114 protein-coding genes (2 of these 114 cut by a window edge) are annotated in these 115343 nt (G+C 35.4%); 40 read left to right on the forward strand and 74 right to left on the reverse strand.

What is annotated here, in order from left to right:
- A protein-coding gene (locus tag BUE24_RS20365) for an adenosine deaminase (RefSeq protein WP_073320433.1) crosses the window boundary here: on the forward strand, positions 1-148 show its final stretch. The gene continues 863 nt to the left of window position 1, outside the view; only the last 148 of its 1011 coding nucleotides appear in the window; its start codon lies off the left edge, out of view; the stop codon is at positions 146-148.
- Between the two features lie 224 nt (positions 149-372).
- On the forward strand, positions 373-2388 hold the full coding sequence (locus tag BUE24_RS20370; RefSeq protein ID WP_073320436.1) for a phage tail protein: 2016 nt from the start codon (positions 373-375) through the stop codon (positions 2386-2388).
- 14 nt (positions 2389-2402) lie between these two features.
- Here BUE24_RS20370 and BUE24_RS20375 read toward each other — a convergent pair whose 3' ends face one another.
- Together BUE24_RS20375 and BUE24_RS20380 are read right to left on the reverse strand one after the other, a co-directional pair.
- On the reverse strand, positions 2403-2942 hold the full coding sequence (locus BUE24_RS20375; RefSeq protein ID WP_084549636.1) for a DUF1569 domain-containing protein: 540 nt from the start codon (positions 2940-2942) through the stop codon (positions 2403-2405).
- Positions 2943-3155: 213 nt separating this feature from the next.
- The gene (locus tag BUE24_RS20380; protein ID WP_073320439.1) at positions 3156-5540 is read right to left on the reverse strand and encodes a TonB-dependent receptor; all 2385 of its coding nucleotides are present in this window, start codon (positions 5538-5540) and stop codon (positions 3156-3158) included.
- Positions 5541-5788: 248 nt separating this feature from the next.
- On the opposite strand from BUE24_RS20380, the gene BUE24_RS20385 reads away from it, so the two are divergent.
- Both BUE24_RS20385 and BUE24_RS20390 read left to right on the forward strand, forming a co-directional pair.
- The gene (locus tag BUE24_RS20385; protein WP_084549637.1) at positions 5789-6871 is read left to right on the forward strand and encodes a sensor histidine kinase; all 1083 of its coding nucleotides are present in this window, start codon (positions 5789-5791) and stop codon (positions 6869-6871) included.
- Between the two features lies 1 nt (position 6872).
- Positions 6873-7631: a LytR/AlgR family response regulator transcription factor gene (locus BUE24_RS20390; protein WP_073320445.1), complete on the forward strand. Its 759-nt coding sequence runs from the start codon at positions 6873-6875 to the stop codon at positions 7629-7631.
- Between the two features lie 119 nt (positions 7632-7750).
- On the opposite strand, the gene BUE24_RS20395 is transcribed toward BUE24_RS20390, so the two are convergent.
- The 3 genes from BUE24_RS20395 to BUE24_RS20405 all read right to left on the reverse strand — a co-directional run bounded on the left by BUE24_RS20395 (position 7751) and on the right by BUE24_RS20405 (position 9462).
- Positions 7751-8182 carry an Hsp20/alpha crystallin family protein gene (locus BUE24_RS20395; protein WP_073320818.1) on the reverse strand — a complete coding sequence of 144 codons (432 nt, stop codon included), beginning with the start codon at positions 8180-8182 and terminating at the stop codon, positions 7751-7753.
- Between the two features lie 195 nt (positions 8183-8377).
- Positions 8378-9046, reverse strand: coding sequence for a hypothetical protein (locus BUE24_RS20400; protein WP_073320447.1), 669 nt, complete (start codon positions 9044-9046; stop codon positions 8378-8380).
- 14 nt (positions 9047-9060) lie between these two features.
- The gene (locus BUE24_RS20405; protein ID WP_073320450.1) at positions 9061-9462 is read right to left on the reverse strand and encodes a TerB family tellurite resistance protein; all 402 of its coding nucleotides are present in this window, start codon (positions 9460-9462) and stop codon (positions 9061-9063) included.
- 84 nt (positions 9463-9546) lie between these two features.
- On the opposite strand from BUE24_RS20405, the gene BUE24_RS20410 reads away from it, so the two are divergent.
- The gene (locus BUE24_RS20410; RefSeq protein WP_073320453.1) at positions 9547-9813 is read left to right on the forward strand and encodes a DUF1456 family protein; all 267 of its coding nucleotides are present in this window, start codon (positions 9547-9549) and stop codon (positions 9811-9813) included.
- 78 nt (positions 9814-9891) lie between these two features.
- Positions 9892-11496 carry a class I SAM-dependent methyltransferase gene (locus BUE24_RS20415; RefSeq protein ID WP_073320456.1) on the forward strand — a complete coding sequence of 535 codons (1605 nt, stop codon included), beginning with the start codon at positions 9892-9894 and terminating at the stop codon, positions 11494-11496.
- 1 nt (position 11497) lies between these two features.
- On the opposite strand, the gene BUE24_RS20420 is transcribed toward BUE24_RS20415, so the two are convergent.
- From BUE24_RS20420 to BUE24_RS20430, 3 genes are all read right to left on the reverse strand, one after another.
- On the reverse strand, positions 11498-12004 hold the full coding sequence (locus BUE24_RS20420; protein ID WP_073320459.1) for a cupin domain-containing protein: 507 nt from the start codon (positions 12002-12004) through the stop codon (positions 11498-11500).
- Positions 12005-12069: 65 nt separating this feature from the next.
- On the reverse strand, positions 12070-13263 hold the full coding sequence (gene sucC, locus BUE24_RS20425) for an ADP-forming succinate--CoA ligase subunit beta (protein ID WP_073320462.1): 1194 nt from the start codon (positions 13261-13263) through the stop codon (positions 12070-12072).
- A 141-nt stretch (positions 13264-13404) separates the two neighbouring features.
- A complete protein-coding gene (locus BUE24_RS20430; RefSeq protein WP_084549638.1) occupies positions 13405-14040 on the reverse strand; it encodes an LON peptidase substrate-binding domain-containing protein in 636 nt (211 codons plus the stop codon).
- Positions 14041-14193: 153 nt separating this feature from the next.
- Here BUE24_RS20430 and lysA point away from each other — a divergent pair, with 153 nt between their 5' ends.
- Entirely contained in the window at positions 14194-15423 is a 1230-nt protein-coding gene (gene lysA, locus BUE24_RS20435) for a diaminopimelate decarboxylase (RefSeq protein WP_073320821.1), read from the forward strand.
- Between the two features lie 53 nt (positions 15424-15476).
- Here the strand turns inward: lysA and BUE24_RS20440 are convergent, their stop codons facing one another.
- The gene (locus tag BUE24_RS20440) at positions 15477-17042 is read right to left on the reverse strand and encodes an amidohydrolase family protein (RefSeq protein WP_073320468.1); all 1566 of its coding nucleotides are present in this window, start codon (positions 17040-17042) and stop codon (positions 15477-15479) included.
- 191 nt (positions 17043-17233) lie between these two features.
- On the opposite strand from BUE24_RS20440, the gene BUE24_RS20445 reads away from it, so the two are divergent.
- On the forward strand, positions 17234-17746 hold the full coding sequence (locus BUE24_RS20445; protein WP_073320470.1) for an SRPBCC family protein: 513 nt from the start codon (positions 17234-17236) through the stop codon (positions 17744-17746).
- A gap of 2 nt (positions 17747-17748) precedes the next feature.
- Here the strand turns inward: BUE24_RS20445 and BUE24_RS20450 are convergent, their stop codons facing one another.
- The 8 genes from BUE24_RS20450 to BUE24_RS20485 all read right to left on the reverse strand — a co-directional run bounded on the left by BUE24_RS20450 (position 17749) and on the right by BUE24_RS20485 (position 25655).
- A complete protein-coding gene (locus tag BUE24_RS20450) occupies positions 17749-17973 on the reverse strand; it encodes a DUF3820 family protein (RefSeq protein ID WP_073320473.1) in 225 nt (74 codons plus the stop codon).
- A gap of 36 nt (positions 17974-18009) precedes the next feature.
- Complete coding sequence (locus BUE24_RS20455; protein WP_139242071.1) at positions 18010-18486, reverse strand: DUF922 domain-containing protein; 477 nt, start codon at positions 18484-18486, stop codon at positions 18010-18012.
- Between the two features lie 420 nt (positions 18487-18906).
- Entirely contained in the window at positions 18907-21078 is a 2172-nt protein-coding gene (locus tag BUE24_RS20460; RefSeq protein ID WP_073320476.1) for a LysM peptidoglycan-binding domain-containing protein, read from the reverse strand.
- A 56-nt stretch (positions 21079-21134) separates the two neighbouring features.
- On the reverse strand, positions 21135-22667 hold the full coding sequence (gene guaA, locus BUE24_RS20465) for a glutamine-hydrolyzing GMP synthase (protein ID WP_073320479.1): 1533 nt from the start codon (positions 22665-22667) through the stop codon (positions 21135-21137).
- Between the two features lie 118 nt (positions 22668-22785).
- Positions 22786-23439 carry a response regulator gene (locus tag BUE24_RS20470; RefSeq protein WP_073320482.1) on the reverse strand — a complete coding sequence of 218 codons (654 nt, stop codon included), beginning with the start codon at positions 23437-23439 and terminating at the stop codon, positions 22786-22788.
- A gap of 30 nt (positions 23440-23469) precedes the next feature.
- Positions 23470-24246 carry a sensor histidine kinase gene (locus BUE24_RS20475; protein ID WP_073320485.1) on the reverse strand — a complete coding sequence of 259 codons (777 nt, stop codon included), beginning with the start codon at positions 24244-24246 and terminating at the stop codon, positions 23470-23472.
- Positions 24216-24872, reverse strand: a complete 657-nt coding sequence (locus BUE24_RS20480; RefSeq protein ID WP_139242072.1) for a hypothetical protein — start codon at positions 24870-24872, stop codon at positions 24216-24218. The genes BUE24_RS20475 and BUE24_RS20480 overlap by 31 nt, the downstream gene beginning before the upstream one ends.
- A 42-nt stretch (positions 24873-24914) precedes the next feature.
- Positions 24915-25655 (reverse strand): hypothetical protein, encoded by a 741-nt coding sequence (locus BUE24_RS20485; protein WP_073320490.1) that lies wholly within the window; start codon positions 25653-25655, stop codon positions 24915-24917.
- A gap of 260 nt (positions 25656-25915) precedes the next feature.
- On the opposite strand from BUE24_RS20485, the gene BUE24_RS20490 reads away from it, so the two are divergent.
- Together BUE24_RS20490 and BUE24_RS20495 are read left to right on the forward strand one after the other, a co-directional pair.
- Positions 25916-27568, forward strand: a complete 1653-nt coding sequence (locus BUE24_RS20490) for an ETX/MTX2 family pore-forming toxin (RefSeq protein ID WP_073320492.1) — start codon at positions 25916-25918, stop codon at positions 27566-27568.
- Positions 27569-27671: 103 nt separating this feature from the next.
- Positions 27672-28217, forward strand: coding sequence for a pyridoxamine 5'-phosphate oxidase family protein (locus BUE24_RS20495; protein WP_073320494.1), 546 nt, complete (start codon positions 27672-27674; stop codon positions 28215-28217).
- Between the two features lie 15 nt (positions 28218-28232).
- Here BUE24_RS20495 and bshC read toward each other — a convergent pair whose 3' ends face one another.
- Complete coding sequence (gene bshC, locus BUE24_RS20500) at positions 28233-29828, reverse strand: bacillithiol biosynthesis cysteine-adding enzyme BshC (protein ID WP_073320496.1); 1596 nt, start codon at positions 29826-29828, stop codon at positions 28233-28235.
- A gap of 125 nt (positions 29829-29953) precedes the next feature.
- Here bshC and BUE24_RS20505 point away from each other — a divergent pair, with 125 nt between their 5' ends.
- From BUE24_RS20505 to BUE24_RS20535, 7 genes are all read left to right on the forward strand, one after another.
- Positions 29954-32434 carry a M14 family metallopeptidase gene (locus BUE24_RS20505; protein WP_073320498.1) on the forward strand — a complete coding sequence of 827 codons (2481 nt, stop codon included), beginning with the start codon at positions 29954-29956 and terminating at the stop codon, positions 32432-32434.
- Positions 32435-32459: 25 nt separating this feature from the next.
- Positions 32460-34625: a M3 family metallopeptidase gene (locus tag BUE24_RS20510; RefSeq protein WP_073320500.1), complete on the forward strand. Its 2166-nt coding sequence runs from the start codon at positions 32460-32462 to the stop codon at positions 34623-34625.
- A 79-nt stretch (positions 34626-34704) separates the two neighbouring features.
- A complete protein-coding gene (locus BUE24_RS20515; protein WP_073320502.1) occupies positions 34705-35397 on the forward strand; it encodes a hypothetical protein in 693 nt (230 codons plus the stop codon).
- A gap of 528 nt (positions 35398-35925) precedes the next feature.
- Positions 35926-36384: a fibronectin type III domain-containing protein gene (locus tag BUE24_RS20520; RefSeq protein WP_073320504.1), complete on the forward strand. Its 459-nt coding sequence runs from the start codon at positions 35926-35928 to the stop codon at positions 36382-36384.
- 252 nt (positions 36385-36636) lie between these two features.
- Entirely contained in the window at positions 36637-37506 is an 870-nt protein-coding gene (locus tag BUE24_RS20525) for an AraC family transcriptional regulator (RefSeq protein ID WP_073320506.1), read from the forward strand.
- 108 nt (positions 37507-37614) lie between these two features.
- Positions 37615-38328 (forward strand): pirin family protein, encoded by a 714-nt coding sequence (locus BUE24_RS20530; protein WP_073320508.1) that lies wholly within the window; start codon positions 37615-37617, stop codon positions 38326-38328.
- 11 nt (positions 38329-38339) lie between these two features.
- Positions 38340-38969 carry an NAD(P)H-dependent oxidoreductase gene (locus BUE24_RS20535; RefSeq protein ID WP_073320511.1) on the forward strand — a complete coding sequence of 210 codons (630 nt, stop codon included), beginning with the start codon at positions 38340-38342 and terminating at the stop codon, positions 38967-38969.
- Positions 38970-39069: 100 nt separating this feature from the next.
- On the opposite strand, the gene rimO is transcribed toward BUE24_RS20535, so the two are convergent.
- The gene (gene rimO, locus BUE24_RS20540) at positions 39070-40371 is read right to left on the reverse strand and encodes a 30S ribosomal protein S12 methylthiotransferase RimO (RefSeq protein ID WP_073320514.1); all 1302 of its coding nucleotides are present in this window, start codon (positions 40369-40371) and stop codon (positions 39070-39072) included.
- 141 nt (positions 40372-40512) lie between these two features.
- Here rimO and BUE24_RS20545 point away from each other — a divergent pair, with 141 nt between their 5' ends.
- On the forward strand, positions 40513-41607 hold the full coding sequence (locus BUE24_RS20545) for a serine hydrolase domain-containing protein (protein WP_073320517.1): 1095 nt from the start codon (positions 40513-40515) through the stop codon (positions 41605-41607).
- A gap of 1 nt (position 41608) precedes the next feature.
- Here BUE24_RS20545 and BUE24_RS20550 read toward each other — a convergent pair whose 3' ends face one another.
- From BUE24_RS20550 to BUE24_RS20560, 3 genes are all read right to left on the reverse strand, one after another.
- Positions 41609-44170: a TonB-dependent receptor gene (locus BUE24_RS20550; RefSeq protein ID WP_139242073.1), complete on the reverse strand. Its 2562-nt coding sequence runs from the start codon at positions 44168-44170 to the stop codon at positions 41609-41611.
- Complete coding sequence (locus BUE24_RS20555; protein WP_073320521.1) at positions 44127-45041, reverse strand: FecR family protein; 915 nt, start codon at positions 45039-45041, stop codon at positions 44127-44129. Before BUE24_RS20555 ends, BUE24_RS20550 begins: the two co-directional genes overlap by 44 nt.
- Positions 45042-45107: 66 nt before the next feature.
- Positions 45108-45626, reverse strand: coding sequence for an RNA polymerase sigma factor (locus BUE24_RS20560; RefSeq protein ID WP_073320524.1), 519 nt, complete (start codon positions 45624-45626; stop codon positions 45108-45110).
- Positions 45627-45749: 123 nt separating this feature from the next.
- On the opposite strand from BUE24_RS20560, the gene BUE24_RS20565 reads away from it, so the two are divergent.
- Positions 45750-46802, forward strand: coding sequence for a hypothetical protein (locus BUE24_RS20565; protein WP_073320526.1), 1053 nt, complete (start codon positions 45750-45752; stop codon positions 46800-46802).
- 348 nt (positions 46803-47150) lie between these two features.
- On the opposite strand, the gene BUE24_RS20570 is transcribed toward BUE24_RS20565, so the two are convergent.
- The 7 genes from BUE24_RS20570 to rpmB all read right to left on the reverse strand — a co-directional run bounded on the left by BUE24_RS20570 (position 47151) and on the right by rpmB (position 54075).
- A complete protein-coding gene (locus BUE24_RS20570) occupies positions 47151-48824 on the reverse strand; it encodes an amidase family protein (RefSeq protein ID WP_073320528.1) in 1674 nt (557 codons plus the stop codon).
- 67 nt (positions 48825-48891) lie between these two features.
- Positions 48892-50397 (reverse strand): carboxypeptidase-like regulatory domain-containing protein, encoded by a 1506-nt coding sequence (locus BUE24_RS20575; protein ID WP_170864648.1) that lies wholly within the window; start codon positions 50395-50397, stop codon positions 48892-48894.
- A gap of 213 nt (positions 50398-50610) precedes the next feature.
- Positions 50611-52272, reverse strand: a complete 1662-nt coding sequence (locus BUE24_RS20580) for a carboxypeptidase-like regulatory domain-containing protein (protein ID WP_073320532.1) — start codon at positions 52270-52272, stop codon at positions 50611-50613.
- Positions 52273-52386: 114 nt separating this feature from the next.
- The gene (gene ftsY, locus BUE24_RS20585) at positions 52387-53340 is read right to left on the reverse strand and encodes a signal recognition particle-docking protein FtsY (protein WP_073320534.1); all 954 of its coding nucleotides are present in this window, start codon (positions 53338-53340) and stop codon (positions 52387-52389) included.
- A gap of 127 nt (positions 53341-53467) precedes the next feature.
- Entirely contained in the window at positions 53468-53620 is a 153-nt protein-coding gene (locus BUE24_RS20590; protein ID WP_073320536.1) for a DUF4295 domain-containing protein, read from the reverse strand.
- A gap of 6 nt (positions 53621-53626) precedes the next feature.
- A complete protein-coding gene (gene rpmG, locus BUE24_RS20595; RefSeq protein WP_013070733.1) occupies positions 53627-53809 on the reverse strand; it encodes a 50S ribosomal protein L33 in 183 nt (60 codons plus the stop codon).
- 26 nt (positions 53810-53835) lie between these two features.
- Positions 53836-54075: a 50S ribosomal protein L28 gene (gene rpmB / locus BUE24_RS20600; protein ID WP_073320538.1), complete on the reverse strand. Its 240-nt coding sequence runs from the start codon at positions 54073-54075 to the stop codon at positions 53836-53838.
- Between the two features lie 364 nt (positions 54076-54439).
- Here rpmB and BUE24_RS20605 point away from each other — a divergent pair, with 364 nt between their 5' ends.
- The 3 genes from BUE24_RS20605 (at position 54440) to BUE24_RS20615 (ending at position 55976) form a co-directional block, all read left to right on the forward strand.
- A complete protein-coding gene (locus tag BUE24_RS20605) occupies positions 54440-54847 on the forward strand; it encodes a hypothetical protein (protein ID WP_084549641.1) in 408 nt (135 codons plus the stop codon).
- Positions 54848-54946: 99 nt separating this feature from the next.
- On the forward strand, positions 54947-55351 hold the full coding sequence (locus BUE24_RS20610; RefSeq protein ID WP_073320540.1) for a hypothetical protein: 405 nt from the start codon (positions 54947-54949) through the stop codon (positions 55349-55351).
- A 211-nt stretch (positions 55352-55562) separates the two neighbouring features.
- On the forward strand, positions 55563-55976 hold the full coding sequence (locus BUE24_RS20615) for a hypothetical protein (protein WP_073320542.1): 414 nt from the start codon (positions 55563-55565) through the stop codon (positions 55974-55976).
- A 5-nt stretch (positions 55977-55981) separates the two neighbouring features.
- Here the strand turns inward: BUE24_RS20615 and BUE24_RS20620 are convergent, their stop codons facing one another.
- Positions 55982-57226, reverse strand: a complete 1245-nt coding sequence (locus tag BUE24_RS20620; protein WP_073320544.1) for a competence/damage-inducible protein A — start codon at positions 57224-57226, stop codon at positions 55982-55984.
- Between the two features lie 11 nt (positions 57227-57237).
- On the reverse strand, positions 57238-57576 hold the full coding sequence (locus BUE24_RS20625; RefSeq protein WP_073320546.1) for an Hpt domain-containing protein: 339 nt from the start codon (positions 57574-57576) through the stop codon (positions 57238-57240).
- Positions 57577-57879: 303 nt separating this feature from the next.
- On the opposite strand from BUE24_RS20625, the gene BUE24_RS20630 reads away from it, so the two are divergent.
- The gene (locus BUE24_RS20630) at positions 57880-60267 is read left to right on the forward strand and encodes a TonB-dependent receptor (protein ID WP_244548188.1); all 2388 of its coding nucleotides are present in this window, start codon (positions 57880-57882) and stop codon (positions 60265-60267) included.
- Positions 60268-60269: 2 nt separating this feature from the next.
- On the forward strand, positions 60270-60740 hold the full coding sequence (locus BUE24_RS20635) for a thioredoxin family protein (protein ID WP_073320550.1): 471 nt from the start codon (positions 60270-60272) through the stop codon (positions 60738-60740).
- A 13-nt stretch (positions 60741-60753) separates the two neighbouring features.
- Here BUE24_RS20635 and BUE24_RS20640 read toward each other — a convergent pair whose 3' ends face one another.
- The 3 genes from BUE24_RS20640 to BUE24_RS20650 all read right to left on the reverse strand — a co-directional run bounded on the left by BUE24_RS20640 (position 60754) and on the right by BUE24_RS20650 (position 62938).
- On the reverse strand, positions 60754-61365 hold the full coding sequence (locus BUE24_RS20640; protein ID WP_073320552.1) for a fumarylacetoacetate hydrolase family protein: 612 nt from the start codon (positions 61363-61365) through the stop codon (positions 60754-60756).
- Between the two features lie 25 nt (positions 61366-61390).
- Complete coding sequence (locus BUE24_RS20645) at positions 61391-62170, reverse strand: 3'-5' exonuclease (RefSeq protein ID WP_073320554.1); 780 nt, start codon at positions 62168-62170, stop codon at positions 61391-61393.
- Between the two features lie 81 nt (positions 62171-62251).
- On the reverse strand, positions 62252-62938 hold the full coding sequence (locus tag BUE24_RS20650) for a metal-dependent transcriptional regulator (protein WP_073320556.1): 687 nt from the start codon (positions 62936-62938) through the stop codon (positions 62252-62254).
- 180 nt (positions 62939-63118) lie between these two features.
- Between BUE24_RS20650 and BUE24_RS20655 the strand changes: the two genes are divergently transcribed.
- From BUE24_RS20655 to BUE24_RS20670, 4 genes are read left to right on the forward strand one after another with little or no spacing between them, the layout of a single operon-like run.
- Positions 63119-64033, forward strand: a complete 915-nt coding sequence (locus BUE24_RS20655) for a metal ABC transporter solute-binding protein, Zn/Mn family (protein ID WP_425290171.1) — start codon at positions 63119-63121, stop codon at positions 64031-64033.
- On the forward strand, positions 64033-64770 hold the full coding sequence (locus BUE24_RS20660; protein ID WP_073320561.1) for a metal ABC transporter ATP-binding protein: 738 nt from the start codon (positions 64033-64035) through the stop codon (positions 64768-64770). The genes BUE24_RS20655 and BUE24_RS20660 overlap by 1 nt, the downstream gene beginning before the upstream one ends.
- A gap of 53 nt (positions 64771-64823) precedes the next feature.
- Complete coding sequence (locus tag BUE24_RS20665; RefSeq protein ID WP_073320564.1) at positions 64824-65954, forward strand: metal ABC transporter permease; 1131 nt, start codon at positions 64824-64826, stop codon at positions 65952-65954.
- The gene (locus tag BUE24_RS20670) at positions 65947-67107 is read left to right on the forward strand and encodes a metal ABC transporter permease (protein ID WP_073320567.1); all 1161 of its coding nucleotides are present in this window, start codon (positions 65947-65949) and stop codon (positions 67105-67107) included. The genes BUE24_RS20665 and BUE24_RS20670 overlap by 8 nt, the downstream gene beginning before the upstream one ends.
- Before the next feature lie 30 nt (positions 67108-67137).
- On the opposite strand, the gene BUE24_RS20675 is transcribed toward BUE24_RS20670, so the two are convergent.
- The 10 genes from BUE24_RS20675 to recR form a co-directional block, all read right to left on the reverse strand.
- Positions 67138-68646: an aminotransferase class V-fold PLP-dependent enzyme gene (locus BUE24_RS20675; protein ID WP_073320570.1), complete on the reverse strand. Its 1509-nt coding sequence runs from the start codon at positions 68644-68646 to the stop codon at positions 67138-67140.
- Between the two features lie 2 nt (positions 68647-68648).
- A complete protein-coding gene (locus BUE24_RS20680) occupies positions 68649-69320 on the reverse strand; it encodes a DUF4395 domain-containing protein (protein WP_073320573.1) in 672 nt (223 codons plus the stop codon).
- A gap of 51 nt (positions 69321-69371) precedes the next feature.
- Complete coding sequence (locus tag BUE24_RS20685) at positions 69372-70049, reverse strand: DUF4386 domain-containing protein (protein WP_073320576.1); 678 nt, start codon at positions 70047-70049, stop codon at positions 69372-69374.
- A 92-nt stretch (positions 70050-70141) separates the two neighbouring features.
- Positions 70142-70687: a GIN domain-containing protein gene (locus BUE24_RS20690; protein WP_073320580.1), complete on the reverse strand. Its 546-nt coding sequence runs from the start codon at positions 70685-70687 to the stop codon at positions 70142-70144.
- Positions 70674-71054 (reverse strand): GntR family transcriptional regulator, encoded by a 381-nt coding sequence (locus BUE24_RS20695; protein ID WP_073320583.1) that lies wholly within the window; start codon positions 71052-71054, stop codon positions 70674-70676. The genes BUE24_RS20690 and BUE24_RS20695 overlap by 14 nt, the downstream gene beginning before the upstream one ends.
- Before the next feature lie 2 nt (positions 71055-71056).
- The gene (locus BUE24_RS20700) at positions 71057-71809 is read right to left on the reverse strand and encodes a hypothetical protein (RefSeq protein WP_073320586.1); all 753 of its coding nucleotides are present in this window, start codon (positions 71807-71809) and stop codon (positions 71057-71059) included.
- Positions 71796-72647, reverse strand: coding sequence for an ABC transporter ATP-binding protein (locus BUE24_RS20705; RefSeq protein WP_073320589.1), 852 nt, complete (start codon positions 72645-72647; stop codon positions 71796-71798). The genes BUE24_RS20700 and BUE24_RS20705 overlap by 14 nt, the downstream gene beginning before the upstream one ends.
- 176 nt (positions 72648-72823) lie before the next feature.
- On the reverse strand, positions 72824-74173 hold the full coding sequence (locus tag BUE24_RS20710) for a dihydrolipoamide acetyltransferase family protein (RefSeq protein WP_073320592.1): 1350 nt from the start codon (positions 74171-74173) through the stop codon (positions 72824-72826).
- 90 nt (positions 74174-74263) lie between these two features.
- Complete coding sequence (locus BUE24_RS20715) at positions 74264-75391, reverse strand: glycosyltransferase (RefSeq protein WP_073320595.1); 1128 nt, start codon at positions 75389-75391, stop codon at positions 74264-74266.
- A gap of 23 nt (positions 75392-75414) precedes the next feature.
- Positions 75415-76035 (reverse strand): recombination mediator RecR, encoded by a 621-nt coding sequence (gene recR / locus BUE24_RS20720; protein ID WP_073320598.1) that lies wholly within the window; start codon positions 76033-76035, stop codon positions 75415-75417.
- Positions 76036-76141: 106 nt separating this feature from the next.
- On the opposite strand from recR, the gene BUE24_RS24095 reads away from it, so the two are divergent.
- The 4 genes from BUE24_RS24095 (at position 76142) to secA (ending at position 80849) form a co-directional block, all read left to right on the forward strand.
- A complete protein-coding gene (locus BUE24_RS24095) occupies positions 76142-76312 on the forward strand; it encodes a hypothetical protein (RefSeq protein WP_170864647.1) in 171 nt (56 codons plus the stop codon).
- Between the two features lie 14 nt (positions 76313-76326).
- Positions 76327-76902 (forward strand): cob(I)yrinic acid a,c-diamide adenosyltransferase, encoded by a 576-nt coding sequence (locus tag BUE24_RS20725; RefSeq protein ID WP_073320601.1) that lies wholly within the window; start codon positions 76327-76329, stop codon positions 76900-76902.
- A gap of 138 nt (positions 76903-77040) precedes the next feature.
- On the forward strand, positions 77041-77262 hold the full coding sequence (locus BUE24_RS20730; RefSeq protein WP_008272287.1) for a DUF2795 domain-containing protein: 222 nt from the start codon (positions 77041-77043) through the stop codon (positions 77260-77262).
- 230 nt (positions 77263-77492) lie between these two features.
- Positions 77493-80849, forward strand: coding sequence for a preprotein translocase subunit SecA (gene secA / locus BUE24_RS20735; RefSeq protein WP_073320605.1), 3357 nt, complete (start codon positions 77493-77495; stop codon positions 80847-80849).
- A 70-nt stretch (positions 80850-80919) separates the two neighbouring features.
- Here secA and BUE24_RS20740 read toward each other — a convergent pair whose 3' ends face one another.
- The 7 genes from BUE24_RS20740 to BUE24_RS20770 form a co-directional block, all read right to left on the reverse strand.
- Positions 80920-81528 carry a hypothetical protein gene (locus BUE24_RS20740; protein ID WP_073320608.1) on the reverse strand — a complete coding sequence of 203 codons (609 nt, stop codon included), beginning with the start codon at positions 81526-81528 and terminating at the stop codon, positions 80920-80922.
- Positions 81525-81863, reverse strand: a complete 339-nt coding sequence (locus tag BUE24_RS20745; protein ID WP_073320612.1) for a PadR family transcriptional regulator — start codon at positions 81861-81863, stop codon at positions 81525-81527. The genes BUE24_RS20740 and BUE24_RS20745 overlap by 4 nt, the downstream gene beginning before the upstream one ends.
- A 175-nt stretch (positions 81864-82038) precedes the next feature.
- Complete coding sequence (locus BUE24_RS20750; RefSeq protein WP_139242074.1) at positions 82039-82677, reverse strand: hypothetical protein; 639 nt, start codon at positions 82675-82677, stop codon at positions 82039-82041.
- Between the two features lie 350 nt (positions 82678-83027).
- On the reverse strand, positions 83028-83720 hold the full coding sequence (locus tag BUE24_RS20755; protein ID WP_073320618.1) for a peptidoglycan DD-metalloendopeptidase family protein: 693 nt from the start codon (positions 83718-83720) through the stop codon (positions 83028-83030).
- Entirely contained in the window at positions 83721-85049 is a 1329-nt protein-coding gene (locus BUE24_RS20760; protein WP_073320621.1) for a flavin-containing monooxygenase, read from the reverse strand.
- Between the two features lie 95 nt (positions 85050-85144).
- A complete protein-coding gene (locus tag BUE24_RS20765; protein ID WP_073320624.1) occupies positions 85145-85546 on the reverse strand; it encodes a hypothetical protein in 402 nt (133 codons plus the stop codon).
- Positions 85530-86117: an RNA polymerase sigma factor gene (locus BUE24_RS20770; RefSeq protein ID WP_073320627.1), complete on the reverse strand. Its 588-nt coding sequence runs from the start codon at positions 86115-86117 to the stop codon at positions 85530-85532. The genes BUE24_RS20765 and BUE24_RS20770 overlap by 17 nt, the downstream gene beginning before the upstream one ends.
- A gap of 150 nt (positions 86118-86267) precedes the next feature.
- Here BUE24_RS20770 and BUE24_RS20775 point away from each other — a divergent pair, with 150 nt between their 5' ends.
- Positions 86268-86618, forward strand: a complete 351-nt coding sequence (locus tag BUE24_RS20775; RefSeq protein ID WP_073320630.1) for a DUF6249 domain-containing protein — start codon at positions 86268-86270, stop codon at positions 86616-86618.
- Between the two features lie 74 nt (positions 86619-86692).
- On the opposite strand, the gene BUE24_RS20780 is transcribed toward BUE24_RS20775, so the two are convergent.
- The 4 genes from BUE24_RS20780 to BUE24_RS20795 all read right to left on the reverse strand — a co-directional run bounded on the left by BUE24_RS20780 (position 86693) and on the right by BUE24_RS20795 (position 90154).
- A complete protein-coding gene (locus BUE24_RS20780) occupies positions 86693-87331 on the reverse strand; it encodes a hypothetical protein (RefSeq protein WP_073320633.1) in 639 nt (212 codons plus the stop codon).
- A 385-nt stretch (positions 87332-87716) separates the two neighbouring features.
- Positions 87717-89090: a hypothetical protein gene (locus tag BUE24_RS20785; protein ID WP_073320636.1), complete on the reverse strand. Its 1374-nt coding sequence runs from the start codon at positions 89088-89090 to the stop codon at positions 87717-87719.
- Entirely contained in the window at positions 89071-89679 is a 609-nt protein-coding gene (locus BUE24_RS20790) for a hypothetical protein (protein WP_073320639.1), read from the reverse strand. Before BUE24_RS20790 ends, BUE24_RS20785 begins: the two co-directional genes overlap by 20 nt.
- Positions 89663-90154, reverse strand: a complete 492-nt coding sequence (locus BUE24_RS20795; RefSeq protein WP_084549644.1) for an RNA polymerase sigma factor — start codon at positions 90152-90154, stop codon at positions 89663-89665. The genes BUE24_RS20790 and BUE24_RS20795 overlap by 17 nt, the downstream gene beginning before the upstream one ends.
- A 286-nt stretch (positions 90155-90440) precedes the next feature.
- Between BUE24_RS20795 and BUE24_RS20800 the strand changes: the two genes are divergently transcribed.
- From BUE24_RS20800 to meaB, 3 genes are all read left to right on the forward strand, one after another.
- On the forward strand, positions 90441-90662 hold the full coding sequence (locus BUE24_RS20800; protein ID WP_073320645.1) for a hypothetical protein: 222 nt from the start codon (positions 90441-90443) through the stop codon (positions 90660-90662).
- Positions 90663-90743: 81 nt separating this feature from the next.
- A complete protein-coding gene (locus BUE24_RS20805; RefSeq protein ID WP_073320648.1) occupies positions 90744-91301 on the forward strand; it encodes a DUF2911 domain-containing protein in 558 nt (185 codons plus the stop codon).
- A 70-nt stretch (positions 91302-91371) separates the two neighbouring features.
- Positions 91372-92448 carry a methylmalonyl Co-A mutase-associated GTPase MeaB gene (gene meaB, locus BUE24_RS20810; protein ID WP_073320651.1) on the forward strand — a complete coding sequence of 359 codons (1077 nt, stop codon included), beginning with the start codon at positions 91372-91374 and terminating at the stop codon, positions 92446-92448.
- A 4-nt stretch (positions 92449-92452) separates the two neighbouring features.
- Here meaB and BUE24_RS20815 read toward each other — a convergent pair whose 3' ends face one another.
- The gene (locus BUE24_RS20815; RefSeq protein WP_073320654.1) at positions 92453-93709 is read right to left on the reverse strand and encodes an acyloxyacyl hydrolase; all 1257 of its coding nucleotides are present in this window, start codon (positions 93707-93709) and stop codon (positions 92453-92455) included.
- Between the two features lie 189 nt (positions 93710-93898).
- Positions 93899-94189: a hypothetical protein gene (locus BUE24_RS20820; RefSeq protein ID WP_073320658.1), complete on the reverse strand. Its 291-nt coding sequence runs from the start codon at positions 94187-94189 to the stop codon at positions 93899-93901.
- Between the two features lie 346 nt (positions 94190-94535).
- Here BUE24_RS20820 and BUE24_RS20825 point away from each other — a divergent pair, with 346 nt between their 5' ends.
- Both BUE24_RS20825 and BUE24_RS20830 read left to right on the forward strand, forming a co-directional pair.
- Entirely contained in the window at positions 94536-96056 is a 1521-nt protein-coding gene (locus BUE24_RS20825; RefSeq protein WP_073320661.1) for a BCCT family transporter, read from the forward strand.
- A gap of 45 nt (positions 96057-96101) precedes the next feature.
- Positions 96102-98339 carry a transglycosylase domain-containing protein gene (locus BUE24_RS20830; protein WP_073320664.1) on the forward strand — a complete coding sequence of 746 codons (2238 nt, stop codon included), beginning with the start codon at positions 96102-96104 and terminating at the stop codon, positions 98337-98339.
- 24 nt (positions 98340-98363) lie between these two features.
- Here BUE24_RS20830 and BUE24_RS20835 read toward each other — a convergent pair whose 3' ends face one another.
- The 4 genes from BUE24_RS20835 to BUE24_RS20850 all read right to left on the reverse strand — a co-directional run bounded on the left by BUE24_RS20835 (position 98364) and on the right by BUE24_RS20850 (position 101811).
- Positions 98364-98930 carry a phosphatase PAP2 family protein gene (locus BUE24_RS20835; protein WP_073320667.1) on the reverse strand — a complete coding sequence of 189 codons (567 nt, stop codon included), beginning with the start codon at positions 98928-98930 and terminating at the stop codon, positions 98364-98366.
- A 23-nt stretch (positions 98931-98953) separates the two neighbouring features.
- Positions 98954-99181: a hypothetical protein gene (locus tag BUE24_RS20840; RefSeq protein WP_073320831.1), complete on the reverse strand. Its 228-nt coding sequence runs from the start codon at positions 99179-99181 to the stop codon at positions 98954-98956.
- A 68-nt stretch (positions 99182-99249) separates the two neighbouring features.
- Entirely contained in the window at positions 99250-100281 is a 1032-nt protein-coding gene (locus BUE24_RS20845; protein WP_170864650.1) for an OmpA family protein, read from the reverse strand.
- A 159-nt stretch (positions 100282-100440) separates the two neighbouring features.
- A complete protein-coding gene (locus BUE24_RS20850; RefSeq protein WP_073320673.1) occupies positions 100441-101811 on the reverse strand; it encodes an MATE family efflux transporter in 1371 nt (456 codons plus the stop codon).
- A gap of 86 nt (positions 101812-101897) precedes the next feature.
- Between BUE24_RS20850 and BUE24_RS20855 the strand changes: the two genes are divergently transcribed.
- Positions 101898-102263, forward strand: coding sequence for a hypothetical protein (locus BUE24_RS20855; RefSeq protein ID WP_073320676.1), 366 nt, complete (start codon positions 101898-101900; stop codon positions 102261-102263).
- Here the strand turns inward: BUE24_RS20855 and BUE24_RS20860 are convergent.
- The 11 genes from BUE24_RS20860 to BUE24_RS20910 form a co-directional block, all read right to left on the reverse strand.
- Positions 102260-103120 carry a GNAT family N-acetyltransferase gene (locus BUE24_RS20860; RefSeq protein ID WP_073320678.1) on the reverse strand — a complete coding sequence of 287 codons (861 nt, stop codon included), beginning with the start codon at positions 103118-103120 and terminating at the stop codon, positions 102260-102262. The genes BUE24_RS20855 and BUE24_RS20860 overlap by 4 nt on opposite strands.
- A gap of 51 nt (positions 103121-103171) precedes the next feature.
- Positions 103172-104560: a M20/M25/M40 family metallo-hydrolase gene (locus BUE24_RS20865; RefSeq protein ID WP_073320681.1), complete on the reverse strand. Its 1389-nt coding sequence runs from the start codon at positions 104558-104560 to the stop codon at positions 103172-103174.
- 55 nt (positions 104561-104615) lie between these two features.
- Positions 104616-105494 (reverse strand): PPK2 family polyphosphate kinase, encoded by an 879-nt coding sequence (locus BUE24_RS20870; protein ID WP_073320684.1) that lies wholly within the window; start codon positions 105492-105494, stop codon positions 104616-104618.
- Between the two features lie 122 nt (positions 105495-105616).
- The gene (locus BUE24_RS20875) at positions 105617-106138 is read right to left on the reverse strand and encodes a hypothetical protein (RefSeq protein WP_073320687.1); all 522 of its coding nucleotides are present in this window, start codon (positions 106136-106138) and stop codon (positions 105617-105619) included.
- An 87-nt stretch (positions 106139-106225) separates the two neighbouring features.
- Complete coding sequence (locus tag BUE24_RS20880; RefSeq protein ID WP_073320690.1) at positions 106226-107389, reverse strand: sigma-54-dependent transcriptional regulator; 1164 nt, start codon at positions 107387-107389, stop codon at positions 106226-106228.
- Positions 107389-108291 carry a DUF6268 family outer membrane beta-barrel protein gene (locus tag BUE24_RS20885; protein WP_073320692.1) on the reverse strand — a complete coding sequence of 301 codons (903 nt, stop codon included), beginning with the start codon at positions 108289-108291 and terminating at the stop codon, positions 107389-107391. The genes BUE24_RS20880 and BUE24_RS20885 overlap by 1 nt, the downstream gene beginning before the upstream one ends.
- 41 nt (positions 108292-108332) lie before the next feature.
- Positions 108333-109223, reverse strand: a complete 891-nt coding sequence (locus BUE24_RS20890; RefSeq protein WP_073320696.1) for a mechanosensitive ion channel family protein — start codon at positions 109221-109223, stop codon at positions 108333-108335.
- A 4-nt stretch (positions 109224-109227) separates the two neighbouring features.
- Positions 109228-110529 carry an ABC transporter permease gene (locus BUE24_RS20895; RefSeq protein ID WP_073320699.1) on the reverse strand — a complete coding sequence of 434 codons (1302 nt, stop codon included), beginning with the start codon at positions 110527-110529 and terminating at the stop codon, positions 109228-109230.
- On the reverse strand, positions 110522-111451 hold the full coding sequence (locus tag BUE24_RS20900; protein ID WP_073320702.1) for an ABC transporter ATP-binding protein: 930 nt from the start codon (positions 111449-111451) through the stop codon (positions 110522-110524). Before BUE24_RS20900 ends, BUE24_RS20895 begins: the two co-directional genes overlap by 8 nt.
- 248 nt (positions 111452-111699) lie before the next feature.
- On the reverse strand, positions 111700-112812 hold the full coding sequence (dnaJ, locus tag BUE24_RS20905) for a molecular chaperone DnaJ (RefSeq protein ID WP_073320706.1): 1113 nt from the start codon (positions 112810-112812) through the stop codon (positions 111700-111702).
- 7 nt (positions 112813-112819) lie between these two features.
- Entirely contained in the window at positions 112820-113365 is a 546-nt protein-coding gene (locus tag BUE24_RS20910; protein WP_073320709.1) for a nucleotide exchange factor GrpE, read from the reverse strand.
- 164 nt (positions 113366-113529) lie between these two features.
- Between BUE24_RS20910 and BUE24_RS20915 the strand changes: the two genes are divergently transcribed.
- A complete protein-coding gene (locus tag BUE24_RS20915) occupies positions 113530-114204 on the forward strand; it encodes a YceI family protein (RefSeq protein WP_073320712.1) in 675 nt (224 codons plus the stop codon).
- A 56-nt stretch (positions 114205-114260) separates the two neighbouring features.
- Here the strand turns inward: BUE24_RS20915 and BUE24_RS20920 are convergent, their stop codons facing one another.
- Together BUE24_RS20920 and mnmC2 are read right to left on the reverse strand one after the other, a co-directional pair.
- Entirely contained in the window at positions 114261-115166 is a 906-nt protein-coding gene (locus tag BUE24_RS20920) for a TIGR01777 family oxidoreductase (RefSeq protein ID WP_073320716.1), read from the reverse strand.
- A 99-nt stretch (positions 115167-115265) separates the two neighbouring features.
- On the reverse strand, positions 115266-115343 hold the final stretch of the coding sequence (gene mnmC2 / locus BUE24_RS20925) for a tRNA (5-methylaminomethyl-2-thiouridine)(34)-methyltransferase MnmC2 (protein ID WP_073320720.1). The gene runs 609 nt beyond the window's last position; the window shows 78 of its 687 coding nt (coding positions 610-687); the start codon falls outside the window, past its right edge; the stop codon is at positions 115266-115268.

A 115343-nucleotide genomic window follows, 5' to 3' on the forward strand; every position in this document is an offset into this window, starting at 1 on the left:
AAATTATTTGGAGACCGCCAAGGCGCTTCAATTGTCAAAAGCTGAGATCGCCACTTTGGCCAAAAATAGTTTTACAGCTAGTTGGCTTACAGATCAGGAAAAGGAAGAATACATCCTTCAAATTCAAACGCTTCTTATCAATAGTTAATTATTGATCAAAAACAAAAAATACTCGAAAGCTATACTGTAGGTTTATATTATATCCATTAAAGGTAAAAAAAACAACTTAATGATGGTAACAATTTATATTCTGAAGACATATATAAATTACAACAACCCATCAAACCGATTACAATGATTTCCATCATAAAACTTGTTATTGTTACTATTTTTAATTTTTTTCAATTTTAGCACAATAAAACAACTTATATAATGACCTGTAAAAATATCTTGAGATTTAGTTTTTACTTCATCTTACTTAATAGCTGCTCTGACGATAATAATGTTAACTCTGATAATAATGAAGGTACGATAGATATAACTATCGATAAGAGTTTGGTACAAAAAGGTCCTTTTGTTCAAGGATCTACTATCTCTTTGCAAGAACTTAATGATGATTTAACCTTAAGTGGTAATGTTTATAATACTGAAACCATAGACGATTTTGGCTCGTTTGATGTAAATGCCACTTTAGCAAATGACAAAGTTGATATCTCAGCAACTGGATTTTACTTTAATGAAGTTTCCGGAGAACTATCTAATGCACCTCTTACGTTAAGAACTTTTGTCGAATTCCGTAATAATCAAAAATTAAATTTAAATATACTCACAACAATTGCTAGACAAAGAATCAAATTTTTGATGACCAATGAAAGTTTGGCCTTTTCAGATGCAAAAGAGCAAGCAGAAAAAGAAACCTTAGCTGCATTTAACATCCCACAATCATTGCACTCTGACTTAACTAGTTTTGAAGAAATGGATATCAGTCAAGATAACCAAAGTAACGCTATTCTTTTGGCTATTTCTGCAGTTGTACAGGGCAACAATTCTGTTGCTGAATTAGGGGAATTCATTTCCAAACTGTCTGAAGATCTTAAAGAAGATGGGGTAATTAGTAGTGACTTATTAAGCGAGGAGATTATAGAAAACAGCAAGCAACTAGACTTTGATCAGATCAAGAAAAATCTCGAGCAACGATTTACAGCGTTAGATGTTCCTTTTTCTATTCCTAATTTTAAGCAGTTTGTGGACTCTGATGGTGATGGGACAGTTAACTTAATAGATGTTGTTCTTGTCGCTCCTCTTGAACTTACTAATAATTCAAAACCCGAATTCGACTGGGAAGGGAGCTCTATTGAAAATACTAAGTATCACTTTCAGTTATCTGATGATGAAAATTTCAATAATTTGCTGATGGATCAAGACGATCTTCAAGGCACTTCCTTAACTTCGGAAGTACTACTAGAAAACAATAAAGCCTACTGGTGGCGGGTAAGTTACACACAGGAAGACGGAAGCGAAAGTTTATGGAATGAAGCTTTTTTCAAATTTGAAATAGATATCGTAGATATCATATCACCACTATTCAACTCAACAGTCCTTGAATCCCCTAGATTTGAATGGGAAAATAATATACTTTCAAACGTCACTTATCAGATTCAAGTTGCAGATGATATTGACTTTAATTCTATCGTTTTTGAACAGTCTAGTCTAACTGAAAGTAATATACAAACTTCTTTAATTTTACAACAAGTTAATCAAAACTACTATTGGAGAGTACGAATAATAGATGCTAATGGTATTCCAGGAACTTGGGTAACGTCTATATTTTATTTTGAAATCCAACCTCCAATCATCAGTGGCAGAATTAGCGATAGTGATTTTAATATTTATGAAATTATATATGATGAACAAAACAACCCAGACTATGTTGGTTTCAATTTAGAAGTAAATATCTCCAATAATCCTGACCTTAATCCAATCATTAAGGAAATTAAAAATCTTGAAGTAGAATTAAACAATACCTATCCCATTTGGAATGCTCCCACCGATGGTTATGGTATATACACTTATCGTGTTCGACTTATTAATCCGGAAGGAATTGCTGGTCCCTGGGCGCTTGAAGAATCTTTTGATATTTATGAACCTGAAGTCATTCTCACCGAAATAGATTTAACATCCTTGAACCCTACAATAAAATGGAGCCATGGAGGCTCAATTCCTACGACCTATAATTACAAAATTGTAATAGCACGTAACGCAGATTTTACCGATATTATTGAAGAATCTATGCAACAGGTTGTCGAAGACACTGCTACTCAATTCCCAAGCTATACTATTATCAACACACTAAATCAAGGAATCCTGTATCATTATAAGGTTAGCATCATCAATCCAGAAGGGGGAGAAATAACGTCAGAAGTTTCTTCTTTTGTTATTCAGCTATAATTATCAACAAGAATTTACTCTTTCAAAATATCGCTGACAATTTTGAGATGATGCTTTGTATGGATTTCTATAAAGCGTTTTGCTTGTTTTTTATTTAATCGATTAAAAACAGGGTGCTTAAAATGAGACTTTTCATCCAGTCCATCCAGACGATCGAGCTTATCTCTGGCTGTAGCTAATTGTGCCACAATATCATCTGTTTCGATAGTATCCGGAGGTAAAACCGATTTTGGAGATTGTGCTCTACCTCTAGGGATATAACCAAAAGTAAACGACAATAATCGAGGTATATTAAAATTACCTTTATATCGAGTAGGGTCTGAACTCTGTAAGGTATCGCAAATCCCATTAATCACCTTCAGACTATGATCCAAGTGCCATGCCACTGCAACTTTGGACACTTCTTTATCTAAACTATCCCGATGAATCAAGTACTTTTCTATTCTATTTAACTCACTTTTCATATAGTCTCCTTTTGTAGGTAGCTCCAACACTTTTATTACACCTATAAGCACTAGGCATAACAAAAATACTATTGTTATTGTTTTTTTCATCACTCTTGAATTTTTTAGTGTACCACTTTTCCAATCGTTTATAAAATGCGTAGACCAAAAGGAAAATCACTAGTATTATTATTTGCATTTGTTTCATAGTATTATCTATCTCAAAATATAATTCCTCCTCCCTAGGGGGTATGAAGGCAATAAGAAATTGCTACGGGAGAAGGAATTATTTCAAACAAACCTAAATTACTCTTAACCGATACCTTAAAACTGAAATCGATAGCCAAAATCTGGAAAAAAACCTATTTGATCTACCTGATCTACTCTGTTGGTCAATCTATTATATCTTCTTACAAAAATGTTCTCGTTGTTCGTCACATTTTGAAGGTCCACATAGAATTGATGAGATCTCTTTTTGGATCTACTATTGATTTTATACCCTAACTTCACATCTAATCTGAAATAATCATCATTTTGTTCGCTAAACGCTAAGTCTTCTCTTAATACTTCGAAACCTGCCTGTTGTGAAGCTTCGAGGTTTACCGGGGTAAAATATCTACCCCCTGAAAGGGTTAATTTGGTATCAAAAAACAACACATTTTTACCAGAAACTCCCATTTTAAATTCCTTTCCTGCCAAAAGATTGAGAACATACCCGTTATTAAATGGTGTATTTCGTTCGATACCGTCACTACCTTCGTACTTACTTTCAAAAAAAGAGGTAGTTAGCAGTCCATAATATCCGTCACTAAAGAATTTCTCTAGGGTAAGTTCAATTCCCTGATTATATCCTGTTCCTTCATTGACCAAGGATACTCTATCGTTTTGAAAACCAAAATCCGCTCCCTCTGTCAATGACGAATAACTAGAAGGAAAAGGTTCTACCGCGGCATTGTCAATGCTTTGATAATACACTTCTACCTTACTTCTCCAGTTGTTCCCTAACCTCGCATCGTACCCTAAAACGAAATGATTGCTTCTCACAAAATCAAGGTCGACATTACTTTGTACTAATTCTCCATTGATCTCTTCATTCAAAAACAACAAGGGTAATGATACGGGTTGATGATGTAGTCCATATCCAAAACTTATACGATGGTTCTGCCCTGCTTTATAAGACAGTCCAGCTCTGGGTTCTAATACAAATTGTTCGTTAAGTGTACTATATTGCCCATGTAAGCCCGCGTTGAGTGTTAATTTTTCGGTAAGTCGTAACTGTCCTTGAACATAAGGTTGAACGATACTTAAATTCTCATCAATATCTGTAAATGTGAACAGATCCGGATCACCGTCACCATCATTATCAGGTTGTTCCAAACGGTCACGTTCTAAAGCCTCTATTTGAAAGTTTTCCAGCAGAATTCCTGTTCTTAAAGTGGCTTTGCGACTTAACTTGGTATTAATAAGTGTCGAAAAGGTATATCTGGTTTCGGTATTATCCGCCTCGGTATATCGAATAATCCGTTCTTCGGGAGTATCCTTATCAATAAATCGATCCGCAATAAAGTCATTTATTGAGAATGATCCTGCAGCAATGGTTCGTAAAAAAGAATTCTTCCCCAGATTGATTTGATGTTTTAGTCCCACAACTCCAAAACCGGAATCCACAAAGGTATTTTCATCCTCTGCAGCAAAGAGGTCATCTTCGTCTATATCATCTCCCAAGAACTCGATATCAGAGTTCCCCAGAATCCCAAAAAGTGATAGACTTCCTAATTTTCCTTTTCCGGAATCGATATTGAATGAAATGTCATAATAATTGGGAGTCGCCGAAGTACCTCCGGCACCAACGCCCAAAATACTTACCAGCGAATACCTTCCTGCCACCAAAAAAGATCCTTTATTCTTCCCTAGAGGTCCCTCTGCCATAGCTTCTACTCCTGTAAAAATTCCAACCTGTCCGGAAAATTCATACTCATCCAAATTTCCTTTTCGGAATCCGAGATCAAATACCCCTCCAATCGCATTTCCATATTCTGCAGGAAAAGCAGAAGTAATAAAATCTGAATTCTTCAACAGGTTTGGATTCAAAGCAGAAACTGGCCCTCCTGTCGTTCCCAAAGTAGAGTAATGATTTGGGCTAGGTATGGGCACTCCTTCTAATCTCCAGAGTAATCCTACCGGAGAATTCCCTCGAATCACAATATCGTTTCTACTATCGTCGGGAGCAGATACTCCTGCGAAATTAGCCGCTAGCCGTCCTACATCACTCCTACCTCCAGAGAACCTCGTTACTTCTTCAAGACCAAACTGCCTGGCAGAAACCGAGGTAAGTTTATTTATCGCCTGTGCCTTGTTTGTTTCTGAAGTAATTATTACTTCATCCAATTGATCAAATGATTCTATCAAAGCAACGTTTATAACCGCCTCTTTACCCGATGTAACTACGATGTTTGGTATGGTTATCGATTCAAATCCTATGTAACTTACACGAATGGATTGTCTACCAAATGGAACTTTTTCTAAAGTAAAATACCCGTCAATATCGGTAATTACACCATTGACCTGTTCACTATTTAATAATTCTACAGTTGCTCCTACCAAAGGGCTTTCTGATTGCTTATCGATGACCAGTCCTTTTATTACTCCTGTTTGAGCTATAGACGAAGTCATGGTCAAAATTGAGATCAACAAAACTATTCTTTTCATAATTTATTTTTTGATTTACTCAAATTTGACTGTTAACTCCCTGATACCAAACTCAAAATCTTTGAATTGTTATTTTTATTTTTGAAATGTAACATTTCACTCTAAACAGGAAAATTGTTTACTCATCAAGCTTGTTTCGGATCAAATAGGGATTATTACAATTCAACTGCTAATTCAACAATTGAACTTTAAAACAAATTATTGTTGTTCATGGGTTACGTATCTTTATACATACTAAGAGATAAAGAATGATCACGAAAGAATACACTAAAAAATTTCTAGTCCGCTTTTTGATTATCAACATGATCTATTTTTTGGTCAAGCTGACCATCAATCACGATGATGATGACAATACTCTATTTGATGCTACGGGGATATTTTATTATTTCAGTGCTTTCTTTCTATTAATGTTATCCTGGGAAACTAATGATTGGTTAATACGAAGAAACTTAAGAAAAGAAGCTCAACGAGGATTGGACATGTATAATGGGGTAAAGATTCTATCTCTAAATCTTATGATTATGCTTCCCATTGCAGCGTTAATGTATTACCTGGCTATATTTGAATTCAATCAACTTTGTAAGATCGACGTCAACGATCCCTGGTTACGATTCAGGATTGATTTTTTTAGAGCTGTTGTTTTGGGTTTTGCTGCCATACTTTTTAACATGTTCTACTTTGCCTTAAAGCAAAAGAAAGAGCTAGAAAACCAAATGAACAAGCTTAAAAAAGAAGTCGTTACCTCCAAGTATCGATCTCTGAAAAATCAAATCAGTCCTCACTTTTTGTTTAATAGTTTAAACACATTGACCTCATTAATGTATGAAGACAGAGATTTAGCTTCAGACTTTGTTTCCAGATTGGCTTCTTGTTATCGTTATATATTAGACAATCGAGAAGAGGATTTGGTCAGCCTTGAAAAAGAATTAAGCTTTTTGGATTCGTTTATTTTTATGATGAATGTAAGGCATGAAGGTGCGCTGGTCATTACCACGAATGTAACAGTAAATCCTAAAGAATTTGTTATCCCCACCTTATCATTGCAAATGTTGGTTGAAAATGCTTTGAAACACAATTCCTTTTCCAAGGAAAAACCATTAGAAATACATATTTTTTCGATTGACAAAACAAGTATCGTCGTACAAAACAACATACACATAAGACATCACAAAGAAGAATCCACCAAGCTGGGATTAAAGAATATAAAAAAGAGATATTCATTTTATACCAACCAAAAAGTGGATATCACCACTGATAATGGGTATTTCAAGGTTACCCTTCCTATCTTACCAAAGCATATGAAAGAAGTTCCTATCATTAAAGTTTCATAATATGACCGCTATAATCATTGAAGATGAAAATATTGCATCCAGGCGTTTGGCTACTTTAATCGCAGAATTAGCTCCTGAAATAGAAATCGTAGAGAAAATCACCTCGGTAGAAAGTAGTCGTTTGTGGTTTGAATCTAATGCCTTGCCTGATCTTATTTTTCTAGACATTCAATTGAATGATGGCTACGGATTTGATATCCTGGATTTTCTGGAAGACCATCCTCCTGTAATTTTCACTACGGCTTATAACGAATATGCTATACGAGGGTTCAAATACAATGGGTTAGATTACTTATTAAAACCCATCGACAAGAAAGACTTGAAGAATGCACTGGATAAATACCGTAAAAACCATTCTCATACCGCTCCAAAAATTGATGATTTACAATTGGAACGCATCAAAAAGATATTCAATAAGGAGTATAAAAAAAGGTTTATGATTAAGGTTGGTAACCAGTTCAACACCTTTGGGGTAGAGCAAATCGCATATTTCAAATCTCATGATGGGATGATCTTTTTATATACACATAGTGGTCAGCATTATCCTATTGAATATTCCATCGATCAACTCGAGGAAATATTGGATCCTGTACAATTTTTCCGGATTAATCGGAAATTTATGGTAGCAGTAGCAGCTGTGGTTGAAATACACAGTTACTTTAATAGTCGATTATTGCTCAAACTGAAACCACAAAATGAAGAAAAGGTCATCGTTTCTCGCGAACGTACCTCAAATTTCAAAAACTGGTTGGATTTATAAATGATCTACAGAAAATGCTTCATACTTTTTCTTAAAACAGATATTAAAAAAACAAAAAGCGCTCTTTTAAGAGCGCTTTTTAACTAACATTAATCAACTAAATAAAATCTCAAATCAACTTATGAAATCTCAATCAACCTTTTGGGTTGTACTTTTGCTTCTTCTTTTTTAGGGAGGGTTACTATAAGCACTCCGTTTTCGTAGGTAGCCTCTATTCTAGATCCATCGATAGTATCTGGAAGATTGAAGGATCTTTTAAAAGTGCTATAGCCAAACTCCTTACGGGTATATTTTCCATTTTCTACAGTCTCTTTTTTAGATTTTGTCTCTGCAGATATGTGTAATACATCATTGTCTAGCTCAATATTAAAATCATCTTTTACAAGTCCAGGAGCCGCCAACTCTACAGAAAAATCATTATCTGATTCTTTAACGTTTACTGCTGGTGTATTAAATCCAATTTTGCTCATATTTGTTCCTCCAAACCAATCTGTATTCAAAAAATCTTCGAAAATAAATGGTAATCTATCTGTTCTTTTTATTAAACTCATTGTATTGTATTTTTTAAGGTTAATCTTAATTTCAAATTCAGTTTGTATATAGCAAATTGGATTCCAAGTGATTTTTAATGCCATTTTGTCTTATTTATACTAACAAATAGTGACAAAATGACAATTTTACTGAATTATCGACATAAAAAAACCCATTACACAGGTAATAGGTTTTACATATTATGTATAGAAAAATTAACCTTTACAGTCCAACTGATTTACGTTATACAAAAACTCTCGAGATTCTCCTTTTTCAATTTTCATTCTTCCAAACTTCATCGGTATGAATTTGATTGGGACTATATCGTAATAGTCTTCCCTGTTTAGGCAGTCTCCAAATTTACTTTTAATACTCGCAAAGCCTTCGGCATTCTTCTTTTCGGATTTTTTCCCAGAATAAATCTTATAATCCTCCAAAGCGTTATACTCATGATCAAGAATTACGAATCGTTCTCTATTTAATCCATAAGTTCCTGAACCATCAACATGACCTCTAGTTTCCTTAATGTCATAGTGCCCTAAGATATACTGATCTGTTTTTGCTATTATTCTACACATTCTCAATTTCTTGCCGTCTTTTTTCTGAAAAGGAACATACAATCTGTCGCCATCAATCACCTTATCCACTTTTTTGAGTTTTATATCTTTTGATTTTCCACCGAACTTTGCAGAATCTCCATCTATTTTCTTATACTTTAACTTAGTCGTATAGGAAATTTCACCAAACTCATTAACTACAATTTTTTCGCCAGATACAATTTTAATTCTCTCTCCTTCTTTTGTTAAGATATAACTTCCTTCCTTCTGTTGAGCTATTGAAAAAAAAGACACCAGTAGCAGTGCTAACAAGAATATGTTTTTCATAATGAATATGTTTTTTAATTATAAAAACGAGCAAAAATAGAGATCAATTCCTGCGGAGGAATTACTTTATTTGGGTAATCATGCATGCGTTCGAGTACAGTATCTATAGCCTCTGGTCGTAACCCCATATGCAATCCTATTTCTTTTATCTGATGTATTTCTGTAGGAGACGCCTCCTGATCGATATTCATCAATAGTACTAATCTATGAAACTGAAGAATCCGCTGAGATTCGGGATGTAAATTCTTTTTCTCCACAGCATTCTTATTCAATTCATCAATTTCTTCTTTACTTATTCCTAACTGACTAGCAACCGCTAGAATAAAATGATACTCCTGTTCTTTGAAATCTTTATCTGCCTTTGCAAACTGAATCATTTCAGAAAGCAGACTTAACTTTTCTTCTTTGTTATGCATTAACCGTTTACTTTTTGTCGAAATTACTAAATTTCAAATTATATTTACAACATTGACATAACAAACATAACATTATACAAAACTATGCCTCTTACTAATAATGATATATTCAAAAAACTCAGAGTAGCCCATAAACTACGAGATGACGACATCGTAAAAATATGTGCTTTAGTAGATTTTAAAGTCAGTAAAAGTGAACTTGGAGCTTTTTTCAGAAATGAAAATCATCCAAAATACAAAGCATGTGGCGATCAGATTCTTAGAAATTTTTTGAATGGGCTAATCATTCATCTTAGAGGCCCTATGCCTGAAAAAAAGAATACCGATAATAATCAAAAGAATTCAAAATAAACTCTAGCTGCAAAAAACACTAGAGAAAAGGAGTTACTCCTACTAGCTTATCAACATTCAAATACTCAATCAAAACATATGCTTACAACCGCCCAAAAACAACAATATAGAGAAGAGTTATTTCGTCACCTAGATGGTATTGTCGTTGTTCCTATAGCGTATTCACTACTAAAGAACAAGGTAACCGATTACCTATTAGAACACCAAAAAGTAACCATCTCACAAATTGCTACAGATCTTGAAGCAAACGAAGGGTATTTGAATGTAGCTTTACGCATTTTGGGAGCGCAGGGCTGGCTAACTTATGATGTTGATAACAGCGATGTAACAATTTCCACAAACGAGCAATCTCCAATCGCCTTTTCAATGTTTTCGGCCTATAAGGATGTTGTTGAATTATTAGAATATTCAGGTCAATTTCATCCTCGTAAATTTGAACTCAAGCCTTTTCATAAACTGGAAAAGCTATTTGACAAATACAAAAATCGTTTTGATCTAGCCAAAAGTTCTGATGAGCAGGTAACTCAAATACAAGATCAAATCTTAAAGCATATAGAAGGAGTGCTTGTAGGGCCAACTACTGTGCACCTAGGTATGGGCGGAATGTTTCACAAGTATTTTATGGAGGCTTCTTTTAGTGCAGACGAGTATCATCGTTTTCCAGATAGTTTTGATGCTATTCTCACTTTCCTATCTTATTTAGGATGGTTTAGCAAATCGAATGATAACTATACGTTTACAGAGAAAGGACTTTTCTTTGCCAAGAGAGCTTCGGCATATGGCGTTACTGTTTCTTACATCCCGATGTTTCGCCAAATAGACCATCTTTTGTTTGGGAATCCCAATGTGCTATGGAGCACGCAAAGTAAAAATGAAACCCATGTTGATCGCGAGATGAATGTTTGGGGAAGCGGAGGCGCACATGCCACGTATTTCAAAAAGATTGATGAAATCATTATTAGCTTATTCAACAAACCGTTGGATGAACAACCAAAAGGAATTTTGGATATGGGATGCGGAAATGGCGCATTTTTAATCCACTTATTTGAAGTTATCGAATCAAAGACGCTACGCGGAAAACATCTTGATGATTACCCTTTATTTTTGGTGGGCGCTGATTTTAATAAAGCAGCCTTAAAAGTAACCAGAGCCAATCTTATACAGGCTGATATTTGGGCTAAGGTAATTTGGGGAGACATTAGTGACCCGGACTTATTACAAAAGGATTTAAAAGAAAATTACAACATTGAGTTAAAGGATTTACTATCTGTGAGAACCTTTCTGGATCACAACCGTATTTGGGGTAACCCTTCCTCAAAATTGGATGCTCCAAGCCTTTCTACCGGAGCATTTGCTTACAGAGGAAAAAGACTCCATAACAATGATGTAGAACGCAACCTAAAAGATCATTTCTCAAAATGGAAGCCTTATATTGAGAAATTTGGTTTAATTGTTATCGAACTGCATACTATTGCTGCAAATTTAACAGCAAAGAACCTAGGAAAAACAGCAGCAACCGCTTACGATGCCACTCACGGTTTTTCTGATCAGTATATTCTTGAAATTGAATCGTTTCTTAAGGTGATCGACGAAGTACAGTTGAAAAGTGACGAAAAGTATTTTTCTAAATTCCCAAATTCTGAATTAGCAACAGTAAGCATCAACTATATCATCGGTAAATAACCTATATCCTTGTATACTGGCTAATCAACTCTTTATGATCGGGAAATGTTTCGATTAAAGACTTTCTATTTGCCAGTTCAAAATCATCGAAATCAAAACCTGGAGCAACGGTACATCCAACCAAGGAAAAACTACCTTCATCCTTAACACTGGAAGCAAACCAAGAACCTGCAGGAACAACGTATTGTGGCAATTCTCCTTTATCAAAATTTATCCCTAAAGTTTGCCGGTGGTAATTTCCGTTGGGATCTATGACATGCACATACAAGGAAGAGCCAGTATAAAAATGCCACATTTCATCTTGTTTGATCCTATGAAAAGCAGAAAAATTTTGAGAAGTCAACAAGAAATAAATTCCAGTACAATAATTTCTATCTCCGGTAAATTCATCTCCCAACACACCTTGAGGTATAGCATGAGCACTCCTATAAGTTTCTTTATAAAAACCACCTTCAGGATGCGGTGCCATGTTTAAGTTTTCAACTATTGTTTTTATATCTTGTTTCATAGTATTCGGATTACAAAAAAAGCGGCCTAAATAGCCGCTTTATATCTTTAGAAAGTGATGCTGTATTATGCTAAAACTTCTTGTACTTTGTCCGCAGCTTCCTGAAATTGTACTGCACTTTGCACATCAAGACCACTATTATCTATTAATTCTTTTGCTATATCAGCATTTGTCCCTTGTAATCTTACAATGATAGGAACGTTGATTGCATCTCCCATGTTTTTATAGGCATCTACCACCCCTTGAGCAACACGGTCACATCTTACAATACCACCAAAAATGTTGATCAATATTGCTTTTACATTTGGATCTTTCAAGATAATTCTGAAAGCTGTTTCTACACGTTTCGCATCAGCTGTACCTCCTACATCCAAGAAGTTTGCAGGTTCTCCTCCAGCTTGCTTGATCAAATCCATAGTAGCCATTGCTAAACCAGCACCATTCACCATACAACCTACGTTTCCGTCCAGGTCTACATAGTTTAATCCTACTTCTTTAGCTTCAACCTCGATAGGATTTTCTTCACGAATATCCCTCATGTCTACATAATTCTTATGTCTATACAATGCATTATCATCCAAAGTCACCTTTGCATCAACCGCCATGATCTTATCATCACTAGTCTTCAAAACAGGATTGATTTCGAATAAAGAAGCATCAGATTTCACATAAGCAGTATACAAAACCATTACAAACTTCACCATTTCCTTAAATGCTCCACCGCTTAAACCAAGGTTAAAAGCAACACGTCTTGCCTGGAAAGGCAAAATTCCAACAGAAGGATCAATCTCTTCAGTAAAAATTAAGTGTGGTGTTTCTTCAGCCACAGTTTCGATATCCATACCACCTTCTGTAGAGTACATAATCATATTACGTCCAGTAGTACGATTCAGCAATACTGACATGTAGAATTCGTCTGGTTCGCTATCACCAGGGTAATACACATCTTCTGCCACAAGTACTTGATGTACTTTTTTACCTTCAGCAGAAGTTTGTGGAGTAATCAAGTTCATTCCTATGATTTGCTCTGCAATCTCTTCAACTTCCTTCAAATTTTTAGCAAGCTTTACTCCTCCACCTTTTCCTCGTCCACCTGCATGAACTTGAGCTTTAATAACATGCCATCCAGTACCTGTTTCGGCAGTTAGTTGTTTTGCCGCAGCAACTGCTTCGTTTGCATTTTGAGCCACAATTCCTCTTTGGATACGTACTCCAAAACTGCTTAATATCTCTTTACCCTGATATTCGTGTAAGTTCATTTGTTCTTATTTATAACGTTTATCAACAGATCTTAATAGTAAATCAAGAGCTGTAAAAATTACCTTTTTTAAGGAGTTCCAAAAATAGGAAAAGTGAAGATATTGTGCCAATCTTTTTTAGAGTAAAAAAAAGAGAAAATATCACATCTTAAAATCATCAAAATCCAACGGGTCAAAATTTTTAAAATGACCATTCATTTTGATCACCTCTTTGGCTCTATTCATCTCTCTTACAACGGGTATGGTAATTTTGAGATGACCTATCAAATAATTTAATCGCTCGAGTTCACTACGTAGCGTGAGCATGTGATATTCTTGATGCAAAGCCAAACCAACCTTATGAGCGACCTGATAACTTACAAAAGGAATATCAAAAACAGGAGGGTTATCAATTGTTAACTCCACGTAAAGGATCGCTATGTTTTTAAGTAATTCTTCCTGAAGTTCTTCGGCACTACCACTGTTATCGTGAAGAAATTCTACTTCGCCTCCAGCATACAATTTACCAGGATACTCATGATAAAATTCTTTGATACGAAAAATTCGTTGCCCAATACAAACAACATCTGTCTCTCCATTTGGATACCTTTTCGCAACTTTTTGCAATTTCACCTCTGTTCCGTATTCCAATTTTTTATCGATAAACGTCGGAACTCCAAAGGTGATACCTTCTTCTTCGCAATCTGCAATCAATTGCTGATATCTTTTTTCAAAAATATGTAGAGGTAGTCGTTCTCCAGGATAAACTACTAATTGTAAAGGAAAAAGAGGCAACATGATTTTTTTATTAAAATTACTAATTACTCTTCGTTATCCTGCTTAAACAGCCGTTAAAAATCTTAAAATCTACTTAAGCAATAGATTTTTTTGCAATCCCCTATCGATTTATATTTTTTTATTGATAATTTCGTAGGCTTAAATTGTGACGCAATGACAAATGAACATTTATTAGCAGTAGCCAAAGAGCACGGGAGTCCAGTTTATGTGTATGACTCCGAAAAAATCATCGCACAGTACAACCGCCTTTCTAATGCCTTTAAGAAGGTCAAACGGGTAAAATTGAACTATGCCGTAAAAGCCCTTTCTAATATTGCGATTCTAAAGCTAATAAATTCTTTGGGCGCAGGACTAGATACTGTTTCTATACAGGAGGTACAATTAGGATTGAAAGCAGGAGTAAAACCAGAAGATATTATTTTCACGCCTAATGGCGTTTCTTTACAAGAAATTGAGGAAGTATCTGCGCTAGGAGTACAAATCAACATCGATAATCTTTCTATTCTTGAGCAGTTCGGTTCTAAACACCCCAACACTCCGGTGTGTATCCGAATTAATCCTCATGTACTTGCAGGAGGAAACAGCAAAATATCTGTGGGACATATCGATAGTAAATTTGGGATATCCATTCATCAAATCCCACATATCTTAAGAATCGTAGAAAACACCAATATGACTATCAACGGTATCCATATGCATACAGGTAGTGATATTTTGGATGTTGAAGTATTTTTGTACGCCAGCGAAATTCTGTTTGAAACCGCAAGTAATTTCAAAGACTTAGATTTTATTGATTTCGGAAGTGGATTTAAAGTACCTTATAAAGAAGGGGATATAGAAACCAATATCGAAGAGTTTGGAGAAAAACTAACAAAACGTTTCAATGCTTTTTGCAAGGAATATGGAAAAGAGTTGACGCTTGGTTTTGAACCAGGAAAATTCTTAGTAAGTGAAGCAGGTTACTTTTTAGCCAAAGTGAATGTTGTAAAACAAACCACCTCAACAGTTTTTGCAGGGATCGATAGTGGATTTAATCATTTAATCCGACCGATGTTTTATAATTCTCACCACGAGATCGTTAATGTTTCTAATCCTGATGGAAGAGAGCGTTTTTATTCGGTTGTAGGATACATTTGCGAGACAGATACCTTTGCTACCAACAGAAGAATTTCTGAGATCACCGAAGGTGATATCATTGCGTTTAAAAACGCAGGCGCTTACTGTTTTTCTATGGCCAGCAATTACAATTCTCGTTATCGACCAGCAGAAGTTTTATGGTATAATGGCGAAGCACATTTAATTCGTAAACGAGAAACTTTTGAAGATCTTACAAAGAATCAAGTGGATGTAGATTTATTTTCGGAAGTTACCGAATCCGCATAATCAATAAGTAGTGATATCAAAATATAAAATGCGTCTTTGAAAGGCGCATTTTTTTATTCTCTAATCCCTGGTTGACGTATCGTAAAACCTTCCTTTTCTTTGGCCGTTTTTACCATTTCTTTCACATCTCCTAATAACGCTTTCGCATTGTAAATAATACCATCTTTAATTGTATACTTTACTCCGCCCACACGCACCACTTCATTTGCTTCAGTGAGTCGAATCGCCCCAGTACCATATAACACCTTAAAGTTTTTCAAAGGATTTTCTTCTACCACAACAAAGTCCGCATATTTTCCAACTTCCACCGAACCAATTTTATCATCAAAACCCAAAGCCTCTGCCCCACTCAGTGTAGCTGCTCTAATGACTTCTAACGGATGAAATCCTGCTTCTCGTAACAATTCTAACTCTCTTACATATGCAAAGCCATACAGCTGAAATATAAATCCTGAATCAGACCCAACTGTTACTCTGCCTCCTCTATTTTTATATTCATTAATAAAAGTCATCCACAAACGGTAATTTTCTTTCCATGCCACTTCCTGTTCTGTCCCCCAATCGTGCCAATACGAGCCATGAGAAATTTTACTAGGTTGGTAGAATCTCCACAATGAAGGCAAAGTATATTCTTCATGCCACTCAGCTCTGCGTGCCCTTTGCAAATCTCTACTAGCCTCATAAATATTGAAAGTAGGATCCAGTGTAAAATCCAAATCGATAAGTTCGTTCATCACTTGATTCCAATGGTCAGAATACGGCTCTGCAGCCTGCTTCCACAATTTACCAGCCTCTTCAAATCGATCTTGTTCATTCTGATAATTATAATCCAAAGGATAATGCTGTATCGTTTTATCATTAAAAAGAGCTTCAGGCAAGCCATACCAATGCTCCATACTTGTCAAACCGGCTCGGGCAGAATGCAACACATTCCATCTTGCTACATCGGTTTGTGCATGATGACATGCAGAACGTAGCCCCAACTTTTTATTTTCATCCAAGGCAGCTTTCATAATTTCTGGTGCTGCTCCAAAAAACTTGATTCCATCAGCTCCTTTCTTAGCATTTTCTCTCACCCATTGCCTTGCCATTTCAGGAGTACTAATAGGACTGTTACTACCTTGCCCAAAACCTGTATAAGCAAAAACTCTTGGCGCTACGATTTCGTTCTTCTCACTTTGGCGTTTCAGTTTCATGGTCCAATCCACCCCTCGACCACTAGGCTCCCTAACTGTAGTTATGCCATGCGCCATCCATAACTTAAAAACATAATCCCAATCTGCTCCTTGCGCTTCACCTCCAATATGACCATGCATGTCTACAAAACCAGGAAGCACATACATTCCATCTGCCTGTAATTCTCTACCACCCGCTTTTAATTTTGGTCGTTTTGCTTCATCAATAGCAACTCCAGGATATCCAACAACTATAACATCCTTAATGATATTTTTTTCTATAACAATATCTACTGGCCCTCGAGGAGGAGATCCATTTCCATTAATTAAAGTCGCTCCTCTAATAATTAGTTGAGAAAAAGGACCTTCCTGAAGGTCTTGAGCAAAAGAAGAAACTCCCGTAAAAAGAAGAATAATCCAAAAAAATAAGTACTGCACTCGCATATTCGAAGATGAGTTATAGTTTGTGTTTCTTCAATAAACTTACAGAATTCATTTTTAAACTAAATATTCGCTGGGAATATTTTAACGAATTATAACCACACCCCTCTAAAAAACAATGCTTTAACAACAACATCAATTCATTTTAACACACTTTTTATTTATCTTTATTCGTATTCAAAACACAAGTTATCATGCAAAAACTAGAATGGAACTCATTTATCAAAAAGATCTATATCAAAGCTACTAGCAGAACACTATATCACTTATGGGCAACCGAAGAAGGGATTACTTCATGGTTTTTAAAAAAAGCTACTTATCAAAACCCTGATGGAAAAATACGAAACCCAACCGAACTCATTCAAAAAGGAGATACCTATACCTGGCAATGGCACAATTGGAATGGTTCTGAAAGCGGAAAAGTTTTGGAAGCAAATGACAGGAATTACATAGAGATTTCTTTTGAGTCTTCGAAGGTTTCTGTTGAATTAGAGGAAAGAGAAGGTATCACATTAGTGACTCTGAGACAATTTAACATCCCTCTCGACGAAGAGAGCAAGCTCAACATACATCATGGCTGTAGTAATGGGTGGACATTTTGGATGGCAAACCTGAAGGCTTTTGTAGAGCATGGTATTCTGCTTAACGAAACAGAAATAGATCTAAGAAATCAAGAATTAGCGGGATTTCAATTTGTAAACATGTGATATTACATATTTCTAATATTTCGTACCAAATATTCTAAACCGTTTACTTTAAGTTCGTAAACCGTTTGCATTTGTTGCCCGAGTTTTCCCTTTGGAAATCCTTTATTTTTATACCAAACAATATAATACTCCGGAAGGTCGATGAGATATCTATCTTTATATTTGCCAAAAGGCATTTTGGCATTGGCTAAGGCTATCAGAAAGTCTTTTTGAAGTTGTGAGTTCAAGTATCGGTAAGTGTAGGCTAAAATTAAGATGGAATGTTATTCGTACTCGCGATAAAACCACATTAAGGTTTCTACTTTTTTCTGCCACTTCTCTTGTGCCTCCTTATTTTTGGAATGTTCAGTCTCTTCATCATATCGTTCCTGCATATTAATTCTCATGCGTTCTACAAGCTTATACATTTTGTTTAAATCTCTACGTATGTTACCGCCTGCATCGTACTCTTTCAACCTCTTTCTCATGATTCTAGCATGAAGCTCTGATATATCGAAGTGCAATTGTTCATGAGACAGCAGATAATCTGACATTTGACCTCTTTTAACCCATGATAGGGAAGGATAGCAAAAACTATCTACTTGGTAATCTAATTCAATATCTCCTTTATCTTTCCCATAAGACCATTGATAGGTGATCCCCGTATTCACACTTGCATCAAAATGACTTGTGGAATGAGGTCTGCCTCTAAAATCAGACCAAGCCAGCTCGCTTCTTTCTGTGTACGAGAATTTCCCCACATAGCCATTATTGTTACCGGCAAAAAGTAAAAATAAAATAACAATAAAGTTTTTCATCATAATTGCAACAATTATGCCCAACCAAAGTTATACTTCTTCCGTTTTATACCGCTGAAGAGACAATATGGGGCAAATATTGCTTGCTCTGTATAAAACAGTCTTTTTGTGGATTCCAAAACACATCGTATTCCAATAATACTGTGCTTTTGAAATCTAATTTGGATAAATTTCCAATTGTATTCCTTACAATCAATTATAGTGCCAAGAACCTTAAAACAATCTGTGCGATCTCATCTAAGATAACCTTAACAGTATCAAATATATAAAAAAATACATTTTTTTTACAGGGAAATTTTAATTTTTATTAAGAATCAAATAAAAATTTTCCAATTCGTACAAGTAACTATTTTGAAGATGAGGTTATTCTACCACTTTGAGCTTCAAGTCATCTTCAAATTTTATAAGGTAAGTTGCTTTATTATAATATCCTCCTAAAGGCTTTTTTGCATAGTTAAATTTATTCTCTACATACTCGGTAGTTCCCTCAAAAGAAACAGCATGATAGACATCATCTGCCGTACCTAATCTCATAAGAACGTCATAAGCTATATCAAACCCACGCACTGCCCAATTATTAGGAAACACGCCATATCGCTCTTTGTACTTCTTTTCAAAATCAGACACCTTTTTAGTACTTCTTTCCCCTTCTCCTTCTTCATCATCAAACTCTTTATCCACAGATGGGTAATGCATATGCAGTTTGGATAAGTGCTCATTTTTAATATTATCATCATCAAAAGCACCGTTTTTGTCAGTAGTAAACAACGTTATTTTATGACTCTCTGCCTTGGCATTTAGCAAAGGAATAACATTACTAATCATAGCCACATCACTCGATTCTAGGAAAACCCAGTTTGGTTTATTTTTATCCAGCACTGCATCCAAACGAACAGCGTATAAATAATTCCCTTCTTCTATTTTTGCAACCTTAGCACCAGGGAATTTAGCGGTTAATTTCCCCTTAATTTCTTCGTACTTTTTACCTTGTTGCACGATAAGAATAATATTTTTGTCGGTAGTATCTTTTTCTACGAAAGAAATTATTTTTTCCTGTAACATTTCGTTAGAAGGTCGAGTCTGAAAGAAATTGTCGTACAAACTTGATTCCCTTCTTGAAGCAGGAGAAAACACTGGAGTATTGTACTTTTTTAACTCTGCAGCTACTACCTCTAGGTTAGATTGATACAAAGGACCAATGACTACATCGGTATCATCAAAATTATTTTCCTGTAAAATCCTTTTGACATGTACACCATTGTTATTCTTACGCGTATCGTATACATTTAATTCTGTAGTAATTCCTCTAGTCTTTGCAGAATCAATCGCCATCAAAACGCCACTATATAGATCTAAAGAAATACGTAAGCTTTGTTTATTCTTTAATTGTTCTTCTATTTCTTGCCTGGCATTCAAATCCAAGGTATCTACACTAAACGGAAGCATCACTGCAATTTTCTTAGGTTTAAAATTATACAGTTTACTGCTCAAATCTATATATCGCTCTCCTCTTATTGCATCTACACTTAAGGTATCTACCGGTTTTTGCTCTGGAATTGTAATTACCATTCCTGCTTTTAAACCATCTTTGATATAAGGATTCATTTTTAACAGAGAATCTGCCGAAATATCCAACCTTCTTACCAAATTAAACATGGTTTCTTTTGGAGGTATTTCATATAATTGGAATCCAGGTTGCAAAGAATCTTTTAAAGAAACAAAAATGGTCGTAGGAACCGTAATCTCCATCCCAATTGGAAAATTAGGATCCATATTTGGGTTCATCTGCTCTAATTCACTCATGGTAATCCCATGACGTCTAGCAATACCAAATTTGGTTTCCTTAGGCTTTATAACATATTTTGTCGTTCTGGACAATCGAGAATCAACACTATCTATTACGGCCTCCTGAACTTGTTTTTTCTCATAAACCGGTATTCTTAATTTGTCTTTCTTCTTAATTTGTTCAGAATACAATCGTTTATTGAATTTTTTAATATCCTCTACAGTGATATCGTATTTTTTTGCAATCCCGTACAAGGTTTCCTTTCTTTTTACCTTATGTGTAATGTACCGAACCACTTTTCTATCATCTGGATCCTCTGCCTTTAGACTATCCAAAATTTCTTGTTTATTGCCTTCGGTATTTTCAATGCTTGTTCCCTCTTTCTTTTCAGCTTTTCCTACATTAAGAATTTGACCAACATTAATACCATTTACAGCTTCTGGATTAAGTAAATAGATAGTTTCGACAGTAATTTCATATTTCTTAGACAGGCTATACACTGTATCACCCTGCTCAACCACATGAGTTTTGTATTCTTGATCATCTGTAATTGGGATAGCCAAAATCTCTCCTTCCTGAATACCATCTTTGGCTGTAGGATTGATCTTGTAAATGGCTTCTGGAGTAGTATTATACTGCTTTGCTATTCTGTATACATTTTCTCCCTTTGCGACAGTATGACTCTTGTATTGTTGCGCATACGAAAACGCCACAAAAAACAGTAAAAAAATCAATAAATACTTTTTCATCTAAACTTATCTTTTGTTTCCCAATTTCAAAAAACCGGAGTATTATAGTATCGTTCTTATTCCCACTCGATCGTAGCAGGCGGTTTCGAACTGATGTCATAGACTACTCTATTAACGCCTTTTACCCGGTTTATTATTGCATTCGAAGTTTTTTGTAAAAACTCATAAGGTAGATTTACCCAGTCTGCTGTCATTCCATCTGTACTTTCTACCGCTCTGAGTGCCACACAGTTTTCATAGGTTCTTTCGTCTCCCATAACTCCAACACTCTGTACAGGTAGCAATATCGCTCCTGCTTGCCATACTTTATCGTATAGTCCATTTTCTTTAAGACCATTTATAAAAATAGCATCAACTTCCTGCAAAATACGAACTTTATCACTAGTAATATCCCCTAAAATTCTAATTGCAAGTCCTGGCCCTGGAAAAGGGTGTCTCCCTAATAGTTCCTTATTCATTCCCATAGAAGCTCCTACTCGTCTTACCTCATCTTTAAACAACATCTTTAAAGGTTCGACTATTTTTAACTTCATATAATCTGGCAATCCTCCTACATTGTGATGACTTTTGATCGTTGCACTAGGGCCTCCAGAGACAGAAACACTCTCTATCACATCTGGATATATTGTTCCTTGTGCCAACCATTTTACATCTTCAATAGCATGAGCTTCATCATCAAAAACCTCTATAAATACGCGCCCAATAGCTTTGCGTTTTTTCTCAGGATCTTTTTCACCAGCTAGAGCTCCCAAAAAGCGTGCCGAAGCATCTACACCTTTTACATTGAGCCCCATTCCTTTATACTGCGCCAATACATCTGTAAATTCATTTTTACGAAGTAATCCATTGTTCACAAAAATGCAATACAGGTTTTTTCCTATAGCCTTATGTAGTAGCATTGCGGCTACTGAAGAATCTACCCCTCCAGAAAGTCCTAATACTACTTTATCATTACCCAACTGTTCTTTTAGCTTACTTACTGTTTCATCTACAAATGAATCTGGAGTCCAATCTTGAGCTACACCAGCAATATCTACCAAAAAGTTTTTTAATAACTGTGTTCCATCTTTAGAATGATACACTTCTGGGTGAAACTGAATCGCATAGGTATCTTCTTCGTTTATTTTGAATGCGGCATTCTTTACATCATGGGTACTTGCCAAAAGCACACTATTTGTTGGCAATTCTTTGATGGTATCACTGTGACTCATCCAAACCTGCGAACCTTCAGAAATGTTTTGGAACAACTCATTCCCATTGATATACGACAAATTTGCTCGACCATACTCACGAGTATTCGAAGCGGCTACTTGTCCGCCCCCAAAATGAGCGAGGTATTGCGCACCATAACAAATACCAAGTAATGGTTTTTTACCTTTTATTTCGGAAAGATCAGGGTGTGCTACATCGTCTCCTCTAACAGATAGAGGACTCCCAGATAATATCACTGCGCTATATGCGTCAATATCTTTTGGAGGTTTGTTATAAGGATGTATTTCTGAGTAGATATTGAGCTCTCTCACACGACGCCCAATAAGTTGTGTAACCTGTGAACCGAAGTCCAGAATAAGTACCTTGTTGTTTTGCATAGGCAAAAATAAAATTAAATTGATAACCTTGAAATCCTAATCGGTATAATTTTATATCCAACCAGTAATTTTAGAAAAGCCGCAGATATTTTAGATCTTGGCTACACTATTCTCAACGTTAAACAGAAATAATTTTATCTTTTATTGCTTTCATTATCAAACCCGCAGTATTCTTCACTCCTAGTTTGCTAATTAGGTTTTTTCTATGCCCCTCAATCGTACGAGTACTCAAAAACAATTGCTCCGCAATTTCGGTAGTAGTGTATTCTTTAGTAATCAATTCCAGCACTTCTAACTCCCTGGATGTGAGTTGGTAATTTTTCCCTATGGCAGGTGGTTTATTGGCTTTATTTTTAAGCCCTTTCAACAATGCCTGAGATACAAAAGCATTAAAATAAATTCCTTTCTCATATACCGATCGAATTGCGTCTTCTAATTCTTTTTGGTTCGTATCTTTTAAGAGATACCCATTTGCTCCTATTTCCATGAGATAAGAAGTCATACGCTCTTCCTTATGCATGGTAAGAATAATTATCTTTATGTCTGGAAATGTCTTCTTCAACACTATTGTGGTATCCACGCCATTCATATCTTCCATTTCCAGGTCTAGTAGAATCACATCAGGAACTACATGATCCAGTTGCTCAAGAAGATCCTTACCACTCACAGCTTCCAATACCAACTGAATGTCTGGGATTTTATTCAACAAAGACTTTATCCCTTCTCGAAAAAGGTTATGATCATCTACCAAACCAAGTTTTATTGTTGCCATTTTTATGGTGGTGTTAAATTTCAAAATACACTAACATACTATTCTAATTGCCATTCCTTTTTTGGGTTTCAAAAAATTCATAGTACCTGACAGGACCGAGAGTCGGCTTTCTATATTCTTAAGTCCCAACCCTTTTTTATTCAAAAGAGTTTTATGATCCAAACCAATACCGTCATCCTTATATAACAAAACTAAAGCTTCATTTTCGTGTTTGATTTCTATATCAACATTCTTAGCTTTTGCATGTTTTAGGGTATTGTTGATCAATTCCTGAACAATCCTGTATAGGTTAAGCTCTTTGGGCTTAGGTACTATTCTACTGGTATTATCTTTAAAATTTATTTGAATTCCCCCTGTATCATTGATGGTTTGCACCAAACTCTGCAAAGCCTCAATTAGTCCAAGTTTTTCTAAAATCACTGGTCGCAAATCCTGAGAAATTCCTCTAACACTTTGGATCATATCATCCAAAAAAGCCCTCAACTTATTGGTAATCTCTTCAAACTCTATTTCTGGTAAGGATGGTGTAATCTGCCCAAAATACAACTTTGTTGTAGTGAGCATAGCGCCAACTTCATCATGAAGCTCTTTGGCTACTCTACTTCGTTCTTCTTCCTGGCTTAGGATTGCGGTCTCCAAAAGTTCTTTTTGATAATCTGACTCAATTTTTTGATGTTTCTTTTGCTGTGCTAGCAAACGTCTTTGATAAATAATAAAAAATACAATTACAGATAAAGACAACATAAAAATCACACCCATACCAATGATGATAATCTTCAGTGTAATAGCTTCTTCGGACGCACCCATAGCGCAATGGTATAAAAAATGGTTAATACGATATTCACAATGGCATGCAATCCCCAAAGAATCAAACTAGCCTCAGACACTTCTTTGAACAAGCTGTTATTCATATAAAACAGTATTAAATTACTAGAAAAATAGATCAAAAAACCAGAGTTGATCCAGAACATAGGATTCGTCTCTAATGCACTATACTTAACCTCTTTAAGTAAAGCATAAAAGTAACTCAAAGCAAAAACAACAACGAGCAATCCCATAAGGGTGGTTACATTAGAATTAAAGGTAAACAAATCCTGGAAAAAAATTGTGTTCAGTATCGCAAACCCGGTAAAACCAACACCAATTATGACAAGGTATTTGACATCAAACACTTTACGTAAAGGTTCTTTGTATATATTGAGAATTAGAAGAAATTCGATGACCGTATAAAAATGATAAATAGGTAGGTTATTTATTTTTTTATACCACAGTATCCTTGAAATTACCTCAACCAAAAGTGTCACCAAAACCAGGATGGCTAACTTTTTTTGCACAGCGGCCAAAACTTTGGATCTCACCAAAAATATTACTGCTGGAACAAACAACAATACAAAGGCAACCAGGGTTAGGTTCTTAAACATTTGTTCACTCATCTAATCAACAATTAAAATTCATATATCATGAAATACCAAGTATTACGTACAGGTAGGAGGACATGGTGTAAGATACTCTACCAATGTCTCATCGGGACCGGACATTGTTTCTACTACCCCTTTGAGTCCCATATGATTTTCTTTAATTCCTTTGGCATTAAATCCTAATGTTGGTGTAAAAGAAATCATATCTCTTTTAGAAAACTTGTTCATATCCACTCCAGGATACAATGTGATTCCTGTGATATTACCTAGAATCTCATTTATGTATCTCATAATTTTTTGATCTGTTTCATCTTCATTTCCTATTGAATAATGTAATACCCGCACTCTTGTATTGACATCATTACAATGAAATAAATCATCGATCAAGTGCATATCAATTTCGTTCCAGTTATCACCGATCATTTTTTTGAAGGTTTCAGGAACATACTCTGCTGTCAATCCAACTTTTACGATCGGTATAAATTCAAAAACAAGATCTTCTTTATCATTAATCATCAAAAAAGGGCAAAACGTAACTTCCTCAACATTATCATCCTGTAATGCCAAACAAATCTTGATATTCTTTATGAGTTGATTAGCTTTTATCTTATTCAACCTTTTGATAGCTTCTTTACTCAAAATAAAATGATCCACCCTGTGATGTTGTCCGGTAAGCTTATCCCATTTATGAAAATGTCTTGCTAATTTTAGCACATCTTCTTTACACCAATTATTTCGACAATCTTTGAAATATTTGATAGTACTTTTCTCTTCTTGTTGTGTGATTGCATTTTCCATTTGTGTGATTTTTAGGAGTTAACATTTTTCAACATTAAAGCTACTCAAAAAAAACCTTACCAACTAACTATCAACTTATTAACAAGTAATAACCATTACAAAACAAGTATTTTCCACGGTTTTACATTTTCGGTATTTATGGTCTTTTAAATAGCACTTATCTAAAGCAATTTTGGAATTTCGTATAGGTGATCCGTTTAAAGACTGCCATACACAAAACACATAGATGTCAAAACATAGTAATTAATAATAGACGTATTATGAAAAATCACACAAAAAAAGTACTACTACTTACGTTGTTATCCATATGGATATTGGGATGCAGTAAAGATGATGGAAACGAACTACCACCTCCAACCACTGGAGTAGAAGAACTACCAGGGATAGATCTGGAAGAGTTTGAGACAGATCTTGGGGCAATTGGTATTAGCATTAATGCACGAGACATTGCCAGAAAAGGATATCGACCTACCACTGCAGATATTACAGTAACTGCAACCACTGGCGATTACAGTCAAAAGATACTCTTTGACGAATTTAACAATCTGGCTACTTTATCGTTAAAAAACGAAGATTTATCTGAAGAAGCGCAGGCCGAACTGAAAGATGGAGTTCCTGTTTCTGTTCGTGTTCTTGATAAAAATGAGAATGAACTAGCCACAAAATCCATCACAAAGCTCTCATTTACCCCTAGCCCATCTGAAGAACATATTCCTGCAGACAAACTCGAAGACCTATATGCAAAAGTAAATCTTAGGGAGGATGTGAGACACTATGTCCAAATAGTGAATCAGGACTCTAATGAAATCTACGGAGCGCCTAACTCTATTTTTTTTCCAAATACTGTCTTGCTTAACACCCCCATAATTGCCAGTAAACTTGCTGATTTGGATTACAATTCTGAAAACACAGAAACCTTTACTACCTATAGATTTGCCGAAGTTCCTGGAGAAGAAGGGGTGTTTACCATTGCTGTTCACAATGGGGACGACATTCACTATTTATATATTGTTCCGGCAAATTCTGAACTTCGTATTCAAAGCAAAGCTAATTTGATTCGAAATGGAGGCAACAACACTGGCGCACCTCCAAATTATAAATTCAAAATTGAAAAAGTAGAAGCGGGTTTATATACCATCACTCCAACATTTACGGGCAACCCATTATTTTTGATTAACGATCGCCTTAATGCTGGGAACACCAACTCCCAACCCGCATATTTTAGGATTTTATCTTTTGATATTGACTGGGATATACAACCTATTGAGTCAAAGTTCATGCATCCCATTCTTCCTCCATCAGCAACTTCGGAAGCCTATAACAGTACCTTACGAAATTGTAGTAGTGGAACCTTACAGCAAACTATCGGGCGATCAGAATCATTAGAAACCAAAGAAGTTCTCGGATGGGAAGAATCGATGTCTGTAAGCACAACACAGGAGTATTCGGTTTCAGTAACCATAGAAGCAGAAGTTTCTACAAAATTCTTTGGTGCAGGGGGCTCTGTACGAAGTTCGGTAACAGGCAGCTACTCGTTCAGTAAATCTCGTACAAACACGAGCACCAGATCCGGTTCTTTTGAAGAAACCAGAACCACAGAAATTTCGACAGAACGCACCCAGGAAGTACCTCCAGGAACCGCTATTACAGTAGCAGATGTATATCAAACCTATGAAAATGTAAGAATCCCATATGTGCAACGCTTCAGAATTAAAGGAAACTATCAAGAAGATAGCAAAGCATTATCCGGAGAAGAAATAACCACACAATTTGCTTTTAATAGCTTTACCGGAGTCATCACAGATGTGCAAAGCGATTATATCGAAGTAACCGTGAGAGGAACCAACCTCATCAATCGATTAATCGAAACCGAAACCATCTCAAAGGACATAGAAGGAGCCTGTGATAACTAATAAAAAACAGAATAATCATTTAATAAAGACATCTTAATCAAGATGTCTTTTTATGTTCTATGATTTTAGTTAATTTTATAGTACAGAATCTTGACCCACTCCCATGACACCAATTATCTTTTCTTCTATACTACGAGATCTACAAGAAGCTTCCAAAACGGTTGGTCATCCCTTTCGATATTTTACTCTAGGCACATGCAGTATTAATGGGACACCAAGATTAAGAACCGTTGTGTTACGGGAGACAGACAATGATCTCAATATGATGATCTATACCGACAAAAGATCTAAAAAAATAACGCATATCAGAGAACATGATATTGTAAGTTTACTTTTTTTGGATTCGGATCGTTTGATTCAATTATCGATAAAAGCAAAAGCCGAAATTGTAGAAGATCCCCAAATCCTGAAAAGCATCTGGGAACAAATTCCAGAAAAATCGCGAAAAGATTACCGATCAAAACATGCTCCCGGTGAAGCTATCAACAACCCACAAAACATAGAGTTTCTGGATAAAGACAACTTTTTTACTGCTATTCGACTTATCCCAAGTAAAATTGAATATTTACGACTTAAACGTCCTAACCATCTTCGTATCTTATTTCGTAAAGAAAAAGGGGAATGGAAGGACTCTTATTTGGTTCCTTAGTAGATCATTAACAACCTAACATTTCAAAATGGTAAATTCTCCGTCCAAAGGATGTAAATATTCTATTAGCGTAGGTATTAATTGCGCTCCGTACTCCAGATACATTTCTGAAAAGTTAACCGTTCGTTCTTGTAAACTTTGATTAGGAAACAATTCATTTTGCAACACCATTACGCGTTTAACTTGATCACTTAGTTTACGTTTTTGTGCTTTTAGCAATCTATTTTCTAGTACATCCAACCCTTTGAGCTGCTTAATTTCCTGAGCTTTTACAGCATTCAAAAAAGTAACATCAGTCTGTTTTGCTAAGGCATACATCTCTTCGAATTGTGCTTTAAGATGTTGGCGCTGTGGATCAAAATTGATATCGATATTTGATATCCTTCGCACCTTTCTATTAATCAACTCATGTTGCTTCAAAAACAGTTCTTTATCAGAGACATCCAGTTTCTTAATTTTTGCAGCTTGTTTCTCGGTCTGAATAAGTACCGAATTACGTAACAATAACATAGGAAATGGGATAGCTACAGTTTCAAAATATTTTTTCAATTCCAACCAGTACGCTAACTCTCCTCCTCCACCTATATAACACAAATTAGGTAAAATCACCTCCTGATACAAAGGACGCATTATCACATTAGGGCTAAATCGTTCGGGATAATCCTTAAGTTCTTGTAATAGTTCTTTCTCGGTCCATTTGATATCTGTCTCATTGACCAAATAAGCCCCTTCCTCTTCAACAATACGCTCTCGAATGCCCTTATCGAGATAAAATAGATTAATTTCTCTAGGATTAACTTGTACTTTATACCCTAGTTCTTTCAACGTTTCGGTTTGAGGAGTTACCTGCTCATATGCGGTTTTTTCGATCAACTCCTTTTCCATATAAGGAACAAAAAGTTGCTTTAGTTCACTATCATCTCCATCGATAATCACCAATCCGTAGCTAGCAAAAAGTTCATTCGCTAAAAAACGAGTGGCTTGGGTCAATGTTTCATGTTCTAAATATGCTTTTTTGAAAAGTGATTTTAGATAATCAGCGTTGATACTTGTCCCTATTTCTGAAGCAAAAACCTCAAACACTTTGTCCAAACCTTTGGTATCAAAAACACCAACTGCTCCTCCGTCTTTTCGATTCCATTGTATTTTTTTACCAAATAGATTGAAATAATTGATTTCATCAAAATCATGATCTTCTGTAGCCATCCAATACACGGGTACAAAATCATAGTTTTGATACTTTTCTTTTAATTCTTTAGCAAGATTAATGGCAGAAACAATCTTATATAAAAAATACAGTGGTCCTGTAAAAAGATTAAGCTGGTGACCGGTCGTAACCGTAAATGTGGTTGATCTTGTAAGTAATTCCAAGTTTTCTTTGGTTTCCTCAGAACAATCATTTCCTTTATATTGTCTTTGGAGAGCATTTACCAACACCGCTCTATGCTGAGAAGAAAAAGAATCTTGTTTTTCTTTGATCTGATCTTCAAATTCTGAAATTTTCGGAAAACGGTGGTACAGCGATTGCAATTCGGGTTTTTGATCCAGATAATCACAAATTAATGTTGAAAAGTAATTCGTTTCTTTAAACGGAATACACTCACTAGGCATAGAAAACTTTTTTTGAGAGGTTAAATATACATTAGATTGTAATGGTAAATCCTAAATTTTAGTTAATACAGATTATATCCTAAATTTAACTCGGTATTTTACAATTTCTAATTATCAAATCATCAATGAAAAAAACATTCTTCGCGCTATTTGTCGTTTCAGCATTAATAACTTACTCTCAAAATAAATTACAATCTCCAAAAGAGTTTCTTGGATACGAGATAGGAGAACAATTTACACGTCATGCTGATGTTGTAAATTACTTTCAACATGTTGCAGACAATTCTAATTTGGTTACTTTTCAATCGTATGGAAAAACCAATGAACGAAGAGCATTAACCTATGCCATTGTATCGTCTCAAGAAAACCTGAATAATCTAGAAACTTTACGCAAAGATCATCTAAAAAACACCAGTATAGTTGAAGGTGTTTCCTCATCAAAAAAAGCTATTGTTTGGTTGAGTTATAATGTACATGGAAATGAAGCTTCGAGTACTGAAGCTGCAATGCAGACCATTTATGAATTGATTACTACTAAAACCGATTGGCTTCAAAACACAATAGTGATCATCGACCCTTGTATTAATCCCGATGGTCGTGATCGATATGTAAATTGGTATAATGAGGTAAAAGCAACCCCATACAACACCAATCAGGTAGCTGAAGAACATAACGAAAGATGGCCAGGAGGAAGACCTAATCATTATCTATTTGATCTGAACAGAGATTGGGCATGGGCTACACAAGTTGAAACACAACAGCGATTAAAGGTTTACAATCAATGGCTGCCTCATATACATGTAGATTTTCATGAACAAGGAATCAACGAACCGTATTACTTTGCCCCAGCGGCGGAACCATTTCACGAAGTGATTACCCCATGGCAAAGAGATTTTCAGACACAAATTGGTAAGAATCATGCTAAGTATTTTGATGCAGAAGGATGGTTATTTTTCACCAGAGAACGTTTTGATTTGTTATATCCGAGTTATGGAGACACCTACCCTACTTTTATGGGGGCAATTGGTATGACCTATGAGCAGGCAGGACATGGTCGTGCAGGACTTGGGATACAAACTGATGAAGGGTTTGTACTTACCCTTAAGGATAGAGCGTTACACCATACCACTACTGGTCTATCCACCATCGAAATGGCGTCAAAAAATGCAGAACAACTAAACACCGAGTTTAAAAAGTTTTTTGCTAATACTAATTTCAAGTACAAAAGCTATGTCTTAACTGGTGAGCAAGATAAAATACAAGCGCTTACCAAACTTTTGGACAGGCATGAAATAAAATATGGTTTCACCAATGCTACAAAAGTATCTGGTTTTAATTTTCGAACAAATAACCAGAGTAACATTAATGCGAGTGGCGCATTGGTAGTGAGTACTAATCAGCCTAAAGGCACTATGGTAAAAGTTCTTTTTGAGCCTAATGCAAAATTGAGTACCCCTCTTACTTATGACATTACCGCTTGGAGTATTCCCCACGCATATGGTTTGAATGCAGTGGCTTCTACTTCATTAGTTCCTGCAAATGGTACTTCAAAATCACTCAATACTGCAAACACTACTAATACATCGGGTGCTGGGTATATTGCAAAATGGAATAGTATAGATGATGCTCAGTTTTTGGCTGATTTACTTCAAAAAAATATTAAAGTACGATTTACAGAAAAAGACTTTTCAAATAATGGAAACGCATTTAAAAAAGGGAGCTTAATCATTACCAAAAGTGATAATAAAACGGTTGCCAACTATGACCAAATTGTTGTGGATATTGCCAATAAACACCAACGTAAGTTGCATGCAGCATCAACCAGTTTTGCGACTAAAGGTGTGGATTTTGGATCTCCTGATGTGAAACTAATCAACAATCAAAGAATTGCATTATTAAAAGGTAAATACACTTCTTCTTTGAGTTACGGGGCTATTTGGCATTTTTTTGAACAGCAATTGCAGTTTCCTGTTACTTCTATCAACACAAACTACTTTAAAGATGTAGATTTGAGGCAATTTGATGTTCTCATTATGCCAAACGGATATTATAATGGATACCTAGATAAAAGCACCCTTGCTAAAATCAAAAAATGGGTACAATCAGGAGGTAAAGTGATTGCAATTGCCAGTGCAGTAGATGCTTTTTCTAACCAAGATGGATTTGATCTAAAAAAGAACACATCTGAAGACAAGAAGGCGGAAACTACTGGTAACCTAATCCCTTATGATCAAAGAGAAAATGAAAGTGTGAAAGGCTTTATCACCGGAAGTATTTTTAAAACAAAAGTAGACACTTCTCACCCTATGGCTTTTGGATATGAAGATACTTATTTTAGTTTAAAACTTGGAAGTTCTTCTTATCAATTACTACAAGATGGGTACAACATTTCATATATAGAAAAGCCAGAAAATGTTTCGGGATTTGCAGGGAAAGATGCGTTAAAAACACTGGACAATTCCTTAGTTTTTGGTGAAGCTCGAATTGGTGATGGAAGTATGATCTATATGATAGACGATCCTTTGTTCAGATCGTTCTGGGAAAATGGAAAGCTATTCTTTGTCAATGCTATTTTCTTTGCCAATAATAATAAATTTAGACTTTAACATATTATCAATTAAATATAACTCAATGAATATCCAACACATTCCTAAAAAAGCAGCATCGATGGTACTGCTAACTGCAGTATTGCTATCGAGTTGTGATAAAAAGAAGGAGACAGCAGAAAGCATGAAAACCGAAGAAACAAAAAATCTATTATTAGAAGAGTGGACTGGAGATTATGGAGGTACTCCTGCCTTTGATAAAATGAAGGTAGCCGATATCAAACCCGCCCTTGAAAAAGGAATGGAAATCAATCTACAGGAAATCGAAAAAATAGCGAACAACACAGAACCACCAACCTTCAAAAATACTATCGAAGAAATGGAACGTTCTGGTCAAGAATTGAATCGAGCCTTTACTTATTATGGTATTTTAAGAAGCAACATGTCTTCAGAAGCTTTTAGAGAAGTCCAAAAAGAAATGGCACCTAAAATATCTGATTTCAGATCCAAAATTTCACAAAACGAGAAATTGTTTCAAAGAATCAAAGCGGTATATGAAAGTTCACAAAAAACACCTTTGGAAACTGATCAGCAAAGAGTGGTGCAATTGGTATATGAACAATTTGCTATGAACGGCGCCGAGTTGGATGCCGAAAAGAAAAAAAGATATGCAGAAATCAACAAAGAATTATCAGGGCTATATACGAACTTCTCGAATAATATTTTGGCCGATGAAGAAGGGTATGTTACCTACCTAACCAAAGATCAACTTAGCGGTCTATCCGAACCTTTAATTAAAGCGTATGCCAAGGCAGCAAACGACCGTGGAGAAGAAGGCAAGTATGCGGTTACCAATACCAGATCATCTATGGATCCTTTTTTAACCTATTCAGACGAACGAGATCTTAGAGAGAAAGTATGGAAAAACTACTATTCTCGAGGGGATAATGGAGATGATCATGATAACAATGAAAATATTGCCAACATTCTTAAGCTTAGAAAAGAACGAGTAGGACTATTAGGATACGACAATTATGCCGATTGGAGATTACAAAACAGAATGGCCAAAAATCCAGAAAATGCGATGACACTTATGAATGCTGTTTGGCCTGCTTCTATTGCACGTGTAAAAGAAGAAGTAGCAGATATGCAAGCCGTTGCCGATGCTAATGGGGATAAGATTACTATTGAACCTTGGGACTACCGCTACTATGCCGAAAAAGTGCGTAAAAAGAAATACGATCTGGACTCAGACGAGGTAAAACAATATTTACAATTAGATAAACTACGTGAAGCCATGTTCTTTGTGGCTGGAGAGTTATTTAATTTCAAATTCTCAGAAATCGCAGAAGGAAAAGTTCCTGTTTTTCATCCTGATGTAAAAGTTTGGGAAGTAAATGACAAGGCTACAGGAGAGCACATTGGATTATGGTATTTGGATCCATTTGCAAGAAAAGGAAAACGTTCTGGTGCTTGGGCTACTACTTATAGAAGCCACACGACCTTTGATGGTAAAAAGACAGTTCTTGGATCTAACAACTCTAATTTTGTAAAACCCGCTCCCGGCGAGCCTGTTTTGGTATCTTGGGATGATGCAGAAACATTTTTTCATGAGTTTGGTCATGCACTACATTTCTTTGCTTCTGAAGTGAGATACCCTACACTAAATGGTGGAGTTAGAGATTATACAGAATTTCAATCTCAGTTACTAGAAAGATGGTTATCTACAGATAAAGTGATTGATAATTACTTGGTGCATTACAAAACAGGAGAGCCTATCCCAAAAGCATTAGTAGAGAAAATTAAAAAAGCAGCAACTTTTAATCAAGGTTTTGCTACTACAGAATATTTGGCGTCCGCCTTAATGGATATGAAATTTCATCTTGCAGATCCATCTAATATTGATGTAGATAAATTTGAAAGAGAAACTCTAGCCGAATTAAACATGCCTAAGGAATTGGTGATGCGTCATCGCACTCCTCATTTTGGACATGTTTTTTCTGGAGAAGGATATGCAACAGCCTACTATGGATATATGTGGGCAGATGTACTTACCTCTGATGCTGCAGAAGCATTTGCAGAAGCTCCAGAAGGATTTTATGACAAAGAAGTAGCCGATAAATTAGTTAAATATTTATTCGCTCCTAGAAACGCTATGGATCCTGCTGAAGCTTATAGAAAATTTAGAGGTCGTGATGCAAATATAGAGGCATTGATGAAGGACAGAGGTTTTCCGGTCCCTAAGTCTTAAAACTCATATACAAATTGTAAAGCCGAAACTACTTGTTTCGGCTTTTTTTATATTTACCAAAATAAGATCAATTTGACATATGAATGATACAGTACGACTGGAATCAGAAAAAATAATAAAGACTATTGATAAACTTGAAAAACGAGTTGCCGATCGATTTCCAAATTCGAACTTAAGAAAGATATGTCTTCAGTTTTTGACCATTGCCCAGCAAAGTCAACAAAATATTCATTGGATATCCAGACCTAATATTTCATTACGACTTTTCTCCTATTTAATTATATTAATAGGTATAGCAGGCTTACTTTATAGTATTACACTAATTGACCTCAAAATTGAAAACACCACATTGGCAAATGTTGTCACCGTCTCTGAAGCCATATTTAATGATATTATACTTGTGGGAGCTGCCATCTTCTTTTTGGTTTCTTTAGAATCGAGGCTTAAAACCAGAAAAGCTCTAAAATCTCTAAATGAACTTAGAGTAATTGCTCATGTTATCGATATGCATCAACTCACCAAAGACCCCTATGTAAATGAAAATCCAGAATCTGCTACCGAACATTCTCCAAAAAGAACACTAACCAAGTTTGAACTACAACGATATTTGGATTATTGTTCTGAAGCAACTGCTTTGGTAGGAAAAGTAGCGGCATTGTACTCACAAAGTTTGCCTGAAGAAGCCGTAGTTAGCGCTGTAAACGAAATAGAAACACTAACTACTGGATTAAGTAGAAAAATTTGGCAAAAATTAATCATTTTGAACAACTAAGAAGCATTTCAAAACGACTTAATAAAAACAGTTGTATTTTGATCAAATCCAGGTGCAAATTTTGTTTTATCAAACCATTATTACATGATAAATTTTAAGTAAAAGCATGGTATTTCTGGGTTACATTTTATGAAGTACACATTCCTTTTAATTAAAACAATTTATACATACAAAGAAATTTCATCGACATTGAATTATTATCATAAAAAACACATTTTATATGATAAATCAATAATTTAAACTCAAAAAAAGGCTCCAATATTAAACTATTGTTAATTTTAATCGTTTTTGAACTTTTTTTAAGTTATCTATTTTTTACTAAAATGAAGCTTTTTTAATCATATTTTTAATCTCATCAAGAGAACCATTATCGTTTTCTAATTCTTATCAATCTTCTTATAAAAATACCTCAATTTACAATTTGATCTCAAAACATTAGTCACAATCTCAAAGGGTATTTTGAACACTATTTTTAGATAATTTTGTCCACGATTTCAAAAACAAAAACTAAACGAAAAAATCTCAATCATGTTAAAAAAATTACCCATTCTACTAGCTGCTATTTTTGCATTCATCGCATGCGAAACAGAAGATTTCGATATTGCACCTGTGCAAACTGATCAAACTAATAATGAAGAAACAGATGTTATTGGTATCGACCCAGATAACGAAGATGTAACTGAATTTTGTATCGTACCACAAAGACTTACTGCTGGAGAAGTGACTACAGAAAAAGCAAATGTAACTTGGGATGCCGAAAACGCTCAAAGTCTTACTTGGGAAATCAGATACGCAGAGAAGCCAGTATCATTAGATGACACTTTTACTGCAATAATCAATGATTCTGAATTGATATCAACTCAAACGAATACGGTAACTATCAATAATCTAAAATCCTCTACAGAATATATTGTGATTGTAAGAACTAAATGTTCTAACACAGAATTTAGCAAGTGGAGTAGTTCTTTAGTAATTACAACTTTATAATACAATACTACAGTACTATTTGAATTAGCCAGAAAAAATAAGTAGTATACACATAAAAAGGAGGTCAATATTGATCTCCTTTTATATATACTAACGTTTCGTCTACATAGTTTAAATCATTCTTAGACAGAACGATAATTACAACAAGTTAGTAACTTCAAACATTTCCATGTATAAATAACATACTCCTAACAATCATCAAACCAAAAAACACGTATCTTGAGATGAAAATTTTGTTTCATTTTATGTGATATGACACAGTCGTCGCCAATTCCTACATACAAACTTATTGATCATTCCAAAAATAGATTACTATTCAATATCCAGAAAATGGGGGATATTTATGATCGGCAAAAAGGAAACGGTAATCAACCACATCGTCATGATTTTTATACTATCATTTTTGCAAAAAAGGCTTCTGGCATTCATCTTATTGATTTTAACGAATATCAACTCACCAATAATCTTATTTTTTTCGTAAGCCCTGGACAAGTACATCAAATTATAGAAAAAGAGCAATCCAATGGATGGGTCATCACTTTCTCTAGAGAATTCCTGGAAGAGAGTCATATCGATTACTGTTTTATAGAAGACATTAATTTATTTACTGATTATGGACAATCTCCTCCATTACCTCTTAATCAACAAGAAATTGATATTTTGAATACATATAGTCATCAGATGTTAACTACTTTAAGTTCTGAAACCAAATTTAGGATGTCGGCAATAGGGGCTCTTTTGAAACTTTTTCTAATCACTTGCAACAATATATGTACTTTGGAACAAAAACATCCTCAACAGGTACATGCTGGCACCACTATTCTTAAAGCTTATAAAAATCTGGTCGAAAATCATTTTTCCGAATGGCACAAGGTGCATCAATATGCAGAAGCATTACATGTTACTCCCGATCATTTGAACCGTACTATTAAGCTTTTAATTGGTAAAACCGCAAAAGAATACTTACAATCCAGAATTATAATTGCGGCGAAGAGAATGCTGTTCTTCTCGGATCTTAGCACCAAAGAAATTTCATTTGAACTTGGGTTTTCTGAACCCTCTAACTTCAGTAATTTTTTTAAAAAAATTACTGGTATATCACCTTCTCAATATGGGAAATAAGATACATGTCGGATTTTTATATGTCTATCCAGTGTTCTCGCATTTTCTATTAATCCGAGTATCATCAATTTTGTATTGCAAAATAATTTATAAAAGAAAGGCGATACAATGAAAACAATATTGCATAAAGCAGAAACTCGAGGAAAAGCAAATCATGGATGGTTGAATTCCTACCATTCTTTTAGTTTTGCCAATTATTACAACCCCGAACGCACCAACTTTGGAGCATTACGCGTTCTCAATGATGATACTGTAGCTCCGGGAATGGGTTTTGGAAAACACCCTCATGATAATATGGAAATTATTTCTATTCCTTTAGAAGGTGATCTTGAACATCAGGATAGCATGGGCAATACTACAGTGATCAAAGAAGGAGATATTCAGGTGATGAGCGCAGGAACTGGAGTTTTCCATAGTGAATACAATAAAAATAAAGATAAAGAAGTCAAATTTCTTCAAATCTGGGTATTCCCTAACAAAAAAAATGTTGACCCCCGATATGATCAAATCACATTAGCCCCAGAAAGTCTACAGGGAAACTTGCAGCAAATCCTTTCCCCAAATAAAAACGATGAAGGGGTATGGGCACACCAGAATACTTGGTTTCATATGGGATCTTTTGAAAAAGGTGAAGCATTTTCGTATTCACTTAAAGATCCAAAGAATGGAGTTTATGCTTTTGTTTTGGAAGGAGACATTACCATAGAAGACCAAAAACTAAACCGACGTGATGGTTACGGAATATGGGATACCGATCAAATAAAACTCCAATCCGATAGCACATCAAAACTATTACTAATAGAAGTACCAATGTCTATTTAAAACATAATAACATGCAACTAGTAGAAAATTTAAAATGGCGTTATGCCACCAAAAAGTTTGACGAGACTAAAAAAGTATCAGCAACAGATCTTGAAAAGATAAAAGAAGCTATTTCTTTATCTGCTTCATCCTATGGGTTACAAGCCTATAAGGTATTGATCATAGAGGATACAGAAGTCCGAAAAAAATTACAACCCGCATCGTGGGGACAATCTCAAATAGTAGACGCTTCTCATTTGATCGTGTTTTGCAATTACACCAAAGTACAACCCGAAGTAATCGATGAGTACCTAGAGTTGAAAGCAAATACACAGGGATTAAATGTCGACGATCTATCTGGATACGGAGATTTCATGAAATCTAAAATTGGTAGTTTACCAGAAGATGCTGTCAAAGCCTGGACCGCGAAACAGACCTATATTGGGCTTGGAAATTTACTTGCTGCCTGTGCTGAATTAAAAATTGACGCTTGTCCTATGGAAGGTTTTGAAGCTGAACAATATGAACAAATTTTAGGATTAGGAGCAAAAGGATTGTCAGCCGCAGTAATTGCAACTATTGGATATCGTTCTAGTGAAGATCCAACGCAAAATAGCAAAAAGGTTCGCAAGCCTATTCATGAATTGTTTGAGGTACTGTAATCCTGTCATCAAATAAAAAGAAGCTCCCATTGAGCTTCTTTTTATTTACTAGACCATTTATTAATGCATTCGATAGAGAACACAATACCGTAAAATAAGGTTACACGATCTCCCCGTATAAATCAAAATCTTCGGCTTCATAAATTTTAACCGTAGCAAACTCTCCTACCTTTAGATATTGTTTTGAAGCATCAATGAGCACTTCATTATCTACATCGGGTGAATCAAATTCTGTACGCCCTACAAAGTAATTTCCTTCTTTGCGATCTACTACAATCTTGAATTCTTGTCCTATCTTTTGTTGATTTAACTCCCAGGAAATCTGAGACTGAATTTCCATAATCTCGTTAGCTCTTTCCATTTTCACTTCCTCCGGAACATCGTCTTCAAGCGAATAAGCATGGGTATTTTCTTCATGTGAATAGGTAAAACAACCCAGGCGTTCAAAACGCATTTCTTTCACCCAATCTCTTAAGGTTTCAAAATCCTCTTGGGTTTCTCCCGGATACCCTACGATAAGTGTTGTTCTTATAGCCATTTCTGGAACTGCTGTTCTAAATTCTTGCAGTAGTTTGGTTGTTTTGGCTTTGGTAGTACCTCTACGCATGGATTTTAGTATCGGATCCGCAATATGCTGTAGCGGAATATCGATATAATTACAAATCTTAGGTTCTCGCTTCATAACCTCAAGAACTTCCATCGGGAAACCAGTTGGAAAAGCATAATGCAAGCGAATCCATTCGATTCCCTCTACCTTAACCAACGTTTTAAGTAGATCGGCTAACTTTCGTTCTTTATATAAATCCAAACCGTAATAGGTAAGATCTTGAGCGATCAAAATCAACTCTTTTACGCCATCCGCCGCTAGTTTTTCGGCCTCTACTACCAGATCCTCAATTGGAGTAGACTTATGCTTTCCTCTCATTAAAGGGATCGCACAAAAAGAACAAGGACGATCACATCCTTCTGCAATTTTGAGGTACGCATAGTTTTTTGGGGTTGTGGTAAGCCGCTCCCCTATCAACTCATGCTTGTAATCTGCACCAAGTGCTTTTAACAGGCCAGGCAATTCGGTAGTTCCGAAATATTGATCTACATCAGGAATTTCTTCTTCCAGATCTGGCTTGTACCTTTCTGAAAGACAACCAGTAACAAACACCTTATCAACAACTCCATCTTCTTTTTTCTGGACATACTGTAAAATCGTATTTACAGATTCTTCTTTAGCATTTGCAATAAAACCACAAGTATTGATGACCACAATATTTCCTTCCTCCTCATGCACTACTTCTTTGTTGTTTGCCTTTAGTTGACCCATCAACACTTCGCTATCATACACATTCTTGCTACAACCAAGCGTTACAACATTGATCTTATTCTTTTTTAATGTCTTTGTTCTCATATCTTTCAGATAAAGGTGTGCAAAGATACAATGATTAAACCAAGTTTGGACACAAATTGGAATACAATATGTTAAAGATTGTTAGGCTAATTAAACCTTTTGTATATTAATGAGTCCAAATCTACAAACATAACTCCCCCTATGAAAAAGGTCTATCTATTATTTGCCTTGGTTGCTTTTGGCATGTTATCCTGTTCTGAAGATGATAATAGCAACGAGCTCCCACCAAGTTCTCCGGATTTAAGTCAAATGTATTTCCCTCCAGTTACTTCCCAGGAATGGGAAAAAGCTTCCATATCTGATTTGGGATGGAATGGAGATGAAGAACAGTCTTTGTATGACTTTTTAGAAAATAACAACACCAAAGCTTTCATTATTTTGAAAAACGGAAGGATTGTTGTCGAAAAATACTTTAATGGTGGTTCTGCTTCTGAAAATTACCCCTGGTATTCTGCAGGAAAAACCTTAACTGCCACCCTCACCGGGATTGCTCAGCAAGAGGGGCTTTTACAAATTGATGAACCCTCTTCGTTATATCTGGGAAGTGGGTGGGCCAATATTACAGACACTCAAGAATCACAAATCAGCATCCGAAATCATTTGACCATGACTACTGGCTTGGATTATAATGTTGTGAACACCAATTGCACAGATGCAGATTGCCTTACTTATTTGAATGAGGCAGGAACATTTTGGTACTATCACAACGCTGCATATACTTTGCTCACCGATATTGTTTCTTCGGCTGTAAATACGAGTTACAATAATTACTTTAATTCAAAAATAGGTAGTCCTATTGGTATGGATGGTACCTGGCTTCGATTAGGATATGCTCATGTATTTTACAGTACAGCAAGGAGCATGGCAAGATTTGGACTATTGAGCCTAAATGAAGGTAGCTGGGAGAATACCAACATTCTGACTGACACTCAATATTTTGAAGACATGACTTCAATATCCCAAGACTTGAACGCTGCCTACGGTTATCTGTGGTGGCTTAACGGATCATCCAGCTACAGAGTCCCTGCTTCTGAAACTCAGTTCAACGGAGAACTTATTCCCGATGCTCCACAAGACTTAATTGCAGGCTTGGGTAAAGATGACCAGAAACTCTATGTAGTCCCTAGTCAAAATCTAGTTATTGTTCGTTTGGGCGACAATGCAGGCGCATCATTTCTTGGCCCATCCAGCTTTGATAATGAACTATGGCAAAAAATTAACTTACTAATAAACTAGATCAAAAAGATATGCGAAACACCGCATTTGGAGTTAATCGCAAAGCGCTTTTTGTCATTTCCAACGGAATGTTTTGATCATTCAGCCTGTAGTAGTTTCCAATAACGTTTCGGTTGTTTGTTAAGTTCCATATGGAAGCACCTGCATGAGCTTTAATATTCTTAGTTAACTGAAAATCATATATGGCAGATATATCAAAACGAAAGTAGTTTTTAAGGCGATCAGCATTAGCTTCTCCAAAATCAATATTTCCATCCAAAACCGGATCTGCTGTCAAAGGTTGAGTAGTTGGCAAACCAGAGTTCCAGTTGATCCCTGCCGACAACTTAAACCCTCTTAAAGTATAAGAACTACCAAAGGTAATTGCATGAGTAATATCAGTGTTATTAGGAAAATTAGTATCTTCAAAAGTATTGAAGGTATAATTATTATCTGCAAAACTATAACTTAACCAAGTGCTTATATTTTCAAAACGCTTATTAACCAGTACATCCAATCCACTTACGGCATAATCCCCTATTCCTCTTTGAAACTCGAATTTATTTTGAAATCCCTGACTTCTCGCTGTGATATCATTAACTTTTTTGTAATACGTTTCTCCGGCAATCAACCATCCTTTTTTATTATACTGTAGGCCAATAGAAACTTGATTACTGGTTACAATAGGAATTTCTTCTTCATCACTTAAAAACCACCTCCTATTTTCTATCCCTAAAAAATCGTTCTGAAAATTGATGATTTGAGAACTTGTTTGGTGTTTCATTTCACCCAAAATCTCGAGACTCCAATATGAATTTAGTTTTTGATTATAGCTTAATCTAGGTTCGATAATATGTTTATTAAATTTATCTATAAAACTATATCGAACTCCTAAATGTATAGTTTTAGATTTCTGTTGGGGTTTGTAAATTAATTCAGAGAAAACACCATGATTTCTAACCACCCTAACCTCCTGATCAACAAAAATAGGCGTATCAATATCATTCAAATTTGTAATTCCTGTTTCTACAAACTGATATCCGTTTAATAAGGATAAATTTTGATTTAGCTTGTATATAGTTTTAAGAGTAACACCAGTTTCAGAAACCACATTCTTTTGCAAAAATCTTTGGGTTTGTAGGAGGTTCACATTGGTTGCTTTTAACTCATAGTTTGTCTCATACAATTGAATTGACGATTCGAATTTATCACTCCACTTTCTATGATACCATATCCCAGCTGCGATACTGTTTTGGGATATATTACTCTGTCTCGAAGTCTCTATATTATTGATTGTAGCGTTTTCTGAAAACACTAAATCATTATTGATCAGCAAAAAATTGAGTCTTACCTTGTCATTTTCAGAAATATGATAATTCCATCTTAGATTTGTATCGTAAAAATCGAATTCAAAATCAGAATTCATCACATTTTGATCATTATTATCCAATTCATTATCCTGTGCAATACGATCAAAATACCTAGAATAGGTTGGTGTTTCGTAGAGATTACTGATGGATTTTCTGGCGGAAATTTGTAACGAGGATTTCTTACTTGTAGGAATATCAATAAAGCCATCTACATTAATCAAGTTAGCTCCAAATCCAAAAGAAAGTGTGTCATTGATATTTTTCTGAGAATTCATAACAATAGTACTAGATACTGCTCCGGAATGTTCTGGTGAAGTTCCATTCTTTAGCAAGGAAGCTTTTGCGGTAATATTGGGATTAAATACTGAAATCAAACCGAAAAAATGTCCAGACTGATACATTTTGATCCCATCCCATAAAATAAGGTTTTGATCATGAGTTCCTCCTCTTACATTAATGTTAGACACTGTTTCATCTACACTTTGGACACCTGGCAAAGCCTGAATCGTTTGTAGAACATCTGCTTCTATTAGTCCTGGTAAGCTTCCAAAATTAGAATAATCAATTGTTAACGCACCAGTATCGGTTTTCCCTATTCCTTTTGTTATATAATTTTTAAGAATAACTTCTTGCAGGTTAAATGTTTGAGGAGTCAAAAGTATCTCCTCGCAATTTTCATCCTGTTTTTGATCAGGCGCAAAATTTAATGGTTGATATCCTATATGATTAATTAAGAAAACTACATTACTCGCACTTACTTCGATTTGAAAAAAGCCATTTTCGTTACTTATGGTAGATCGTGGTGTCCCTATAATTTCGGCTCCTTCTATTCCTTTTCCCGTCTCAATATCTCGTATTTGTCCGCAAATTGTAATCAAAGATGTACGGTCTTTATTAACGGAAACAAACGTTTGATTAATAATTGTAAATGTAAGATTAGTATTTGCTTTTAAATAACTTAACGTTTCCTCAAAAGAAAGGTTTTCAGGAGGTGGTACCAAACGAACACCTTCAATAATTTCATTGGCAAAGGTAAATTTGTACTCAAATCTCTTTTCTAAGACAGTAAATACAGTAGAGAGTGGTTCTGTATTACTATCCTCCTGACCACTGATTATAAAACTCCCTAAAAAAAACAATAGAACCCCAAGACAAAATATATTTGCAGTTTTATTCCTTGGCCGTTTTGAGTGTAATTGTACCTTTTTTATCAATAGAATAGATTAAATCTAAAGGTAAAGTTATTGATTTTAAACCATCTTCTAAATCATTATGGACAAAACCACCTGTAAATATTCGATTAACGTCAACATTTTCTAGAGAAAAGGTTACTTCGTATTGTCTTTCAAACTCTTTTAAAACCTCTTCAAAAGTAACACTATCAAAGACACTGATATTATTTGTCCAATCCGGGGATACTTCTTCAATTTCTTCAAACTTGGTTTTTCCTTTGATCATTGTAAAAGTACTACCAGCTCTAATGTTAAGGTCCAAATCTCCACTTTTTAGTCTAATCAAACCTTTATAACAAGTAACTTCCAGGTAACCCTCTCTATTTTTGATATTAAATTCGGTCCCTAGTACAGTAACAATTCCTGACGGTGTTACTACGTCAAACCTTTTTCCTTTTCCTACTTTAAAAAAAGCTTCACCCTCTAACTCTACCATCCGTTCTGCGCTCCATTTCCCTGGTTTGTAGGTAACAGACGATCCTGAATTCAACATTATGGAGGATCCATCAGGGAGTTCTATATTTTCTTTTTCGCCGATTTCAGTTTCCACGGTATTACTTCTCGACAAAAAGAAAACACTTCCTATACCAATAAATAACGCCAGGACAGCGGCGATATTCAAAACACGATCGTATCTGAAATTTTTGAATTTCCTTTTTCTCTTTTCTGATTTTGCTTTTGACAGAAAAACATCTGCAGCAGGAATAGTTGTATGATCTGAAGCCTTAAATGATTTTGCTCCTTTCATTACTCTGACATGAGAGTCATAATCATCCAACTCCTTAAAAGCCTGAAGCTCTTCTGGTGTTAATTCATCTGCCAACCACTTTTTAATAAGATACTCTCTATCCATATCAAAATCTCTTTCTTTTTATAATATAACAACTAAGTTCTTGATTTCCCTTTCATTACACTCAAATTATTGAAAACCATCAAGACTTGCTTTCAATTTTTTGTACGCAACATAAATTCTATTTTCAATTGCTTTCCGAGTAGTTCCTTGCATTTCAGCAATCTCTGACTGTGTTTTACCTTCTACTTTATTCAACAAAAAAGCAACTCGTTGATCCTCAGTAAGAGTACCTAAAGCTTTCTGATAATTTTGAAGAAATTGTTCCTGTTCTAAAATAAATTCCGGCGACTCATTAGTGTACTCTTTAGGTTTTATATGTCTATACTTCAATACTACTTTTTGATGCTTAACAGCATTAAGCATACTATTATTTGCCACCGTGAATAAAAAACTTTTCGCTTTTTCGGGAGTAACCTCTTTACACTTATCTAATAGTTTCAAAAATGCATCCTGCATCTTATCTTCCGGAGAAAATGTTTCTCCAAATTTATAATAAAGAAAATCGAATAAATCCTTAGAATATTTTTTATAAATATCCGAAAACACCGAATCATCACAAACATTTTCAAATAGTTGTTTTTGCATAATTAGGGGTAAATCGTTTTCCTAAAAATAAAAAATCTAAACGTAAAAGTAAAAAAAAACAAAAACTGAAAGGGATTTCGAAAAGTAAGTTGTTATATAAATGTAACGCTTTAAAACTAGCGCATGACAACTAAAGCCAAAACCATTTTACTTTTTTTGCCCTCAATTGTATTTACAATACTCGTTTCTTGCAGGAATGAGTCTGATTTGTTGGTAGAAGCTAACCCTAATCAAATTATAGAAGCAAATTCTAAAGTTGCTGATTTAATGTCTAAAGTTAGTGCTAACGACGGATCAATTGATAATATAATTGACAATTCTACCTGCTTTACCGTAAAATTGCCCCTTACCGTAATTGCTAATGGCTCCGAACAGATCATTAACTCTGAGGAAGATTTTCAGATCATTGAAGATATTTTCTCAGGGTCAAGTGATGATACGGATACCTTGGAAATCATTTATCCGATTACCATTATTTTTAGCGATTATACAGAACAAGTAATTACCAATAATTCGGAATTAGAATCTGTAACAACCACCTGTACTTCAGATGATACCAATATCGAATGTGTTGATTTTAAATATCCTTTTGAGATCTCCTATTTTGATTCAGAAAATGAAATTGCCCAAATATTGACTATGAATAATGACCGAGAATTGTTTGGATTTCTAGAAGATCTGAAAGAAGGAGATGTAGCTAACATTAGCTTTCCGATTACTATTGTGTTTACCAATGATACTGAAATAACTATTGACGGAACTGATGAATTAGAAGAGGTAATTGAAGACTCTTTGGAAGATTGTGATGAAGACGATAGCACTATCGATGATTTCAGCACGACTATTACTCAAGGCACTTGGGAAGTTCAAAAATACAAAGACAATGAGAGTAACGAAACTCAAAACTATAAAGACTTTGTCTTCACCTTTTTAGCAGATGGTTCGATTTCTATAGAAGATTCATCAACAGGTGAAGTATTTGACGGAACCTGGTCGGTGGTTACTCGTGCTGATGGTGGGCTTAATGCTATATTAGATTTTGGCAGTACTCCTCCACTCGACAAGTTGGGTAATAACTGGAATGTAAAAAAGGTACAAGATACACGAATTATGCTGGACGAACGAACAGGACCAGGAGTTAGTAAAGATGAATTGTTTTTTCAACAAATAAGATAATCAGAATACGAATGAATTGGTAGACTACCAGGACATAATAATCAAAAAAGATAATCTCAAAAAATAGAATTCTTATTTATGAAACCTTTGCAGTAATATGTTACATAATACTTTCATCATGGCACCATTTTTTTTTTGAGTTTGAAAAAAGGGGGTAAGGTGCAAGAAAGTGAAATACTGATTTGTGTGTGAAGCATGGTTTACATAAATCTCTAAAAATAAATAGATATTTTTTTCATACGTAATATCATCCTGTTTGGGATTGGAGATCTAATTTTAATTTTTTGAGAGTACAAAGGGGATAATTGATATCCCCTTTATAAATATTTATTGAAAATGTACTTTGGCTTATTCTACATAATTTGACGGCATTTTTCTCTCTTTAGAAACTTGCTCATACCCATATCCAAACTGAAGCAATGGGCCTTCAGAAAATTCTTTGGCTATAAAAGTAAGTCCTTTTGGCTCTCCTTTTTCAGAATACCCCATAGGAACGGTTAATGCTGGATATTTTGCAACAGCAGCATATCCTGCATGGTAATTATTAATAGATAGTACGGCATCCAGTTGATGTTTATCTATATGCACATCAAAATAAGCTCGTGCCGTCTTTTTAAGATTTGCTTTGATCTCTTCTAACTCTTCTGCTGTAGTTGGATCCTGCATAATACCTTCAAACAATTGCTGTCCATAAGGAATTCTGATTATAGAATCTTCTCTGTTAAATGCAATAGCATCTTCAATATTTTTAATAGTTACCTGATCTCCTGTATTTTGACTGATATACTTAGGCAAGTCATTTTTCATATCAATATTCAGAATACTCAAAAAACCCGGTAACGGAGTTTGTTCTGGTTCTAACACCACAATCTCACTACCTGCTTTTTTCAGTTTTTCTACAGCGATGTTATAGATAGAGTCCTCCAATAATCCTTTTATCACTCCAAAGCGCTTTCCTTTTATCGTTGCATTCTTAAGCTGATCAACAAAAGTGGCCTCTACGGCTACAGAAGCTTCATCTTGATCATCTTTCCCTAGCAAGGCATCAAAAAGAATGGCATTATCGATTACGTTTTTTGTCATAGGCCCAGGGGTGTCCAAAGTACTGGAAATAGGAACTATTCCCGATCTACTCAATACCCCAATCGTAGGTTTTAGTCCCACTACCGAATTTTGACTTGAAGGCGACAAGATAGACCCACTAGTCTCTGTCCCTACAGCGGCGACACAATAGTTTGCCGCTACGGTAACTCCACTACCAGAACTAGACCCTCCGGATTCAAAAACCATTCTACCATAAGGATTCATGGTTTGCCCTCCTACTGCACTATAGCCAACTGGACATCCAGAACACATAAAATATGCCCATTCACTTAGATTAGCTTTCCCCAAAATTAACGCTTTTTGGTCCAATAACCTTTTGGTAATAAAAGCATCACCCGTTGTATTATTTTGCAAAGCAACAGCCCCTGCTGTAGTAATCATTCCTTCGGTATTGATATTATCCTTCAGTAATATCGGCATACCATGTACAGAATGAATATCGATAGTCGATTTATCTACTTGATCCAAAGTCCTGGCTTGTGCTACCACCTGAGAATTAAGTAAGATTACCCCATTAAGAGACAAGTTATTATCACTTTCGTATTTACGTATTCTATAGATATAAAACAAGGTTAGATCTTCATAGGTAAGTGTACCGTCGATTATGCTTTGTTGTAATGTTGGAATGTCTTTTTCCAGAATTACATCCTTCAATGCATTATATTTTTCTGGAGTAAAGTAATCCAGTTCCTGTTCAACTCCTTTCCAAATATTATTTTTATCGTATACTTTGGAGTTGACCAATTTCAAATGCATCCGTTCCTGTTCTAACTCAAGAGTCTTTGCTAGATCTGCTGTTTCATCGTAAGATTGCCAGGTTACCGGAGGTTGCTTTTCGACAACAGGCTTAGTTTCTTTTTGTTGTTTACATGCTAAAAAACTAAAAAATACAATTAATAGAAGACCAATCTTTTTCATTATTCGAGAGTTTATGCTTTTTGTGTTTACCTTATGGTTTTTAAAAATAGGCGTTTACAAAAAGTAATCAATGTTTTTTGTTTTTTTTTAACGGAGTATTGATCCAATACTTACTTTTATCCTTAAAATCATTGATTTTGGCCCCAGACAATGGGGTATACTTGTCCATCACTTCATATCCCTCTTGGATATCCATATCTGGAAAAACCTCCTGAACAAATATCTCTCTATATTGATTCAAAAGCAATTTATGGATATTATGCAATACATTACCACGTATATCTTTGACTCCTTTCAACATCAAACCTATACTTCTAGATAAATACTTGGATTCTTCATCCGTCGTTCCTAATCTTGATGTATCATCCAATTTGATTTGAATTTGTCGATCAAGCACCAAAAGATTAGTAATACCAACATCTTTTCCGTTGTGTTTCAATTTAGGGCGTTTTAAATGACTAGTGGTAAAATTGATATTCAATTCATTATTAAAGAAAACGTCCAGAATATTTTCTTGCGGACTGTATACTACATTCTCAATTTTAAACTCGGGGTCTTTGAATACTTCAAACCTATTATTGAACGTGATATAGTTCAAATACATCTTCTCCCCAACGCTTCTATAGGCGATGGTTATCGCATATAACGGAGCATCTTTGAACGATTCGAATACGGTATAGCTCAATTTATGGATCGCAAAGTTCTCTGTATTTATAAATATCTTCCCTGTGGCATAGTGTTGTGGTCCTGAAGCATATGCATTTGTAGAGAAATCTATTTCATAAATCGGAATGGTATCTAAAAAGCGGATTTGATCCAATTCGAATCTATGATTTGCTACAAAATCTTCTCTTAAATTTTCAACAAATGAGAACGATGGTTTGTCGTGGTTTCTCAAAGCATCAGTTAGTAGTAAGATATTAAACTCATTTCCTCCAAAGGCAGGGATAATTGTATTCTCTAAGTACTTTTTACTGTGATTATCATAAGGAATAGATAAAGAATTGTCCCTTTCAAAATCTTTATTCTCCACATAACTATACAACACAGTTTGACTTCTTTGATGAGTCATATTGTCTGTGGCAAAACCAGCATCATATACTTGAACTATACTTTCATTAAGGTTAATATACTCGGATATGTACTGCCCATTTGACCGAGAGACATATGAACTATCTACTGGTTGTTGGTAATCCCTGTAATAAGCGATATAGGAAAATGGGGTTTGTGGGTAGTTATTATCAATATTAGCTATTGCCTTTTTTACTATCTGTTTTGCGGATAAGAGTTTCTTCCTTTTTTTCCTTGATTTAAGGGTTACTATTTCTAACTGATCGACACTTGGAGCAAGATAAATGATGTTCGTATTTTTTTTATTCAATTCGGAAATTGAAATTTCTCTTGAAACATATCCAATAGAAGACACCTTAATTTTACTCGACATTTCCAAATCCCCAGGTAACCTAAATTGTCCTTTATCATCTGCCACAACTCCTAGATTAGTCCCTACCAATTTTATCGTAGCATAGTACACCGGAGTTTTGGAATCCTGATTTATTATTTTACATATCAACTGATTTGTATTGATATTTTGAGCATGGACAAGTGATAAAAAAAATATTGAATAGAAAATAATCAAGAGTACTCCCCTACTGTTCATAACCAAATCTTTAATTACTCACCTTAAAATAAAAAAAGAGGTTAAGAAATACTCTTAACACTCTTTCTTTTAACGCTTTAATAACAATATCATTACAAAATAGGATCAACCACGCATTGGGACGATCTATTGAGTCTTATTTTTCTTTAATGGGGTGTTCAACCAATATTCATTTTTCCTTTCGAATTCATTGATTTCAGAGGTTGCCAAGGGTGTATGTTTGTTCATCACTTTAACGTCTTCTGGTAAATCTTTTTCCGGAAACACTTCTTGCACAAACATTTCTCGATACTGATTTAATTTAATATCAGGAGTTTTATTCAAAACATTCCCATCGATGTCCTTAATATTTTTAATTTTTAACCTAATTTCATCAGGAAAAGTTTTTTCATTAAAATTAGGTAGAGCATATAACTGCTTTTTATCCAGATAGACCCTTATACGGTCATCCAAAACCACGACTTCTTTTATTCCTACCTTCTCTTCTTTATAAGAATATGTCGCTTTGAACTTTTTATGAATCGGAGCAATGGATGCCTCATCTACTTTTCTATTGAAATAAACATCGTAAAAAACATCTTCCACATAGAAATATTCATTATTCACGTATAGATCCTTGACATTTAACTTTTTTTCTTTCACTTTGAAATAATCATCACTTTTGACCTGGAAACGATTATTAAATGTGATATAATTCAAATACATTTTTTCATCAATAGGAGCATACTCCATCGTAACTCCATAAAGCATTTTTTTAAACCTTTTTTCGTAAACCTGATAGTTAAGCTTATGGATCGCATAATTTTCTTTGGCAATAAAAATGGTTCCTTTTGCCACGTATTTTCGTCCTGATACGCTTTCTTGAGCCTTGAAAATAATCTCATAAATAGGTTGATTGTTGCGATAACTAACTCCGTTTATCTCAAAGAAGTGATTTTCCGTAAAATTTGCTCTAAACACATTAACAAAGGAAAATGACACCTTATTATGATTTCGAATCGCATTAGTCACATTAAGCACGCTTAACTCATTACCACCAAACGGTGGGATTTTCACGTTTTCAAGATATTTTTTTCTTTTGTTATCGTAAGGAACCGACAGGGTGTTATCCCTAGTAAAAGCTTCATTTTTATGATACCTGTAAACCAAGGTTTGATTTTGTTGATTATTAAAATAATCGGTACCGAATCCAGCATCAAATACCTCTACAATACCCTCGTTAAGGTTGAGATATTCTACATCTTCATTTCTCTTACGCACTTTTTCATAGGAATCATCAATTGGTTGTTGGTAATCCCTGTAATATGCAATATACGAGGAAGGTTTTCTAGCATGATTGACCGATAGTTTTTTTAATGCTTCGATGACAATGGTCTCTGCATTGGGCAATTTTTCTTTTTTGCTCTCAGTACCTTTTTTGGAAACTAACATTACCTGTTCCAATTCTTCAACATCAGGGAGTAGTTGAATAATATTAACCTGGTCCTTCCGAAGTTCACTTAGATAGATTTCTTTGGTTCTATATCCAATCGATGAGATCGTAATCTTGGATGAAGTGTTTGGTTTGGTATATGCTAAAAGTCTAAACTCTCCTTTATCATCTGCGATTAACCCTTTGTTAGTTCCAGTAAATCTTACAGTAGCATAGTATACCGGGAATTTCGTTTTTGAATCCAAAACCCTACAAAGTAATTCGCCACTTTCTATTTGATCTTGAGCATATACTTCTGAACAAAATACAGTTAAAAAAACAAAACAAAGGATATAACTTTTCTTAAGTAGTTTCATGAAAAATTGATGCACTAATGGTTAATATTTATTTTCCCTAACAGAAAATTAACAAAAAAAAGACACTTTGACGATTTCAAAGTGTCTTTTTAACTATTTCGTAACGCTTTCTCTCTACTTGAAAAAAGAATCTACAAATTCGTATTTATTAAAAACCTGAAGGTCTTCTATGCCTTCTCCTACACCAATATATTTTACAGGAATTTGAAATTGATCGCTAATCCCAATAACTACTCCGCCTTTAGCCGTTCCATCTAATTTGGTAACCGCCATCGAAGTCACCTCAGTTGCTGCTGTAAATTGTTTCGCTTGTTCAAAAGCATTTTGTCCTGTAGAACCATCCAAAACCAATAACACATCATGAGGAGCATCTCCTATCACCTTTTGCATTACCCGTTTTACTTTAGTCAGCTCATTCATCAAGTTGATCTTGTTATGTAATCGTCCTGCTGTATCTATAATAATGACATCTGCATCCTGATTTACTCCAGATTGTAAGGTATCGAATGCAACTGATGCTGGATCACTTCCCATCTCTTGTTTTACAATAGGTATATCTACTCGATCTGCCCAAACCTGAAGTTGATCTATTGCAGCTGCTCTAAAAGTATCTGCTGCTCCCAGTACTACTTTTAAACCTTTTTTGTTAAACTGGTATGCTAATTTTCCTATTGTAGTGGTTTTGCCTACTCCATTTACTCCAACCACCATGAGTACATAAGGTTTTTTATCTTCTGGAATTTCGTAATCTGTAGCTTCGCCAACATTTGTTTCGGATAGTAACCCCGCAATCTCTTCACGAAGTATCTTATTCAACTCATCTGTACCTAGGTATTTATCTTTTGCTACACGATTTTCGATTCTCTGTATAATCTTTATCGTTGTCTTGACACCTACATCACTAGTTACCAAAACTTCTTCAAGTTCATCCAAAACATCATCATCAACTTTGGACTTCCCTGCAACTGCTTTACCAAGCTTAGAAAAAAAACTAGTTTTGGTTTTTTCTAATCCTTTATCTAGAGTCTCTTTCTTTTCAGAGGAAAATATATTTTTAAAAAGTGCCATTTCTTTAATTCTATATCATGATTTCTAAAAATCTTTTGCCTTAGCAAAAAGACTGCCTAAATATAAAAAGAAAGAGCCATTTCAATGCAATTGAAACGGCTTCTTTTAAATATCTTTTAACAGGAAATTACTTTTTCTTTAAAAAGTCATTTACAAGTTCTGGAGCCATAATAGATTCTACAAAGGTATATGCTCCTGTTTTTGGAGACTTTACCATTTTGATGGCCTTAGTCAATCTTTTTGACCCTGTTTGTAACGATGCTACTGATTTCTTTGCCATGTCTTATTATTTAATTTCTTTATGAACCGTCATTTTCTTAAGAATAGGATTAAATTTCTTTAACTCCATTCTATCCGGTGTATTCTTTTTGTTCTTTGTAGTGATGTATCTTGATGTACCTGGCTGACCAGAAGCTTTATGCTCTGTACATTCTAAGATTACCTGTACTCTGTTACCTTTCTTCGCCATTTCTAATATCTTTTATAAAAGGAGAATTATTTATTTAAGAAACCTTTTTCTCTAGCTTCTTTAAGTACAGCAGAGATCCCGTTCTTGTTTATATTTTTTAATGCCGCAGTAGACACCTTTAGCGTTATCCAACGATCTTCTTCTGGAATGTAAAAACGCTTCTTGATCAAATTCGCATTGAATTTACGTTTTGTTTTATTCATCGCGTGAGAAACGTTATTTCCCACCATTGCTTTTTTTCCTGTAAGCTCGCAAACTCTTGACATTTCTTCTTAATTTTGGTGTTATTTCAAAACAGGGTGCAAAGTAACGAATAATTTCTCGAACAGCCAATAATAGTTTTTAAAATTTTCTTCTTTATCAAAAGTTTTTTTTAACCTCCCATTTTTCTTGTAATGAAGCACCTTTTGTAAAACCTTACCTTAAAAATTATCAAAACAATATTTTTTATTAAAACGCGCCAGAAAACAACACAAAACACTGTTAATCAACAAAATAAACTTTACTAATTTTAATATATTTCCAATTTCATGACCATTAAGGGTATTGGTTTCTAGTTAAACAAAATTAGTTTTTTGAAACCTACTATTGTATATTTATTGTTTATTACCCCTAAATCATTTATCCATAATGCCTAATAGTCTTAAGAACGAACTAATAAAAAAACATACTATTGCTAATATAGGTACTTTCTACTGTTACGATCATTTTATGATTTCCGAAATTAATGAAGGAGTCATAGTTGATCTTAAAATGACACTTGAAGTCACCAACACTCTAACTAAGAAATACTACGGCCGAAAAAAACCTTTTGTATATATTACCAATCGAGTTAACTCTTATTCGATGGATCCTACGATTCATTTTGAAACCGCAAAAATGTTACCCAATACATTAGGATACGCTATTGTTACATATGACAAGACCAACACCGATGTTGCTAATCTTGAAAAAGCTTTTCTAAAAATTCCCATACAAATTTTTCATAGCCTCGATCAGGCTGTGCAATGGGCAGAAAGTATAATTCCAAAGGATTAATTCTCTTCACACAAAACATAAATAATTACTAATCAACGATTACCATGTAATCGATAAATCAATGCATTGACTAATCCTCAAATCAAAAAAAGTAAAAACATGTCAGATCATTTAATTGCTAAACACGAAATCAACCTAGGCACATTTTATTTTTATACTAATTATTTTGTTTCAGAAGTTAAAGAAGGTATAACAATATCTCTTGACAAACTTGACGAGCTTATCCCTTTAGTCTTAAAGTACTATGAAAACGGAGAGCCTTTTAGCTACATCTCTAATCGAATAAACTCTCATAGTATATTACCTCATCAATACGGTGACTGCCCTTTACTTAATTTAGATAATTTTGTGAGTTATTCTACCGTTACTTACAGTCATCTTTGCAGTAAGTCGATTGAAGTAGAAAAACATTTTGCTAAAAGACCATTTTATAATTTCTCTAGTCTATCAGAGGCAATTGAATGGACTCATAATGAGTTAGAAGGTCTTAAAAATAAATCTTAGCGTAAGAGGTGAAATATACTAGCAACTTTTTTCAACCAATACATTTTACCGCCTGAAGCGTTTCACTCTTATTAATTAAGGTCTTGAGTACTTTCATGAGTTTTACACGAGAATAAATATATCTTATGTCGATTAAAATGGTAACACAAACTAATTATGACCTGCTTTAATTATTATTACTTATTTTAGAAAAATAAAATAGTTTTTTTAAATGATTGAAAACATTAATACCCCTCTTTTAAATAAACATAAAATTGATATTGGTTGGTTTTATTTTTATGAAAATTTCGTAATTGGAAATGTCAATCAAGGACTGGATCTTAATTTTGATAGTGGAAAAAAATTATATGAATTGATCCAACATTATTACGAAGGCATCAAACCTTTTACTTATATCTCCCAGCGAGTTAATTCCTATTCCTTCAAACCCACTAGAATTCATGGAGTTGAAGAGTATTTCCCTAACTTAAAAGGTTATGCAATTGTAATTTATGACCCTGTGAATTATAAAGTAGCAAAGTTAGAAGAAACATTTACAAGTATGCCAACTTATGTAACCGATGACTTAGAGGACGCTATTACCTGGTCAAACAAAATTCTTTCAAAAGAAGAAGTCGAAGAATAAAATACCTATCTATTCAGTTCATTTAATAACAGCTCCAGAGATTTATTAACTGTCTTCCCGATAGTTCTTTCTCTATGATTGCTGAAGTTATATTCTTTTGAAAACACTGTTGTTGGAGTAGCAATGGCAATAAAAACCGTTCCTACTTCTACATCACCGTCTCCTTTTTTCGGTCCGGCATTGCCTGTTGTAGCGATAGCATATTCTGATTTAAATTTAAATTTTGCTGTTTTAGCCATTTCTTCCGCAACTTGAAGACTAGTTACCGAATATTTTTGAATAATATCTGCACTTACCCCCAAAATATCAATCTTTGACTGGGTAGCATACGTCACTGCACCTCCTTTGAAATATTTTGAAGCACCTGCATTGGCAGTAAACAATTGAGCAATTCTCCCTCCGGTACAACTTTCAGCAACTGACAATGAGGCTTCTTTTTTAACCAATAACTCTCCTATCCTAACCTCTATAGTTTGATCATCTTCGTAACCTACAATAATATCTCCGATGATATCTTGCAGCACTTCTATTTTTTCTGAAATCGTTTCTTCAAGGATTTGCTTATCCTTTCCTCGAGCAGAGAGTCGTAAACGAACTCTTCCTAAATTCGGTAGATATGCCAGTCTTATAAAATCGGGCAAGCTATCTTCCCAATCTTCAATTTTTGCTGCTATAGCACTTTCTCCCATACCATAAGTCTGCACCGTTTTATGCACAATAAATGGACGATCAAATCTTTTCTGCAATCTCGGAAGTACTTCAGTTTTCATCAACCCTTTCATTTCAAAGGGAACACCCGGCATAGATACTATTACTTTATCCTGATCATCAAACCACATCCCAGGAGCAGTTCCATAATGGTTCATCAAAACCGTAGAACGACTTGGAACCAAAGCTTGTTTTCGATTTACATCTGAAATCGGTGTAGAAATATATTTAGCAAACAAATCTTCAATATGTTTTAGAACCGTATCATTTTGGATCAAGTGATCATCAAAATACTCACATATTGTGTGTTTCGTGATATCATCTTTGGTCGGCCCTAAACCTCCTGTTATAAGAATGATATCCACTCTGCTCTTAGCTTCTTCAATTGCATTTAGAATATGTTGTCGATCATCACTTATAGAAGTGATTTGATATACATCAACTCCTATTTTATTGAGTTCTTTACCCATAAACGCAGAATTGGAATCTACAATCTGTCCGATAAGGATTTCATCACCAATGGTAATAATTTCTGCTAACATATTTTGGAAAGCTACGCGAAATCGACTTTTAAGGAGGCTATAGCCACATTAACGGCAGACACGATCTCGTCTAATACCGCTTTTATTTCTTCTTTTGGCTTGTTGGTTTTGGACCATGCCTCAATTTGTTTGATTTGAGATAATAAGTCTATATCAAATAACTGAAGATTTGGCTTCATCTTATGAGCGTATTGATAAGCCATCTGCGGATTATCTGCGTCGACTGCCTGAACCATGTTTTCAAGATCCGGCGGAATCTCTTCTAAGAAAGTCTGTACCAGAACTGCAATAAATTCGTCATCACCTCCAGATAATTCATTTACATTTTTCAAACTATATCCTTTGCTCATGTATTTTATTTTTATTGAAAAGGTTCTTTATAAACTCTACAAGAAGCTTATCTAATGTAAAGCATCTGCGTTGTAAGAGTTATTTGTAAATATAACATCTCATCCCTACAAACTAAAATATTTATTGAATATTCTGTAAAGAAATACGATATACATCAAGGAAATCTCATTCTTTATTGTGTGTACATCATCCGAAACTACAAGTAAAACCTTTAAAATTAAATACTTCTAAACTTTTTAATATAAACTGTTAAAAAATTTGTTAGCATTATCTAACTTTTTAGATTTGCCAAATCTAACAAAATGCTTACTTCATCAAATATGAAATCAATTTTATTCATTTTTACCTTATTTCAGATCAGTGTTATAATTGGTCAAACAGGAAATCTTAAGGGAAATACGAATACAAAAGAAGACGCCATTCCTTTTGCCAATATCACATTATCAAACGATTCCTTTACCACCTATGCTTCGTCTGATAAAAATGGTGATTTTGAAATTTATGATATTCCATATGGAGATTATTTGATAAAAATAAGTGCACTAGGACATCAAACCTTAGAGCAAAATGTTTCCATAAACTCTACTACGAACACTACTGTTGCTCAGAAATTCACTCTTACCGAAGACAGGTTAAATCTGGATCAGGTGGTGGTTAGTGCAACAAGAAATCGAGTGAATCGAAAAAAAGCCCCCGTTGTAGTGAATGTACTAAGTCCAAAATTATTGGGAGCTACGCAATCTATATCTGTTTCAGAAGGCCTTAATTATTCTCCAGGAGTACGGGTAGAAAATAACTGTCAGAACTGTGGGTTTACCCAAGTCAGACTTAATGGACTAGACGGAAGTTATACTCAGGTTTTGATAAACAGTAGAGCTGTATTTAGCGCACTTAATAGCGTATATGGATTAGAACAAATTCCTACCAATATTGTAGAACGTATTGAGGTAGTGCGAAGTGGAGGTTCTGCGCTTTATGGATCGAATGCTATAGCAGGAACCATTAATATCATCACCAAGGATCCAGTTCTAAATACATGGGAAGTTGGGACCTATTTGGGGCTTGTTGATGGAGATACGCCGGATCGATCACTTAACTTCAACGCTTCTCTGGTAAGTGATGATCTAATGTCTGGAATTACTGTATTTGGGTTGAATAGAGATCGAGAAGAATTTGATGCTAACGGAGATGGTTTTACCGAACTTACCACCCTTCAGAATACCACTTTTGGTTTAAAAACGTTTTTAAAACCTTCTGACCGAAGTAAAATCTCCTTGGACTTGACCACCATTAAAGAATATCGTCGCGGAGGAGATCGCCTTGATCTAGCTCCTCATTTCACGGATATTACTGAAGAACTGGACCATGATACTTTTTTGGGAGGCATTACTTATGAACTGGAAAACGAAAAGGGAACCAATAATCTTTCTGTCTACACTTCCGGACAATATACCGATAGAGATAGTTATTATGGAGGGCTTGGTGGTGGACGAACCAGACAAGACAGTATTCTGGCCTTAAACGCCTATGGCGTAACCAAAGACTTGGCCTTGCTTACCGGAGTACAGTTTACTCAAAATCTAAAAAACAACGATATTATTACTACAGGAGTAGAATACAATATCAGCGATACTGAAGATGTGATAGCTGGTTATAACCGATTAATCGATCAACAGGTTCATACCATAGGCTCTTATTTGCAATACGAATGGAAACCTACAGATGATTTTACCGCCTTACTCGGCACACGATTAGATCATGTTAATGTTGATGGAAATTATAACATCGGAGGGATCTCCAGGGATGTTTCTGTAACCCAAACCGTATTAAGCCCTCGTATTACTTTATCCTATAACATTCTGAAGTCACTAAAATTCAGAGGTGGTTATGCAAGAGGATTTAGAGCTCCGCAAGCCTTTAATGAGGATCTACATATTTCTTCTGTTGGTGGAGAACCTCAATTTGTGATTCTATCCGAAAATCTGGATACCGAATTTTCAAATGCCTTTACAGCTTCATTGAACTACTCAAAAAACTTTAATAAAATCCAAGCTGATTTTCTCTTAGAAGGATTTTTTACGGATCTCAAAGATCCCTTTACTTTGGTAAGCACAGGAGCTGTTCTAGAAAACGGTTCTATTCTTGAAGAAGTAAGAAACGGATCCGGAGCAAAAGTTTTTGGAACTAATTTTGAAATCGGTATTTCTCCATCAAAAGAATGGCAGTTTCAAATAGGAGGTACCATTCAACAATCTAATTATGACGAAAGCCAGATCCTATTCGAATCTGATGGTACCATACCGGGAGAACAAGATGTGATCGTAGACGAATTTGTACGAAACCCTAATACCTATGGCTACATCAATGCATCTTGGATACCGAGCAAACGTTTTAATATGGACCTAACCGGTACATACACGGGGAACATGATTGTACCCAGAGTAGTTAGCGAATCTGGTTTTTTGGATCTTGTTGATACCAATCCTTTCTTTGACTTAAACCTAAAATTAGAACATCACTTAGATATTTCAGAAAATTTTCACGTAACCTTCAGCGGAGGGGTAAAAAATATATTTAACAGCTATCAAGACGATTTTGATATCGGCCCCCTTCGTGATTCTGATTATATTTATGGACCGGGAACACCTAGAACCTTTTTCATTGGAATAAAATTCGGAAACCTACACTAGTTATGAGATCAACAAGTACTATATTCTTCTTATGCTTTGCATTATCGTTTGAGGTTGCTGCTCAAAACGATGAAGCCGTTCGTTGGATCAGTTTTGAGCAATTAGATGATTCTCTTGCGGTAAAACCAAAAAAAGTAATCATTAGTTTCTATGCAGACTGGTGTGCTTACTGTAAAAAAATGGATCGTGTGGTTTACACAAAACCAGAAGTGATCAAAAAAATAAATGAAGAATACTATGCGGTAAAAATGAATGCAGAAAGTAGAGATACAATTGCTTTTGATGGTGGTATTTTCACCAACAAAACTCGAACATCATCAAGAAATCCCATCCATGAAATCCCACTCTTGTTAGCCTCTAGAGAGGGTCAACCTTTTTCTCTCCCGGCTACTATTTTTCTTGATGAAAGTTTTAAAGTAAGAAAGCGATACTTTGAATATTTAAGTCCTAAAAAAATGCTATTAGCACTCTAGCTATTCTACAATTTTATTTCACTTTTATAGAAAACATTTTTTCATCCTCAATATAACCATCCAAATAGTCATTAGCATCTACCCTTCCTACTCCTGCAGGAGTTCCGGTAAAAATAATATCTCCTATTTTTAAGGTAAAGAACTGAGAAACATACTCAACGAGTTCATCAATTTTCCACAACATCAATTGGGTATTTCCTTGCTGAACGATTTCTTTGTTTTTTTCTAATCTAAAATTGATGTCATTCACATCTGCAAAATTGTCCTTGGAAACCCAATTACCAATAACCGCAGCCCCATCAAACGCTTTTGCTTTTTCCCAAGGCAATCCTTTTGATTTCAACTGACTTTGCAAATCTCTTGCCGTAAAATCAATTCCTAGCCCAATTTCGTCATAGTACTTATGCGCAAATTTTCTATCGATATACTTTCCGAGTTTCTTGATTTTGATCAAAATTTCTACTTCATAATGAATGTCATTAGAAAAATCTGGAATAAAGAAAGGTTGTTTTTTGAGTAAGATAGAAGTGTCGGGCTTTAAAAAAACTACAGGATCTGTAGGCTTTTCATTTTCTAACTCTTCTATATGGTCGGTATAATTACGCCCTATACAAATTATCTTCATCGCTTAATTTAGATATACAAAGATATTACAGATTCAAACTATTGTTGAGTTTACGAAGCCGAACAGCAGTCAATACTTTTTTGGTATACAAAGGAAAATCTGCATTTTGTAACCAGCCAAAATAACCAGGTTCGTCTTCCATTACCCGTTCTACTAATTTCCCTTTATGTTTTCCAAAGGTAAACACTTCCTTACCATCGTTATCATAAGCGATAAATCCAGCAAAATCGGCAAACTGTTTTCTCGAACTGAATTCTGAAAGGAATTTAGTACTATTCTCTAATTCTGGATATCTATCCAATTGCGCTTTTAGCACTTCATAGGTTGCCATAGTATCTGCTTCAGCCGAATGTGCATCATTGAGATCTTTATCACAATAAAATTTATACGCCGCAGAAAGCGTTCTCTTTTCCATCTTATGATAGATAGTTTGTACATCTACAGAAACAGTGTTCTTCATATCGAAGTCCAGTTCTACTCTTAACAACTCTTCTGCCAATAATGGAATGTCAAAACGATTAGAATTAAAACCTCCCAAATCACAACCTTTGATCATATCATGAACTTTGTTAGCGATTTCCTTAAAAGTAGGCTCGTTGGCAACCTTGGCATCATCTATGCCATGAACAGCAGTTGTTTCTGGAGGTATCGGCATCTCAGGATTTACTAACCATGTTTTGCTTTCCTGAGTTCCATTTGGAAACACTTTTAGGATGGAAATTTCTACAATGCGATCTTTAGAAATATTAACCCCGGTCGTTTCAAGATCAAAAAAACAGATCGGTTTTTTCAAATTAAGCTCCATAAATTGTTCGTGTGATTCCCAAAGATAACTTCAATTATTTAACATTCTTGTAGACCAGCTCTACTTTAACATTTCTAAAAATTATACTAACTTCTCTACAAATACATTATCCGCAAATTTTCTTGTCACGGTTTCAGTAGTATCATTGAATCCTATCCTGATCGATTTATCAAATTCCCGAATTTCCAACACCTTAATCTCACTACTAAGTGCCAGTCCTATTTCTGATACAAATCTTAAAAAATTAACAGAACCGTCGTTTACAGACACTAATTTACACACATCACCTACTGATAAAGAAGACAAGGTAATTTTAGGCACCACCTTATATTCGCCACTAGCATTAGGAATCAACTCCCCATGGGGGTCTTTTTTCGGAAAATCCATAAAGCGGTCTAACTCATCTACCAGCTTGTAGGATTTAATATGCTCTAATTGTTCTGCAACATCATGCACCTCATCCCAGCTAAAATTTAGGTAGTTATACAAAAACGTTTCCCAAAGCCTGTGTTTTCGAATAAGTCGAACAGCAACAGAACGACCCTCCTGGGTTAATTCTAACTTTCCATATTTTTCGCTAACCACATATTTTTTTGTTTTTAGCTTCTTGATCATATTGTTTGTAGAAGCTGGAGAAACTCTCAAATAATCTGCCAATTGATTATTCCCAACCTTATCAGAGCTATCTTCTATCAACAACTTAAAAAGTGCCTTTAGATAGTCTTCTTCACTTTTTGTTAAATTATTCAAATTTGATTTGTTAGTCATAACTAACTTTTTTAGTTTTGCTACGGTGATGAGACAAAAATACTAAACACAATACAATTATTAGGCATATAATTAATTACTATTAGTGTAGATGTAATTTCTTAAAAAGAATATCCAAATACGTACGACCTACTCCCCAAATAAAATATAATTTAATTCATTTATTGATTGAGAACAATGATTAAGAAACTAACACTTTTATTTATCTTTTCCACAGTTTTCTTTTCTTGCAAAAAAGAAGTAAAACAAGAAAACCAAAAAGTAAATGTGGTAACAACTACCTCTATGATCACAGATCTACTTCATAATATTGGAGGAGATGCTATAGAAGTAGTAGGGTTAATGGGAAGCGGTGTAGATCCTCACTTATACAAAGCCAGCGAAGGGGATGTGAGTAAGTTGGTAAATGCTGATGTTATATTCTACAATGGATTACATCTAGAAGGAAAACTGGTAGAAGTTTTTGAAAAGATGGAAAATCAGGATATTAAAACCATTCCCGTTGCCGAGAAACTTGATAAAAATACGTTAATTGGTTCTGATTACTTCGCTTCTAATTATGATCCTCATATTTGGTTTAGTATCGAAAACTGGAAAATCATCAGCCAATATGTAGTACAACAACTATCTTCTGCTGATCCAAAAAATGCTACAACATTTGAAACAAACGGAAAAATATACCTAGAAAAATTAAACGAACTTGAAAAGAAGCTAAATTCGACTATCACTACTTTACCCAAAGAAAAACGAATATTAGTCACTGCCCATGATGCCTTTAATTATTTTGGTCAGGCCTATGATTTTGAGGTTGTAGGATTACAAGGATTATCCACCGCTACAGAAGCGGGTGTTCAGGATGTGCAGAAATTGGCGAATTTTATTATTGAAAAAGAAATCAAGGCCATTTTTGTAGAAAGTTCTGTTCCTAAAAGAACTATAGAGGCTTTACAGGCAGCAGTGCGATCCAAAGATCATGAAGTAGCCATAGGCGGAACCTTATTTTCTGATGCGTTAGGAAATCCAGGAACAAAAGAAGGCACATACATAGGGATGTTTGAATACAACGTAAACACCATCATAAATGCATTGAAGTAATGGAAGAAAAAATTGCTATTCAAATAGATGACCTTACGGTAGCCTACAACTACAAACCTGTGTTGTGGGACATCGATCTAGCCATACCAGAAGGTGTCTTAATGGCAATAGTAGGCCCGAATGGTGCAGGCAAATCAACTTTGATCAAATCCATTTTAAATATTATTAAACCCATAGCCGGAAGTGTTAATATTTACGGAAAAACCTACGACAAACAGCGTTCTTTGGTCGCTTATGTCCCTCAAAAAGGGAGTGTAGATTGGGATTTTCCCACTACTGCACTAGATGTGGTGATGATGGGTACCTACGGAAGCCTGGGATGGATCAAACGCCCAGGTGCTAAACAAAAGAAAGCCGCTCTAGAAGCTTTAGAAAAAGTGGGAATGTTAGCCTTCAAAAATCGACAAATAAGTCAATTATCTGGAGGACAACAACAACGAATTTTTTTAGCAAGAGCTTTGGTGCAAAACGCTTCCATTTACTTTATGGATGAGCCGTTTCAAGGAGTAGATGCTACTACCGAAAAGGCAATCATCAATATCCTAAAAGAACTGAGAAAAGCAGGCAAAACAGTGATTGTAGTGCACCACGACTTACAGACTGTTCCAGAATACTTTGATTGGGTTACTTTTTTGAACGTTAAAAAAATTGCTACTGGACCAGTGAAAGATATTTTTAATGATGACAATCTCACAAAAACTTACGGTATTAATTACAAAGTAGCGGTCAATCAATAAGCTATGCATATATCAATACCACATATAAGTTTACAGACATTATTTCCTAAGTCATGGATTTAAGAGAATACATAGCATTAGTTTTCGATGACTATACCCTTCGCACAATTACCTTGGGTACGGCGGTGCTTGGTGCTATTTGTGGTATGTTAGGGAGTTTTGCCGTACTGAGAAAACAAAGCTTGCTGGGTGATGCTATTTCTCATGCTGCTCTTCCTGGGATTGCCATTGCTTTTTTAATTATTGGAGTAAAAAGCAGTTCCATTTTTTTATTAGGCGCACTGATCAGCGGTCTTATCGGAACTTTTTGGATTCGTGGGATTACTCAAAAAACTCATCTCAAATCAGATACTGCTCTTGGACTTATCCTTTCCTTGTTCTTTGGTTTTGGTATGCTGTTGCTTACCTATATTCAAAAGCAACCTAATGCAAATCAGGCAGGATTAGAAAGTTACCTATTTGGCCAAGCCGCTACACTTTTAGAAAGTGATGTTTGGTTAATGGTAATAGTTACTGGTATAAGTCTAGTTATCGTGTTACTGTTTTGGAAAGAACTAAAATTGTTACTTTTTGATCCAGATTATACCAAAACTCTTGGTTTTAACACCAAATTTCTTGATATTCTGATTACTACTTTTATTGTGGTTGCTATCGTATTAGGATTACAAACCGTGGGTGTTGTCTTAATGAGTGCTATGCTATTGGCTCCGGCAGCTGCAGCCAGGCAATGGACCAATAATTTGGGAAAAATGGTGTTTTTGGCAGCGCTCTTTGGCGCATCCTCTGGAGTTTTAGGAACTGCGATAAGTGCAAGTCATAACAATCTATCTACAGGACCTGTTATTGTACTTGTTGCAGGGGTATTCGTTTTATTTTCTTTTATCTTTTCTCCGGGACGTGGTTTACTATTTCGAGAAATACGGTTTAGAAAAAACAGAAATGACTTGCAATTGCATAAGACCCTATCATTTATGTACAATATTGCCAGTACTCATGAAGATATATCTCATCCACATGCAATCAAAATCTTAAATAATTTTCAGGGATTTACCAGAAAATCGTTGCAAAAACTAGAAGACAAAGATTATGTAAAAATTGATGGTCCCATGTGGTCAATGACGGAAACAGGATACCACACTGCAGCAAATTTATACAATCAATTAATCAAAGAAGAAGATGAGTAGTGCACAAATTGAAATACAGTTGATTGCAAGTGTGGTAGCTATCGCTTGTGCTATACCAGGAACCTTTTTGGTATTACGCAAAATGGCATTAATTACCGATGCTATTAGCCACTCCATTCTTCCTGGTATTGTGATTGGTTTTTTTATTACGCACGATCTGTCATCTCCTCTTCTTATTATTTTGGCCGCAGCTAGTGGCGTACTTACGGTGGTATTGGTAGAGTTTATTCAAAAAACTGGACTGGTAAAAGAAGACACGGCGATTGGATTGGTGTTCCCTGTACTATTTAGTATAGGTATTATTTTGATCGCTCAAAATGCCAACGATATTCATTTGGATGTAGATGCCGTTTTATTGGGAGAACTCGCTTTTGCTCCGTTTGATAGATTAGGGTTTAATGATATTGATCTAGGCCCAAAATCTCTATGGATCATAGGATCTATTTTATTAATCACACTTGGTTTACTTTTTGCTTTTTTCAAAGAATTGAAAGTAAGCACGTTTGATGCTGGTTTAGCTTCTGCTTTAGGCCTATCACCAGCAGTTATGCATTATGGACTGATGACGGTTTCTTCTATCACTACAGTGGGAGCATTTGATGCTGTAGGCGCCATATTGGTGATTGCCCTTATGATTGCCCCAGCTGCCACCGCTTATTTATTGACCAATGACCTGAAAAAGATGTTGGTTTTGGCTGTTGTATTTGGTGTAGGAAGCGCAATAACAGGTTACTGGGTAGCTCACGCTTTGGATGCTTCTATTTCAGGATCGATGACCACCGTATTAGGCCTGGTATTTTTAATCGCCTACTTATTTGCTCCAGGTCGAGGTTTGTTCTCTGTTCTTTATCGACAAAGACAACAGCGCATTGAGGTGTCTCTGCTTACCTTCCTTCTACACTTGGGAAACCATAAGGAAGTTGAAGAAAGACATGTAAAACACCTCAACGAACATATTAATTGGCAGAAGGTTCAATCAAAATCTGTATTGGATTTGGCTCTCAAAAACAATATGATTACTATTGATAACGATATCGTTTCTCTTACCAAAAAAGGTAAAGATTTCACTACAAAAGCAATTAACTATATCGTAACCAATAAAAATTCTGAAATTGAAAATATGAAGGACGACTTCTTCCTATTTAGAGGGTAAGGTTCCTGTGATCTTCTTCTGATCATTCTATTACCAAACCCCAAAAGATTCAGGCTTTTTTAAAAATCTTGCTGTAAAACTTTGATCTATTCCCCATTTCATTTCTAAAGCTGAAACCGTATTTGTATGTGAAATGGTTCCTTTTGACAGATCTATATCATAATCCTTGCTCCATATCTTATGGTATTTTGCTAATTGCTGCAATGCATCCAAAATAAATACGACTTCCTTGTTGCTATGAGTAGGATGAATAGACATTCGGATCCAACCTGGTTTATCAGCATTATCTCCTTTATCAATCTGATCTGTGATTTCTTTGGACCTCTGCGGCGTAACACCAAGCAGATAATGCCCATAGGTACCCGCACAAGAGCAGCCCCCTCTAGTTTGTATTCCAAATCGATCATTGAGTATTTTGACTCCCAGATTATGATGAAGATCTTCGATATAAAAAGAAATTACACCCAACCTTTGCTGATGCTCTCCTGCCAGAATATGTAAATTCGAGATATTTGATAGAGACTCCCAAATCATTTGAAGAATTTCATGTTCTCTTTTTTGTATGTTACCTACTCCCATTTCTTCTTTCAATCGCATACACATGGCTACCTTGATAGTTTGCAAAAAAGCTGGTGTCCCTCCATCTTCTCTGGATTCGATAGCCTTCAAATATCGATGTTCTCCCCAAGGATTAGTCCAGGAAACTGTACCTCCACCTGAAATGTCGGGTATCTTATTATGATACATTTTACTGTTGAACACTAAGATTCCTGTTGTTCCTGGCCCTCCCAAAAATTTATGTCCTGAAAAATAAATAGCATCAAGATATCGCCCTTTTCTATCATCTTCGTGCATATCCATCTCAATATAAGGTGCGGCACAGGCAAAATCCACAAAGCATAAGCCGTTGTATTGATGTATGAGTTCAGCTATTTCCTGATAGGGGGTAATAATTCCAGTCACATTGGAACAGGACGTAATCGCTACTATTTTCATTTTACGATGCTGATACTTCTGGATTTCAATTTCAAAATTACGAATAGATACCAACCCCTTTTTATCTGGAGGAACCACAACAACATCTGCAGTAGTTTCTAACCAAGAGGTTTGATTAGAGTGGTGCTCCATATGAGAAACAAATACTACTGGTTTATCCTCTTCTTCATATTTAACTTGATCTTGATACGATTCATGAACCCTAAGCCCCAGTATTCGCTGCAACTTATTAACCACTCCCGTCATCCCCGAATTTGAAGATATCAGTACATCCCGAGATGAGGCATTTACATGTTGCTTAATGATTTGCTGTGCTTTGTGATACGCATACGTCATTGCCGATCCTGTATAATTCGTATCCGTATGTGTATTGGCCACAAAGGGATAAAAATCTTTGAGCATACGTTCTTCGATAGGTCGATACATTCGACCACTAGCTGTCCAATCTGCATACAACACCCGTATCGAATCATGATAAGGTGTTTTGATATATTGATGCTGACCAATAATCTGATTCTGATATTTCAAAAAATAATCTTGCATGGTTATTCCTCTACTCTACCATTAATAATATCCCATAAATTGGCTGGATCTTCGGCATAAATATCCCGAAGCAGGAATACCATAAGCACAATATAGGCTATAAATCCAAAAAAGATCATGCGCTGAGCCACCGTTGTCTTTTGTATATCTTGCCTGTCTTTTCGTTCACAAACTTCACCCGGACAATACTGTACTTTATCCTTATAGAATCTTGCATAAAACTTACAGCCCAGACAAATACCAAAAGCGGTTTCCCAAAACAAAAACACCAGGCAGATCAAACAAATCAGTGCAGTAACTGGTCCATATGAATTGACCACATTTGATAATACAAATATGATACTGGATAGTACTAAACCTATTTTCCAGGCAAATTTCTTTTGCGGTGCCCCCACATATTCTGGCACTTGATTGCGAACAATCATCCGACCCAGTATTAAGAATGGTGAAAACCTTGGATTGATCAATACCCTAATCATAATATCTGTTAGAAAAATAGTCACCGCGTATTTAAGCATAGTAAAGTCCCCCGTAAAAACTACGATAAGTATCGAGATAAACATGATCAAAAAGAGAATGCCTGCAGCCGCTCTTATTTCTCGTTCATTTAATACGGGTATGGTGTACCCATCTACAAATTCACCAAATTGAATGGTTTTGTTAATTGTATGCATTTTGTTCGTTTTTTGATTAATGATTGAAATTGATTGATGATGATTGATGTCTTATCTCTCGATAGAGATTAATTTTTCAAGATTAAACCCTTTGATAATAAGCCAAAAAGAAATAGCGATTTGCAACAGTCCTATAGGGAGATATAATATCATAAGACCACTATCATACAAAGACCAAAGCACGTTTGATAGCATGGTTATTGCTGCAAGACATCCTAAGATGGAAAATAGTGAAGGAATAAGACTGGTTTTACAGAACCCATAATACAAGACCATAACAGAAAGTCCGCCTACCAACATATCCATCATATGAATCCAACCTCGTACCTCCAGAAATAATGCTCCAGAGCTCTTTAAGTAAGCTTGGCTAGCGATGTCAGCTTCAACATAGTCACTACTGATAGACAATAAAGATAACAATACTGTATTATCGATAAGAGTAGCTGCAAAACTCACCACGGTGAGCACCAGATAAAGCATTCCTAACCTGCGGCTATAGGTATCAAAAAATGGCTTTAAGGTAATAGCTATCCAAAGACTTATGCAACCTAACAAAACTGCCAATAAAGTGGCTGTGACAATCTCCGTTTCATGAGAAGCAGTAAGGGTTAAAAAGTCGTTGTCAAAAATAACTGGTCCCAGTAAATAGAAGTTAATCAATACTCCTAATACAAACTGAAATAGAAATAGGTATCCCAGGACCATCCCTGTTTTAGGATTGAAATTCATAATGTTCGTTTTTTGATTAATGATTGAAATTGATTGATGATGATTGATGATGTAATTTGTACTATTTACATATGCTTCATGATTTAAATTGATTAATTAGAAAAGTCTACTTGATTGGAATTCCCTTTGATATTGACCTTAGCTCCAGACTTCGCTTTGCTCTTTACCGATTCATAAGATAAATCCAACGCACCATAACTTTTGTTACTAAACAGAAGATTAAGATCTTTCCCAGATACTTGTCCCAAAGTTTCAAAAGTAGTTCCTGAATGCATTACGACTCCATCCAATACGGAATTATGAATAAAAATCTGTACACTATCCCGCTTTCGTATTTCTTTGGCGTTCTCTATTCTTAGTGTATCTCCAGATATTTTAACTTTTAAAAAAGGCAACAGGTTTTCTGGTGCTTTAATCTTGAGTTGGGTAATACTATCCTGAATAAAATAGATATAAGCTCCTTCTTCATTGTAGATGTTCTTGAATGCTGAAACATCCCTTACTTCCTCTTTAATAGCAAGATTCACTTTACTTCGATCTACTTTATCAATATAATCATGCATGATCTTCTGAAAAGCAAAAAAGAAAAAAGCTAGCAGTACCACTGCAATTATTAATACCAAATTACTTTTTTTCATCACTTACATTTTTAACATATTGGTCATAAGAATTCTTCACTTCTTCAAACTCTACATCAAGCAACATCATTTCTTTAAACATATCCGGAAGTCGTACCCCTATAAATTCTTTTTTCTTGATTTCGAGCACAGTATGGTACCCTTTTTCTGAGACAAAATATCCGATTCCTCTTTTATTATAAATCACTTCTAGTTCTTGTAAATGTGTAAATGCCCGACTTGCAGTATTTGGATTTACCTCTACCATAACAGCAACCTCTCTTACCGAAGGAATCCTTTCGTTTTCCTGCCATTTGCGGATCAGAATATTCTCATAAAAGAAATCCACAATTTGTAAGTATATTGGTTTACCGTTATCAAAATCCATGATCAAGCCTCCTTTTCGGTTATTTTAAAATAGGTCGCTAAAAGCATCATAGGTCCAAAAACTAAACTAAAAAGAAATCCTCCGATCCCTGATAAGTCTGTTTGTGCTAACGAAAACCCTTCTGTAGAAAAAGGATCAGAGCTAAACACATCAAAAGCTCCTCCAGTGAACCAAAAACACAATATCATATTGTAAATAAATACGCCAAAAACTACCACTAATGCAGCGAGCAAGGTTTTACCGATCCTATTTTTTGTAAACGTTAACGCTCCCAGTAAAAATGCAGGTTGAACGAAAAAATAAAACTTTACCAAACACCAATATGTATCCGAAAAAATGGGCAAAACATGCAAATCTGTACTAGGAAAAACACTACACAAAGCAATTCCCAATTGCCCAACAACAAAAGCAAAAACACTAAATACAACAATGTACATCACATTGGAAAGCAACCATGAGGCCAATACTTTTTCTAAAGCAGTAGCTGGCAGCAAAAAGTAGAAGTGATTTGTTTTATCTCCTTGAATTTCTCTAAAAATCGAAAAAGTGAACAAGAGACCTAATACCAAAAACAAAATAGAAAACATAGAAATGAACTCATCAGGCTTTACCATAAAATCTCCTCGTACACTTATCAATGTTCCTACAAAAACAAGTCCACCTGCAACAAGTAAGGCTGTAATTATTGCTCCACGTAGCAATATCACGCTCCTATAAATAAGTCCTGCTATTCTTTTTGCACTAAGCTTTTGCATCGTAATGTGTACTTTTTATTACTGTATTGATTTTGTCTGGATTACTAACTACAGCGTTAAACAACAATTCAAGATCAACCTCCGTTTCTTCAAAATTTTCTCGTTTCAACACTGCTCTACCACCAAAAGTAGGTTCGGCATATAAAACTTCATCCATCATTTGTTGTTTTGGTCTGCCAAACCATAATTTTTCGGAAACGGAAGAAAACGATTGATCGAATATTACTTTTGATTGCCCCAGAATCACCACATGATTAATCAGGCTATGCAAATCTCTAACTTGATGAGTTGAAATCACTATACATTTCCCCTGATCCACTGCGGAAGCCATAATCCTCCTAAACTGACTTTTTGAAGGGATATCTAATCCATTAGTAGGTTCATCCATAAGCAATAAATTGGTATTGGCTGCAATACCAAAAGCAATGAGTACTTTTTTCTTTTGCCCAAATGACAATGCTGACAGTTTTTCTTTAGGAAAAAGCTTAAACTCCTGAATCAATTGGTAGAATTGATCTCTAGAGAATTTAGGATAAAAAGGAGCATTTATTTTTTCAAAACTATCAATGCTCAAAGCGGGTAATTCGAAATCTTCAGGGACCAAAAAAATCTCTTGTAGGTTCTCAATGCTTCTTCTTGAAATATCCTGACTAGAAATTTGGCAATACCCTATTTTCGGAAACAACAAACCTGCCATCAACTTAATAAGTGTACTTTTCCCTTCTCCATTTTCACCAAACACCCCGTAGATGTTACCAGGAGTAAAATCTAATGAAATATCATTAAGAATTGTTCTTCCTTTTGGATATTGAAATCCCAGGCCTCTAATTTGAATCATATCTAGTGTATTAGTTATCTAGTACACCTCAAAACTAAACAAGTTATTTGAATTGACCAAATTTTTTTGATTTTTACATATTGCTCGATTGAGTATTAGCAGATATTACTCCAAGAAAAAACAAACCCCGCAGTAGAAAACTGCAGGGTTGCCATTATTTTCAAAGATTGATCTTTTTAGATCTCTCTATTACTATCAAAAGCTTCTAAGTAATCTTTTACTCGTTGCACAAACTGTCCTCCTAAAGCCCCATTCACCACTCTGTGATCATACGAATGCGATAAGAACATTTTGTATCGAATACCAATAAAATCTCCTTCTGGAGTCTCGATTACCGCAGGAACTTTGCGAATTGCTCCAAGAGCAAGTATCCCTACCTGCGGCTGATTAATGATTGGTGTACCCATAATACTACCAAAAGTTCCAACATTAGTCACCGTATAGGTACCATCTTGAATATCATCTGGCTTTAACTTATTATCACGAGCTCTACCCGCCAAATCATTAACAGCCTTAGTCATTCCCACAAGATTCAATTGATCTGCATTTTTAATCACAGGTACAATCAAATTCCCATCAGGCAATGCCGCTGCCATTCCTAAATTGATATTTTTCTTTTTAATAATACTATCTCCTGATACAGATATATTCATCATTGGGAAGTCTTTCAAGGCTTTTGCCACAGCCTCCATGAAGATCGGAGTAAATGTAAGGTTCTCTCCTTCTCGCTTCATAAAATCCCCCTTCACCTTCTTTCTCCAGTTCCAGATATTGGTTACATCTGCCTCGATAAACGATTGTACGTGTGCAGAAGTTTGTACAGATTCTACCATATGATGGGCAATTAGTTTACCCATACGTGTCATTTCTATAATTTCATCTTCTCCCGAAGCCACCACAGGTGCTGCCTTTGGAGTTTCTGCTTTTTTAACTGGTGTTGCCGCAGATTTCTCTGCAGCCACTTTTGCAGGTACAGCTACAGCTGGTGCTACCTTACCATTTTTGCGATCCTCTACAAATTGCAAAATATCATTTTTGGTAACTCGACCATCTTTTCCTGTGCCTTGCAACGCCTCAAGTTCTGCTAGAGATATTCCTTCTGCAGTTGCGATATTTTTAACTAAAGGAGAATAAAACTTACTCCCTTCTGAGAAGTCAGTTGCAGTAGCACTAACTGCTTCTGCAGTTTCAGCCATCTGAGTTTCGATAACAGCCGCTTCTGCAGGAACTTCAGCAGGCGCCTCTTCTACCGCAGTCGACGATCCAGAATCAGGAACATCCGCTCCTTCAGTTTCGATAACGGCAATAGTTTGACCTACCTGTACTACATCGTCCACATCAAATAGTTTCTCAACTAGTACACCTTCTACCTCACTAGGCACTTCACTATCTACCTTGTCTGTTGCGATTTCTACCACAGCATCATCCAGTTCGATAGTATCTCCAACTTCTTTTAACCAAGTTGTTATTGTTGCTTCTGCAACACTTTCACCCATTTTTGGAAGTTTTAGCTCAAATTTTGCCATATTCTTAATCCAAAGTGTTTAAATGTTATATTTTTTGCGAATTTAATTAAAATAAAGCTTTAAAATTAGTTTTTCTATATTAAAGTTTATTTAAAATGTGATCACTTCTCCCTTTCCATCACTAAAATCACTCCCCAAAATATAGTCACAATCTGCTGGTCGTATTTTGAAAGTGACATTTTGTTTATTCAACAATTCCATTTGTTTAATAATCTCAAGATAAGACATAAAATCGCCATCAAAGATAATCTCGATATTCTTATCTCCCAAATCTTCTCTCTCTATTGTAGAAACTCTTACCAATTCAGTATTCAATTTTGATGCAATATTGGTACTCAATACTTCATTTTCTGAAATCAAATAATACTGTGTTACTTCTCTTCTATTCTTCTTAAAATCTTTAAATGAATGTATAAAAGATACCATTCTTATTCCCACAGAAACCATAAAATCAAGAACGCGATTACTCCTAAAATGTTTGCTGTAAAACAATCGCATGGCTCCGTAGAAAATCATTACCAAGTCAGCATTACGATCAACACTTTCTCCTTTATAATGCAAAGCCGTAATGTTACCTAAATAATAATTAAGTAATCCCATTTTCTTAACTCTATAGGACAAATCCAGGTCTTCACCATATAAAAAGTAATCATCATCAAAACCACCAACTGATAGATAATGATCTTTTTTGATCAGCATAAATGCACTATCCAAAACATCGACTCTTCCTATCTCTCTTTCTTGAATATGATCGGCAAAATAGCTTTTTACAAATCGCGTACGAATTCCTAAAAGTCTTTTTAATGAGGTTAGCGGTGCAGGGATATTACGTTTACTTTCCCGAAGAAAGTTCCCCTTACCACTGATTAATCTGGGGCCTACTAACCCAACATGTGGTAGTTGTGTTGCCTTTTTCAAAAGATTTGGAAATACATTGTCCGGAATAATAGTATCCGGATTGAGAAAACACAGAAATCTTCCACTAGAAACACCGACTCCTTTATTGTTTGCTTTGGCCAACCCAAGGTTGCTATTGTTTTCCAGCAATAATACTTCAGGAAACTTATCTCGAATCATTTGACAACTATCATCTGTAGAATTGTTGTCGACAACTATGACTTCAGAATCTTCTGCAACGATTACTTCTCTTAGACTCAATAGACATTGTTCTAAGAAATATTGCACATTATAATTTACTATGATTACCGATAGTCTCAGGTTACTTACTTTTCTGTAACAAGTTAGGAATTCTTCAGGGCGTTTTCAAAAGGAATTCTATTCATGATACTTCTACCCAAAGTAACTTCGTCTGCATACTCTAACTCATCATTAACTCCAATACCCCGAGCGATCGTGGATATTTTCACTTCTAGCCCTTCCAGTTGTCTATAGATATAAAAATTTGTTGTATCCCCTTCCATAGTGGCGCTAAGCGCAAAAATGAGTTCTTTAATTTCTCCTGATTTCACTTTTTCTACCAAAGAGCTAATTTTCAAATCTTGAGGACCAATACCATCCAACGGGCTTATTTTCCCTCCCAACACATGATACAAACCTCTGTATTGCCCCGTGCTTTCGATAGCCATAACATCTCGAATATCTTCTACCACACAAACAAGTTCCTTTTCTCGACTAGGATTACTACAAATATCACAGATTTCTACATCACTAATACTATGGCATTTTTTACAGAACTTGATTTCTTTTCTTAATTGACCCAACGCCAAGGTTAAATGTTCTGTTTGAGCCTCTGGTTGCCTTAATAAATGAAGTACTAATCTCAAAGCCGTTCGTTTCCCGATACCTGGCAATTGAGACATTTCGTATACTGCGTTTTCCAATAATTTTGAAGAGAATTCCATAGCGCAACAAATTTAGCATTTTTTAATGCATATTCCTTCTTAAATACTGATTGTTTATAAGCTTCAATTAAAAGCATTTTTCTACTTTTACCTTAAAAGAAAAACAATGTTTGATTCACTTTCGGGAGAAACTCAGCTTATCTTGATGGTCATTGGGATTGCCGTTTTATTTGCAATCGTATCTTGGAATACCAAGAACAATAAGCGCAAACTGTATGATCGTGATAAACGAAATTTCAAAAAAAATTACTTCAAAAAGAAAGAAAAAGAGCAATAAGAAACTAATTTCATATGAAAATATACACAAAAACAGGGGACAAAGGCACTACCGCCCTTTTTGGAGGCACGCGAGTCCCTAAGCATCATATTCGAATCGACAGCTATGGAACGGTCGACGAATTGAATTCTCATATTGGATTGATCAGAGATCAAGATATCGATGAGCTTAGCAAACAAGTTTTGGTTACTATACAGGACAAACTTTTCACCGTTGGCGCTGTGTTGGCTACAGATCCTGAAAAAGCAATGCTAAAAAGTGGTAAAAAACGATTGAACATCCCTACCATAGCCGATGAAGACATCGAATTATTAGAAAATGAAATGGATCGAATGAATGAAGCTTTACCGCCAATGACACATTTTGTACTACCAGGAGGGCATCAAACTGTGTCATTCTGTCATATAGCCCGCTGTGTATGCCGTAGAGCAGAACGTTTGGCTACTGCACTATATGAATTAGAGCCTTTTGAAGGCACTACCTTACAATATTTAAACCGACTATCTGACTATCTTTTTGTACTGGCACGAAAGTTGTCCCACGATTTGAAAGCAGAAGAAATAAAATGGATTCCTAGCAAGAATTCTTAAAATTAAAAATAGCTGCAAAATTAATAAGGGGAAACCCCAGAAAATCACGTTCTTATAATTATTGTTTAAATAATTAATTTTTTACTTGACTTTTTAAACTAAAAAATTATTTTTGCAGAAAATTAAACCAGTAAACCTATGTATTGGACTTTAGAACTAGCATCCTATCTGAGTGATGCACCTTGGCCAGCTACAAAAGACGAATTAATTGATTACGCAATTCGTACTGGAGCACCTTTGGAAGTTGTGGAGAATTTGCAAGCGATTGAAGATGAAGGAGATTCTTATGATTCGATAGAAGAGATATGGCCCGATTATCCTACAGACGAAGATTATCTTTGGAATGAGGATGAATATTAAAAAAATGAAATAGTTATAAAAGTCTCGCAAGAGGCTTTTTTTTTGCGTAAATTACGCCACTTAGATTACGATTTTTGATCGTAAAAATATTGTATAATTTGACCTGATTGGTCGTGAGATAATTTCGCTAATCCCGAGATCTGGGACTTGACTCGAATGACCCGAACAGTTGGACCTTCCAACCAGTTGTGTTTAAAACAAACATCTCAATAAACATATAACCATAAATTATGGGAATTTTAGATTCTGTATTAAAAGTATTTGTAGGAGATAAATCCAAAAAAGATATTAAAGAGATTCAGCCAAAAGTTGAATTGATCAAAAAAGCTGAAAAAGGACTTGAAGGATTATCACATGATGAACTGCGTGCAAAAACAGAAGCATTCAAAAAACAGATTGATGATGCCAGAAAAGATATTCAATCTAAAATTGAAAAACTTCAGGAAGAGGCAAATACTGAAGAAGACATCGACAAAAAAGAAGATATCTACGCAGAAATCGACAAGCTAAAGGACGATGCTTACGAAGCTACAGAAAATGCATTAAATGACATTCTACCTGAAGCCTATGCTGTCGTTAAAGAAACGGCAAAGCGTTTTGCTAATAATGAAACCATAGAAGTAAGTGCTTCTACCTACGATAGAGAACTTTCTGGAACAAAAGATTACATCACACTAGATAATGACAAAGCAATTTGGTCTACAAGCTGGGATGCTGCTGGTAAAGAGGTGAAATGGGATATGATCCATTATGATGTTCAGCTTATAGGTGGTATTGCTATGCACGAAGGTAAAATTGCAGAAATGCAGACAGGTGAGGGTAAAACTTTGGTAGCAACCCTACCGGTATATCTTAATGCACTTTCTGGAAATGGAGTACACCTGGTAACCGTAAATGATTACCTGGCTCGTCGTGATAGCGAATGGATGGCTCCTATATTTCAGTTTCATGGACTTACTGTAGATTGTATCGATAATCACAGACCTAATTCGACGGAACGTAGAGCAGCTTATAACGCAGATATTACTTACGGTACCAATAACGAATTTGGTTTTGATTATTTGCGTGATAATATGTCTCATGCTCCTGAAGATTTGGTACAACGTCCACATAACTATGCCATCATTGACGAGGTAGATTCTGTTTTGATTGATGATGCACGTACCCCATTGATTATTTCCGGCCCAATACCAAAAGGGGATATCCATGAGTTTGATCAGCTAAAACCAAAGGTTGCAGATATTGTTGCTGTTCAACAAAAATATTTGACCACTGTTCTTGCTGAAGCTAAGAAGCTAATCAAAGAAGGAGATAACAAAGAAGGTGGTTTTAAATTACTACAGGTATATAGAGGTATTCCAAAAAACAAAGCCTTAATTAAGTTTTTGAGTGAAGAAGGAGTAAAACAACTGCTTCAAAAAACAGAAAACTTCTACATGCAGGATAACAATCGTGAGATGCATAAGATTGATGCCGACCTGTATTATGTAATCGAAGAGAAGAACAATCAAATAGATCTTACCGACAAAGGTGTCGAATATCTTTCTGGAAAAGAAAACCCAGATTTCTTCGTACTTCCTCAAATTGGTATGGAAATCGCCAAAATTGAAGAATTAGGATTATCTAAGGAAGAAGAGGCAGAAAAGAAAGAAGATCTTTTTAGAGATTATAGCGTAAAAAGTGAACGTATTCACACCTTAAGGCAATTATTAAAAGCATATTCATTATTCGAAAAAGATGTGGAGTATGTGGTAATGGATAATAAGGTAAAGATCGTTGACGAACAGACTGGACGTATTATGGATGGTCGTCGTTATAGCGATGGTTTGCACCAGGCGATTGAAGCTAAAGAAAATGTAAAGATCGAGGATGCTACGCAGACCTTTGCTACGGTTACTTTGCAGAACTACTTCAGAATGTATCGAAAGTTATCAGGTATGACCGGTACTGCGGTTACCGAAGCAGGTGAGCTTTGGGAAATCTATAAATTAGATGTGGTAGAAATCCCAACCAACCGACCTATAGCACGATATGATCGAGAAGATTTAGTATATAAAACAAAACGCGAAAAATACAATGCCGTTATCGAACAGGTAACCGAATTGTCTCACGCAGGTAGACCTGTATTAATCGGTACAACGTCTGTAGAAATTTCTGAGTTATTAAGTAGAATGCTTACCATCAGAAAGGTTCCACATAATGTACTGAACGCGAAATTGCATAAAAAAGAAGCAGATATTGTTGCCGAAGCAGGTAAACAAGGTATGGTTACTATAGCTACCAATATGGCTGGTAGGGGTACCGATATCAAGCTTTCTGATGCGGTAAAATCTGCTGGTGGACTTGCAATAATCGGTACAGAGCGCCATGATTCAAGACGTGTAGATCGTCAGTTAAGAGGTCGTTCTGGACGTCAGGGAGATCCGGGTAGCTCACAGTTCTACGTATCGCTAGAAGATAACCTTATGCGTTTATTTGGTTCTGAGCGTATCGCCAAAATGATGGATAGAATGGGATTAGAAGAAGGAGAAGTAATCCAACACTCTATGATCACAAAATCTATCGAGAGAGCTCAGAAAAAAGTAGAAGAAAACAACTTTGGTGTTCGTAAAAGACTCTTGGAATATGATGATGTAATGAACGCACAAAGAGAAGTGGTATACAAACGTAGATATCATGCACTATTTGGAGAACGTTTGCGTGTAGATATTGCTAATATGATCTATGACACTGCCGAAGTGATCACCGAATCCAACAAGAACGCTCAGGATTTCAAAAACTTTGAGTTTGAGTTGATACGTTATTTCTCTATGAGTAGTCCTATCTCTGCAGAAGAGTTTGAAAAAATGGATGCTCAAAAAATTGCAGGACAAGTATACAAAGCAGCTTATGATCACTATCAGGACAAAATGAAGCGTAATGCAGAAACTGCATTTCCAGTGATCAAACAAGTCTATGAAGACCCTTCTAGCAATTACGAAAGAATCCTTGTACCGTTTACAGATGGGGTAAAGAGTCTGAACGTTGCTACAGATCTTAAAAAAGCCTATGATTCTGAAGGGAAACAGCTGATCACTGATTTTGAAAAGAACATCACACTAGCCATTATCGATGATGCCTGGAAAACTCATCTTCGTAAAATGGATGAACTAAAACAAAGTGTACAGCTTGCCGTTCACGAACAAAAAGATCCGTTGTTGATTTACAAATTCGAAGCTTTTGAGTTGTTTAAAGCAATGATCGAAGAAGTAAATAAAGATGTGATTTCTTTCTTATTCAAAGGAGAATTGCCTACTGGTAATACGCAAGACATCTCTGAAGCTCGCCAGGTAAGAAGAAAAGAAAATCTGGAAACCAGCAAAGAAGAGATTCCAAATATGGATGAGCGTGCCGCTATGAATAGAGCTGCTGGTCAAACACAACAACAACCACAAGTAACAGAGACTATTGTAAGAGAGCAACCTAAAATTGGTCGTAACGATAGAGTTACCATTAAGCACGTAATGAGTGGTGAAAATAAAACCTTGAAGTATAAGCAAGCCATTCCTCTGATCGAAAAAGGAGAATGGGTATTGATCAACGAATAAGAAGTTACAAAACTTTATAAAAAAACCTGCAGTAAGAACTGCAGGTTTTTTTTATGTTTTTTGAACTGATTTATGACACGGATTTTTTGTACATAGTAAAAAACAAAAAAGGCAAATATCCCGTAGCAAATATAAACGCCCCCGCCAACAAAAGGACACTAGCCCCTTGCCAATGTAAGAATTTAAACAATCCAGACAAACCTATCACAGTTCCTGAAACACAGCCCATAATGATCTTTAGTCGTTCTGACAAAGAACGAGCTATTGCCAACTTGAATTTATCAAAAGTATATAAAGGCAGAAATACAAAAAGCAATAACAGAAATCCTACTGTAAATAGCATATTAGCATAAGGGTAGTGCAACACTTTGAAAGTAATACCTCCTGTAAGCGTAAATGCTCCTACAAAACCAATTAGATACATAAGTCTTTTCATCATAAGTATTCGTTTATAGTTTAATAAAAAAATTGTTTTTTGTTCGATCTCATTTAGGCCATTAGGAGCTAACTCCATCAAAGCCTTTTGCAAAGCCATTTCAAAAGGTTCTCCTTTCTTTATTCGGATTTCTACTACACAACATAGATGATCCAAAATATCATCACTCAAAGACTTTATTTTTAACCCATCTTTATCTAGAACTTCAATAATCTTGCGTTCCTGTTCATCAGTAAGTCTCATGAAATCTTTAACTGCGGGTTAATAACTTTGCTTATGGTTGCTATAAAATCTTGCAACTCTTCCAAATAATGTACTTTTTCCTCTTTTCCTTTTTTGGTGAGCAAGTAATATTTCCGAATTCTTTTGCCGATATATACTTCCTCGCAAGTCAACAAGCCCTCTTTTTTCATCTTTTGTAATGCAGGATACAACGAACCATCCTTAAGCAAAATTTTGCCATCAGACAACTCCTTTACTTTCTGAAAAATCTCATAGCCGTACATACGTCCATTTTCAGCAAGGATATTTAATACAATTACCGAAAGGGTTCCTTTTAAAAGTTCTTTTGAATACATAGATCAAATATACATAAAAAAACAATACATCATAATTCTATGTATTTAAATTTGAAAATACCTCATTCAGAAACAACGATTTCATCAGCCTATCATAAAAAAAGAAGCGGATCCAAATTGGATCCGCTTCTTTTATATTTTTGTTTGAGTTGTAAAACTCCCCTGATGAATTTTCTTATAGTTCGCTAAGGTTGTTCTGAGTTTCGATAAACTTTTCAACGATTACTGAATCACCGTTGTTATTTTCTAATAAGTAAACTCCAACTGGTAATAAACTTAAATCGATAACATTGGTAGTTTTTGATAAAACGTGCACTGTATCTTTTACTTCAAACAACTTTAATTTATCTCCTTCTTCAAAGTTTAATACAGTAACAATATCTCCATCTCTATGGATGTCTAGTAGATTTTGATTAGTATCTACATAATTCTTGATAAACCCTTCTTCAACATCTGTGCTCTCTCCTGCATCAGCCATCATACTATCTTCTACCTCAAAATTTTCATCCTGAGCAAAAACAGCTCCTTCGATCATTAACTCTTCTTCTAAACGGTCGATAACTACAGATTGACCTTGACTGTTCTCCAAAATATAAGAACCTACTGGCAACTGACTTAAATCGATATGAGAATAAGACTTTGATAAGATATGATCTCCAGTTTCAACTTCGAATAACTTTAATTTATCTCCTTCTTCGAAATCCATTACTTCAACAACCAAACCATCCTGCTTTACAACAAGACCATTGTCATCTTTAGCAATACAAACAAGAGATAAAAATAAACTGAATAATAGTGTAATCGTTTTCATCATTTTTGGGGCTTTGTAGTTAAGAAACTACGGTTTTACCATACAAGGATACAGCGAAATAATTGTGTTACCAACTAGAAATCAAGTTTTTAGATCAAATACGCCGTATTTTCGTCAAAATACCAAAAAAGAATAAAAATATATTTAAATATTTGATTTTCAAATATTTACATATTGTAAGTGTCGCTAAAAAACACAATAAACTAGATCAAATACACAAAACACACTAAATCAAGCACTTAAAACTAGTTCATATCCACATAGTTTTATCGATTATGTACACATAAGACAGCCTAATCATACTTGTATAATTAAACAAAATGGTTCCAAATGTGATAATTCTGAGGTGTTTTTCACCTAATTTTAAGTAGTAGATTAGGATCAGGGCAATTGTTTTGATACCTAGATAATTCACTTTTACTGGATACTCCTGGATAATCTCCAGAGTTTCCTTCCAGATCTTTCATAATCTGAAAATGTAAATGCGGAGCATAATCTCCATTTACAGATGCATCGCCTAATCTGGCAATAACATCACCTGCTCGAACCTCCTGACCAATGGCAATATGATCCAACGAAGCCACACTAAGATGACCATATAAGGTATAAAAAGTTATTTCGGGATAATTATGTTCCAAAATAATAGTAGGACCGTAATCCCCATAATTCTTATTGTTTTTGTAGCTATGTATTCTTCCTGGAATTGGAGCCAAAATTTCTGTACCCGCATCACACCAAACATCTAATCCCAAATGAATATTTCTCTCGGTTACAGGATCTTGCTGGTTAAAATGAGTGCTTCGACGATACATTGATCGCACTTCCAAATATCCACCATAAGCTACCTGAGCATTATGTTGTTTTAGAAAATCTACAATATAATCATCAAATGCTGATGATGATGAAACATCTATGGCATCCAGCTCTTTATTGGACTCGGACAGGTCTATGGCTAAATAATCATCTTTTGAAAATACGGAAGATACTACAGGAACAAAATTATCGGTCAATTGACCTAAAAAATCTTTAAACGTTGTACTGTTCATTTAAGCACTTTTTGAAATGGTTTTAGGTTCTTTGGATATCCAATTTTTAGGAAGTTGTTTCAATAACGCCTTTCTGAAATCATGATAATCCACAGTAATGGTATGTCTTGGTGTATTAATTTGCCTGTAATGTGGATGGGTAACTTCTCGCTCACATAACTTCTCAATATTTTGAGGCATCTTCCACTCCCCAGTCAAATAGTTTGCCAAAATCTTACTTTGCAACTCTGATCCCGGCCAAATACAACCTAACGGCTGAAACATCCCCACAAAGAACAAATCATGATGTTTTGGGTGAAACATTTTGAGATATAAAGGCACTGGACCATCACTATAATCGACAAAAGAATCCTTAAAGAAGGAATGCTTCAAAACAAAACCCGTACACGCAATAATTACGTCAAAATCTTCCTTGGTACCATCTTTAAAATGCACAGTATTATCATCCAAACATTCTATATCTACTTTAGGATGAACTTTACCATGTCTTATTTTGTACAATAACTCATCATTAATGGTAGGATGAGTTTCTCCAAATTTAGTTTTTACCTCCTGTAGCCCATATAATTTATTTTTTCCTATAAGAAGGTTCAGTAATCGATCGTTAAGCCAACTTCTTATTTTTACAGGCAACCAGGCAGATCTTGCGCCCACGATGTCCGAGGGTAACCCAAAAAAGAATTTTGGAATAATACGATACCCCCTTCTCCAACTTATACTTGTTTTCTCACTCACTCGACTGGTTTCTACGGCTACATCACAAGCAGAATTCCCTCCTCCAATAACTAACACTCTTTTTCCTGCAAATGGTGACGCTTTTTTGTAGTGATGCGAATGCATAAAGGAACCGCTAAAATTCCCTGGATACTCCGGCATTCTAGGCACAGAATGATGGCCGTTACAGGCTACCAAATCGGTAAATACTTCTACACGCTCTTGATTATGTTGTTTGATAGTAACATGCCATTCATTATCTCCTTTTTTATCGCAATGTAGTACGCTAGTTCCAAATTCGATATGAGGATAGAGGTCAAAATAGCGAGCATAGGCTTGAAAATACCTCCTTAACTCATCATGCGATGGATAATCGGCCACCGTTTTATCAAAATCGTCAAAAGTATAATCCTCATATTGTGATAATGTTTTAGAGCTAATAATATGAGTGGTCTCGAAAACACTGGAGTGGCTTTCATCTTCAGAATAAATCCAGTTACCTCCTACTTCTTTGTTCTGATCATAACAAACCACAGATAGTCCTTTGTCAATCAAATTTTTGAGTGTCGTGATCCCACTTGGACCAGCCCCTATTATACAGACCCTTTTTTGCATACCAATGTATAATAATTAATTAGGGTATGTAAAATAGAGAATGTAACGGAGTTTAAAAAATCTTTTAAAAGATTAGTTGTATATATACAGTCGAACTATAAAGAAAAACTCTTATCTATTCTTCTTTTTAGAATTGGGATTTGTACAAAAAATAATATGGAGAAGAACAAAATCCCATACAAGGTGGTCTTATAAAGTGTAAAGTCTTTAAAAGGGTTATTTATCAACTTCCCCTTTAGTTGTAAAGAAGAAAGATCTATCTTATCCAAAATCGATGTATTGTTATCAGTTAAAAATGCAAGACTCAAAACCAAACCAAAAATTAATGTTCCTATCCAAAACCAGGCTCTTTTAGAAATAAGAGGTGTATAGACGATAGGCTCCTGTGCATTCAACCTTTTAATATCACGCATCACATTGATAGAGAAACCCGACGAGGGACGTTCTATTCCTGCCTCTTTTACTAAACGTTTTACGTCATTAAATTGCTCTTCCATTTTTATTGCTTATTTCTGGTAAAACATAATGTTTCAGTATCGAATATAACTTTTTTCTACTACGAAACAGTTTTATTTTTACATTATCTGCTGTTAACCCCACAATATCAGCTATTTCCTTTATATTCTTTTCTTCAAAATAATAAAGTGTTACTAATACTGCCGTTTCTTGTGGTAGTTTTAAGATACTCTCTGCTATGATTTTTTTTCGTTCTTGTTCTTGTAAATAGCTCAATGCATCAGTAACCAGTTCTATATCTCCTTCATTAATCTCCTCTATCAATTCTGAAGTTATTAATCTCTTATTCGATTTCACCAAATCCAGGCTTTTTCGATAGGCTATCGTATATAACCAAGTCGAAAATTTAGCTTCTCCTCTATACTTAGCTAAAGACTCATACGCTTTGACAAAGGTGTCCTGAGCCACTTCTTCTGCCTGTTCCTTATTTTTAACCACCCTATACACCACAGTATACACCAAATTCTGATATCGTTCTACCAGTATCGAAAACGCGTTTATATCGCCTTCTAGCACTTTTTGGATATAATATTGGTCTGGTTGATGGTTCATTTATCTATGAGACGACATTCATTTAACTACGGTTACACCTAATACTCAAAAAAGGTAATAATTTTTATTTCACTTTTTTTGTAACCGCTCCAAACATTTGCCCGTCATAATGAAAAAACGAACAGTAATCTAAATTTTAAAATCAACATTATGAGTTTTATTGAAGCATTAATACCATTATCAATTTTTGGTTGCATTTTTGGAATATTCTACCTCTTTATAGCTGCCAGAAATAAAGAAAGAATGGCATTGATTGAGAAAGGAGCAGACGCCTCTATCTTCTACAGTAGTAAAGAAAAAAGAGTAACACCTTTTTGGAAAGTGTTTATCTTGAATTTCTCATTACTATTAATGGGTATAGGTTCAGGTATTTTTATCGCGGGACTCTTGCATCAAGTAATTGGTCTAAATCGTGAAGTTGCATATCCCGGAACTATTTTCTTAATGGCAGGTGTTGGATTATTCGTAGGTTTCAACATGACTAAAAATCTAGAGAAATAAAAACAATACCCTTAGATCACAAACAAAAAAGCCTATCCGCTTGGATAGGCTTTACACATTTTATATAGCATTTCCTACATTTCTGCTACTTGATCTTTATCCACAAACTTTTCTACAACTACAGAATCACCTCTGTCGTTTTCTAGTACGTAAACACCAGCTGGTAATTGGCTAAGGTCTACAAAGTTTGTTGTTTTTGTTAAAACGTGAACTGTATTTTTTACTTCAAATAATTTTATTTTGTCTCCTTCTTCGAAATCCTGTACGGTAATAACATCGCCCTCTCTTGTAATCGCTAAAAGATTGGTTTCTGCGTTATCGTAGTAATGCATGTACTCCTGCTCAACATCAATCTCCGCAGGAACCATAGCTCGAGCACTATCTCTTTCTAATAAAAAATCATTGTGAATTGCATTGATAGCTCCATCCACCTTTAACTCTTCTTCCATTCTATCAATTACAACAGATTGTCCTTCATTGTTTTCTAAAAGGTAAGATCCTATTGGTAGTTGACTTAAATCGATCTCACTATGGGTTTTAGAAAGAATATGTTCTCCAGTCTCAATCTCAAACAATTTGATTTTATCTCCTTCTTCAAAATCCAATACAACCACAACTAGACCATCTTTCTCTACTTTAAGATCGCCATCACTAATGTTTGCATAACTATTTAAGAATAGAAATAAACTAAAAATACATGGTATTAATTTCATCTTATCTAGGGTTTTTGAATAATGCTTTGTCCTCCCCCTGTTACGGGTTTACCATACAATGATATTACTTAAATATGGCTAAACAAACTAAAAAACAGACTTTTAGATCAAATGAATTCGATACTCGATAAAAAACACAAAAAATGTTAAATTTAAGTTATTTAAAGTTTAACTTCATGTATATCAGTATTTTACATTTAAAGAGTCGGGGAAATAATAGATTAAATGCATTTTTGTAAGGATCAAAGACAAAACGCGACCAAGGTTCTTACGCTTTTTTTGTAGAAAAACAAAAACAGTCAACGCCTAAACACTAAAAAAGCCCCATCGATCTGCACCGATGAAGCTTTTTTATAATTAACACTACAATTATTATGAAAAATATTTATTCTTTACTTAAAATCACATTACTATATTTAGCATTAACAGTAATCAGCTTGTCCGTATCTCGTGTACCTTGATACCCATTGATAAAAACGTTTCCAAAATTACTTCTGGTATTAATTTCCAGCGTTTTGGGCAATCCAATTTTACTGCGAGACCCAGTATACGAAAGATTAAAAGGTGTTTTAGGTAACTTCAATCGAAAATCACTATTCTGAACGGCTAAATCCAACGTTTTGAAAGAACTTCCTAAATTCGCAATGGTTACTGTTCCAAAACTTGCAGCTATGGCTCCGTTTTCATCCATTTGCTGAATAAAGATGTTACTCGAATCTGAGTTTACCAAAAGATTTTTAGCAGTCTGAATTCTACAATTCTTTACATAATTCACCACAAGCCTTCCATCATTCCATTGCCTTACAAATACAGGAGAATAAGATGCTTTTATAAATGTTTTATTTCCATCAATCACATTGGCTGACAATCTAGTATGTGATAAGGATGCTTTTACATTATATGACCTTTCTGCAAGTTGCACTGCTCCATGACGAATGTTTAGTTTCAACTTTGCATTTTTAGGCATTTTCACTTTGATCACCTTACTGGTTCCTTTGGTATTAGGTCGTGTAGCTGTATACTGATAAACCGTTACATTCGACGTTCCTTGTTGCTGATTTTGTATATCTCTGACAAACTGTGAAGCCCACGCTTCCATTTGCCTACCATACTGCTCTCCCCACTCTAATTTGATTTGTAAATCCCCGGAAATAGTACCATTCTTTTCTAACTGTTGCGCTAGCTTTTGCTTTTCTTTTTCGATTTCATCACTGAATTTCTCTCGAATTTGACTCTCCCACTGCTGCACATACTTCTCGTCCTGTTCCGAATACTTTTTGTTAGAGAGATTCACATTAGACTGCTGCTCATTTGAAAGCGAATTAGGCATCGGATTATTCTCTATATTTTTAATAAGAGGCTTAAGCAGGTCTGAAATAGCAGGATTCAACTTTCTTAAATCTTCTTCACTAATCGTAAAATTTGATGCAGTAACTTTTCCAGACCATAAATTTCCCGCTCTGGAGTTGATCGTAATATTTTGATCATCCCCTAATACATCCAACTGCCAACTTTCTATAATCCTTCTGCTATTTTCGTCATCTAGGCTCTCTCCTTCTACATAAGCTTCAATCCCAATTTCATTTCTATTCCAGGTTTCAAAAACAACATTGGTATGGCTGGTATTCAGGTTTAACACAACATTAGAAGCAACAGAAATCCGTTCATTAAGTTTCTCTTGTCTATCCTGAGCTAGCAATCCTGTAACACAAAGACTAAGAATGCAAAATGTAATACTGCTAAGCTTGTATTTCGTCATATCCTTCGTTCTCAATTTTTTCTAATTCTTCAAGTTTTTCTTTTAATTGTTCTAATAATGAAAGTCTAAGCGTTAGATTCTCCTTCATAGCTTCAATACTCTCTAAGTTTGGCCCAACTTCCATCAATTCTTTATTTAAGTTCTGGTATTCTTTATCAAGATTACTCAAACGCACCTTAAAACTTTCTACTAATTCTCTGTTTTTATCATTGACCGTAATTTCGGATAATTGAAATTTAATACTGGTCAACAAATAGTTTTCTACCTTTTCATATTCTGGGTGCATATCAGCCAACCCAGAGGATTGCTTATTCAACACTACGGTAGCATTTTTGGTATTTTCAGTATCTACTACCTCAGTACCAGTATTTTCCTTATCGCCAAATTGGTTAAATGCGGTGATAGAAATGGAAAAAATAATAGCCACACTGGCTGCAATTTTAAGCCAGCCATAATTAGACGATTTAGTTTTCCGCTCAGGTAACTCCTTCTCTAATCTAGCCATAAAACGAGCTTGATGTCCATCTTGCAATCGTTCAGAAGGGATAGCTTTATCTTGTCTCAACAGCTCTCTAATATCTTGTGCCATCTTTCAAATGTTTTAGTTGGTCCTGTAGTTGCTTTTTTCCTCTATGTACTAAAGTCCTAGAAGCAACCGGAGTGATATCTAATATTTCACTTATTTCGTTATGATCATACCCTTCTATTAAAAATAGCATTACTGCATATTTATATTTTTCAGGTAATCTTTCTATAGCTTTCTTTACTTCATCTACGGTAACCGAATCTGAAACAGACCAATCATTCTGCTCTTCTACTGTCGTCATTACCTGTTCATTTATCGCCACCATATTCATCTTTTTGGCTTTAAGCATATCAATGCTCTTATTAATTACAATTCGTTTAAGCCAAGCACCAAAAGTAACATCACCTGTAAATTGATGTAATCTCGTAAAAGCCTTGATGAAAGATTCTTGCATAGCCTCCTCTGCCTCAAATGGATCTTTGAGGAATCGTAAAGCCACATAATACATACCATCGCAGTACTTATTATAAAGCTTCATCTGTGCTCTGCGGTCATTCGCTCTACACTGTTCTATTAGCTCGCTTTGTAACAAACTTCCTTTACTTTTGGTTAGTGATTCTAATTAAAAACTGTTTCTAATTGTATTCATTTATATAGACGAATACAAAAGCCTAGGTGTTGCAAAATTATGTATAAAATCGAAACAAAATAATCAAACAATTGAATATCAAATAATTAATAAATATTTAACTACTCTCAAAGTAAGCTTTTGTAAAGTAAATATACTATATAATACAACTTTTATTAAACTAAATTATTTAACCATGCATAAGCTAAAAAAAAGTCAGATTTACGAAGATCATGATGAAGTAAAAGATGTCTTCACACTTTTGGAGAAAAATATGAATTGTACCAATACGATAATCGATCAAATTGATTATTTACTGGAAAACAAGCATTTACCCGATTCAATATTAAAAATCCTTACTTCACTGAGAAACACCTGTGCAGTAAACATCATGAATATTGCCAGATTAACCCAATAAACCTATTACTTTTCTTCATAAGGATTAATAGCATTTAGATCCCAAAAAAGACTATCTTTAATCAATCAAAGATTAACTTTTATGTCTAGATCACTAAAACGAGTGCTATTAATCCTTGCCGGCCTTTTTATTTTCGGTTTTGCCGGCTTACAATTGATAAAATACAATACCAAAAAACATAGCCCAGAAGAAGCCTTTACTCATAATGCTGGTAATGTCAATTTTGAGATTTATTATAACAGGCCCTACAAAAAGGATAGGGAAATTTTTGGCAATTTGGTCCCTTTTGGTGAAGTATGGAGAACCGGAGCAAATGAGGCTACGACTTTTACCACCGATAAAGACGTTATGGTAGATGGCACACAACTACCCGCAGGGACGTATACATTATGGACTATCCCCAATAAAGATTCTTGGAAAGTTATTTTTAATAATAAAATGTACGATTGGGGAGTGAGTTTCAATGATGGAAAAGCTACCCGAGATCCGCAATACGATCAACTCATTGTTGAAGTTCCTGTACAACCTCTTTTAAATGTGGTAGAGCAATTCTCCATTTATTTTCAAAATGCAAATGGATTTACCCTCATGTTCTTGGCTTGGGATCAAACCGCCGTTGCTATTCCGATAAAAGTATAATTTTAGTTTAAGGAGTAATAAAAGATATATTAACTGTTAGGAATTTATAACTTTGCCTTAAAATCAGTCTGTGTCTAAAGCACCCAACAAACATCCTCAATCGATCTCAAAAGTTCCTGAAAGCACCAAGAACGATGCTATTGATCGCTTTAAAAGGAAACGCCAAAAAAAAGTAAGCGTCCAAACCATTTTTGAAGGAATTTTGGCCAAAGATACTACGGCATTAAGTCGCGGTATTACTTTGATCGAAAGCACACAGGAGGATCATACCACGCAAGCACAACAACTCATAGAAAAATGTCTACCTCACTCCAATAAGGCCGTTAGGGTTGGTATTACAGGAGTACCGGGAGTAGGAAAAAGTACATTCATTGAAGCCTTAGGCGATCTTTTGATTCAAAAAGGAAAAAAAGTTGCTGTTCTGGCCGTTGATCCTAGCAGTACAATTTCGAAGGGTAGTATATTAGGAGATAAAACCAGAATGGAATCTTTGGTGAGGTCTCGAGATGCTTTTATTCGTCCTTCCCCTTCTGGTAGTTCTCTAGGAGGAGTTGCTCAGAAGACCAGAGAATCTATAATTCTTTGCGAAGCTGCTGGGTATGATGTAATTATTATTGAAACGGTTGGAGTTGGACAAAGCGAAACGGCAGTACATAGTATGGTGGATTTCTTTTTGCTTTTAAAATTGGCTGGAGCCGGAGATGAACTTCAAGGTATCAAAAGAGGGATTATAGAAATGGCAGATACCATAGTGATCAATAAAGCAGATGGTGATAATCAAAAACGTGCACGTGAGGCAAAGAATCAGTTCAGGAAAGCCTTGCATCTGTTCCCTCTTGCAGAAAGCACATGGTCTCCCCAGGTAATGACCTGTAGTGCCCTAAAAAAAGAAGGGATTGAAGAGATCTGGAAGGTCATTCTGGATTATTTGGACATCACCAAAAAGAATGGCTTTTTTGAAGAGAATCGGATTCAACAAAACAAGTTCTGGTTACTACAGACTATAGAAGAACAATTGAAAACATCATTTTTTAACAACCCAGAGGTAAAAAAAGAAATGAATACTCAGATGGAAGCAGTACAACAGCTTAAAACCTCTCCTTTTACTGCTGCCAAATATTTACTCAACCTAGGCAAGAAGCAATAAAGTGCTATTTTGATTTTTCCTTAAATCCAAATCGATATGCATACCCCAGACTTAACTCAGAAAAATCTGCCTGACCCAAATTGGAATTAATTGTAGCCCCAAGAAATACATTGTTTTTTGGTGATTTGGAAGTATTAAATAGATAATATCTTATTCCCATCCTCCCAGTAATGGTTCTTTTTATCCGATAATAAGAATTCAACTCTCCTAACCTGGCATATTGTCCCTGGTAAAAAAATCCCTGACTCAATTGCCATTCAATCTTATAAAAAGGTTTGTAAATATTTATCCCAAAATCAAACAAGATTCCTACGTGTCCCAGGAAGAGCTCTGCACTTCCAAAAAAACCAAAGTTTGTTGCATAACGAAATGGGTGTTCTTTGTACTCTGGCACCTGTTCGCTTATGAGTTCTCCATCTTCTCGTATATGATCATAGTAGTGCTCATAAAACCGATAATACGCCCCTATTCCAAACTTATACGTTTTATTGATAATCTTACCTCCTGAAAGAGCTACGGAATATACCTCTTTCTTATCATTAAAAATTCTGGAAAGCACATTTTGCCCAATACCAGCTCTGAAAGAAAAATAATTCTCTGAGTATCGTTTCTTTTTGGGCACTGGTATCCCACTCTTTTCCTGAGATACTGCTGGTTGTTTTCCTATTTCAGAAGATATATTGATCAAGAAAGAGTTCAGTCCTTGATTGGGTAACCGAGTATGTCCGTTAGAAAAATGCGCATATCCTATCCCCAAACGCCAATTGATGTTTCTCCGTTTTAAAAAATCATAATATAAAAATGAACGGAAAGTCCAATTGACTTTGGTAGTAACCGCAAGATTAAATGGATTCGTTTCGGGATCGTATTGCGTATCGAGATAAGCTGCTCCCATACCTACATTTACATTCCACCGGTCTGAACGTTTTTTAAATAAACCAAACTCAACAAATGGTAGAACCGAATATGCCAACCCTAATTTGTCGGTATTACCAAAATCTGTAATTCCTAAAGAAAGACCTGTTTTGGGGTAACCTAACTCTGCTGCCCATCGTTGATCACTTGATTGATTGTAACCGCCTATACTTACAAATAAGGATTTTTGCAGGTCTGTTTTAGGGAAGCCTGTATTTGCCTCCATCGTTTTTCCTAGAGCTAGTTCTGGAATGATAAAAAAAGATCTGGAATTCTTTTTACCTGATTGCTGTGCATAAAGTGATACTCCCACAAAAAACAGGAGTAAATATTTTTTCTTAAACAATATAAATGCGGTTTTATAACCTAATTGTATCCAAAAGGCTCTTAAAGGTTTGGTTGTTGTTAACTTGTTTTTTCCCCAGCATATATCTATCCAAATACGGATATCAGCATGAGGAAATATACAAATAAAAATAAATTTGCATTAGTTAGGCAGAAACAACCAAGCTTGTTTACAGAAAATAATCTTCGATTATTCTTCTGCCCCCTCCATATCCTTTACCTCAGGAGCACCCACATTTTCAGGAATATTGTCGGTGGTATCGTCATCATCAAAGGCTTGCATTGTATCCGATAATCTTTTACTTATTTTTACCAGATATGCGGTATCTTCTGTTCGTACTTCTACAGCTTCGATCAGCTCATTGTGATGATTTTTGAAAGAAATGATATCTCTATCGGCATAGCCATCAGGAAACTTTTGTACAAGAAGGTTTAAAATGTCTTTATTCAGTTTTTTAAAATCAACAATTACTCTTCTCATGGGTTTGCAGGTTTAGTTAGTTATAATAACAGGGTTAAAACGAAGGTCTACTTTTAATTCTATTACTAAACTTGAGGAAAATTATAGTTACTTTACCCCCAAGGAATCTTCTAATTGGGCTGGTTCCCATAACACAGCTGTAATGCTATTACAAGTCTACTTAAAATTATTGAAATTTTTGAAGAAACAAGTTTAAAAATCAGATTATTTTTTCGGTTTTTTACTTGTTAAAAAAATCAAAACTTATCAGGATAATAACGTCAATTCAAAACTTTTTAAGACATTTAATAGTACACCATTACATTTTATTACTACTAAAAATTTTTCCAAAGAAAAACGAACTATTATGAGATTTGATTTCAGCAAAAACAGTTTACTCTATATTTCACTGGGAATCCTCCTATTTTTTTCATTTTTCTTATATTTTTTTACCGTTGAAACCTATGATGGAATAGAGTCCTTTTCCATATTGATACGACAGCTATTTGGGAGGTTTTATCTTTGGTTGGGATTGATTTGTGTAGTATTATTAGTCATGCTAGCCATTTCTAAATGGGGAAGTAAAAAATTGGGTTCCTCTACCGATAGACCTCAATTCTCAAGGTTGGCATGGATATCCATGTTATACAGCGCAGGCATGGGTGCCGGAATTTTATTACGGGCAGTGCAGGAGCCCGTGTATATGATGAATAATCCCCCAATAAACACCAGTGCCAAGACGAGTACTATAGCACTCGAATACACTTTTTATCAATGGGGATTTACCGCCTGGGCCTTTTATGCAATCTTTGCCATAGTAGTAGGGTATTATTTATTCGTTCACTCCAAAAAAGTATTGTCAAGCAGTGCTTTTTCCTCAATATCAAAATTGGTCCCCTCTGGAGTTGCTCAGAGTATCATTTTTGGGAGTATCGATATCCTTGCTATCCTTACCACCGTTTTCGGATTGGTGGCGGCCATAGGACTCGGTACTACCCAAACCGAAGGAGGGTTGACTCATATATTAAACCATGACATAGGATTAACAGGAACTATTTTGGTCCTATTACTCATTTCAGTATTGGCATTTATATCGGTGTTTAGAGGAGTTAACAAAGGCATTAAAATCATTTCTACCTGGAATATCTATATCACCATAGGTCTATTACTCTTTGTATTTGTACAAAGTGATATCCTTTCGGTAATCTACCAATTTTTTAATGCATTATTTCACTACATCATTGATTTTATACCTCTTAGTTTAGCGTACGGCCGGTATAACCCAGGCGAAGCGTTTCTTACGGATTGGACCTACTATTATTGGGCGTTTTGGCTGGCCTGGGCTCCATTTACTGGCATTTTTATTGCCAGAATTTCTAAAGGAAGAACTCTTAGAGAAATTATACTAGGAGTACTTTTTATTCCCTCTCTAGGTACTTTTTTTTGGTTTACTACCTTTGGGCAATCTGCTTTTGATATCATAGAACACCTAGGAAATTATCAAGGGCAATTTGACAACGTATTTACTTCTATTTTTATCTTTTTTGAAAATTATCCCTTACAAAGTTTTATAAATGCATTAACCATATTGCTCTTGATCAGTTTTTTGGTCACTTCACTAGATTCTGCCATTTTTGTGCTCAGCATGTTCACTGATGATGGCAAACAAGAACCTTCAAAAAAACATCGTTTATTATGGAGTATTGTTCTCACAATTTTTGCTATTGGAATCATTTTGTTGGGTAATGCTAAAGCCGAAATCAATGTATTGATTGCCATGCAAAAACTACTCATTATCACATCTTTACCTTTTTCGTTACTTATGGTGATAATGATTATATTATTCTTTAGGGATTTTAAAAAGAAAAGACCTGTTGAAAAAACTTAATAATAGCGAGTTTTTAACGTTATCTATGTCGGGATCTGAAATGACATGAAGCAGTTTTTACAAAAAAAATGGGTAAAGTGGCCCTCGTTGGGCCTTGGGATTATTGTACTGGGGTTTATCGGTTTTTACCTTTCTATCTATCTGGGTGCGTGGGGCAAATTACCAACCAAACAGGAATTAGGTACGCTTAAACAGGCTCAGGCAACTCAGGTATTAGCTAAGGACGGACAACTAATTGGCAAGTATTACATCTATGATAGACAACCTATCACATATGCAGATCTTCCTGAACATTTGATTAATGCGCTTATCGCAACGGAAGATGTTCGGTTTTATGAGCACGATGGTGTGGATAACAAAAGTTTATTGCGTGTATTTTTCAAAAGTATCTTATTAAGAGATAAATCTTCTGGCGGTGGTAGTACAATTACTTTGCAATTAGCTAAGAATCTTTATGGGCGGAAAAAATATCGAATATTCAGTACGGTTATTAACAAACTAAAAGAATCTATTATTGCTCAAAGGATAGAGGAAATTTACACCAAACAAGAAATACTGGTACTGTACTTTAACACTGTACCTTTTCCGGATAACACCTACGGTATAGAAAGTGCTGCTCAAAAGTTTTTTAATAAAACCACCTCTCAACTTACCTTATCGCAATCGGCAACTTTGATTGGCACCCTAAAAGCAAATCATAGTTACAACCCTCGTCTTTTTCCAGAACGAAGTCAGTTAAGAAGAGATGTAGTCCTCAAACAAATGGTCAAATATGGATACATCTTATCTCAAAAAGCAGACAAGACAATGAGCAAAAGTATAGCGTTGGATTATCAATATTTTAATCATGACCTTGGACTTGCTCCATATTTCAGAGAAGAGGTAAAAAAAGAGCTTCTCAAAATCATGGAACATCATAAAAAACTCGACGGTAATGATTATGATATCTACAATGATGGCCTGGTGGTTTACACTACTTTGGATTTCAAGATGCAAGCCTTGGCAGAAGAAGCTATGAAAGAACATCTAAAAAGTCTACAAAAACAATATGAAACATCGTACGGGGATCAAGCACCATGGAAGGACAAGGGATTACTCAAGAATATCATCCGGAAACAAAAAACATATAAAAAGTGGACTGAAGAGGGGTTGACAGAATCTCAAATATTGGATTCTTTATCTAAGGAAAAAGAAATTGAACTTTTTGAATGGAGTGGAGATAGTACCAAAAAAGTTTCTTCTATAGATAGCACTCAACACTATCTTAAATTTTTAAATACCGGGATGATCGCTGTAGCACCTTCTACTGGAGCGGTACAAGTCTATATTGGCGGTATTGATTATCGTCATTTTAAATACGATCATGTATCACAAAGTAAAAGGCAAGTTGGATCGACTTTTAAACCTTTTGTGTATACCGCAGCCATAGAAGACGGTATGAAACCGTGTACTTATTTTTCAACCAAATCGATTACCTATACAGATCTAGAGGATTGGACTCCTAAAAATTCATCAAAAGAAGAAGATCCATATCTCAATTTCAGTCTGGAGACTGCACTAAGTCAATCTGTTAACACAGTAGCCGTAAAAGTTCTTAACGAAGTGGGAATCCCCAAAGTGGTAGATCAGGTAAGAAAATTAGGCATCACCGATTCGCTGTCAGAAAAACCCGCTATGGCTTTAGGCACTGATGGTATTCCTTTAAAATCTCTTGCTGGAGCCTATGCCAGTTTCGTAAACGAAAGTAAACCAGTAACCCCATTTTACATCACAAAAATTGAAGATAAAAATGGTAATCTCATACAATCTTTCGAACCCAAAATAAAGGATACCTTAGCATACTCCGCATATACACGACAAGTAATGCTGCAGATGATGAGAGCAACCGTAAATAAAGGAACGGCTTCAAGAATACGGAATTCTTATAAGTTGAATAATGATATTGCCGGAAAGACGGGAACCACCCAAGACAATAAGGATGGCTGGTTTGTAGGGATCACTCCCAAACTTGTAACAGTTACCTGGGTAGGTAATGATAACTACAATATTGGTTTTAAAACCACCGCTATGGGTCAGGGAGCAAATACGGCTTTACCTATTTTTGCAAAGCTATATCAAGAAATGAATAAAGATGCTAGTTTTGACTTCATCACCAAAGCCAAATTTGAGAAACTCACTGAAGAAATTCTGGATGATCTGGATTGTAAACCCGAAAAGCGTGATAGTTTCTTAAAACGATTATTTAGCAAAAAGCAGAAAAAGAAAAAATTCAGAAAAAATTAGAAATCAAGGCTCAAAAAGGGTTTCTTATGATCCGTATTTTTTGATTAAAAACCCATGAAGTTTATAGGCACCTACACCCAATAAAATACCTATTGCCATACCAGTAATGATATCCCCTGGATAATGAACTCCTAAGTAAATTCTACTATAGCTCACAACGATAGACCAAACTACCATAAAAGGAAAGATATACTTTAGACGCTTTTGTAGAGAAAGCCCTGTAAAAAAAGCCAATGCCATAGAACTGGCAGCATGAGCCGAAAAATATCCATGACGACCACAACGTTCTGCAATAAATCTGGTAAATTCTGCTACCCCTTCTGCACGACATGGTCTTGGTCGCATAAACAATACATTCTTGAACAGGTTTGACAATTGATCAGATGCAGCAATCAAACCAGCTACGACAACCAGTGTTATAATCGTACCACGTAACCCAAAATATTTATGGAAAAAGTATAACAAAACTAAATACAAGGGAATTTGATATAACTTTTCGGTCATAAACAACCAAAATCCATCCCAAGTAGTATTCCCAAGGTTATTGAGATATAAAAAAAGATCTCTATCAAATTGTATTAGTTCTTCCATGAATCAATAGGATATCAACCGGGTTATTCGTCATAACGTTCTATCTCACGATCATAAAAGTCATTTGCTTCCTGAAAAAGGTTTTCAGCTTCAGAAAGTAACTCTTTCTCATCGTGCTTATCAAATTCTTCAAGCCATTCTACCTCATCATTTTCAAGATTGATGATAAACCTTGGAAATTCGGTATGAATCACAAAAATTGAATCAGGAAAATCAGTATTATCCCCTAACAAGAATTTTGGAAAGCTCATGATTTGTCTATAAAAATTTGCTTCAAAGGTACTACCTTTTTGAAGGAACACCAGTTATAATTTTGGTATTATTCTATTTTAATTTCTACGCGATTATTAGACTCTGGGTCCAAATCAGATCCTTCGGTTACTATAGGAGCCGTTTCTCCTGCTGCAATGACTTCAATAAGCGACTCGTCTACTCCTTTTTCGATCATATAAGCCTTTACATTAAAAGCTCTTACAGAAGACATGATTTCGTTCTCAAAGGTAGAACCAGCATCATCTGCATGACCGATAATTTTTACCGAATTCACATTAAAAATAGTTACATATTGAATGTATGAATCCAAAGCTTCTTTAATTTCTTTGTAAGCCTCACTCTCTCCTACCAAAAATTCAATAGGCTTAAAATCTAACGCCATGTTACATACCTGATCCGCAATTAAGCCTTTAGTGCTTCTCATTTCCATCAACAATACATCATCTACAAAATAATAACCGGTATCATAATTTCCTCCCTTAACCGACTTACCTCTTGGGCTATCAGAAAAGTAACCTAAAGAAATATATTTTTCTGTACCTTTTGCACGATATACTCCACAAACTTTTGCCCAACCTTTGGTATCACAAACTCTTTTTGAAGATTCGATGTGTAGAGGAAGTTTTGATGTTCCTGTGATTTTTGGACTTCTAGCACTGAAATAAGCGCCTATAGAAGAAGTACAGGAATTAGAAATTCCTTCTCCCAAAGATACATACATATGAAAATAGTAATACTTCCCGGCACCAAGCGGCTGTCTTAACTTTGCAGTTACCCCTTCTTTATACTCTCCCCCGGCAATATACATTCCAACTTTACCCTCTCCAGTTCTTGGGTCTTGATCTCCAAACTGGTTTAGAAAATTAGGTGATTTATGTATGAATCTTACCAATTCTAATTGTGGATGATAAGCATCTGGTGAATTAATTGCAGGCTTCCAGTTTTGAAGGATTCCAAAATTCTGCATTTCCATATCCATCCTCTTAATTGAAGTATTTACAGTCTCAAAACTCGGGTTAGGAATTAAGTTTTGTTTTTTACTGTGTTCGAAGTTTTGACCTCTACTACTAGTTATCATCGACAAAGTAAAGGCAATAAGTGATAGACAAAATTTAAAATTTGGGACTTTCATTATTTGCGTTAGGTTTTTATGGGAAAGATAGTTAATTATTCGTTAATACCAAATTAACGAACGAAGTAGGTAAAACGTATTTCTCCCTTGTTTTTATTTCAAAATTCAATTTTTTTGAATCAAAGCTTTTGTTAATTTATTGAATCTGAAACACAACAATAATGCCGAAGTTGTAAGTCCGGCAAGAAGACCTATCCAAATGCCCGAACTTTGATACTCAGTATATAACCCCAGGTAATAACTTACAGGAAAACCTACTATCCAATAAGCAACAAAGGTAATAACAGTAGGTATTTTCACATCTTGAAGCCCTCTTAGTGCTCCAAGTACGGTTACCTGGATTGCATCAGATATCTGGAATAAGGCTGCGATAACTAAAAGCTTGGCCGCAATGCTAATTACTTCGGTATTGTCTGCTAGATTTTCTATATCATTTTGGTCCAGATAAATTAAAGGAAGAATGGTGTTGCACAGAATAAAAATTAACGCAAAAACTGTAGCAATAAGAAATGAGAGCAGAAATATCGAAATTGCAATTCTGCGTAAATCTTCAAAACGTGCTAAACCCTTCTGGTTTCCTACCCTAACCATCGCCGCTACACTTAACCCCATGGCTACCATAAACGTCATAGAAGACAGGTTGAGCGCTATCTGATTGGCTGCCTGAGGGTTCTTACCCAAAATACCAGACAACCATATCGCTGCCGTAAAAATGGCTACTTCAAAAAACATCTGCAACGCTGATGGAAACCCTAACGCCAATATTTTTTTGATCATCTTACTCTCTAGAATAAAGAATTTGATGTTCTTTACATAATTTGTAGACTTTATATTCTTTCGCAAAAAGACCCATAAAAAGACAGTCATTACAATTCTGGATGCTAGTGTACCTATTGCGGCACCTACTATTCCCATCTCTGGAAATCCAAATTTCCCAAAAATCAACAAATAGTTTAATACCACATTCACCACATTAGCCAATAGTGTTGCATACATTGGATGTCGGGTCATTGATAGCCCATCAGAAAATTGTTTTAAGGCTTGAAAACTAATCAAAGGAATTAACGAAAACGCCACCAAATCCAAATAAGGCAATGCCAGAGTAACCACCTCTTCTGGTTGCTTCATAAGATACATTATCGGCTTGGCTAGCAAAATCAAAAAGAACAATACCACTCCCAAGGTAGTGCATAAAAAAAGACCATGTTTAAAAGCAGATTTACCATTCTTAAAATTATTCTCACCATCAGCTTCTGCTACCAAAGGAGTAATTGCAGTAGAAAAGCCGATTCCCAAAGACATAGCAATAAACATAAAACTGTTTCCCAAAGAAACTGCCGCTAGTTCTGCTGTACCTAACTGCCCTACCATGATATTGTCTACCAGAGCCACCAGGGTATGCCCTATCATCCCCATCATAACAGGAGCAGCTAATTTGATGTTGTATCTAAATTCTTTGGTGTACTGTTGAAGCATTTTTGAGTTTTGAAGACGCAAAGGTATATGAACCAAAATAAACTAAAATATTCTTATCGTATATTTAACGTTCTATACCATGAACTATGTCTGAAAAAGTAGCTAATAGCACCGCTTTAAACAAGCGAAATAACACCAAGATTTATCTCATTGTTGCCAGTATTATTTTCGGTATTCTAATTTTACCCTCTTTACCCATGATCATCATGTCCCCGATGATGTTTGACAGTCCTGGATCCGAAAACAGCATCCCTACCATCACTTTAGTCATTAGCCTGGTTGCTTATCCTTTTGTTACGGTTTTTTCTATCGTAGTAAGTTGGATTGCTTTTGTAAAGAGAAGACATCTTTTTGCAATTATTGCAGCTAGTCTACCAGTACTGAATATTCTAATAGGAATAGCTGCTATCGTTTACATGGCAGTAGTTTGCGATGGCAATTTGGATTGCTAGAAGGTAAGTATCATTTCGTACTGTCCCTTACCTGGCGGTACCTGAAGGTACTTAAAAAACCGCGTAAAAGGCTCATAACTACTCTCGATATTAATCATTTTTATCATTCCAGAGGTTGAAAAAGCTGCTAACTCCTTCAATAAAGAAGTTCCAAGACCTTTTCTTCGATGATCTGGATGAATAACCAACAAAGGAATATCTCCTGTATGCATTTCTATAGCTCCATACCCAACCACCGTTTCATTTATAAGCATCTGAAGGATCTTAAAATGAGATAACTTCCTTTCCACTGATTCTCTATTGTTCTGCCATGATTGTGGTATTGAGAAAAAAGATGTTATTTCTCCCCAATCTGGTTTTTCAATGCTTTTGAAAACAACACTTACCTGTTGCTTGGATTGTACTTTATCCAAATCCTTATTCTCGAATACATAATAATCGTAAGTTCTTGTAACCTCAAAACCTAATTCTTTATATAGTTGAACCGCTTTTGTATTCGTCTTAATAACTTCTAGTAAATATTGTTTTTGCCCTTTATCCACTAAATCTTCAATCACAAATCGAAATAGATCTTTTGCAATCCCTTTTCCCTGGAAATTGGGAATAATTCCCGTTCCGGTATCGTATGCCGTTGGTATACCATTCCATATACCGATTCCATTAAGCACAAAACCTACCAATACATTACCACTGAAAGCTCCATAGGACATTGAAAAATCACATCCTCTTCGGGCTAGCATATAAGAGAATTCATCTAGTGTAATGTTAAATGGAACCTCATAATTTGCAAAAGCTTCCAAGAAACAAGAATGAATATCTTTGATATCGATACCGTCAAGCGTTTTGAATGTAATCATATCGAAGCTGTTGTAATAAGTAAGTATACGAAGTTGTTAAGGTTGAATCTGTTACTTTACACCATATTTATCAAAAAGATACACAAGACTAGTCATTGTTGCTGCTCCTAATTCGAGTTCTCTTTTGTTGATCGCATCAAAAGTATCATTTTTGGCATGATGATAATCAAAATACCGTTGAGAATCAGGTCTAAGTCCAGCGAGAACAATTCCATTTCCCTTTAATGGGCCGATGTCTGCTCCGCTTCCTCCTTTGGCAAAATAATGTACTAAGTACGGTTCAAAAAGAGGTTTCCAACTTTGTATCTGATTAAAATTTGCATCATCGCAATCAAAAGAGAATCCTCTGGGCGTAAACGCTCCAGCATCACTTTCTAAAGCAAACACATGTTTTTCTCCCTTGCTTTTTGCTACTTTGGCATACTTTTTACCTCCTCGCAATCCATTTTCTTCATTCATAAACAGCACTACTCTAATAGAGCGCTTAGGTTTGTACCCTATTTCTTTCAATAATCGTAATACCTCCATTGACTGAACCACTCCAGCTCCATCATCATGAGAACCATCTCCTAAGTCCCAAGAATCCAAATGGCCACCAACTACCATATACTCATTCGGGAAATCGGTTCCGGTAATCTGACCGATCACATTGAAGGACTCTACATCTTTCCAACTTCGACAATTCATGTTGATATGAAATTTGATCTTTGGATTCAACCTTAACATTGAACTCAACAAATCTGCTCCATTGGTACTAATGGCAGCTGCTGGAATTTTATCGCTATTCGGTAAATCACCATAACTCATAGCTCCTGTATGAGGAAAATCATCCATTCTCAAATTCATAGATCTTACGATTACTCCAACAGCTCCAAATTTGGCTGCTTCTGCTGCTCCTGAATAACGCTGATCTACACAACCCCCATACGCCTCGAAGGTTTGAATAAGATCTGGTTGCATGGGTCTATTATAAAATACAATTTTACCTTCGATCTGATCTGTTCCTAGAGTTCTTAGGTCCTCGAGTCCCTTTACCTCAATTATTGGAGCTTTGATACCTCCTATAGGAGTTGGAACAGAACCTCCTAATGCACAAATAGGAACATTCGTTGTTTTTCCTGGTTCTGTTTCGATATAGGCAAACTCGGTCACCCCTCTTGTCCACTTGGGCACCATTACAGATTGTAACCATACCTTATCAATCCCTAGCTCTTTTAGTTCCTTTTCTCCCCACTCTACTGCTTTTTGCGCATTGATAGAACCAGAGAGACGCCCTCCTATCTGGTTGGATAAATAATCTAACCACTCATAGCTTTTTCCATTTACTAAGGAGGTAGTGTATATCTTCTTAAGCATAGTAGAATCTTCTACTGATGGAGTTTGGGCAAAGCCATTAAGGCTTAGTAGAATAAAAAGAATAGGGGTTATTTTTCTTAACATAGTATTTATCTCTATAATGTATCGACTGTCGTCTTAAATCAACTTGGTCTTTACATTATTCATTATTTAATTGTTGTTTATAGGCCTCTAAATTGGCTTTTGTCTCTTCATCCAACTCAGGTTCCTGAATATCTTCATAAGTCTTTAAGGTATCATACAAAATTCTCGCTACAATATATCTTGCTGAAGGCTTATCATCTGCAGGGATTATATACCAAGGAGCATGTTGTTCTGATGTTCTACTAATGGCATCCTGATAGCAATTCTTATAATTTTCCCAGAGTTTTCGTTCCTTTAAATCCCCTGCTGAAAATTTCCAGTTCTTTTCCTTTTTTTCAAGCCTACGTAATAACCTATTTTTCTGTTCTTCTTTTGACAGATGCAGATAAAACTTATAAATCAAAGTCCCGTTTTGAGCAATATGCTTTTCAAAATTTCGTATTTGCTCAAAGCGTTTATCCCAGAATTCTTCATTAACATCCGCTACCGAAGTAACATCCGGTAAATTTTCATTCATGATATATTCTGGATGTACCCGAGTAACCAGCACATTTTCGTAATGTGTCCTGTTAAAGACTCCAAATTTTCCACGCTGTGGCAAGGCTATATAATGCCTCCATAAATAATCATGTCCTAACTCCAGATCGGTTGGCACTTTGAAACTATGGACGATAATCCCTCTGGTATTGAAATCCTTAAATACTTCTCGAATTAAACTATCTTTTCCGGCGGTATCCATCCCTTGTAAACAAACCAATACGGCATATTTACCATGGGCGTACAAAGTATCCTGAAGTTTTCCTAGTTTTTCTCTGACTTCTTCCAACTCTTTTTCAATCTTCTTTTCACTTTCTTCAAGATCAATAATGGTTGGAATACTTGATAGTTCTACAGGTCCTTTTGCCCTAAAATCATCATGATTTATGTGCTTCATAATGTCATTTGTGTTATACTTCGAAAGATACTAAAGTTTTGGTTTTGTAAAAAATATATCTAGTAATTGGAGCTTATCATCAAGTGTGCATAAACCAGTATTTTTATAACTGATTCTGTTTATTATCTTGCTTTAAAATCATAGCTAAACCCAATCAAGAAGGTATCATATCGTCTTCCCAAACTTTTGACATTCAATTCGGCAAAAATGTGCACAGGAACGGATATCTGATGCAATGCTCTTAGTTTTATCTGAGCACCGTGATTAAAATTCCCAGATCGTATCCCCAAAAAGGCTTCGTCTTCTATCTCTTCAAAAAAATTAGAGTCATTACCAATATATCCCATTCCAGCTGTTATTGTGGTAGGATACCAATTAAATAAAATAAGATTGACTCCAAAAGCCAGTTCGTTGAATCCTTCGTAGTCTTCTTCTGCTCCAATAGCAAAAGCTCTGTTATACTCTCCTATAAAGGTAGTATAGCAATTAAAGGCATATTCTACTCTTGCTCCTAGTCCAACTTCATTTTGCAAACCAAAACTTTTGATCCCTACAAAACCGTAGTTTACGGCACCAGGATCATATTGTGCTGTAGCATTATGCAAGCCTAGCAACAGCAGGAGGGGCAATACAATTTTCTTCATAACAAAGGGCTTATCCCACTTTTGGTCGCAATATAGGGTTTATTCATTACATGCATAAACCACTATAGCACCAAAGACTATCTACTCTTATTTTGCCGCAAAGAGCTTTACATCCTCCTCGCTTACTTCTGCTCCACCAAGAATAATTAAGCGTTCTACTACGTTGCGTAACTCTCGAATATTACCTGTCCAATCGTATTGTTGTAATTGCTTAATCGCTTTGGTAGAGAACGTTTTTGTAGGAGAACCTTGTTCTGAAGCTATTTTCTTTGAAAAGTGATCCACTAATAATGGAATATCTTCTCTACGATCATTTAATGCAGGAACCTTAACCAGGATTACCGCCAGTCTGTGGTATAAATCCTCTCGAAACTTGTTATCACTTATTTCCTTTTTAAGGTCTTTATTGGTAGCTGCTACCACTCTTACATTTACCTTAATATCCTTATCGCTCCCTACACGTTGTATTTTATTTTCTTGTAATGCACGAAGTACCTTTGCTTGTGCAGAAAGACTCATATCCCCAATCTCATCGAGAAATATGGTTCCTCCGTTTGCTGCTTCAAATTTACCAGCTCTATCTTTATTTGCAGAGGTAAATGCTCCTTTAACATGACCAAAAAGTTCACTCTCGATCAATTCTCCAGGGATTGCAGCACAGTTTACTTCGATCATTGGTCCAGAAGAACGATCACTTTTTTGGTGAATCCAATGCGCCACAAGTTCTTTACCGGTTCCATTAGGCCCTGTGATTAACACCCTAGCATCAGTAGCGGATACTTTTTCAATAATTTCTTTGATGTCTGAAATGGCTTTAGATTCTCCAATCATTTCGTAATTTTTGGAAACCTTTCTCTTCAGCCTCTTATTTTCGACTACCAGTTCTTTTCTATCCAAGGCATTTCTAACTGTGTTTAGTAGACGATTTAAATCTGGTGGTTTTGAAATATAATCAAATGCTCCCAACCTCATCGTATTTACTGCTGTATCCAAATCACCGTGCCCAGAGATCATCACAATTGGGATTTCTGGTTTTATCTTTTTTACAGCTTCTAATACCTCAACTCCATCCATCTTTGGCATTTTGATATCACAAAGCACCAAATCATAATCTTCATTTTTGATCATTTCTATACCCAAAAGCCCATCTTCGGCTTCGAATACTTCATATTTATCGTTTTCTTCGGTAAGAATTTTGACTAAAACCCTTCGAATCGCAGATTCGTCTTCAATTACTAAAATTTTTGCCATTATATTTTTAGTTTTATTCCACTACGAAAATAGAATGTATTTCCATTATTGATGGTCAGTACATTTTCCTGATCCCCATCTCGTAGTCGTATTTCGTTACTTAATGTATATCCGGAATACATATAGAACAATAAGTGTTCCGTAAAATAATATTCATATCCTAATGCGCCAAGAATATTCAACATCGACGCATTTTCTGCAACCTTTGTTTCCCCATTTTGATCTACAAAAGTTCTGTTATTCTGCAGATTACCATAAAAACGATCCAATCCCACAAAAGCTTGTAATGTATTCTTTTCGTTAAAGAAATATTTGATACTCGTTTTTGGTGTCCCTACCGAAAAAGACCAATTTTGATGAAATCGTTTAAAGTAATTTATAATTGGTAACGGGAAGTTAATACTGGCAGGAGTAGTATAGCGTAATCCCATAATCAACCTAGCCGTTTTGGGGGCTTGTTTATCCTTATAGCTTTTTACAAAATACACCGACCCTGTATATCTAAAATCGTCACCATCTATTCCTGAACTTTCGAAATTCGACGAAATCTGCCCTCCTAGTTTGGCTCCAAATCTCCAATTATTTTTCATTTTGAAGGTATACCCCAATTCCAAACCTATAGTCTGAAATACATTGAGATCTCCTCCGGGATCAAATATTAATGGATCTTCTATATCAAGATCATTATATCGGTACTGACCAGAAATTACCAAATAAGACCCCTCTTGTTTCATTTTAATAGGATAGTTAGCAGAAAAACGAATTCTGCTATATCTATTATCGCTATCACTTTGAGGGATATAAGCGTATTCCAATCTTGCCAAATCAGTATCCTGGGATCTAATAGTTGTGTGTATTGCAAACACACAAAAACAAAACATTAAAAGATCCGTATACTTCATATTGGGGCGTGTATATTATTTATTAACTTTTCAATGGTAGATTATTCTTTAACAATAGTAACCTCTCGTTGCGGGAACGGAATATTGATATTGTGTTCTCTAAATAAACGATCAATCTCAAAGCGTATTTCACTCTTAGGGATTACTCCCTGAAAACTATCATTGATCGTAAAAATGACTTTAAAATTTAGTGAGCTATCTGCAAAATCCGTAAACAACACCAAGGGTTCTGGTTGTTTCAACACATGAGGATTCGACAATGCCGCCTGGATCAATAATTCTTTAACTAATTGCGTATCACTTCCGTAGGCCACCCCAACGCTTACTGACTCTCGTGTCAACGCTCCATTTTGAGTCCAGTTGTACAATGAAGAGGTCATGTATTTATGATTAGGAATAATGAGCACCTTGTTATCTATGGTAACCGCTCTAGTTGTTCTGAGTTTGATCTCTACTACTCTACCTACTTTATCCTCCAGTTCTATGATATCCCCAACATGAACGGTTTTGTCAACAAAAATGAATATCCCGGAGAGAATATCCTGAATAAAAGTTTGCAAAGCCAGACCCACTCCAACCAATAGTGCTGCCGAAGCTGCAAAAATGGCGGTGATATTAAAACCTATGGCGTCCAGTGTACCAAAAATAACGACGATATAAATGAAATACTTTAAAAACGAAAAAACGGATTCAAATTTCAGCTTATCGTCACTATTCAATTTCCGTGTCAGGAATCTTTTAAATACCCTTAAAAAGAAGGAAGTAATCAACAATACAAAAATCACAAATAGCAGCAAACCTACCGTAAGCACCAAGGGATGATCATCGGGACCAAAATGAAATATTTCGTAGCCCAGAAATTCTTTTATCGCACCCCAAACATCTTCCTGGATTACTTCTTTTACCTGTTCTGTGATTTCTTCTTGTATCATTGCACTAATACTTTAACCATTTGTACAACTCTTTATAACTAGGCTTCTTCCCATACATCAAGATACCTACGCGGTATATTTTTCCGGCCAGCCATACCATAAATATAATACTTCCGAATAACAGAAGGATAGAAATCAATACTTCCCACCAATTTACTCCAAAAGGAATGCGCATTAGCATTACGATGGGAGAAGTTAATGGAATCATGGAAAAGACAGTAGAGACCGTACCATGTGGATTTTCTACAACCGAAAAGAACCCTACATAAATCCCCAGCATCAATGGCAAAATAATAGGCAGCATGAATTGTTGAGAATCTGTTTCGCTATCTACTGCAGCGCCAATAGCAGCATAGATAGAACTATATAAGAAATAGCCTCCTACAAAGTATACAAAAAAGGCCATTACCAAAGTACCTAACGGGAGTTTCAATATATCCTGAAGTAACAATTGTATTTCTTCTTGATGATCTTCTTGTAGTGCTATAGAAGGATCTATACCTGTGGGAGTTTGTGCTTCTATTCCAAAAACCGAGGTAGCGATAAATAATAAAACGCTTCCTAAAAGCACCCATATTAAAAACTGAAGGATTCCTGCAAAAGATGTTCCCAGGATTTTACCCATCATTAATTGTAATGGTTTTACCGATGAAATAATAATCTCAATAATTCGATTTGCTTTCTCTTCGATTACCGATCGCATCACCATGTTACCATAAATAATGATAAACATCATTAAAAAATACCCTGCAGCACCTCCAAAAAACATCTTCACATAATTTGTCATTTTTGATGTCTTTTCTCCAGAAAAATTTTCGATCAAAATATTAACCCTTGCTCTCGAATTTTCGATCACATTGAGATCCAACCCCTTTTCTTCAAAATTTTGGTTGGTAAGCTTTGAAGCGATAATATCTTCAATCCCATTGAGGATGGAAATATTTGGAGCATCATCCGCATAGAACTGAACAGAAGAAGCAAGCTCTTTGTTTGTTCCTTTCTTCGGAATATAAAGTAATCCATAAAGCTTTTTGATGACTACCGAATCTTTGGCGTCGTTCAAACTAAGATCACTATAGTTTATGTAGGTTACGTTATCCGAATTTTTAAAATCGGAAGTAAACATTCCCGTTTCATCAAAAAAGGCGATTTGTCGAACTTCTTCATTATTAAGCGTAGCTAACCATGTTATCAAAGCAATCATCCCCACAAAGATGAGAGGGCTTAAGAAAGTCATAACCACAAAAGTTCTGTTACGAACACGAGCAATAAATTCTCTTTGAATTATTAATTTGAGATTATTCATTTTCTGAGATGGTTTTAATAAAAATTTCGTTTACACTTGGGATCACTTCGTTAAACCGAAGAATTTGTGCTTTAGTGGACAGATATCCCAATAAATCATTTGAAGATGTGCTCTGATCCAAAGTGATTTTCAACTTTAGTTGTTCTTCTATGGTCTTAAAATCGGCTGGAACTACCTGGAATTTTTCTTTAAGTTCATCATACAATCCATTTTCACTTTCTGCGAGTAACCCAACCTCAAAAGTATTGGATTTGTATTTTCTTTTGATATCCGAAACTTCGCCTTCCAAAATTTTCTTGGACTTGTTGATCAATGCAATATGATCACATAGTTCTTCTACGCTTTCCATGCGGTGGGTAGAAAATATAACTGTAGCGCCTTCCTCTCGCAATTGTAGAATTTCATCCTTAATTACATTGGCGTTGATAGGATCGAAGCCACTAAAGGGTTCATCAAAAATTAACAGCTTCGGTCGATGTAGTACTGTTACTATAAATTGTACTTTTTGTGCCATTCCTTTGGAAAGCTCTTGTATCTTTTTGTCCCACCAGTGTGAAATTTCAAACTTATCAAACCAATATTTTAGTCGATCTTTTGCTTCTTTTTTGCTTAATCCTTTAAGTTGGGCCAGATACAAGGCTTGTTCTCCTACTTTCATCGATTTATACAAACCACGTTCTTCGGGAAGATATCCTATATCCTGAATATGTTCTTTTTTTAAAGGTTCGTTATCCAAAAACACCTTTCCTTCATCTGGAAGTGTAATCTGATTAATAATACGAATCAATGTAGTTTTACCAGCTCCATTGGGACCTAATAGCCCAAAAATACTCCCTTTTGGTACTGCTATAGAAACATTATCCAGTGCCGTAAAGCTACCGAATCGTTTGGATGCTCCTTGTACCTCTAAAAGATTAGTCATAAAGTGTAAAAATATAATTGTGGTTGTTATCAGCTCCGCATGATACGAAAACTAAAAAACTTATGCTAATATATGCCTATTAAAACAAAACCCACCCTAAATACAAGTATTAAGGATGGGAAAAAAATTGCTATGAAAAAGAAAAATTATCACTAAATGCGCTAGTGATGTTTCAAATATACGAATTTTTCTTAATCAAAAGTTAATATCAAACAAATGATTCTTTCAACGATAATCAACTGATTTTGTTAAGAAAACATATCTTTCACTTTCTCGAAAAATGATTTCTCTCCACTATCAGGATTTGGCTTGAAGTGATCATCTTTGGCCATTCTTTCAAAAAACTCTCTTTGTTCTTTGTTTAGGGTTTTTGGAGTCCATACATTAACATGTACCAGCAAATCTCCTTTACCATATCCATTAAGGCTCGGGATCCCCTTACCTCTTAGTCTCAAGATTTTTCCACTTTGCACTCCTTCTTCTATTTTGATACGCACCTTACCAGATACTGTGTCTATTTCTCTTGAAGTACCCAGTGCTGCTTCAGAAAAGCTTACATACAAATCATAGTGTAGATTGTTCCCTTCTCTTTGCAATTCTGGATGATCTTGCTCCTCGATAGCTACCAAAAGATCTCCTGCAATACCGTTACCAGGTGCTTCGTTTCCTTTTCCTGCAACTTTCAACTGCATTCCATCTTCAACTCCTGGTGGTATTTTAATACTTACGGTTTCTTCTGTAACTTTTAATCCTTGAGCATCTGCATCTACTGGTTTATGATCAATGATTTGCCCGGCACCTCCACATGTAGAACATGCGGTAGCAGTTTGCATTCTACCCAAAATGGTGTTGGTAATACGTGTTACCTGTCCAGTACCATTACAGGTCCCACAAGTCTTGTAGGTAGTTCCTGGCGCCTGAATTTTACGTTTTACCTTTATCTTTTTCTCAACTCCATTAGCAATCTCTTCCAGTGTAAGCCTTACTCGGATTCGAAGATTGCTTCCTTTTACTCGACGTTGTCTTCCGCCGCCGCCAAAGCCACCGAAACCGCCAAAGCCACCTCCAAAAATATCTCCGAACTGGCTAAAGATGTCATCCATGTTCATTCCGCCTCCGCCTCCGAAGCCACCGCCACCTTCAAAAGCCTGATGCCCAAATTGGTCATATCTGGCTCTTTTATCAGCATCACTTAAAATTTCATAGGCTTCTGCAGCTTTCTTGAATTTCTCCTCGGCTGTTTTATCACCAGGGTTTTTATCGGGATGAAACTCAATAGCTTTTTTGCGATATGCCTTTTTTATTTCGGCATCGCTAGCATTTTTGCTAACACCTAGTATGTCATAAAAATCTTCCTTCATACCTTAATTATTGTCCGGTTACTACTTTTGGGAAACGAATTACTTTCTCTCCCAGTTTATAACCCTTTTCGATCACATCTACAATCTTACCTTTCAAATCTTCACTCGGAGCAGGAATCTGAGTAATTGCTTCGTGGTCATCTGCATTAAAAGCATCTCCCGCATTTACTTCAATCTGTTCAAGACCTTTTCCTTTTAGAGTTTCCTTAAGTTTGTTATGGATTAACTCCACTCCTTTGATCAACTCCTTATCTTCTGATTTTTCAATTTCCTTTAAAGCTCTGTCAAAATCATCCAAAACAGGTAACATAGAAACCATTACATCCTGACTTGCTGTCTTAAAAAGTTCTAATCGTTCTTTTGACGTACGTTTCTTATAATTTTCAAACTCTGCAAAAAGTCTTAAAAACTTATCTTTTTCTTTATCTAGTTCTTCCTGCAATTTCACCTCAACATCTACCTCTTCAGTGGTTTGCTCTTCTGTATCTTGCGTATCAAGTATCTCTTCTACCTGATCTTTTACCTCTTCTGTATTTTTATTTTTATCACTCATTGTAACAAGTACCTAATTATAAGTTTTCAATTTGAAGTAGCAAAAGTACTGCCATTTTTGAATTAATGTCATAATGTCACAGGAATATTTTAGTATATATTTAAGAAGTATATGTTAAGAAAAAAAATAATTTTGAAAACGTTTTAACTATTTAAGAATTATCTATGAAAACTAAACTAATTAACTTATTAGCAGTACTGGCGATTATATTTTCGGCTTCTTCTTGCAAAGGAGAAAAGCAAAACGAAACTGAGACTTCTGATGCTGAAGAGGTAAGAGAAGCACCTGCAACGGCATTAACCTATTCAGTAAACACAGTGTCGAGTGTAATAGAATGGACTGGAAAAAAACCTGCCGGATTACATACTGGAACCATCAAATTATCGGGTGGAGAAGTAACTACTGAAACTGGAAAAATACAAAGTGGATCTTTTGTAATCGATATGAACACAATTACAGTTACAGACCTTGAAGGTGATGAAAAAGCTGGGTTAGAAGGACATTTAAAAGGAGAAGGTGAAGGAAAAGAAGATCACTTTTTTAATGTAGCTCAATTCCCAAAAGCTACTTTTGAAGTTACTGGAGTTACGGAAGAAGCAGGAAAAACAATGCTTTCTGGTAACTTAACCATCAAAGGAATCAGCAAAAACATTTCGGTTCCTGTATCAAGTAAAGTAGATCCAAACGGAGTATCAATGACTAGTGAGGTTTTTACTATTAATCGTACGGATTGGGGAGTTAATTACGGTTCGAAATCTATTTTTGAAAATTTAGGTGACAAATTTATCAATGATGATATCGAGCTTAAAATTAGCATTCAGGCCAACCCTACTTCGTAAAGAATAAGGTATACAAGAAATAATATAAGGCCGATGTTTAACATCGGCTTTTTTATTTATGGAATTAACGCATTAACCGCAGAAGTGATATTATCGTATTCGAACTCAAACCCCGTTTTTGCAATTTTGTCACTACAAACTCTCTGACTCGAAAAAAGAAGTACGTGCATTTCTCCCAACACCAGTTTCATAGTAAGCCTGGGAACGCCTGGCAATACAATATTTTTATTTAACTTATTGGCAACAGTATCTGTCAATTTCTTATTAGAGACAGGATTCGGTGCTACCGCATTATATACTCCAGTCAGTTCTTCTTTCAAAACATGCACAAACATATTGGCCAGGTCTGATACATGGATCCAGCTTTGCCATTGTTTACCACTACCAAATACGGCCCCTACCCCATATTGAATAGGTTTCTTGATTTTTGGAAAAGCCCCGCCTTTATCAGACAGTACCAAACCAATTCTCAACAAACTCACTTCTATACCCAAATCCTTAAACTGGAGTACAGCATCTTCCCATTTCTTAACTACCTCCCCTAGAAATCCAGTATCCTCTTCAGGAGAATTTTCCATATAATAATTTTGAAATGAATCGGGATAGATTCCAATAGCACTGGCAGAAATAATATGCCGAACGGTATGCGAAATATTTTTCAAGGAAGTTATCAATAGGTCCGCCGATTTGGTTCTACTATCTAAGATTTCTTGCTTGTAAGAAGAAGTCCAGCGTTTGGCAACTGTTGCTCCCACCAAATTAATGATCACCTCAACATCTTTGAAACAGTTAGTATCTATTTCATTTTGTTCCAAATTCCAGTAAAAACCCTGATAAGATTCATTTTTACTAATCTTACTTTTGTTCGTAGTAAGGTAATTCACATCAATCTTTGATTGATGACATAGCTTTACGATCTCTTGGCCGATCAAACCTGTAGCTCCTGTAATTAGAACCCTCATGGTGATACATTTTGCTGCAAAATACTATCGTCAGGGTATAAAACCTATATCTTTATTATAGGTTTAACAATCGTTCAGAAGGGAAAACAGAACTGGACATCAAAGTTTGCTTGCTCTCAACATTTCCCTTTTACCGGGTGGTCCGGGAAGGCGTTCTACAGTAAAACCAACCTCCTG

The organism is Aquimarina spongiae (assembly GCF_900141785.1).
GTDB lineage: Bacteria > Bacteroidota > Bacteroidia > Flavobacteriales > Flavobacteriaceae > Aquimarina > Aquimarina spongiae.

What these genes read in the sequence shown, in the direction of transcription:
- BUE24_RS20370 (WP_073320436.1), top strand. Translation starts at nt 373, where the DNA reads ATGACCTGTAAAAATATCTTGAGATTTAGTTTTTACTTCATCTTACTT.
- BUE24_RS20375 (WP_084549636.1), bottom strand. Translation starts at nt 2,942, where the DNA reads ATGAAAAAAACAATAACAATAGTATTTTTGTTATGCCTAGTGCTTATA.
- BUE24_RS20380 (WP_073320439.1), bottom strand. Translation starts at nt 5,540, where the DNA reads ATGAAAAGAATAGTTTTGTTGATCTCAATTTTGACCATGACTTCGTCT.
- BUE24_RS20385 (WP_084549637.1), top strand. Translation starts at nt 5,789, where the DNA reads ATGATCACGAAAGAATACACTAAAAAATTTCTAGTCCGCTTTTTGATT.
- BUE24_RS20390 (WP_073320445.1), top strand. Translation starts at nt 6,873, where the DNA reads ATGACCGCTATAATCATTGAAGATGAAAATATTGCATCCAGGCGTTTG.
- BUE24_RS20395 (WP_073320818.1), bottom strand. Translation starts at nt 8,182, where the DNA reads ATGAGTTTAATAAAAAGAACAGATAGATTACCATTTATTTTCGAAGAT.
- BUE24_RS20400 (WP_073320447.1), bottom strand. Translation starts at nt 9,046, where the DNA reads ATGAAAAACATATTCTTGTTAGCACTGCTACTGGTGTCTTTTTTTTCA.
- BUE24_RS20405 (WP_073320450.1), bottom strand. Translation starts at nt 9,462, where the DNA reads ATGCATAACAAAGAAGAAAAGTTAAGTCTGCTTTCTGAAATGATTCAG.
- BUE24_RS20410 (WP_073320453.1), top strand. Translation starts at nt 9,547, where the DNA reads ATGCCTCTTACTAATAATGATATATTCAAAAAACTCAGAGTAGCCCAT.
- BUE24_RS20415 (WP_073320456.1), top strand. Translation starts at nt 9,892, where the DNA reads ATGCTTACAACCGCCCAAAAACAACAATATAGAGAAGAGTTATTTCGT.
- BUE24_RS20420 (WP_073320459.1), bottom strand. Translation starts at nt 12,004, where the DNA reads ATGAAACAAGATATAAAAACAATAGTTGAAAACTTAAACATGGCACCG.
- sucC (WP_073320462.1), bottom strand. Translation starts at nt 13,263, where the DNA reads ATGAACTTACACGAATATCAGGGTAAAGAGATATTAAGCAGTTTTGGA.
- BUE24_RS20430 (WP_084549638.1), bottom strand. Translation starts at nt 14,040, where the DNA reads ATGTTGCCTCTTTTTCCTTTACAATTAGTAGTTTATCCTGGAGAACGA.
- lysA (WP_073320821.1), top strand. Translation starts at nt 14,194, where the DNA reads ATGACAAATGAACATTTATTAGCAGTAGCCAAAGAGCACGGGAGTCCA.
- BUE24_RS20440 (WP_073320468.1), bottom strand. Translation starts at nt 17,042, where the DNA reads ATGCGAGTGCAGTACTTATTTTTTTGGATTATTCTTCTTTTTACGGGA.
- BUE24_RS20445 (WP_073320470.1), top strand. Translation starts at nt 17,234, where the DNA reads ATGCAAAAACTAGAATGGAACTCATTTATCAAAAAGATCTATATCAAA.
- BUE24_RS20460 (WP_073320476.1), bottom strand. Translation starts at nt 21,078, where the DNA reads ATGAAAAAGTATTTATTGATTTTTTTACTGTTTTTTGTGGCGTTTTCG.
- guaA (WP_073320479.1), bottom strand. Translation starts at nt 22,667, where the DNA reads ATGCAAAACAACAAGGTACTTATTCTGGACTTCGGTTCACAGGTTACA.
- BUE24_RS20470 (WP_073320482.1), bottom strand. Translation starts at nt 23,439, where the DNA reads ATGGCAACAATAAAACTTGGTTTGGTAGATGATCATAACCTTTTTCGA.
- BUE24_RS20475 (WP_073320485.1), bottom strand. Translation starts at nt 24,246, where the DNA reads ATGGGTGCGTCCGAAGAAGCTATTACACTGAAGATTATCATCATTGGT.
- BUE24_RS20480 (WP_139242072.1), bottom strand. Translation starts at nt 24,872, where the DNA reads ATGAGTGAACAAATGTTTAAGAACCTAACCCTGGTTGCCTTTGTATTG.
- BUE24_RS20485 (WP_073320490.1), bottom strand. Translation starts at nt 25,655, where the DNA reads ATGGAAAATGCAATCACACAACAAGAAGAGAAAAGTACTATCAAATAT.
- BUE24_RS20490 (WP_073320492.1), top strand. Translation starts at nt 25,916, where the DNA reads ATGAAAAATCACACAAAAAAAGTACTACTACTTACGTTGTTATCCATA.
- BUE24_RS20495 (WP_073320494.1), top strand. Translation starts at nt 27,672, where the DNA reads ATGACACCAATTATCTTTTCTTCTATACTACGAGATCTACAAGAAGCT.
- bshC (WP_073320496.1), bottom strand. Translation starts at nt 29,828, where the DNA reads ATGCCTAGTGAGTGTATTCCGTTTAAAGAAACGAATTACTTTTCAACA.
- BUE24_RS20505 (WP_073320498.1), top strand. Translation starts at nt 29,954, where the DNA reads ATGAAAAAAACATTCTTCGCGCTATTTGTCGTTTCAGCATTAATAACT.
- BUE24_RS20510 (WP_073320500.1), top strand. Translation starts at nt 32,460, where the DNA reads ATGAATATCCAACACATTCCTAAAAAAGCAGCATCGATGGTACTGCTA.
- BUE24_RS20515 (WP_073320502.1), top strand. Translation starts at nt 34,705, where the DNA reads ATGAATGATACAGTACGACTGGAATCAGAAAAAATAATAAAGACTATT.
- BUE24_RS20520 (WP_073320504.1), top strand. Translation starts at nt 35,926, where the DNA reads ATGTTAAAAAAATTACCCATTCTACTAGCTGCTATTTTTGCATTCATC.
- BUE24_RS20525 (WP_073320506.1), top strand. Translation starts at nt 36,637, where the DNA reads ATGACACAGTCGTCGCCAATTCCTACATACAAACTTATTGATCATTCC.
- BUE24_RS20530 (WP_073320508.1), top strand. Translation starts at nt 37,615, where the DNA reads ATGAAAACAATATTGCATAAAGCAGAAACTCGAGGAAAAGCAAATCAT.
- BUE24_RS20535 (WP_073320511.1), top strand. Translation starts at nt 38,340, where the DNA reads ATGCAACTAGTAGAAAATTTAAAATGGCGTTATGCCACCAAAAAGTTT.
- rimO (WP_073320514.1), bottom strand. Translation starts at nt 40,371, where the DNA reads ATGAGAACAAAGACATTAAAAAAGAATAAGATCAATGTTGTAACGCTT.
- BUE24_RS20545 (WP_073320517.1), top strand. Translation starts at nt 40,513, where the DNA reads ATGAAAAAGGTCTATCTATTATTTGCCTTGGTTGCTTTTGGCATGTTA.
- BUE24_RS20555 (WP_073320521.1), bottom strand. Translation starts at nt 45,041, where the DNA reads ATGGATAGAGAGTATCTTATTAAAAAGTGGTTGGCAGATGAATTAACA.
- BUE24_RS20560 (WP_073320524.1), bottom strand. Translation starts at nt 45,626, where the DNA reads ATGCAAAAACAACTATTTGAAAATGTTTGTGATGATTCGGTGTTTTCG.
- BUE24_RS20565 (WP_073320526.1), top strand. Translation starts at nt 45,750, where the DNA reads ATGACAACTAAAGCCAAAACCATTTTACTTTTTTTGCCCTCAATTGTA.
- BUE24_RS20570 (WP_073320528.1), bottom strand. Translation starts at nt 48,824, where the DNA reads ATGAAAAAGATTGGTCTTCTATTAATTGTATTTTTTAGTTTTTTAGCA.
- BUE24_RS20580 (WP_073320532.1), bottom strand. Translation starts at nt 52,272, where the DNA reads ATGAAACTACTTAAGAAAAGTTATATCCTTTGTTTTGTTTTTTTAACT.
- ftsY (WP_073320534.1), bottom strand. Translation starts at nt 53,340, where the DNA reads ATGGCACTTTTTAAAAATATATTTTCCTCTGAAAAGAAAGAGACTCTA.
- BUE24_RS20590 (WP_073320536.1), bottom strand. Translation starts at nt 53,620, where the DNA reads ATGGCAAAGAAATCAGTAGCATCGTTACAAACAGGGTCAAAAAGATTG.
- rpmG (WP_013070733.1), bottom strand. Translation starts at nt 53,809, where the DNA reads ATGGCGAAGAAAGGTAACAGAGTACAGGTAATCTTAGAATGTACAGAG.
- rpmB (WP_073320538.1), bottom strand. Translation starts at nt 54,075, where the DNA reads ATGTCAAGAGTTTGCGAGCTTACAGGAAAAAAAGCAATGGTGGGAAAT.
- BUE24_RS20605 (WP_084549641.1), top strand. Translation starts at nt 54,440, where the DNA reads ATGCCTAATAGTCTTAAGAACGAACTAATAAAAAAACATACTATTGCT.
- BUE24_RS20610 (WP_073320540.1), top strand. Translation starts at nt 54,947, where the DNA reads ATGTCAGATCATTTAATTGCTAAACACGAAATCAACCTAGGCACATTT.
- BUE24_RS20615 (WP_073320542.1), top strand. Translation starts at nt 55,563, where the DNA reads ATGATTGAAAACATTAATACCCCTCTTTTAAATAAACATAAAATTGAT.
- BUE24_RS20620 (WP_073320544.1), bottom strand. Translation starts at nt 57,226, where the DNA reads ATGTTAGCAGAAATTATTACCATTGGTGATGAAATCCTTATCGGACAG.
- BUE24_RS20625 (WP_073320546.1), bottom strand. Translation starts at nt 57,576, where the DNA reads ATGAGCAAAGGATATAGTTTGAAAAATGTAAATGAATTATCTGGAGGT.
- BUE24_RS20630 (WP_244548188.1), top strand. Translation starts at nt 57,880, where the DNA reads ATGCTTACTTCATCAAATATGAAATCAATTTTATTCATTTTTACCTTA.
- BUE24_RS20635 (WP_073320550.1), top strand. Translation starts at nt 60,270, where the DNA reads ATGAGATCAACAAGTACTATATTCTTCTTATGCTTTGCATTATCGTTT.
- BUE24_RS20640 (WP_073320552.1), bottom strand. Translation starts at nt 61,365, where the DNA reads ATGAAGATAATTTGTATAGGGCGTAATTATACCGACCATATAGAAGAG.
- BUE24_RS20645 (WP_073320554.1), bottom strand. Translation starts at nt 62,170, where the DNA reads ATGGAGCTTAATTTGAAAAAACCGATCTGTTTTTTTGATCTTGAAACG.
- BUE24_RS20650 (WP_073320556.1), bottom strand. Translation starts at nt 62,938, where the DNA reads ATGACTAACAAATCAAATTTGAATAATTTAACAAAAAGTGAAGAAGAC.
- BUE24_RS20660 (WP_073320561.1), top strand. Translation starts at nt 64,033, where the DNA reads ATGGAAGAAAAAATTGCTATTCAAATAGATGACCTTACGGTAGCCTAC.
- BUE24_RS20665 (WP_073320564.1), top strand. Translation starts at nt 64,824, where the DNA reads ATGGATTTAAGAGAATACATAGCATTAGTTTTCGATGACTATACCCTT.
- BUE24_RS20670 (WP_073320567.1), top strand. Translation starts at nt 65,947, where the DNA reads ATGAGTAGTGCACAAATTGAAATACAGTTGATTGCAAGTGTGGTAGCT.
- BUE24_RS20675 (WP_073320570.1), bottom strand. Translation starts at nt 68,646, where the DNA reads ATGCAAGATTATTTTTTGAAATATCAGAATCAGATTATTGGTCAGCAT.
- BUE24_RS20680 (WP_073320573.1), bottom strand. Translation starts at nt 69,320, where the DNA reads ATGCATACAATTAACAAAACCATTCAATTTGGTGAATTTGTAGATGGG.
- BUE24_RS20685 (WP_073320576.1), bottom strand. Translation starts at nt 70,049, where the DNA reads ATGAATTTCAATCCTAAAACAGGGATGGTCCTGGGATACCTATTTCTA.
- BUE24_RS20690 (WP_073320580.1), bottom strand. Translation starts at nt 70,687, where the DNA reads ATGAAAAAAAGTAATTTGGTATTAATAATTGCAGTGGTACTGCTAGCT.
- BUE24_RS20695 (WP_073320583.1), bottom strand. Translation starts at nt 71,054, where the DNA reads ATGGATTTTGATAACGGTAAACCAATATACTTACAAATTGTGGATTTC.
- BUE24_RS20700 (WP_073320586.1), bottom strand. Translation starts at nt 71,809, where the DNA reads ATGCAAAAGCTTAGTGCAAAAAGAATAGCAGGACTTATTTATAGGAGC.
- BUE24_RS20705 (WP_073320589.1), bottom strand. Translation starts at nt 72,647, where the DNA reads ATGATTCAAATTAGAGGCCTGGGATTTCAATATCCAAAAGGAAGAACA.
- BUE24_RS20710 (WP_073320592.1), bottom strand. Translation starts at nt 74,173, where the DNA reads ATGGCAAAATTTGAGCTAAAACTTCCAAAAATGGGTGAAAGTGTTGCA.
- recR (WP_073320598.1), bottom strand. Translation starts at nt 76,035, where the DNA reads ATGGAATTCTCTTCAAAATTATTGGAAAACGCAGTATACGAAATGTCT.
- BUE24_RS24095 (WP_170864647.1), top strand. Translation starts at nt 76,142, where the DNA reads ATGTTTGATTCACTTTCGGGAGAAACTCAGCTTATCTTGATGGTCATT.
- BUE24_RS20725 (WP_073320601.1), top strand. Translation starts at nt 76,327, where the DNA reads ATGAAAATATACACAAAAACAGGGGACAAAGGCACTACCGCCCTTTTT.
- BUE24_RS20730 (WP_008272287.1), top strand. Translation starts at nt 77,041, where the DNA reads ATGTATTGGACTTTAGAACTAGCATCCTATCTGAGTGATGCACCTTGG.
- secA (WP_073320605.1), top strand. Translation starts at nt 77,493, where the DNA reads ATGGGAATTTTAGATTCTGTATTAAAAGTATTTGTAGGAGATAAATCC.
- BUE24_RS20740 (WP_073320608.1), bottom strand. Translation starts at nt 81,528, where the DNA reads ATGAGACTTACTGATGAACAGGAACGCAAGATTATTGAAGTTCTAGAT.
- BUE24_RS20745 (WP_073320612.1), bottom strand. Translation starts at nt 81,863, where the DNA reads ATGTATTCAAAAGAACTTTTAAAAGGAACCCTTTCGGTAATTGTATTA.
- BUE24_RS20750 (WP_139242074.1), bottom strand. Translation starts at nt 82,677, where the DNA reads ATGATGAAAACGATTACACTATTATTCAGTTTATTTTTATCTCTTGTT.
- BUE24_RS20755 (WP_073320618.1), bottom strand. Translation starts at nt 83,720, where the DNA reads ATGAACAGTACAACGTTTAAAGATTTTTTAGGTCAATTGACCGATAAT.
- BUE24_RS20760 (WP_073320621.1), bottom strand. Translation starts at nt 85,049, where the DNA reads ATGCAAAAAAGGGTCTGTATAATAGGGGCTGGTCCAAGTGGGATCACG.
- BUE24_RS20765 (WP_073320624.1), bottom strand. Translation starts at nt 85,546, where the DNA reads ATGGAAGAGCAATTTAATGACGTAAAACGTTTAGTAAAAGAGGCAGGA.
- BUE24_RS20770 (WP_073320627.1), bottom strand. Translation starts at nt 86,117, where the DNA reads ATGAACCATCAACCAGACCAATATTATATCCAAAAAGTGCTAGAAGGC.
- BUE24_RS20775 (WP_073320630.1), top strand. Translation starts at nt 86,268, where the DNA reads ATGAGTTTTATTGAAGCATTAATACCATTATCAATTTTTGGTTGCATT.
- BUE24_RS20780 (WP_073320633.1), bottom strand. Translation starts at nt 87,331, where the DNA reads ATGAAATTAATACCATGTATTTTTAGTTTATTTCTATTCTTAAATAGT.
- BUE24_RS20785 (WP_073320636.1), bottom strand. Translation starts at nt 89,090, where the DNA reads ATGACGAAATACAAGCTTAGCAGTATTACATTTTGCATTCTTAGTCTT.
- BUE24_RS20790 (WP_073320639.1), bottom strand. Translation starts at nt 89,679, where the DNA reads ATGGCACAAGATATTAGAGAGCTGTTGAGACAAGATAAAGCTATCCCT.
- BUE24_RS20795 (WP_084549644.1), bottom strand. Translation starts at nt 90,154, where the DNA reads ATGAAGCTTTATAATAAGTACTGCGATGGTATGTATTATGTGGCTTTA.
- BUE24_RS20800 (WP_073320645.1), top strand. Translation starts at nt 90,441, where the DNA reads ATGCATAAGCTAAAAAAAAGTCAGATTTACGAAGATCATGATGAAGTA.
- BUE24_RS20805 (WP_073320648.1), top strand. Translation starts at nt 90,744, where the DNA reads ATGTCTAGATCACTAAAACGAGTGCTATTAATCCTTGCCGGCCTTTTT.
- BUE24_RS20820 (WP_073320658.1), bottom strand. Translation starts at nt 94,189, where the DNA reads ATGAGAAGAGTAATTGTTGATTTTAAAAAACTGAATAAAGACATTTTA.
- BUE24_RS20825 (WP_073320661.1), top strand. Translation starts at nt 94,536, where the DNA reads ATGAGATTTGATTTCAGCAAAAACAGTTTACTCTATATTTCACTGGGA.
- BUE24_RS20830 (WP_073320664.1), top strand. Translation starts at nt 96,102, where the DNA reads ATGAAGCAGTTTTTACAAAAAAAATGGGTAAAGTGGCCCTCGTTGGGC.
- BUE24_RS20835 (WP_073320667.1), bottom strand. Translation starts at nt 98,930, where the DNA reads ATGGAAGAACTAATACAATTTGATAGAGATCTTTTTTTATATCTCAAT.
- BUE24_RS20840 (WP_073320831.1), bottom strand. Translation starts at nt 99,181, where the DNA reads ATGAGCTTTCCAAAATTCTTGTTAGGGGATAATACTGATTTTCCTGAT.
- BUE24_RS20845 (WP_170864650.1), bottom strand. Translation starts at nt 100,281, where the DNA reads ATGATAACTAGTAGTAGAGGTCAAAACTTCGAACACAGTAAAAAACAA.
- BUE24_RS20850 (WP_073320673.1), bottom strand. Translation starts at nt 101,811, where the DNA reads ATGCTTCAACAGTACACCAAAGAATTTAGATACAACATCAAATTAGCT.
- BUE24_RS20855 (WP_073320676.1), top strand. Translation starts at nt 101,898, where the DNA reads ATGTCTGAAAAAGTAGCTAATAGCACCGCTTTAAACAAGCGAAATAAC.
- BUE24_RS20860 (WP_073320678.1), bottom strand. Translation starts at nt 103,120, where the DNA reads ATGATTACATTCAAAACGCTTGACGGTATCGATATCAAAGATATTCAT.
- BUE24_RS20865 (WP_073320681.1), bottom strand. Translation starts at nt 104,560, where the DNA reads ATGTTAAGAAAAATAACCCCTATTCTTTTTATTCTACTAAGCCTTAAT.
- BUE24_RS20870 (WP_073320684.1), bottom strand. Translation starts at nt 105,494, where the DNA reads ATGAAGCACATAAATCATGATGATTTTAGGGCAAAAGGACCTGTAGAA.
- BUE24_RS20875 (WP_073320687.1), bottom strand. Translation starts at nt 106,138, where the DNA reads ATGAAGAAAATTGTATTGCCCCTCCTGCTGTTGCTAGGCTTGCATAAT.
- BUE24_RS20880 (WP_073320690.1), bottom strand. Translation starts at nt 107,389, where the DNA reads ATGGCAAAAATTTTAGTAATTGAAGACGAATCTGCGATTCGAAGGGTT.
- BUE24_RS20885 (WP_073320692.1), bottom strand. Translation starts at nt 108,291, where the DNA reads ATGAAGTATACGGATCTTTTAATGTTTTGTTTTTGTGTGTTTGCAATA.
- BUE24_RS20890 (WP_073320696.1), bottom strand. Translation starts at nt 109,223, where the DNA reads ATGATACAAGAAGAAATCACAGAACAGGTAAAAGAAGTAATCCAGGAA.
- BUE24_RS20895 (WP_073320699.1), bottom strand. Translation starts at nt 110,529, where the DNA reads ATGAATAATCTCAAATTAATAATTCAAAGAGAATTTATTGCTCGTGTT.
- BUE24_RS20900 (WP_073320702.1), bottom strand. Translation starts at nt 111,451, where the DNA reads ATGACTAATCTTTTAGAGGTACAAGGAGCATCCAAACGATTCGGTAGC.
- dnaJ (WP_073320706.1), bottom strand. Translation starts at nt 112,812, where the DNA reads ATGAAGGAAGATTTTTATGACATACTAGGTGTTAGCAAAAATGCTAGC.
- BUE24_RS20910 (WP_073320709.1), bottom strand. Translation starts at nt 113,365, where the DNA reads ATGAGTGATAAAAATAAAAATACAGAAGAGGTAAAAGATCAGGTAGAA.
- BUE24_RS20915 (WP_073320712.1), top strand. Translation starts at nt 113,530, where the DNA reads ATGAAAACTAAACTAATTAACTTATTAGCAGTACTGGCGATTATATTT.
- BUE24_RS20920 (WP_073320716.1), bottom strand. Translation starts at nt 115,166, where the DNA reads ATGAGGGTTCTAATTACAGGAGCTACAGGTTTGATCGGCCAAGAGATC.